The organism is Rathayibacter sp. AY1A4 (assembly GCF_002930955.1).
In the GTDB taxonomy this organism is placed as follows: Bacteria; Actinomycetota; Actinomycetes; order Actinomycetales; family Microbacteriaceae; genus Rathayibacter.
Map to the genome: position 1 here is coordinate 114,837 of NZ_PSTN01000003.1, position 93,695 is coordinate 208,531.

Here is a 93,695-nt window from a genome sequence, read left to right on the forward strand (position 1 = left end):
CCCGATGCGGGCGTCGGGGAGACCCAGCTCGGCCAGCCGCTGCAGGATCGCCTCGGCCGCGCTCTGCTCGCTCCCGTAGTAGCGGCGCGGACCGCGGGCGCGGATCGCGCACAGACCGGGCCTGATCAGCTGGACGCCCGGGGTGATCTCCTCGAGCGCCTGGATGAGCGGCTCGAACGCCCGGTGGTCGAGCACCGGGTCGTACGGGAGGACGGCGAGACCCGTGCAACGGGACTGCGCCTCGCGCACGCGCATGCCCCGCCGGACCCCCTCCGCCCGGGCAGCGGGGGAGGAGGCGAAGACCAGGCTCTTCTCCGTGAGGGCCAGGGGGTGCTCGTCGCTGAGGCCGGCGTCGGCGGCGGCCGCGAGGAGGGGCCAGTCGGGGCACCAGACGAGGATCGTCCGCCGCAGCTCGGGTGCGCTCGCCATCTCAGACCGCCCGCTCGTGCAGGCGGCCGTGCTCGACCCGGGAGCCGAAGGCGCTCTCGACGCCGGGCATGCTCATCCGCACCGTGCGCACCCGGGTGCCGGCCCGGCCGACCACATCGACCATCGCCTCCCGGGAGCGCAGGTAGCCGTGGCCGTCGCCGAGCCCCTCCCAGCGGCTGCTGCGGATGCTGAGCCGCGCCTCGGCCTGGGGCCACTCGCCGAGGACCACGAGCGCGGCACCCCGCTGGCGCAGTCGTGCTCCCAGACGCGAGACGTCGGCCGAGGAGACGGAGGCGGGCGGACGGGTGAGCACGACGGTCAGCACATCGACCAGAGCGGCGGTGACGGTGAGCCAGTGCTCGGCCGGTGCGGGCACGAGCACCAGGCGCTCGAGGTCGATCCCCATGCCGGCCGCGGCCTCGGCCCCGAACTCCGGGACGCCCACCACGCCGCACCACGAGCCCTCGGCGGACGGGCCGGCGAGCAGCCCCATCGCCAGACTCATCGAGCCCTCCACCGAGTAGGCGGCACCCTGCTTGAGCGAGCCGCCCGGGAGCACGGAGGAGAAGGCCGGCAGGGTGGCGAGGCTCCTGGTCTCGAGAGTGGTCGCCTGCATGTCCCGGATGCGGGACTGCAGCTCCTTCACCGACGCGAGCTGCCGCAGAAGGGGCTCTGCGGCCTCGGCCGTCTCCGCGGAGACGAGGGGTGAAGGGGGGCTCATCTGCCCATGTTCGAACATGTGTTCGAGTATGTCAATCGCCACCGACATCCACCGGCGAGCCGCTCGGACCCCTCCGCGACCGCCCGGCGAGGCGCACTGAGGAGGAGGTTCCAGACGTCCCGGTCAGTCTCGCATCCGCCTCCGACATCCCCGTCCGGGGGCGTTCTGCACCGGGTCTCGGCGAGGGAGGGCCTCCTGCCGCGCCTCTACCATGGGAGCCATGTCCGACGCCCTGCCCGACCACGCCGACTCCGACGCCACCGCCCCGGCCGCGCCGCGCAGAAGGACCCTCGTGGTCAAGATGGGGTCCAGCTCGGTCACCAAGCAGTCGGGTCCGGATCCCGTTCTCCTGGCCAGCGCGCTCGAGAGCGCCTTCGCCGCCCGCGCGCTGGGCTGGGACGTCGTGCTGGTCTCCTCCGGCGCCGTGTCCTCGGGCCGGGCGCTCTTCGCCCGCTCGCAGGAGGAGCCGATCAGCGCCCGCCTGGCGGCAGCGGTGGGCCAGACCGTCCTGATGGGCTTCTACCGCTCGGTGGCCGAGCTCTCGGGCGCCCTGGTCGCGCAGATCCTCATCGGCGAGTCCGACCTCGCCTCTCCCCGGCAGATGGCACACGTCGCCGAGGCGATCCGCCACGCCCTCGACGCCGGAGTCGTGCCCGTGGTCAACGGCAACGACACGATCGACTCCGCCGGCTCGGACAACGACGGCGTCGCCGGCGGATTGGCGATGCTCCTCGGCGCGGACCTGCTGCTGCTGCTCACCGACGTCCCCGGCGTCTTCGCCGGCAGCATCGCCGAGGGCGTGCACCTCGAGGAGCTGGGCATCTCGGAGCTGCGCCGCATCGGCGTGCAGAAGGGCGGTACCGGCCGAGGGGGCATCCGCTCCAAGCTGCGGGCCGCCGAGCTCGCCGCGCACAACGGCGTCTCGACCAGGATCGCCGGGGCGCGCACCCCCGAGGTCATCCTGGGCGCCCTGGGAGGGCCGGGCCCGGGCACCCTCGTCCGCGCCGTGCACGCGCATCCGCCCGTGGAGCAGCGCTGGATCTCCGGAGTGGCCACCGGCCGCGGCCGCGTCGAGATCAACCTCGAGGCCGAGCGGAGCATCGGAGCCGGCTCGAGCCTGTTCGCCTCGGGCATCAAGCGCGTCTCCGGCGAGTTCGGCGGCGGCGACGTGATCGAGGTGCGCGCCCTCAGCGGAGAGCTCCTCGCGCGCGGCGTCTCCCGCGTCTCCTCGCGTCTGCTGACCCTGGTCCGCGCACTCCGGGTCGACGAGATCGCCCGCGTCTTCGTGGCGGTCCTCGGGCATGCCGCCACGACGGCGCCGTCGGCGAGTCCGGAGGGGGAGGAGAGGCCGCAGCTGACCCGCGCTCTGGAGTACGCGCGCACTCTCTCCTCCGAGCACGCGCGGGCCGTCGCGATGGAGATCGTCTCCCTCTTCCCCGCCGAGAGCATCTCGGCCCTGCTGGGACAGGGCGCGGGGGAGGGCGAGCTCGTCGAGCGCTACACCCGCCTCGTCCGCACCCTCGCCATCGTGGAGAACGAGAACCTGGCCGTCTTCCGCTCCTGACCGCCGGTGGCGCGCCACTTCTCAGTGCATTTCGCGCCTTCGCGTCATGATCGCCGTTCTCCGGTGTCTTCCTGGTGATGGCGCCGCTCCTGGGCGCCCCCGACGGAACGGATCATCGATGAGCGTCCCCACTTCCACAGCCGGCCACTTCCGCGAGTCCGACATCACGCCCGAGAGCTTCGAGACCGAGAGGCTCGAGCGGCGGCTCGCCCTGCTCGAGGCCTCGATCGCCCAGGGGGAGCGGGCACTGCTGGGCCGGGTCGACCCGAGCAGCGGAGCTCCCCTCCCAGGCGCCTGCGGGGGGCACCGAGCCCAGCTGGTCAGCAACCTGACGACGGAGCGGGCCCTCGCCGACCGCATCCGGGAGATGCTCGCCGCTCGGAGCTGACGGGGTGCGTACGGCACGATGGGGCCATGGTCACCATCACCGTCGCCGGTCTCGCCCAGCACTTCCACCCCGCCGAGCGGGGCACCGTCCGCCTCGAGATCCGGCGCGAGTCGCGATCCCGGCCCCAGGCGCTCGCCGAGGTCACCGCCCTGCACGCGCGGGTCCGTGAGGAGGCGGCCGCCGAGCAGGCGTCCGGCGCCGCCACCTGGTGGTCCTCCGATCAGATCTCGGTCTCCTCGATCCGCCGGTACATCAAGGACTCGGACGTCACGCAGCTGTTCCATGTCGCGGCCGCCGGGGTCCGGGTGAAGTACCGGGACTTCGCGGCTCTCGGGCGCTGGGTCGGCTCGATCTCGGAGGTGCCGGGGATCCAGATCTCGGGGGTCGACTGGGACGTGACGGCGGCACGACGTTCGGGCATCGAGCGCGAGGTCCGCACCGCTGCCGTCCGCGACGCGCGCGAGCGGGCCGAGGCCTATGCGGCGGCTCTCGGCCTGACCGAGGTGCGGGTGCTGACCCTCTTCGAGCCGGGACTGCGGCCGCACACGCGCATCGAGGGCGGCTCGGCGATGATGAGCCGCGCCAAGGCGTTCTCCTCTCCTGAGGAGCCGTTGGCCCTCAAGCCGGAGGACATCGAGGTCACCGCCTCGGTCTCCGCCGACTTCGAGGCGCACTGACGCGGAGACGCGACCGGGCGCCCGGTTCCGCTGCGGACGGAGAGCGCCTGCCTGCACCTGCGACCCGCTGATCGTCTGCATGGCGACCCCGAGAGTCGCCCCGAGGCGACCGACCATCCGCTCCACGACGACCCCCTCCGCCCCGATCAGCGGGCACGCGACCACCATACGTGTATTGAGGACTCCTCGGGAGCTCTGTCGCGGTTCGGGGTCCGCCGTGCACACCACCCGGGAATAGCGGGGGACCCCCGAGCGCTGAGGCAGGCATGGTCTCGCGTATCGGCTTCCTCTCCTTCGGCCACTACCAGTCGGTCCCCGGGTCTCAGACCCGCTCGGCTCGCGACGTCCTCCTCCAGACGATCGAGCTCGCGGAGGCGGCGGAGGAGATCGGCATCGACGGCGCCTACGTCCGCGTGCACCACTTCGCGCCGCAGCTCGCCTCGCCGTTCCCGCTGCTGGCGGCGATCGCCGCGCGCACCCGCCGCATCGAGATCGGCACCGGGGTCATCGACATGCGCTACGAGAACCCGCTCTACATGGCGGAGGAGGCGGCCGCCACCGACCTGATCTCCGACGGCCGGCTCGAGCTCGGGGTCAGCCGGGGATCGCCCGAGACCGCCCTGCGCGGGTCCGAAACGTTCGGCTTCGTCCCCCCGGAGGGGATGACCGACGCCGACCTCGCCCGGCAGAAGGTGCGCATCCTCCGGGAGGCGCTCGCCGGGGCACCCGTCGCGCAGTCGGATCCGGCGATGACGCGCCAGTCGCTCCCGCTCTCGATCGAGCCGCGCTCGCCCGGCCTCGAGGACCGGATCTGGTGGGGTGCCGGCAGCTTCGCGACCGCGCGCTGGGCGGCCGAGCAGGGCATGAACCTGCAGTCGTCGACGCTGCTGCTGGAGGAGGAGGGCGTGCCCTTCGACGAGCTGCAGGCCCGCCAGATCCGCGAGTACCGCGCCGCGTGGAGCGAGGCGGGCTGGGCGCGCACCCCGCGCGTCTCCGTCTCGCGCAGCGTCCTCCCGATCACGAGCGATCTCGACCGTCTGTACTTCGGCGGCCGCGGTGAGCAGGACCAGGTCGCCACCCTCGAGGGCGTCCGCGCCCGCTTCGGCCGCAGCTACACGGGCGAGCCGGACGCCGTCGCCGCCGAGCTCGCTGCGGACGCCGCCGTGCAGGAGGCGGACACGCTGCTGCTCACCGTTCCCAACCAGCTCGGGGTCGAGTACAACGCGCGGCTCCTGCGCACTGTCGTGGAATCGATCGCTCCGGCTCTCGGCTGGTCGCCGGCAGCAGTGGGCGTCTGACACCGAGGCTCGGTCCGTGCGGGAGGGCCCTGCGGTGCAGGAGCGCCCGTCCGCTGCAGAAGCGCCCGTCCGATGCAGCAGCCGCCCCGTCTCCTCGTGAGGAGCCGGGGCGTCTGCACACTCCGCCCACAGCATCCCTCCCGCCGGCGCGAGGAGGGGACGGTGCCGGTAACGACGGAACCCCCCGCCTCTCCGAGGAGAGACGAGGGGTTCCGATCAGTGTGTCCGAGGGGGGACTTGAACCCCCACGCCCTATACGGGCACTAGCACCTCAAGCTAGCGCGTCTGCCATTTCCGCCACCCGGACGAGTGTTTCCTTTGACCTGCGTTTCCGCGGCCGAAGAAGACATTAGCACGGTTCCGGAGCCTCTCACGCCACCTCGCGGCCCACCGGCCTCCGCGCGCCGTCGAGCCCGCGCCGGTACCGTTGCCCGCATGTCCGACAGCATCGACAGCGCGCCCGTGACCGACAGCACCCTCGACGAGACGGCGCTCATCGCGCGCGATCTCATCCGCTTCGACACCAGCAACTACGGCGACGGGAAGGCGGAGCCGGAGCGCCCGGCCGCGGAGTACGTCGCGGCGAAGCTGCGCGACCTCGGCCTCGAGCCGGAGCTGATCGACTCCGACCCGGGACGCACGAGCGTCGTGGCGCGGGTCGCGGGGGAGGACCGCGAGCGCGGCGCCCTCGTCGTCCACGGGCACCTCGACGTGGTGCCCGCCGTCGCCGACAACTGGAGCGTCGACCCGTTCGGCGGCGAGATCAAGGACGGCATGCTCTGGGGCCGCGGCGCGGTCGACATGAAGAACATGGACGCGATGATCCTCGCCTCGCTCGGCGACATCCTCCGCGAGGGGCGGCGCCCCTCCCGCGACCTCGTCATCGCCTTCTTCGCCGACGAGGAGGCGGGCGGCGTGCGGGGATCGGGATTCCTGGCCCGTGAGCGGCCCGAGCTGTTCGCCGGAGCGACCGAGGCGATCAGCGAGGTCGGCGGCTACTCGATCGAGCTGGCCGGCAAGCGCGCCTACCTCGTGCAGACGGGCGAGAAGGCGCTGATGTGGCTGACCCTCCGCGCGCACGGCACGGCGGGGCACGGCTCGCAGATCAACTCCGAGAACGCCGTCACCCGGCTGGCGCAGGCGATCGCCCGCATCGGCAGCGAGGAGTGGCCCACGCGCCTCACCGACACCACGCGCGAGCTGCTCGACGAGGTCGCCCGCCTGCTCGGCCACGACCCCCAGCGCAGCACTCCGGAGGAGCTGGCACTCGCCACCGGCACCGCCTCGCGCTTCATCGCCGCGACGCTGCGCACCACCGCCAATCCGTCGATGCTGTCGGCCGGCTACAAGGCCAACGTCATCCCGGACACCGCGGAGGCCACCATCGACGTGCGCGTCCTCCCCGGCGAGGAGGATGCGGTGCTCGAGCGGCTGAAGGTCCTCGCGGGCGAGCACGTCGAGATCCTCGTCCAGCACCGCGACATCGGACTCGAGGTGCCCTTCGCCGGCCCCCTCGTCGAGAGCATGGCCGCCTCGATCCGCCGGTTCGATCCGGGCGCCGAGGTCCTCCCGTACCTGCTCTCCGGAGGCACCGACAACAAGGCGCTCTCGACGCTCGGCATCACCGGATACGGGTTCGCGCCGCTCCAGCTGCCGTCTTCCCTGGACTTCCCGGCGCTGTTCCACGGGGTCGACGAGCGCGTTCCACTGGACGCACTAGTGTTTGGCAGGAAGGTCCTGACCGATCTCCTGCTGAGCTCCTGACGGCGCCGCGGACGGGGTCAGCACCGACCGATCCCGACCGACTGCTGGCCGACGACGCCCCAGCCCTCCTCGAAAGTGACGCATGGGCCTGCTCGACGCGCTGATCCTGGGACTCGTCCAGGGTCTGACCGAATTCCTCCCCATCTCCTCCAGCGCCCACCTCCGGATCGTCAGCGAGCTGCTGCCCGGTCTCGGCGGCCGCGACACCGGAGCCGCGTTCACCGCGATCACGCAGCTGGGCACCGAGACCGCCGTCATCATCTACTTCTGGCGCGACATCGTGCGGATCGTGTCGCACTGGGCGCGCTCCCTCGTCGGCCGGATCCCGCGCTCGGACCCGGACGCCCGCATGGGCTGGCTCATCATCCTGGGCAGCCTCCCGATCATCGTCCTCGGCCTCGTCTTCCAGGACGCGATCGAGACGACCCTCCGCTCCCTGTGGGTGGTGGCCACCACCCTCATCCTCTTCGGCATCCTGCTCGGCATCGCCGACGCGGTCGGCGCGAAGAAGCGCCGCCTGCGCGACCTGGGAGTCCGCGACGGCCTGATCTTCGGAGGCGCGCAGGCGCTCGCCCTGATCCCCGGCGTCTCGCGCTCGGGAGGCACCATCACCGCCGGCCTCTTCCTCGGCTACGAGCGCAAGGCGGCGGCGCGCTACTCCTTCCTCCTCGCGATCCCCGCGGTGTTCGGCAGCGGTCTCTACCAGCTGTACAAGAGCATCAGCGACCCGGTCGTGCTCCCGAACCAGGTCCAGGTCGGCGGGCTCGAGACCCTCGTGGCGACCATCGTCGCGTTCGTGGTCGGCTTCGTCGTGATCGCGTTCTTCATGAGCTACATCTCCCGCCGCAGCTTCCTCCCGTTCGTCGTGTACCGCATCGTCCTCGGCGTCGTCCTGATGGTCGCGCTCGCCACCGGCCTGATCGCCGCCTAGATGCGCGCCTGGACCGCCGCCGACGTCCCCGCCCTGCCCGGCCGGGGGAGCGCACCGCTCCTGCACGACACCGCGACCGCCGGCCCCGTCGAGCTCGACGCGCCCAGCGGAGTCGCGAGCCTCTACGTCTGCGGCATCACGCCCTACGACGCCACCCACCTCGGGCACGCGTCGACCTACCTCGCCTTCGACACGGTCCAGCGCGTCTGGCTCGACGCGGGCTACACGGTCGAGTACGCCCAGAACGTGACCGATGTCGACGACCCGCTGCTCGAGCGTGCGACGGCCACCGGCGTCGACTGGCGCGACCTCGCCGAGGAGCAGGTCGAGCTGTTCCGCGGCGACATGGCCGCCCTGCGCGTCCTGCCTCCGCAGCACTACGTCGGAGTCACCGAGACCGTGGATCCCATCGCGGAAGCGGTCGCCCGCCTGGAGCGCGACGGCGTCGCCTACCGCGTCGCTGCTCCGGACGCGGCGGAGGAGGGCGCGAGCGACCTCTACTACGACATCGCCGCAGCCGAGAGCGCCGTCTGGCACCTGGGCAGCGAGAGCCGGCTCGACGCGGAGTCGATGGCCCGCCTCTCGGCGCTGCGCGGGGGCGACCCGGAGCGCGCCGGCAAGCGCGACCCCCTCGATCCGCTGCTCTGGCGGGCCGAGCGCGCCGACGAGCCCGCCTGGGACGCCGAGGTCGGCCGCGGCCGTCCGGGCTGGCACATCGAGTGCTCGGTGATCGCCCTCGACCGGCTCGGACCCGAGTTCACCCTGCAGGGCGGCGGCAGCGACCTGGTCTTCCCGCACCACGAGTTCAGCGCCGGCCACGCCGCTTCGCTGTCCGGCCGTCCTCTGGCCCGCGCCTACGCGCACGCCGGGATGGTCGCCTACCAGGGCGAGAAGATGAGCAAGTCGCTCGGGAACCTGGTGCTGGTCTCCCGTCTGCGGAGCGAGGGCGCGGACCCGCGGGCGATCCGCCTCGCGCTCCTCGCGCACCACTACCGCTCCGACTGGGAGTGGCTGCCCGAGGACCTGCCGTCGGCCGAGGCGCGCCTGGTGCGCTGGGAGGCGGCCCTCGCCGCCGTGGGACCGCGCTCGGCGCTCGAGGTGCTGGCGCAGCTGCGCGAGGCGCTGGCCGACGACCTCGGCACTCCGGCCGCCCTCGCCGTCGTCGACGCCGCACTGACCGAGGGCGTGGACGACCCGTCGCTCCTGCGCGACGCGGTCGACGCCCTGCTCGGGGTGCGCCCGGCCTGAACCCCTTAAGGCTCGAGTCCCGTCCGGCTCGAGTCCCGTACGGCTCGAGTCCCGTCAGGGTCCCGTCAGGGCGGCCCGGAGTGTCATCGGTCGGGAACAGTCCAGTGATCGACGACCGTCTCGGACGAGCGGGCGCCGGTGGAGGCTACGGCCGCCAGGGCTCCTCGCCGGAGCGGCCGTCGCCGCGGCGGCGCAGGTAGCGCTCGAACTCCTGGGCGATCGCCTCGCCGCTCGCCTCCGGCGAGTCGACGGTGTCGCGCGCCTGCTCGAGCTGGGCGATGTACGACGCCATCTCCTCGTCCTCGGCGGCGAGGGCGTCGATGCCGCGCTCCCACTCCTCCGCCTCCTCGACGAGGTCGCCGCGGGGGATCGCCAGGCCGACGACCTCCTCGAGCTTCTCGAGCAGCGCCAGCATCGCCTTGGGCGAGGGCGCGTTGTGCACGTAGTGCGGGACGGAGGCCCAGATCGAGACGGCGGGGATGCCGACCTTCTGCGCGGCCTCGCCGATCACGCTGAGGATGCCGACCGGCCCCTCGTAGCTGGAGCGCTCGAGCTCGAACGAGCTCCGCAGCTCCGCGTTCTCGCTCGAGGCGAAGATCGAGATCGGCCGGGTGTGCGGGACGTCGGCGAGCATCGCGCCGAGGAAGACGACGGCGGAGATGTCGATCGCGAGCATGGCGTCGACGACCTCGGCGGCGAAGCTCTTCCAGCTGCGCGAGGGCTCGGTGCCGATCATGAGGTACAGCGCGCTCTCGGCGTCGACCGAGGTGTCGGCCGGGCCGAAGATCTGGGTGCCGGGCCAGGCGAGGCTGCGGCGGCCGTCCTCGCCGATCGAGAGCATGGGGCGGGTGTACTGGAAGTCGTAGTACTGCTCGGCGTCGACGGCGAAGAGGGGCACGTACTCCCCGGCGTCCTTGACCAGCCGCAGCGCGCCGCTGGCGGCGTCCCCGGCGTCGTTCCAGCCCTCGAAGGCCACGACCAGGACGTTCCCCGTGATCACGTTCATAGGCAGGATCTCCGCGTTCGGCTCGATGTGCGGGGAGCGCACACCGCGCCTGTCCCTCCGACCAGGATAGGACCGCCCCCGGCCCCGCCCGTCCCGTCCGGCGGGATCGGCCGCCCTGTTCGCTCTCGGCCCGCGGCCGGGGAAGGGCGCGGCCCTGCCGGTACCATGGTCGCTCGTGACTCCCGAGACCTCCGCCCGGCCGCTGTCCTCCGAGCCGCTCGGAGGAGCGTCCGCCCCCGCCGCCGTCCTCTGGGACATGGACGGGACGCTCGTCGACACCGAGCCGTACTGGATGGCGTCGGAGCACGCGCTCGTCTCCTCCTTCGGCGGAGTGTGGACCCACGAGGACGCGATGGGACTCGTCGGCTCGGGCCTGCCCGCCGCCGCCCGCATCCTGCAGGGCAAGGGCGTCGACCTCTCCGTCGACGCGATCATCGACCGGATGACCGACGAGGTCGTAGACCAGCTGGCCGTGAGCATCCCGTGGCGACCGGGCGCGCTCGAGCTGCTGCGCGCGGTGTCCGAGGCGGGAGTGCCGCAGGCGCTGGTCACGATGTCGATCTCGCGGATGGCCGCGGCCGTCGTGGACCGGATCCCGTTCCCCGCCTTCGCCGCCGTCGTCAGCGGCGACATGGTCGAGCGCAGCAAGCCCCACCCCGAGGCGTACCTCCTCGCCGCGAGCACCCTCGGCGTCGACATCGCCGCCTGCGTCGCGATCGAGGACTCCCTCACGGGCCTCGGCGCGGCCGTCGCCTCCGGAGCCGCGGCGATCGGCGTCCCGCACCAGCTGGAGCTGGACCCCGCCGCCCCCTACGCCCTCTGGCCCACTCTCGCGGGCCGCACCGTCGCGGACCTCGCGACGGTGTCCTCCGAGCACCGCGGCTCCGGCCCGGCCACGACCGAGACGGAGGCCCGCCGATGACCGGTGAGGCACTGCAGCATTCCGGACCCTTCCGCGCGGGGGACCGCGTCCAGCTGACGGGACCCAAGGGGCGGATGAACACCATCACGCTCGTTCCCGGCAAGGTGTTCCACACGCACCGGGGCGGCATCGAGCACGACACGGTGATCGGGCTGCCCGACGGCTCGGTGGTGACCAACACCGTCGGCGTCGAGCACCTCGCGCTGCGCCCTCTCCTCGCCGACTTCGTGATGTCGATGCCCCGCGGCGCGGCGATCGTGTACCCGAAGGACGCGGCCCAGATCCTCGCCCTCGCCGACGTCTTCCCCGGCGCCCGCGTGGTCGAGGCCGGTGTCGGCTCCGGCGCGCTCTCGCTCTGGCTGCTGCGGGCGGTGGGTCCGACCGGCCGGCTGTCGTCGTTCGAGCGGCGCGAGGAGTTCGCGGATGTCGCACGGGCGAACATCGAGACCTTCCTCGGCTACACGCCCGACAACTGGAGCGTCACCGTCGGCGACCTCGTCGAGGCGCTGCCCGGCACGGTCCCGTCCGGCGAAGCCGACCGCGTCGTGCTCGACATGCTCGCGCCCTGGGAGTGCCTCGACGTCGCCGCCGAGGCGCTCACGCCCGGGGGAGTGCTCCTCTGCTACGTGGCGACCGTCACGCAGCTCTCGCGGACGGCGGAGGCGATCCGCGCCTCGGGCCTGTTCACGAACCCGTCGTCGAACGAGACCATGGTCCGCGGCTGGCACGTCGAGGGCCTCGCGGTCCGGCCGGACCACCGGATGATCGGCCACACCGGCTTCCTCATCACCGCTCGCCGGCTCGCTCCGGACACCGTGCTCCCCGAGCTCAAGCGCCGCCCGTCGAAGACGGACTTCAGCGACGAGGACGTGGAGGCCTGGACCCCCGGCGCGCTCGGCGAGCGCGCCGTGAGCCCCAAGAGCCTGCGCAAGCGGGTCCGCGAGTCCGCTACCAGCGCCGAGCTCTCCCGGGCCCGCGGGTTCGGCGAGGAGACCGCGGAGCCCGACGACGAGGGCATCCTCTAAGCTGTTCCCGGCCTCCGGGCCGTCTCCACCCCGGGCGTCACCGCTCCCCTTCTCTCGAATCGAGGACCCGTGCGCAGGACCACCGCGCTCATCGCCGGCATCGGCATCGTCGCCGCTCTCACCGGATGCACCGCGTCCTCCTCGCAGGCGGACTGCGACGCTCCTTTCTCCTCCGGCGACTCCTCGGCGGCGGTCAGCGCCACGGGCGACTTCGGAGCGAAGCCGGACGTCAGCGTCCCGACACCGCTGAAGGCGGACGGCACGCAGGTCAGCACCCTCATCGAGGGCTCGGGCGCACCGCTCGAGAAGGGCCAGCTCGTCACCATCGACTACACCCTGGTCAACGGCGCGGACGGCACGGTCCTCGAGACCTCGCCCTACGACGGGTCGAGCACCGCCCGCTTCGGCGTCGGCGGAGCCGGGCTCGTCGGCCTGAACGAGGGCCTCCTCTGCACGCAGGTCGGCTCGCGCGTCGCCATCGCGATCGCCCCCGAGGACGGCTTCGGCCAGTCCTCGTCGCAGCTCGGCATCTCGGAGGACGACACGCTCGTGCTCGTCGCGGACGTCCGCGAGGCCTCCCTGGCCCGAGCGAACGGCGCCGCCCAGCCCGCGCCCGACGGCTTCCCGACGGTGACGCTCGGCGACGACGGACGCCCGGGGCTCGCGAAGCCCTCCGGCGACGCGCCGACCGACCTCCGCATCGCCCAGCTCAAGAAGGGCGACGGCGACGTCGTCGCCGAGGGCGACCAGGTCGTCGTGGCCTACACCGGCTGGCAGTGGAGCGACGGGAAGGTGTTCGACTCCAGCTGGGAGAAGGGCGCTCCCGCCGTCTTCACGGCCGCCGACGGCTCGACGACCCAGGGCGGAGTCATCGCCGGATTCGCCGACGCCCTCATCGGCCAGCCCGTCGGATCCCAGGTCATCGCGGTCATCCCGCCCGACCAGGGCTACGGCGACCAGGGCTCCCCCCAGGGCGGGATCCCCGGCGGCGCGACGCTGATCTTCGTCGCCGACATCCTCGGAAAGGTCTGACCGGGCCCGGCCCTAGACTGGAGGGCGTGCCTTCCGACGCCCCGTCCTCGAGCCGCGTCCCGGCCGAGGAGCGTCTGTTCAACCTCGTGCTCGCGCTCGTCGCGGCCGAGAACGGACTGACGAAGGCCGACGTCCTCTCGACGGTGCAGGGCTACCGGCAGCGGGTGGGCCGGGGCGACCGGACCTCGCTCGAGCGCCAGTTCGAGCGCGACAAGGACGACCTGCGCGAGCTGGGCATCCCGATCGAGACGGTCGACGCCCCGGGCGACCCGGGCAACACCCAGACCGTCCGGTACCGCATCGCGAAGCGCAGCTACGACCTCCCGGCCGACCTGACCTTCGATCCGGAGGAGCTCGCGCTGCTCCGCCTGGCCGGGGCGGTCTGGCGCGAGGGGACGCTCTCGGCGGAGTCGCGGCGCGCGCTGATCAAGCTGCGCTCGATAGGGGTCGAGTCCGTCGACCCCGTCATCGGCATCAGCCCCTCGATCCGGGTCCGCGAGGCCTCGTTCGAGCCGCTCAACGCCGCGCTCGACCGCGGCCAGGTCGTCCGCTTCCCCTACCTGAAGCCAGGCGGCGAGGAGCCGCGCGTGCGCACCGTGCAGCCCCGCGCCCTGGTGAACCACCAGGGGCGCTGGCACCTCCACGGCTGGGACGAGGGCGCCGAGGGCACGCGGACCTTCCTCCTGTCGCGGATCGTCGGGCCGGTCGCGTCCACCGGCCGCACCGCGCCTCCCGCGGAGGGGGACCACGCGGCGACCGCTCTCGCCCAGCTCGACGAGATCCTGCAGCGCAACAGCGCGCTCCTGCGCGTCGCCCCCGACTCCGACGCCGCCCTCCGTCTCGGCGGGCGTGCCGAGGCAGAGGGCGAGGGCCAGGGCCTGCTGCGCCTGCACTACACCGACCCGGACGTGCTCGCGGACGAGCTCGCCGGTCACGGTCCTGAGGTGCGGGTGCTCGAGCCGGAGGAGCTCCGCCGCCGCGTCCTCGACCGCCTCCGCCGCACCCTGGACGACCATGGAGGGGATCCCCGTGGCTAGACCCCGCTCCCTGCAGGCGCGCGACCGACTGGCCGTCCTCCTCTCCCTCGTTCCCTACCTGCTCGACCGGGGTCGCGTCTCCGTCGCCGAGGTCGCCGCGCACTTCGAGATCCCGGAGGAGGAGGTGCGCCGCGCGGTGCGCCTCATCGCCGTCTCGGGCATCCCCGGCGAGACCGCGCAGTACCAGGCGAACGACCTCTTCGACATCGGCTGGGACGACTTCGAGGAGAACGACCACGTCGTCCTCACCCACCAGGTCGCGATCGACGACTCGCCGAGGTTCTCGGCGCGGGAGGCCGCCGCCCTCATCGCCGGCATGCAGTACCTCGCAGCGCTGCCCGAGAACCAGGGCAACGACCGGATCGCCTCGCTGATGGGGAAGCTCGCGCGCGGCGCCTCCTCGGCCCCGAGCGCGGTCGCGGTCTCGCGCGGCACGGGCGCGGACAGCGCTGTGGCGCTCCTGCGGACAGCGATGGGCTCGGCGACGCAGGTCGCTTTCGACTACCGCAGCGCCCGCGGCGAGACCGAGTCCCGGCTCGTCGACCCCTTCGTGCTCGAATCGGTCGACCGGGACTGGTACCTGCGCGGATGGGACCACCTCCGCGAGGGCGTCAGGACGTTCCGGGTCGACAGGATGCGCTCCCTCCGCGACACGGGGACGCCGATCGTCCGGCGCCGCAACGAGGTGACCCTCTCGGAACGGCTCTTCGAGGCCTCCGCCTCCGATCTCGTCGTGGACCTGCGCGTCGCTCCCAGCGCCGTCGTGCTGCTGGGCGACTACGCGGCCGACGCCGAGTTCCCCGATCCCGTGCCGGGGGAGGAGGACCACGGTGTCCTCGTCCGTCTCCGCGTCGCCCATCTGGAGGGACTGACGCGCCTGGTGGCGTCGTTGGCGGGTCTCGTCACCGTGGTGGCACCCCCCGAGGCGCGCACCGCGGTCGCGCACTGGGCGGCCTCCGCGCTCGCCGCGAACGAGGGGGAGCCGTCGTGACCTGGTGGTCGTGGATCCTGATCTGGCTCGGCCTCGCGCTGGGCGCTCTGGCGATGCTGGTCCTCTTCGCCCTCTCCTACTGGCGCAAGGGGAAGGTGCTCCTCGGACAGCTGTCCGAGGTCACCGCGAAACTCGAGACACTGAGTCCTGGAGTGACGGACGACCTGCCGCACCGTCCGCCCTCGTCGCTGTTCGCCGATCGCGACGACGTGAGGCGTGCGCACGAGGGCCGGCGTGACGCACGTCGCGACAGGATCGATCTCCGCCGGTCAGGACGGGTCGAACGGGGTAAGCTCCTCGTACACCGCAACCGACAAGTGAAGTGAGTCTGCAATGTTCGCTGGCCTCCAGGGGTGGCACCTCCTCATCATCCTCGCCGTGATCCTCCTCCTGTTCGGTGCGCCCAAGCTCCCGCAGCTGGCCCGCAGTGTCGGGCAGTCGATGCGGATCTTCAAGAGCGAGGTCAAGACCATGAAGGACGAGGACGGCACCGAGCGCCGTGAGTCGACCGAGGGGACCACCGGCACCGTCGCCGGATCCACCGGCACGACCACCGGCACCGGCACCACCACGCCGCCCGAGTCCCCGCTCAAGTAATGACGTCCGTGGCACCGAAGAAGCCACGGACGAAGCGGACGAAGAACCCCGACGGGCGCATGTCGCTCGGGGCGCACCTCGTCGAGCTTCGCAACAGGCTCTTCAAGTCGGCGATCGCGATCGTCATCGCGTGCGTCGCGGGATGGTTCGTCTCGGAGTGGGTCTTCGAGGCCCTCAAGGCTCCGATCTCCGAGGTGGCCTCCACCCAGGGGAAGGAGGCGATCCTCAACTTCCCGACGATCGCCGGTGCCTTCGACCTGCGGCTGCAGATCGCCATCACGGTGGGCATCGTCCTGGCGAGCCCGGTCTGGCTCTACCAGATCTGGGCGTTCCTCGTCCCGGGCCTGACCCGCAAGGAGATGCGGTACGGCCTCGGCTTCATCCTCACCGCCATCCCGCTGTTCTTCGCGGGCTGTGCGGCCGGCTGGTTCGTGTTCCCGCACATCGTGGAGCTCCTGACGAGCTTCACCGGCAGCAACGCGGCGAGCTTCCTCGACGCCAAGATCTACTACGAGTTCGTTCTCAAGCTCGTGCTGGTCGTCGGCATCGCCTTCGTGCTGCCCGTCTTCCTGGTGCTCCTCAACTTCCTCGGCATCCTCCCCGGCATGCTGATCCTCAAGTCGTGGCGCATCGCGATCATGGCGATCGTGCTCTTCACGGCGATCGCGACCCCCGCGGCCGACCCGATCTCGATGTTCCTCCTGGCCATCCCGATCATCTTCCTGTTCTTCCTCGCCTGCGGGATCGCGATCCTGCACGACCGGCGCGCCGCCAAGCGCCAGCTGGTGTTCGACGGCAGCCCCTCCGACCTGCCCGCGTGACTGGACCGTCTCCCGCCGAGCGGTTCGCCGCGTTCCGGACGCGCCAGGGCCACGCGAGGGTCGAGGCGTTCCGCTCGACCCTCGCGTTCGACCTCGACCCCTTCCAGTACGAGGCCTGCAGCGCTCTCGACGACGGCCACAGCGTCCTCGTCGCCGCGCCCACCGGCGCCGGCAAGACGGCGGTGGCCGAGTTCGCGATCCACCTGGCCATGCAGGACCCGACGGCCAAGGTCTTCTACACGACGCCGATGAAGGCGCTGAGCAACCAGAAGTTCCAGGAGTTCGTCGAGGACTACGGAGCCTCCGAGGTCGGTCTGCTGACCGGCGACTCCAACGTCAACGCGCGCGCCCGCATCGTCGTGATGACGACCGAGGTGCTGCGCAACATGCTGTACGCCGACTCGGACCTCCTGCGCGACCTCGCCTACGTCGTGATGGACGAGGTGCACTACCTCGCCGACCGCTTCCGCGGCGCCGTCTGGGAGGAGGTCATCATCCACCTCCCGCAGCGCGTGCGGCTGGTCTCGCTCAGCGCGACCGTGTCGAACGCCGAAGAGTTCGGCGACTGGCTCCAGACCGTCCGGGGCGAGACCGAGGTCATTGTCTCCGAGGAGCGGCCCGTCCCGCTCGACCAGCACGTCCTGGTGGGCGGCAAGCTGGTCGACCTCTTCGACTCCTCCGGTCGGGCGGCGACGAACCGGGTGAACCCCGAGCTCGCCCGCATGGCCCAGGGCGGCTCCCGGGTCGAGCGCGGCGGCAGGGGCGGCCGCAACGGCCGAGGCGGTCGCGGCCGCTACCCGGAGCAGCGCACCGAGGAGCTCGTGCTGCGCTCGGAGGTCGTCGAGATCCTCCGCGGCAAGAACCTCCTCCCCGCGATCTTCTTCGTCTTCAGCCGTGCGGGCTGCGACCAGGCCGTGCGCCAGGTGCTGCGGTCGGGCGTGCGCCTCACCGAGCGCCACGAGCGCGACGAGATCCGCGCGATCGTCGAGGAGCGGTGCCGGACGATCCGCGACGAGGACCTCGCGGTACTCGGCTACTGGGAGTGGCTCGACGGACTCCAGCGGGGCGTCGCCGCCCACCACGCCGGGATGCTCCCCGCCTTCAAGGAGGTCGTGGAGGAGCTGTTCCTGCGCCGGCTCGTGCGCGTGGTCTTCGCGACCGAGACGCTCGCGCTCGGCATCAACATGCCCGCCCGCACGGTCGTCCTCGAGAAGCTCGAGAAGTTCAACGGCGAGGCGCGCGTCCCGATCACACCGGGGGAGTACACCCAGCTCACCGGCCGGGCGGGCCGTCGCGGCATCGACGTGGAGGGCCACTCGGTGATCCAGTGGCGCGGCGGGATGGACCCCCAGGCGGTCGCGTCCCTCGCCTCCCGGCGGACCTACCCGCTCAACTCCAGCTTCCGCCCCAGCTACAACATGGCCGCGAACCTGATCGAGCAGTTCGGGCGGGTGCGCACGCGCGAGATCCTCGAGTCGTCGTTCGCGCAGTTCCAGGCCGACCGGTCCGTCGTCGATCTCGCCCGCCGGGTCCGCCAGCAGGAGGAGTCGATGGCGGGCTACGTCACGGCGATGCAGTGCCACCTGGGCGACTTCGAGCAGTACGCGGCGATCCGCCGAGAGATCGGCGACCTCGAGCGCCGGGGCGCGGTGCGCGGCGAGTCCGCGTCCCACGCCGAGCGCGAGAAGCGCCAGGGACAGCTCACGAGCCTGCGGCGCCGGATGAAGGCGCACCCGTGCCACGCCTGCTCCGACCGCGAGCAGCACGCGCGCTGGGCCGAGCGCTGGTGGAAGCTGCGCCGCGAGACCGACGAGATCGAGCGCCAGATCCGCTCGCGCACCGGCGCCGTCGCCCGCATCTTCGACCACATCACGGACGTGCTGCTCGAGCTCGGCTACTTCCGCCGGGACGAGGTCGGCGAGCTCTCGCTGACGCCCAACGGTCGCACGCTCCGCCGGATCTACGGGGAGCGGGACCTGCTCGTCGCCGAGTGCCTCCGGAAGCAGGCGTGGACGGAGCTCGATCCGGCCGGCCTCGCGGCGATGGCGTGCTGCCTGGTCTTCGAGCCGCGACGCGAGGAGGGGACGCTCGGCGAGCAGTTCCTGCCCCGCGGCGCGTTCCCCGAGGCGCTGGAGAGGACCCAGCTTCTGTGGGCCCGGCTCGACGACGTCGAGCGGGAGCACCGCCTGCCGGGCAGCAACCCGATCTCGACGAGCCTGGCGCTGTCGATGAACATGTGGGCCAAGGGCATGCCGCTCGACATGGTGCTCCGCGAGTCCGACATGGCCGCCGGCGACTTCGTGCGCTGGGCGAAGCAGACCATCGACCTCCTCGACCAGCTCTCCGTCGTCGCCGAGGGCAAGGTCGGCCGCGCGGCCCGGACCGCCCTCGACCTGGTCCGCCGCGGCATCGTCGCGTACTCGACCGTCGCATGACGCCGGTCGCTCCTCCGCCCGACGGGCGGACCGTTCCGCTGTGGGTGGCGCTGCCCCTCGCCGCCCTCGGCGGCGCCGTGCTCGACCGCGGCTTCCCCGACTCCGATGTCTGGCCGCTGGCGATCGTGGGCGCCGCGGCGATCCTGTTCGCGCTGGCGGGGCGCGGCTTCTGGAGCGGGGCCCTCGTCGGCCTCGTCGGTGGAGCGGTCTTCTGGGGTGTCCACATCGAGTGGCTGACCCTCTACCTCGGCCCGGTCCCGTGGGCGGCCCTCGCCGGCCTGCAGGCGATCTTCTTCGCGTTCTCGGCGGGGCTGATGGCGGTCGTCTCCACGCGCGGCCACCGCGTCTGGACGGGACCGCTCGGCCGGATGGTCGGCCTCCCCGTCCTCCTGGCGGCGCTCTGGATCGGGCGCGAGTCGATCACCAGCGTCTGGCCCTACGGCGGCTTCGCCTGGGGCCGCCTCGCGATCTCGCAGTCCCTCGGCCCGCTCGCCGGTCTCGCGGCGTGGATCGGCTTCGCCGGCCTCGGCTTCGTGGTCGCGTTCCTCGCCGCCGTGCTCGCGCAGGCCGTCCGCGAGACGTCCGTCCCGGCCTCCGCCCGGGTCAGCGCTCTCGCGGGCTTCGCGATCGTGGCGCTGGTGTTCCCCGCCTGGCCGGCACCGACGGAGGGCACGACCCGGATCGCCGCCGTCCAGGGCGACTCCGATGCGGGCCTCTTCTCGCAGAGCTACCGCGGGCAGATCCTCGAGGACCACACCTCGGCGACGCTGCCGATCCTCGACCAGGACGTCGACATGGTGGTGTGGCCCGAGAACGGCGTCGACATCGATCCGACCCGGAACGCCCAGTCGGCCGCCGTCCTCGACTACCTCAGCCGGACGATGGACGCGCCGTTCATCGTGGGCACGATCACGAACCCCTCGGACGACGTCTTCTACAACAGCTCGCTGCTCTGGAAGGCGGGGGAGGGGGCGACGCAGGTCTACGACAAGGTGCATCCCGTGCCGTTCGCCGAATACATGCCGGACCGGGCGTTCTGGCGGATGTTCGCTCCGGACCTGGTCGACCTGGTGAGCCGCGACTACTCGATCGGCACCCGTCCCAACGTCTTCGACGTGAACGGCGTCCTCGCAGGCATCGCGATCTGCTTCGACATCTCGGACGACGCGCTGACGAACGCGATGGTCGACGGGGGAGCCCAGGTCATCCTCGGGCAGACCAACAACGCCGACTTCGGCCGGACCGACGAGAGCGTCCAGCAGCTCGCCATCGCCCGCCTGCGGGCCATCGAGACCGGGCGCAGCGTGGTCAACATCTCGACCGTCGGGACGAGTGCGATCATCGGGCCGGACGGCGGGACGATCGACTCCCTGACATGGTTCGAGCCGGGTGCCATGGTGGACGAGGTCCCCCTCAGCTCCACCACGACCCCGGCTCTGGTGTGGGCGCGAGACCTCGGCTGGTACTTCCTGGCCGCCGGTCTCATCGGCATGGTCTCGTTCGTCCTCAGGACGCGCGAGCCGCGACGCCGTTCCCGCTGACCGGCGCTACGCGCCGATCTTGTGCTCGCCGCGCCTGGCGCGCAGATAGGCGAGCCGCTCCTCGAGCAGCTCCTCCAGCTCCGCGCGGGTCCGGCGCTCGAGCAGCATGTCCCAGTGGGTGCGCGGAGCCTTCTGCTCGCCCTTGTCCACGACGACCGGCTTCGAGTCCACCATCAGAGTGGCCTCGTGACCGCAGGAGCGGCACTCCCAGGTCTCCGGCGCTTCCGCATCGGCCGAGAACACCATGTCGGTGTCGTGGCCGCAGTTCGCGCAGTGGTACTCGTACGTCGATCGCGGGGAGAAGACGACGCCTTCTTCGCTCTGCAGGCTCTGGGATCCGAGCCGCATTCCTCGCAGGCTTCGATCTGCCATTGTGTGGTCTCCTCTCGCTGTGCTTCCCCAGTGTCAACGTCGTACCTGGAGGTGGTCTTCCCGTCCCTGCCATTGCCAGAGAATCCTCAGGTCGGAGGCGTATTCCGCGGTTCCTGAGGGCGTGGCTGACGGGCGCTGAGGAAGGCGTCGACGGCCGCTCGGGCGAGGTCGGTACGGTCGGTCACGAGCCCGTCGATCCCGAGTGCGAGGAGCTGCTCCATCCGCTCCGGATCGTCGATGGTCCAGAGGTGGATCTCGCAGCCGGTCACCCGCAGCCGGGCGAGGATCCGCGGCTCCGCGACGCGGAGGCCGAGCGCGCGCTCGGGCACCTGGAGCGCGTCGATGCCGCGGAGAGCGAGACGCACGGGGAGGGCGGCGCCGAGGTGGGCGGCGACCAGGGCGACGACGAAGCGGACCGCCGACGCCGAGGTCGCGGCGCCGGGAAGACGGCGGAGGGCCGCTGCTCGACGGATCTCGGAGAACGAGGTGATCAGGACGCGCTCCGCGGCGGCGGCGCCGGACACCGCCACGACGACCGGGTCGATCGCGTCCCGCGACTTCACGTCGATGTTGAAGTGCGCGCGGGGGAGTGCGGCGAGGGCCTGCTCGAGAGAGGCGAGCCGGGCGCCGCCCACCAGTCGGAGGTCGGCGAGCTCCTCCCACCGGGTGGCGGCGACGACGTGGCGGCGGCCGGAGCGGTCGATCACCTCGGCGTCGTGGACGAGCACGGCGACCCCGTCGAGGGAGGCGCGCGCGTCCGTCTCGAGGAGGTCCGCACCCGCGGCGAGGGCGCGTTCGAAGGCGGCGAGCGTGTTGCCCTCGGCCTGCGGGCCGAACCCGCGATGCGCGATCACCCGGGGGGTCGGCCCGCTCAGGGCGAGGGGTCGCTCAGGGGTGCGCATCGCGGACCGGGTCCGCGGCTAGACGGCCGGCGGCGGGGGAGTGGGCGCCGAGCCGGGGGCTCCGTCGGTCGTCGCGGGCGCCACGGGGGCGGACGTGTCGGATCCGGGCTCGACAGGAGTGGAGCCGACGGACCCGGATGCGGCAGGCGCGGACGCCGCAGGCGCCGACGGGGGTGCCGCGTCCTGCGGGCGGACCGCCGGGGCGGACTGGCCGCGCTGGCCGAGCGCGCCTCCGATGCCCTTCAGCGCCTCGGTGAGCTCGCTCGGGATGACCCAGAGCTTGTTCGCGCTGCCCTCGGCGATCTTGGGGAGTGTCTGGAGGTACTGGTACGCGAGGAGCTCGCTGTCGGGGCGGCCCTCGTGGATGGCGTGGAAGACGGTGGTGATCGCCTTGGCCTCACCCTCGGCCCGCAGGACCGCCGCCTTCGCCTGGCCCTCCGCAGCGAGGATCGCGGCCTGGCGCTGACCCTCGGCGTTCAGGATCTGGGACTGCTTGGTGCCCTCGGCGGTGAGGATCACGGCTCGACGGTCGCGCTCGGCGCGCATCTGCTTCTCCATCGAGTCCTGGATGGAGAGGGGCGGGTCGATGGCCTTGAGCTCCACGCGTCCGACGCGGATGCCCCACTTGCCGGTGGCCTCGTCGAGGACGATGCGCAGCTGCCCGTTGATGTTGTCGCGGGAGGTCAGCGCCTCCTCGAGGTTCAGGCCGCCGACGACGTTGCGGAGCGTGGTGGTGGTCAGCTGCTCGACCGCGCCGAGGTAGTTGGCGATCTCGTAGGTCGCCGCGCGGGCGTCCGTCACCTGGAAGTAGACGACCGTGTCGATCGAGACGACGAGATTGTCCTCCGTGATCACGGGCTGGGGCGGGAACGAGACGACCTGCTCGCGCAGATCGATCAGCGGGCGGACCCGGTCGATGAACGGCACGACGAGATTGAGGCCCGGCAGCAGGGTCTTGTGGTACTTGCCGAGGCGCTCCACGACCCCGGCGGTGGCCTGGGGGATGATGCGGACCGCTCGGAAGAGGACGACCAGGGCGAAGAGGACGACGGCGGCGACGACGACGATCGTCACGACGGAGGACGGTGTCACGGTGTGCTCCTTTCGGCGGGGACGACGACCGCGGTCGCGCCCTCGATGGCGGTGACGACGACTCTCTCGCCGACTCCGAGTGTGCGGTCCTCGACGAGCGGGGACAGGCGGACGGTCCAGGTCTCGCCGTTGGCGAGCTTGACCTGGCCGGCTCCGGGGCCGGCGAGGACGACGCTGCCGGAGAGCCCGAGGAGAGCGTCCGCACCGCTGGGGGTGGGATCGCCGCCCCGTTTCAGCAGCCGCAGCAGCGGCGGACGGACGGTGAACAGCAGGAGGGCGGCGAGGACGGCCGCGGCGGGCACCTGAACCCAGAAGGGAGCCCCGACCAGACCGGTCAGCAGTCCGCCGATGCTGCCGACGGCGAGCATCAGGAAGGTGAACTCGAGAGTGATCATCTCGACGATCACGAAGATGAGGATCAGCGCGAGCCAGAGGATCCACGCGTACTGGGTGACAGCGTCCATGCTGTGTGCTCCTTCCCCTCGACGAGCATTCCCAGGCTATCAACGCCCCCCGGACGAGGGCTGGGAGAGCGGGTGCGCCGACCGTCTCGGGGCCCTTGGTAGACTCCTCCGTCGGGCCGTGGCCCGTCATCGTGCCCGATCCGGTCTCCGAGCCGGCGTTCTGGAGGAATACCCGTGTCCAATCCCCTCGCCCCCGGCTCCTTCGACGGCAAGCGCGCTCTCGTCACCGGGTCGTCCCGCGGCATCGGCGCCGACACGGTCCGCTACCTGGCCGAGGCCGGAGCCCGCGTCGTCGTCAACTACCGCTCGAAGGCGCCGCGCGCCGACAAGCTCGTCGCGCAGATCGTCGAAGCCGGCGGCACCGCCATCGCCGTCGGCGCCGATCTCACCGACGCCGAGTCGCGCGCCGAGCTCTTCTCGCGCATCGAGAAGGAGTACGGAGGTCTGGACGTGCTCGTCCTGAACGCCTCCGGCGGCATGGAGAGCAACATGGGGGAGGACTACGCGATGGTCCTCAACCGCGACTCGCAGGTCGCCGTGCTCGAGGCGGCGCTGCCGCTGCTCTCCGAGGGCTCCCGTGTCGTGTTCGTCACGAGCCACCAGGCGCACTTCATCCGGACCACGCCCACGATGCCCGAGTACGAGCCCGTCGCGCTCTCCAAGCGCGCCGGCGAGGACGCCCTGCGCGAGCGGATCGGTGAGCTCGCCGAGCGCGGGATCGAGTTCGTCGTCGTCTCGGGCGACATGATCGAGGGCACCATCACCGCGACCCTGCTGGAGCGTGCGAACCCGGGCGCGATCAGCTCGCGTCGCGAGTCGGCCGGGAAGCTCTACAACGTGCAGGAGTTCGCGGCCGAGGTCGCTCTGGCGGCCGTCGAGCCGATCCCCGCGGACAACACCCGCCTCGTCGGCGACATCTCCGACTTCGCCTGATCCTCACCAGGGGCTGACGCCGGCGCACGGGTCTGCGCTCCTCGACGGATGACCCCGGTCGACGGCAGCGGACCGGCATCAGGGGAGTCCGATGCCGTCGTGGGCGCAGTCCGTCCGTCGGCGGACACCGGGGCGTCGTGAGCATCCTTCTCGATGCAGCCGCGGTGATGGTGAACCTGCGGGAGCGCTCGCAGGACCTCTGACGCTCGTTCCGGCGGGCGCCCGAGAGGACCAGGCCGACGACGGCGTCCGCGGCACGATGACCGTCGATCCGCAGCTGCGGCTGGTCACGCGCTTCGACACTCCAACCGAGACGTGCTGGTACGAGGACGTCGAGCCGTGGGTGGAGCATTCGCCTGTCCGCTGATGACGTGCCGGACCGTCGGGCGGCCTCGGTCCCGGTCCGTCCGGCCCTTCCGCCGTTATCCGATAATGCACATTATGTCAGTTCGACCGAAGTCCCGTTCTGTAGGGATGGCGATCGGCTCCTCTCATCGCTCCTGCGCCAGGACGTCATCGATCGCCGTCGGGCTCCGGTGACAGACCGGGCGCTTCAACGGTGAGACCTCGGATCACCGCGGCGACGACCAGGCGCTGCGTGAGCGCGGCGCTGGTGTCCACGGGCCACTGGCTCACCGACACGACGTGCGCCGCGACGACCGCCTTCGCCAGGACGGCGGACTCGACGGCGGGGACGCGGCCGTGCACGGCGGCGAGGGCGGCGAAGCGCTCGCCCAGCTCGCGCGAGACGCGGTCGTCGTCGATCATCATCCGCTCGGCGAACTCCGGGTCCGCGGCAGCGCGTGCCAGGAGCACCGACCGCAGGGAGAACCACTCGCGGCTGGACGGGAGCGCGTCGAGGAGGGAGCGTACGGCGCCGTCGAGGGTCGCCGCGCGGTGCTCCTCCTGCAGCTGGACGTCGAGGGCCTCCTGCAGGCTCCCCCACACTCTCGCGGCCTGCTCCTCGTGGAGTGCGAGGAAGAGCTGGTCGACACCGGCGAAGTTCGAGTAGAACGCGCCGCGGGTGAAGCCCGCCTGCGCGCAGATGTCCTCGACGCGCTGGCCGATGGTGCCCGTGCTCTCGAAGAGCTCGGCGGCCGCGGCGAGGAGACGTCGTCGCGTCTCGCTCCTCCGCCGGACCGGAGCCTGCTCGCCTGTGACCACGCCACCAGCCTAGGCGGATCCTTGCGCAGGGTGAGCCTTTTCAGTACGTTTCGTTTTCAATGCATACCGTATCGAATACCGAGACGCCCGCACCGCGTCGGCGACGGTCCCGGTGGCTGCCGGCCGCGACCGTCGTGCTCATCGGGGCGGTCCTCGCCTGGCTGAACCGGGTGGAGTGGTGGGGGTGGCTCGTCGTCGCGGCGGCCGCGGTCCTGATCGCGGCCGTCTCGAGGAGCTGGCGGCACCGGCACTGGATGCTGCGTACGGCGGCCTGGGTCGCGTCCGCAGGGCTCGTCGGAGCCGTCGCCCTCGCCGCGGGTCCTCTCCCGGCGACGCGGACGCTCGCCGGTCCGCACACCGCCCCGGTCACGACCCGGCAGGGCGACGTCGTCGGTGTGCACGACGCCGCGGCCGGGGTCGACGCCTTCGCGGGGATCCCCTACGCCGCTCCCCCGGTCGGCCCGCTGCGTTGGGAGGCGCCCCGCCCGGCCCCGCAGCGGTCGGCGACCCTCGTGGCCGACGACTTCGGCCCCTCCGCCGTTCAGCCGGAGCCGACGTTCCTCTCCCGAGCGGCGACCCGCGTGCTCGACCTGCCGCTGGAGGAGACGCTCCTCGGCGGGTACGCGACGGACGAGGACAGCCTCCGCCTGAACATCTGGACGCCGGCCGGCGGGGCGGGCGACTCCAGCCCGGTCCTCGTCTACCTCCACGGCGGCGCGTTCGTCTCGGGGTCCGGCGCCCTCCCCGCCTACGACGGCGCGGCGCTCGCCTCCCGGGGCGCGGTGGTCGTCACCGCCGCCTACCGTCTGGGCGTCCTCGGATTCCTCGCCGGTGATGTGCTCGGCGGCGGCACCCCGGGGAATCAGGGACTGCTCGACCAGGTCGCCGCTCTGCAGTGGGTGCAGGACAACATCGCCGCTTTCGGCGGGGACCCGGGGCGGGTGACGGTCGCCGGCCAGTCCGCCGGCTCCGGCAGCGCCTGCATCCTCGGGGCCTCGCCCCTCGCGGCCGGCCTCCTCCACGGGATCATCGGGGAGAGCGGAGGATGCCTGGGGTCGGCGGGAGATCGCGAGGACGGCGACCTCTACGACGACGCCGCCACCGCACGGGAGGCGGCTGCGCGCCTGAGCAAGGCGCTCGGCGGGGCGAGCTTCGCCGAGATGAGGGCCCTGCCGGCCGAGCGCATCGTCTCGGCCGCCGCGGGCCTCTCGCAGCACTGGTGGCCCTCGATCGACGGCGTCGTCCTCCCCGACACGCCGCTCGCCGTCTACGAGGCCGGTCGGCAGAACGACGTCCCCCTCCTGCTCGGCAGCAACTCCGACGAGACCTCGCTCGATCTGCTGGGAGGCGTCGACTCGGATCCGGACGCCTACGAGCAGGAGGTGCGCCGGGAGCACGGAGACGACGCGGACCGATTCCTCGCGCTGTACCCGGGTGCCGTCGAGGATCAGGTCGTCGACTCCCGGCTGCGCGCCGGCAGCGACCGGACGATGACCGCCCCGATGCGGCTCTGGGCGCTGACGGCCGCCCGGACCGGGCGGGCGGGCGTCCACGCCTACATCTTCACGCGCACTCCCCCGGAGAGCGGACTCGAGCGGTTCGGCGCGTACCACGGCGCCGAGGTGATGTACGCGTACGGGAACCTCGGGGCGGACGGCGACGCCGACTACACGGACGTCGACCGCCGGCTCGAGCAGGAGATGACCGCGCGCTGGCTCGCATTCGTCTCCCACGGCGATCCGGACGCCGCCGGCCGCGAGCGGTGGCCGGCCGTCCAGGAGGATCCGGACAGCGTGCTCGAGTTCGGCGACGTCGTCCGGGTCGCCGGGCGCCCGTCCCCCGACGCGGTCGACTTCTGGCTCGCGGGGACGGGCTGACGCGGGGCGCTCCTCGCGGCGGAACCCGCCGGTCAGCGGGGAGCCTCCGCTCAGAGCTGCCCGACGAGGTGCGCCTGCCGACCGTCGCGCGCGAAGACCGGGATGACGGCCAGGGGCGCGTCGGCGACGATCCACTGCCCGCCCTCGTGCTCGGCGCCCGTCGAGAGCTCCGTCCACCGCGCCCCGGCGGGCAGGTAGACCCGTCGGGAGACGGCTCCGGCGTGCGTGACCGGAGCCACGAGCAGGTCCGAGCCGAAGAGGTACTGGTCGGCCAGATCCCAGGCCTCCGGGTCCCCCGGGAACTCGTGGAACACCGCTCGCAGCACCGGCTGGCCCAGCTCGTGCGCCTCCCGCATCGCCTCGCGCGTGTACGGGCGCAGGGTCTCGCGAAGATGCAGCAGGCGGGTGAGGATCGGCGTGGCCTCCTCGCCGAAGCTCCACACCTCGTTCGCGGCTCCGGTCGCGGCGCGGCGGCTCCCGTCGGCGGCCGTGACCGGGGCCGACGGCGCGCGGTCGCCGTGGAGGCGCATCACCGGGCTGAACGCGCCGAACTGGAACCAGCGCACGAGGAGCTCTCGGAACTCCGGATCCGACGGGTCTCCCCCGGCGAATCCTCCGATGTCGGTCGTGAACCACGGGATCCCCGCGACGCCCATGTGGATGCCGGCCGTGATCTGGTGGCGCAGGTCCGCGAAGGTCGAGTGGATGTCGCCCGACCACACGAGCGCGCCGTAGCGCTGACTGCCCGCCCACGCGGTGCGGACGAGGTTGACGATCTTGGTCTCTCCGCCCTCGGTCTGCCCCTCGAAGAAGCCGCGGGAGAACGCCTGCGGGTAGAGGTTGCCGACCTGGACGGCGGGGCCGGCGGCGTAGCGGTAGTTGTCGAAGTCGTAGACGCCGTACTCGGGCTCGGCCTCGTCGAGCCAGAAGAGCCGGATCCCGTGCTCGCCGTAGTTGCGCCGGCACGCCTCCCAGACGAACCTCCGGGCGGCGGGGCTCGTCGCGTCGTAGAACGCGCTCGGACCCTCGAACTGCATGTGCAGGTCCAGGCCCCGCTCGGCCTTGACGAGGAGGTTCCCCTTCTTCATCGCGATGTAGTTCTCGGACTCGACCGACACCTGCGGCCAGACCGACACCATCAGCTCGATCCCGAGCTCGCGCAGCTCGGCGACCATGGCCGACGGATCCGGCCAGAACTCCTCCTCGAAGCGGAAGTCGCCCATGTGCGGCCAGTGGAAGAAGTCGGCCACGATCACGTCCATCGGCAGGCCGCGGCGCCGGTGCTCGCGGGCGACCTCGAGCAGCTGCTCCTGGTTCCAGTAGCGCAGCTTGCACTGCCAGAAGCCGAGGCCGTGCTCGGGCATCATCGGGACGTGCCCGGTGGCGTCGGCGTAGGCCCGGGTGATGTCGGCCGGGGTCTCCCCCGCGGTCACCCAGTAGTCGAGCTGCTGGGAGGACTCGGCGGACCACTCCGTGCGGTTGGCCGCGAAGGTCGCGCGGCCGATCGCGGGGTTGTGCCAGAGGAAGCCGTAGCCGCGGCTCGAGAGCACGAACGGGACGCTCGACTGGGAGTTGCGGTGCGCGAGCTCGAGCGTGCAGCCCTTCAGGTCGAGGATGTCCTGCTGGTACTGCCCCATCCCGTACAGCTTCTCGTCGGGGGGCGTCTCGAACAGCGCGGTCAGCCGGTAGTCGCCGCCCAGGTGCGGACGCTGCTCGCGGGCGCGCAGCTTGAGCGCTCCCCCGCTCCCGAGCTCCCGGAAGAGCAGCTCCCCTCGACGGTCGTAGAAGGAGAGGGAACAGGAGAGCTCGTGGTAGCCGGTCTGGTACCCGTAGCCCTCCTGCTGCTCGAGGACGACGGTGATGCCGCCGGCACGCAGCGTCGCCCGCGGTCCCTCGATCGAGACCTCCGGCGCGTGGCGCTCGGGGGCGATCAGCGCCCAGTCGGTGTCGAGGACCTCCCCGGACCGGCGGGCGCGGACCCGGACGCTGTCCCTCCCCCACGGCTCGACGACGACGGTCTCGCCGTCGCCGCGCCAGACGAGGCGGTCCCCCTCGAGCGCGAACTGGTCGGTGTCCATGTGCTCCTGCTTCCTCGAGTCGGGCACGGCGCTCAGTCCTTGACCGCGCCGGCGGTGACCCCGGCGGCGACGTAGCGCTGGGCCACGATCAGCAGCACGGCGGCCGGGATGGAGGCGATCACGGCGGTCGCCATGATCCCGTTCCAGTTGGTGGTGGTCGATCCGATGTAGCGGTAGAGGCCGAGGGTGAACGGCACGATGCTGTTGCCCGAGGTGAGCGAGTTCGCGTTGAGGAAGTCGGCCCAGGCGAACAGGAACGAGAACAGGCCCGCGGTCACGATCGAGTTCCGGCTCAGCGGGATGACGATCGAGACGAAGGAGCGCCAGTTGCTCGCACCGTCGATCCGCGCGGCCTCGATCAGCTCGTCGGGGATGCCGAGCATGAAGGCCCGGAGGATGATCACCGCGAACGGCACGGAGGCGGTCGCGTCGGCGAGGATGAGGCCCGGATAGGTGTTGAGCAGCCCCAGCGCGTTGTAGATCGCGAACAGCGCGGTGACCAGGACGATCCCGGGGATCATCTGGGCGAGGAGGAACACGAACATCACGACGCCGGTCCCCCGCACCCGGAACTTCGCCATCGCGAAGGCGGCGGGCAGGGCGATCGCCAGCGTCAGGATCACGCAGCCGATCGAGATCACGAGGCTCGTGATGAGGTTCGGCAGCTGCGTCGAGAACGCCTGCACGTACCCGTCGAGCGTCGGGTCGCCGGGGAACAGGCTCGGCGGGGTCTGGATCAGGTTCTGCGGCTTGGTCAGCGAGACGTTGACCATCCAGTAGAGCGGGAAGAGGAGGAAGCCGCAGAGCACGATCGCGATGACCACGTCGATCCCGCGGCGCAGCCCTGTGGTGTGCCGGTTCATCCGAGGTCCTCCTTGCGCTGGGCGCGGATGTAGATCACGCCGAAGACGAGGGCGACGATCACGAGGATCTGGCCGGCCGCCGCTCCGACTCCGAACTGCAGGTCGGTGAAGGACTGCTCGTAGGCCCACGTCGCGAGGGTGTGCGAGCTGTTTGCCGGGCCTCCCTTGGTGAGGATCCAGATGACGTCGAACACCTTGATCGTGTAGACGAGGCCGAGGAGGAGCGTGACGGAGGTCACCGGTCGCAGCAGTGGCCAGGTGATGCTCCAGAAGGACCGCCAGCGCGAGGCGCCGTCCAGTGCCGCGGCCTCGTAGAGGCTCTCGGGGATGCCCTGCAGGCCTCCGTGCAGCAGCACCATGTTGAACGGGATGCCCAGCCAGATGTTGGCGATGATGACCGCCCACAGCGAGACGGACGGATCGGTCAGCCAGCCGACCGGCGTGCCGATCGCGGCGTTCAGGATGCCGAACTGCTGGTCGAAGATCCAGCGCCAGGCCGTCGCCGAGACGATCAGCGGCAGGAGCCACGGCAGCAGGATGAGGGAGCGGAACGTCGCCGAGAGCGGGAACCGGCGGCTGAAGAACAGCGCCAGGGCCATGCCGATCGTGAACTGGCCCACCAGCGAGACCACGGTGAAGACCACGGTGTGCCAGGCGATGCTCGCGAAGATCGGATCGGTGACGACCGTGACGTAGTTGTCGAAGCCGACGAAGGGGGCGATCCCGGTCACGAAGGACGACGGTCCGAAGTCCTGGAGGCTGAGGACGACGCCGCGGATGATCGGGTAGACGAAGAAGACGGCGAGGAAGATCACCACGGGCGCCATGAAGGCGGCGGCGGCGAGGCGGAGGTGGGAGCGGGGTCGGCGGCGGGCGGGCGGCCTGGTGGCCGCCCCGCCCGCGACCGGCGCCGTGAGCACGGCGGGGTCGGTCATGCGGCCGCTACTTCAGGCTCGCCGCGGCGTCGTCGAGGGCCGCCTGCGGCGTCTTCGAGCCGGTCAGCGACTCCTGGATCGCGGTCCAGAGCGCCTTCGAGGTGTCCGGGTAGGCGACGCCGAGGTCGCTGGTGCGTCCCTGCGCGACCGAGATGGCCTCGACCCACGGCTGGAGCGCGGGGTCCTCGGTCGCCTGCTCGGCGGCCGCGTCGGCGTACGGCATGATGTACGACTGGCCGGCCGCCCAGGCCTTCAGGCTGTCGGGCTGGATGACGCACTGCGCGAACTCCGTGGCGAGGGTCTGCTTCGCGGCGTCGGAGGCGACCACCTCGACGAGCTCGCCGCCGAGCGGGCTCGGTGCCGCTCCCCCGTCCTTCGCCGGGATCGGCACGACGCCGTAGTCGATGCCCGCCTCGTCGAGGGCGGAGAGCTGCCAGGTGCCGTTGACCATCATCCCGAGCTTGCCCGCGAGGAACTGGTCGCGGACGTCCTGCTGGTTGGCGTTGACGTTCGCCTGCGAGGCCGAGCCGCTCTTCACCAGGTCGGTCCAGAGCGCGAGCGCCGAGACGGCGTCGTCGGAGGAGATGTCCTCGAGGGTCGCACCGGAGCCCCAGAAGAAGGGCAGGAACTGGAAGGTGCCCTCCTCGGTGCCGATCGCGGAGAAGCCGAGCCCGGTGACGTCGCCCGCGGTGAGGGCCTTCGCGGCGGTGGTCAGCTCGTCCCAGGTCGTCGGCGGAGTGACGCCGGCGGCCTCGAAGAGCGCCTTGTTGTAGAAGAGCGCGAGGGTGTTCGAGCCGATCGACGAGCCGTAGGTCTTCCCGTCCAGCTGGCCGGCGGCGAGCACGTTCGGGAGGACGTCGCTGGTGTCGAGCCCGGAGGCGGCGTTGTCGACGAGCAGGCCGGTGTCGGCGAACTTCGCGACGTTGGGGTTGTCGAGGACGACCAGGTTCGGCGTCGTCTTCGACGCGGCCGACTGCAGGAGCTTGGTGGTGAGGTCGGGGTCGGAGGTGCGCTCGAGGGTGATCCCGGTCGAGGCCTCGCAGCCGGCCAGGAGCTGGCCGTAGGGGGAGGACGCGTCGTACTGGGTGAAGCTGTCCCAGAGGGTGAGCGACTTCGACGAGTCGTCGCCCGCTCCCTGTGCGCTGCACGCGCTGAGGGCGACTCCGGCGATGAGGACGAGGGAGGCGGCGCCTGCGGCCCGTCGGATGCTGTTCTTCACGGTATTCCTCTCTGAATACGGTCGGGACGAGCGGAGCGCTCGCGCCGGGAAGACCCTCCGGGGGCGCCCGCTGAGGCGGTCCGTCCGGAAGTCGTGGCGAGCCTAACCGAGTCGGAGAACCGGTTCAATAGATTTCGGAGAACCGGTTCACCGATCGCCCGGGGAACGCTCCGGACGACCCGGCGACGTCAGCCGCGCGCCCGCCGCCACGAGGGGACGACGCCCCGGCTGGTGCCCGGCGAGAAGGGCGCGGTGGTGCCCAGGTCCACGACGACCGCGGGCAGCAGCTCCGTCACTCCCGGAGTCGCGGTGCCGGCGAGCTCGTCGAGCACCAGGTCGACCGCCCGCGAGACCATCTCGTCGCCGGGCAGGTCCACCACGGTGACCGGCTGGTCGGCGTGCCGCATCACCGCCTCCGGGGCGATGGTCATGATCGAGCAGTCCTCCGGGACGCGCAGGCCCAGGCCGCTGAGGCGCTGCAGGAACGGCTCGAGCACGCCCGGCCCGTGCGTGACCACGGCGCTCAGGCCGGGGAGCTGCTCCTGCGCCTGCTCGAACCAGTCGTCGACGTCGTCGGTGCTGGGGATGACGGCTCCCCGCACGCCGCGCAGGCGGCACTGGTCGAGGAAGCCCTCGCGGAACCGCAGGGCGAAGGCGTAGCCGCTCTCGTAGGCGTCGGGGCCCATCCCGAGGACCGCGATCTCGACGTGCCCGAGGTCGGCGAGGTGGTCGACGGCGACCCGCGCCGCGCCGTCGAAGTCGAGGTCGATCGCGCTGAACGGGCTGCCCTCGCCCGGGTAGCCGACCAGCGCGGTCGGCAGGCCGATGCTCGCGAGGACCGGCAGCCGGGGGTCGTCCCGGCGGATGTCCATCACGACGAGCGCATCGGCGAGGACGTCGCGCGCGAGCTCCCCCTCGCCCGTGCCCATCATCAGCAGGTCGAAGCCGCGGGCGCGGGCCGCGTACATCGCCGCCCGCACGAAGCGCATGAAGACGTCGACATCGGTCTGCCGCGACTCCGGATCGACGGAGGCGAAGAAGCCGAGGATGTTCGTGCGCCGCAGCGCCAGGGCCCGCGCCATCGGGTCGGGCCGGTAGCCGAGCCGCTCCACGCTCGCGAGCACGCGCAGGCGGGTCGCCTCCGGGAGCTTCTTGTTGCCGGAGAGCACGTAGGACACCGTGCTGCGGGCCACCCCCGCATCGGCCGCGACGTCGCGAATGGTCACCATGGGCTCAGCGTAGTGAGGGCCCGGCGACGGGAGGGCCCGCCGGCGACTCCCTCGACCGGTGGGCAGCAGCGTGCATACCAGGGCGGTCCGGCCGTCCCGCCGTGGGTGGAGAGCCGTCCGCCGCGAGCCGCGCGACGGCACCGACGGACGCAGGCCGCGGACGAGCAGTCGGTCACGGTTGCGCGCGGGTCCGACGGGCACGTACGGTCGACCCGTACCTCGTCGCGAGCCGCGACGTCGGTGCGGCCGCCACACCGGCCGATCCAGCGGCTCGCGGTCACGGGGGCCCCCCGCACGGAAGACGGACTCTTGCGCCCCAGCACCGGTACTGCGTCCACGACGCAGCAGCTGCTCTCGCACTGACGTCCCCCGTGCCCGCCCCTCAGGGGCGAGCCGTTGCTCCTTCGGAGCCCGGTGGTCGTCGTGCGCCGACACCGACCCCTGGAGCACCGTGCCCTCCACTTCCCGCACCACCCCGCCCGCCGTCGTCCTCCACGACTGCACGTTCGCCTGGCCCGACGGCTCCGTCGTCCTCGACCGCGTGACCACTGCGTTCGGCCGCGGGCGCACCGGTCTCGTCGGCGCGAACGGCGCCGGCAAATCCACCCTCGTCCGCCTCGTCACCGGCGGCCTCTCCCCCACCGCCGGGAGCGTCTCGACGACGGGACCCGTCGACCTGCTGCCCCAGCGCCTCCGGCGAGGGCCCGACGACACCGTCGCCGATCTCCTCGGGATCCGGCATCGCCTGGACGCTCTGCAGGCGATCCTCCGCGGCGACGCGGATCCGCGGCACTTCGAGGTGCTCGCGGACGACTGGGACCTCGAGGCCCGGGCGCTCGCCGCACTCGGCGACGCCGGGCTCGACCTGGAGGAGGCGGACCTGCTGCGGCCGGTCGCGACCCTCTCCGGAGGGCAGGCCGTCCTCACGGCCGTGACCGGCGTCCGGCTGCGCGGCCGGCCGATCGCCGTGCTCGACGAGCCGACGAACGACCTCGACCGGCGCTCCCGAGGGCTTCTGCTCGACCTGGTCGACCGGTGGCGCGGGACGCTCGTGCTCGTCAGCCACGACCGGGAGCTGCTCGAGCACGTCGACGAGATCGCGGAGCTGCGCGACGGGGCGGTCCGCACCTCCGGCGGGACGTTCTCGGCGTTCGAGGAGCGGCTCGCCCTCGAGCAGGCCGCCGCGGAGCGCGATCTGCGCGACGCCGACCGGCTTCACCGCGCCGAGCGGCGGCAGCGCATCGAGGCGGAGACGACCATCGCCCGTCGGGCGCGGGCGGGGGCGCGATCGGCGGAGTCGATGCCCGCGATCCTCGCGAACGCGCGGAGAGGACGCGCCGAGGCGACCGCGGGACGGCTGCGCTCCGGGCACGGGGCCGCGGAGGCGCGGGCGCGCGAGCAGGTCGACGCCGCGTCGCGGGCAGTGCGCGACGACGACCGGGTCCGCCTCGACCTGCCGGACCCCGGGGTCGCGGCCGGGCGCCGTCTGGCGGAGGTGACGGTGCGCGGTCGGACGACGGTGCTCCAGGGGCCGGAGCGGATCGCCGTGGTCGGCGCGAACGGGACGGGGAAGACCACCCTGCTCGAGCACCTCGTCGATGCGCCGGGTGCGCGGGAGCATCCGCTCGCCGGCACCACGGCCCGACCGCTGACGGAGCGGGTCGGCTGGCTCCCCCAGCGCCGCGAGGGACTCCTCGACGAGGAGGCCACCGTGCGGGAGCACGTCTCCCGGGCCGCGCCGGATCGTCCTGCGGTCGAGCTGCGGAACGCCCTCGCGCGGCTCCTGGTGCGCGGCGACGTGGTCGATCGGAGGATCGCGTCGCTCTCGGGCGGCGAGCGGTTCCGCGTCGCGCTCGCCGGGCTCGTGCTGGCGCAGCCCGCTCCGCAGCTGCTCGTGCTCGACGAGCCGACGAACGATCTCGATCTCGCCACGACCGACCACCTCGTCGACGTTCTCGCCGCCTGGCGGGGCGGCCTGGTCGTCGTCAGCCACGACGAGGCGTTCCTCGACCGGCTCGGACTCCACTCCCGAGTGGTGCTCGACGCGGAGTGACGGCTGGTCCCCCGGCCCCCGGCGGTTCTGGCCTCGACCGGGCCCCTGCCGCCGGAGAGACTGGCCGGGCCCCTCCCGCCCCCAGCGAACGGACCGACGTGCTCACCGGACTCAGCGCCTTCCCCCTCACTCCGCTCCGCGACGACAGCATCGACGAGCGGTCGTTCGCCGCTCTCGTCGAGCGGCTCGCGCGGGCGGGAGTCGACTCGATCGGCGCACTGGGCTCGACCGGCTCGGCTCCGTACCTGGACCGCGGCGAGCGCCGGCGCGCCGCCGAGATCGCCGTCCGCAGCGCCGGCCCGGTGCCGGTCGTGGTCGGGATCGGGGCGCTGCGCACCTCGCAGGTGCTGGCGCTCGCCGAGGACGCGCAGAGCGCCGGAGCGAGCGCGGTGCTCCTGGCGCCGCTCGGCTACCAGCCGCTGACGGACGAGGACGTGCTGGGGCTCTACGAGGACGTGACGGCTCAGCTCTCGGTGCCGCTCGTCGTGTACGACAACCCCGGGACGACGCGCTTCTCCTTCTCCGACGACCTCTACGGGGCCGTCGCCCGGCTGCCGCAGGTCGCCTCCCTCAAGATCCCCGGCGTGCCGGAGGGACCGGGCGCCGCGGCGGCGCGCGTCAGCGAGATCCGGGCGCGGGTGCCGGAGGGGGTCACTGTCGGGGTCTCGGGGGACGCCGCGGGTGCGCGCGGGCTGCTCGGCGGCTGCGACGCCTGGTACTCGGTGATCGGCGGCCTCTTCCCGCGGACGGCGCTGTCGATCGCCCGGGCGGCGCAGTCGGGCGACGAGGCGGCGGCGATCGCGGGATCGGCGCGCCTGCAGCCCGTCTGGGACCTCTTCGCGGAGCACGGCGGCAGCTACCGAGTGGTCGCGGCGATGGCGGAGCAGCTCGGTCTCGCCGAGGCGCGCTGCCTCCCGCGTCCGGTCCGCGGGCTGGATGCACGGGCGCGGGCCCGGGTCGCGGAGGTCCTGGCGGAGCTGGGGCCTGTGCTGGAGTGATGCTCGGGCGGGTCGACGGGAGGACAGGTCGGACGGCGTGGTCGTTCCGGACCGCCGACGAGCGCGAGGAACCTGGGAGCCTTCACACCGGGGGGCCGGACCGGTGCGGGGAAGTGCTCCCGAACGGAGCGAAAGGGTCGGAACCGGCGGGGCGGGCGATCAGGAACGGGCCTCTCCTTCGCTTCCGGAGCGCCTCGATCCGCCGGCGATGCGGTCGCCGAGCCGTGGATCGTTCCGCCCCTGCGGCGTCGTCCCTCCGCCGTCCCGCGAGTGGCGCGCATCGACGGGTCGTCCGGCCGGTCCTCCGGCTACCGTTGTGGGCACACCCCCCGCCGACCCGGACCGCTCCGCCGACCTCGTCGGCCCGCGGTCCCTGCACGAGGAGCTTCCGTGTCCCCCGACGATTCCGCAGGACCCCCCTCTCGAACTCCCGGCCTCCGGCGGCGCACCGTCGTCGGCGTCGCCCTCACGGGTGCTCTCGCTCTGGGCGCGGCGACGCTCCCGGCCGCCTCCGCCTCCGCCTCCCCCGTGCCAGGCCTGCCCGGGGAGAGGACCCGCACGATCAACGTGAGGACGAAGAACCGCGGCGTGCTCTACGACGTCCTCACGGTCTCGATCGCGGGCGACCTCGCGCGGATCTTCGTGCCGCAGACGGTGAAGCCGCGGCAGGCCGCGGCGGTACCGGTGATCTGGTTCATCCACTCCGCGCAGGCCGACCACACCTCGCTGTCCAGCGTCTTCGCGTACCCGGCCGAGCTCGCCGTCGAGCGGGGCGCCGTCGCGATCTGCCAGACGCTCGGCGGCACGATCTGGACCAACGACACCGCGCAGAAGCACCAGCGGAACGGCTACGCCTACCTCTCCGGCCAGTTCCCGATCGCCGCGAGCTACCTCTGGGCGATGTCGGCCGGTGGTGCGCTCGCCTGCGAGGACTACGGCGCGCGGGTCTTCCCCGGCATCAACGGCGTCTACCTGGTCAACGGCGTCTACGACCTCCGCGACACCCACGACCGCACGACGCGGGGCCGCTTCTCGATCGGCGGTGCCTTCGGCGGCAGCACCGCTCAGATCGACTCCCACAACCCGAAGCGGCTGCCCGCCTCCGCCTGGGCCGGCGCGAACATCCGCGCGGTGGTGTCCGACACGGCCCACCCGGACCCGAGCGTGCCGTCGGCACTGCACGGGCTCGCCCTCGTGAAGAAGGCGACGGCCACGGCCAGGGAGGCGACCGTCCGGACGCACGCGCTCGGCCACAACGCACCGTCGTGGGTGAACCAGGACGGCATCGACGCGATCTTCCGCTGGCACGCCGGGCTGGCCGCCGCGCCGGCGCCGTCGGCGACGCCGACCCCGACGAAGACCCCCGTCGTCCGCCCGTCCACCGCGGGCCGCTGGGACTTCGACCAGGCGGACGCCCCGTACGCGGGAGGGTCGGGGTCCCCGTTCCGACCCCGCTGAGCGGTCAGGACGCGACGGCGTCCCTCGGGATGCGCTGACCGTCACGGGCCCGCGGCGGGAGCGCTCGGCCGCAGTGAGACCGGGCCTACGTCCCCTCCGCGGAGCTCCGCGGCGCCCTCTTCCGGACAGGGCCGCTAGAGGACATTGTCAGCGGCGGGACGGCCGTGCCACGGTTCGAGGACGGCCGATGAGGGCCGTCCCGATCGAAGGCAGCACATGCGCTCCAGCACCGTCCCTCGTCCGCCCGCCGTCGAGGACGGCACGTCGCAGCCGCGGGATCCAGGAGCGGCGCGGCGGCTCCGGCGGGGCCTGCTCGGGCTGACCGCGGCCGTCGCGCTCCTCGTCGGCACCGCCGTTCCTCTCGCGGCGGTCGCCGCTCCGTCCGCCCCTGTCCTCGGGGTGGCGGCCTGGGGAAGCGGCACCGATGGGAAGACCACGGTCCCGGCCGGGGTCGAGGGCGTGCTCTCCCTCGCCGCGGGCCGGACCCACAGCCTCGCCGCGAACGGCGACGGCGGGGTCGTCGCCTGGGGCCGCGGGTCGTACGGGCAGACCAGCGTCCCCGACGGTCTCACGGGGGTCGTCGCGGTCTCCGCCGGCGACTACAGCAGCCATGCGCTGAAGAGCGACGGGACCGTCGTCTCCTGGGGCTACGACGGCGACGGGCAGGTCTCGAGGAGTGCCGCGCTGACCGGGATCGTCGCGATCTCGTCCTCCCGCGACAACAGCCTCGCACTCGGCAGCGACGGCACCGTCACGTCGTGGGGCAGCAACGGGCTGGGCGAGGGCCTGGTCCCGGCCGGCCTCGGAGGCGTCACGGCCATCGCCGCGGGCCGGCGCCACAGCCTCGCCGTGTCCGGCGGGAGGGTGGTCGCCTGGGGCTGGGACCTCTACGGGCAGACCGACGTCCCCGCGGGGCTCGAGGGCGTGGTGGCCGTCGCGGCGGGAGAGACCCACAGCCTCGCGCTGAAGGAGGACGGCACCGTCGTCGCCTGGGGCGCGAGCTCCGACTCGGTCGTCGTCGACTACGGCCAGACCACGGTGCCGGAAGGCCTGTCCGGGGTCGTGGCGATCGCCGCCGCGTCCGACTACAGCCTCGCGCTGAAGGGCGACGGCACGATCGTCGGCTGGGGCCGGAGCTCGGCCGGGCAGCTGCAGTTCCCCGCCGGCCTCGCCGGCACGACGGCTCTCGCCGCCGGACCCGATCACGTGCTCGCCCGGGGCCCGCGTCCCGTCCTGACGGCGGATGCTCCTCCCGCGTCCGGGTCGCTCGGAGCGGCGGCCTCGTACACCTTCGCGGCCGACCGCCCCGCCTCGTTCGCGATCGCCTCCGGCTCCCTCCCCGACGGCCTGTCCCTCAGCGCGTCCGGGGTCCTCTCCGGCACGCCGACGACCGCGGGCACGTCCACCTTCGCCGTCTCCGCGCGGAACCCCTTCGGCGCCACCGTCGGGGCCCCGCACACGTTCGCCGTGGCGGAGACGACGGTCGCGCCGACCCTGGCCGGCGACCCGCCCGCCGCGACGGTGGGCACCCCGTACGACTTCGACTACAGCGTGACGGGCATACCGGCGCCGACCGTCTCGCTCGTCTCCGGAACGCTCCCCGCCGGCCTGAGCCTCGATGCTCGTGGCGGCCTGACCGGGACGCCGACGACCGCCGGACGCTCCACCTTCACCCTGCGGGCCTCGAGCGCTGCGGGGAGCGCGGAGACCACCAGCACCGTCGTCGTCTCCCCCGCCGCCGCTGCACCGGGGATCTCCGGTACCCCCGGGCCGGGCGTCGTCGGCACCCCCTACGACTTCGGCTACACCGTCTCGGGCTTCCCCGCGCCGTCGGTGGCCGTCTCCTCCGGTGCGCTCCCGTCCGGCCTCACCCTGACTCCGGCCGGGCGCCTGACCGGGACTCCGTCCGCGCCGGGCACCTTCACGTTCACGCTGGCGGCCCGCGCCGGCACCGCCTCCGCGGAGACCACCAGCACCGTCACCGTCTCGTCGCCGACGGTCGCGCCGACCCTCTCCGGGACGGTCGCGGCCGGCGTCGTCGGCTCGGCCTACGACTTCCGCTACGCGGTGAGCGGCACGCCCGCTCCGTCGGTCTCCCTGGTCTCCGGCGCACTGCCCGCCGGGCTCACCCTCGACGCGACCGGGCGCCTCTCCGGGACGCCGACCACGGCCGGGACCACCACCTTCAGCATCCAGGCCGCGAACTCGGCGGGCACGGCTCGGGCGACGAGCACGCTGACGGTCTCGCCGAAGCAGGTCGCGACGAAGGCCGATCTGCGCGTCGACCTCTCCGGGCCGGCCTCGGCGGTGAAGGGGAGGACGCTCACCTACACCCTCATCACGACGAACGCCGGTCCGGCTGCGTCGGCGTCGGTCGTCTCGCAGGTCGTCCTGCCCGCGGGTGTGCAGTTCGTCTCTGCGACCGGCTCGTACACCAGGGTCGGGAACGTGGTGGTGTTCCAGCGGGCCGGCCTGGCGGACGGGCGGACCGTGTCGGAGAAGATCACGGTGAGGGCGGCCGTCTCGGGCACGGCGACCGCGCTGGCGGCGGCGTTCTCGACGAAGACGCCCGACCCGTCCATCCGCAGCAACGCGGACACGGCGAGCACGACGATCCGCTGACCGCGGGAGCGTGACGGCGGGCGGTCCCTCGAGGGCCGCCCGCCGTTCTCGGTGCGGGAGCGTCGAGGTCCGCCGCGTCCGCGCCTCGTCTTCGACCGCTAGCCGGCCCGAGGGCGGTAGAAGCGCACGACCGGGAGGGCAGCCGTCGGAGCCTCGCGCACGACGATCTCGAGGCGCTGGATCAGGGCCGGGACGGTCGGCGTGGTCTCGAGCCGGCACTCGAGCTCTCCGTCGCGGCCCGGCAGGAGGAAGGCCGCCTGCGCCGCGGAGGCGCTCCAGAGCAGCCGCTCCACCAGCGGCCTCGCGGTCGGGTCCTCGGCGAGCCCGCCGATTCCCGCGATCGCCGTGGCGAGGCGGCGGGCGCGCACGTCGGCCGGCACATCGCTCAGCAGGTTGGGGCTGAACAGGGCGCCGCTGCCCGGCTCCCCCGCCCGGGTGAGGTCTCCCGCGACGATCGCGGCCTCGACGGCGGCGGCCGCGGCGAGCGTCGACGGGAGGAGGGTGATGGTCCGCGCCGGAGGAGCGGTGTCCTCGAGGGCGGCGCGGAGCAGTCCCGTCGCGGCGGCGGCGAGCTTCGCCCCGTTCGCGGTCGCGAAGACCACGGCCCCCAGGCCCGACTCCAGATGCCACCGCATGTTCGACGACCAGCCCGGCAGGCCGCCGGAGTGGTGGGCGATCCCGCCGAAGCGGACGTCGTGCTCGACGACGAGGCCGAACCCGTACGCGGAGCCGTCGAGCGTGCTCTCGACGGCGCGAGGGCTCAGCGCGGGGACCGGCGTCCAGCCGCGCTGCATCTCGCGGCGGGAGGCACGGCTCAGCACCGGGTCGTCGTCCGCGCCGTCCTCGCCCTCGAACGCGGAGGAGAGCCAGCCGCTCCAGCGGGCGATGTCGCCGACCGTGCTGAACATGCTCGCGGCGCAGGCGCCCGCTCCGGTGCCGGTCACGGGGCGGGGCACCCAGGTCCCTCCGTCGTCGAAGGTGCTGAAGCCGGCCGCCAGGTCGGTGCCGTCAGGGTAGTCGCCGCTGTCGTAGCGGGTGTCGTGGAGGCCGAGCGGCTCGAGGATCGTCCGCGTCGCGAAGGTCGGGAAGTCCTCCCCGGTCACGTTCTCGACGAGCACGCCGAGCAGCCAGAAGCCGATGTTGGAGTACTGGTAGACCTCACCCGGCCGCTCCGTGAAGGTCAGCCCGCGGCCGACGACCTCGAGGAACTCCTCCCGCGTCAGAGCCATGACGTCGTCGGCCCAGCCGTTGTCCTCCGGGAGCCCCGAGCAGTTGCTGAGGAGCATCCTGATCGTCACGGGCAGCGGCAGGCCCGCGGAGTCGAGCGGGTCGGTGAACTCCGGCACGTGGTCGGCGACGCGGTCGTCGAGGCGGAGCAGCCCGCGGTCGCGCAGGATCAGCACCGCCGCCGCCTCGAAGCTCTTCGACATGGAGGCGATGCGGTGCACGGTCCCGGGCCCGGGAGCGGCGCCGTCGAGGCGGTGCTCGCCGCGGCCGTGGTGGACGAGCAGCCCGGTGCGGTCGAACAGGGCCCAGCTCACCGAGGGGGCCGGCGGCGCCTCCCCGTCGAACCACCGGGCCAGCCGGTCCTGGAGCGGCGGGGAGAGGAGCGTCGGCGGAGGGAGCGTCATGCCCTCATCCTCCCGCACGCGGCACAGGCCGCCGCGGTCCTGCGGGTCACCGCGGGAGGACGCCGTCGGGGCTCAGCCAGTCCGGGCGGCTCCCCTCGACCGCGTCCAGGACGTCCTCCTGCGGGCCGGTCGCCGGTCTCCGCGGCGACGATGATCTGGTCGTCGACGGGAGCGGAGGGACCCGCCGTGCATCCGGCGAGCATCCCGATCAGCAGCACTCCCCCGGCGATGCGCGCCCCCCTCGGACCCGTCCGCTCACCGTCGAGCGTCGCGGCGACGGCCGCTCCGGCGGGCTGACGGGTCCCGGCGAGAGCCCGGAGCGACTGCCGTCACCTGCGAGCCGGACGAGGAACTTCTCAGGTCCTCTTGCGTGTCGCAGGCGCGGAACCTAGTTTTGTCGAACCGGTTCGAAGCACTGTTGCTCCGACCCCGGACCGACGCCCGCCGTCGTCCGGCCGGCTGTCCCCACAGAAAGTGACCAGCGTGACAACGATGTCCTCCCCGAGGCGCGGCACCCGCTCCCTCGCCCTCGCGCTGAGTGCCGCGACACTCGCCGCCCTCGCCGTCGCTCTCCCGAGCGCCGAGTCCGCCTCCGCGGCCGACACCTCCGTCCCCGCCGACGCGCTCATCCTCCAGTACGACTTCGAGCAGGGGCAGGTGTCCGGATCCACGGTCGCCGACCTCTCGTCGAAGAAGCTCGACGGCACCGTCGTCAACAGCGCGAGAGCGACGTACGTCGCGGGTCGGAAGGCCGGTACGACCGCGATCGACCTTCCCGGGGGCGCGGCGGACTCGACCTCCGCGCCGTACCTGACCGTGCCGAACGGGCTCTTCCAGGGCGTGACGCAGACCACCGTCTCCGCCTGGACGAAGTGGTCCGGCACCGGAGGCTTCCAGTGGCTGTGGTGCCTGGGCATCAGCCCCGACGCCGCGTCGGCCTTCGCTCCGTCGTTCGACGGCGGCAGCGCCCGCGCGATCATCAAGCAGCTGAAGGACGGCGGCGAGACCGGAGTCTCCAGCTCCTCGCCGCTGCAGAAGGACCAGTGGGTCAACGTCACCGCGACGATGGACGGCACGACCGTGACCCTGTACCTCAACGGTCTGCAGGTCGCGACGGCTCCCGCCTCCGTCGACCTCGCGAAGCAGCTCTACTCCGCCTCCGCCTCCAAGAGCGGCAACATCGGCCGGGCGCTCTGGAACGTGCACCCCTACTTCGACGGAGCGATCGACGACTTCCGCGTCTACGACCGGGCTCTGACCGCCGCTCAGGTCCGGGGTCTGGCGGGCGACGCCGCGCCGGCCGTCACCGGCGTTCTCTCGACGAGCGTCGCGGTCACCACCGGCATCGGCGTCGCGCCGGCCCTGCCGGGGGTCCCCGCCACCTACTCCGACGGCGTGAACCGCGACGCCCCGGTCACCTGGGAGAGCGTCCCCGCCTCCGCGTACGCGAAGCGCGGCACCTTCACCGTGAAGGGCACCGTCACCGGCCTCGGCACCGCGGTCACGGCGACCGTCACGGTGCGCGCACTCGACGAGATGACCATCGACCTCGGCACGAGCACCGGGGAGTTCATGGGCGGCGCGTCCGGCACCCTCTACGGGGTCTACGGCGAGGGCCTCCCCTCCGACAACCTCCTCGAGGGGATCGACCTGCGCACGGTCTCGACCAAGGCGCAGGACGGGCCGCAGCATCCGGGCGCGGACGCGTTGAGCGTCGCGAAGGCCGTCGCCGACACCTCGGACGGCGACACCTACATCTACATGACGGACATCTACCGCGGCTTCCCCTACGAGTGGCCGGGCAGCACTCCCCAGGAGAAGCTGGCCGACTACCAGGCGAAGATCGCCACGCAGGTCGACCAGGTGCTCGCGCTCCCCGAGGAGTACCAGGACAACATCGTGTTCGTGCCGTTCAACGAGCCCGAGGGCAACATGTTCGGCAACGGGAAGTGGAGCTACGACGGGAAGAGCTGGCTGGAGGACCCGACCGCGTTCTTCGCGGCCTGGGACAGCACCTACGCGCTGATCCGCGACAGGATGCCCGACGCCCGCATCGCCGGACCGAACACCAGCGTCCTCTACGACCAGGTCCGCGGGTTCATGACCCACACGCTCGAGCAGGACACCGTCCCCGACGTGATGACCTGGCACGAGCTGAGCGCCCCGGGTGAGATCCGCACCAACGTCGACCGCTTCCGGGCCTGGGAGGACGAGCTGTACGCGGGCACGTCCTACGCCGGGAAGCACCTGCCGGTGAACCTCAACGAGTACGCCTTCAACTACCACACCTCCGTGCCCGGCCAGATGGTCCAGTGGATCAGCGCGCTCGAGGACAAGAAGGTCGACGGCGACATCGCCTACTGGAACATCGACGGCAACCTCTCCGACTCCGCGGTGCAGGCCAACCGCGCCAACGGCCAGTGGTGGCTCCTCAACGCCTACGCCTCGATGACCGGCGACACCGTCGCGGTCACGCCGCCCAAGCCCGGCCAGAGCTACACCCTCCAGGGCGTCGCGACCCTCGACACCGCGGCCAAGCAGGCGAGAGCCCTCTTCGGAGGCGTCGGCGGCTCGCAGAAGGTCGCGTTCGAGCGCATCCCGGCCGCCACCTTCGGCTCGAAGGTCCACGTGGAGGTCAGCGAGATCCGCTGGACCGGCCAGGTCGGCGACTCGGGAGCCCCGCAGACGGTGAAGGAGTTCGACGCGTCCGTCGTGGACGGCGCCCTCTCGCTCGACTTCGGCGGATCCCTGCCCGCGCTCGACGTCGACTCCGCCTACGAGGTCGTCCTGACCCCGGGCGCCAACGCGTCGTCGCCGTCCGCCTCGCCCGTCGACTTCCGCCAGAAGTACGAGGCCGAGGACGCCCGCTACACCGGATCGCGGAACCTCAACGGACCCGAGGGCTCGCCGACCAACGTCGGCGGCTTCTACACCTCGGGCGGACGCAACGTCGGCGGGATCCGCACCGGCGGCGACCTGAAGCTCGACTTCGCGGTCACCGTCCCGAAGGACGGCGAGTACGACCTCAGCGTCTTCGCCAACTCCCTCAACACCTACGCCGCCAACGCCCAGCAGGGTCCGATCAACGCGTTCCTGAGCGTCGACGGCGCTGCGGAGCAGGAGATCCTCCTTCCGCTGGCCTACAAGTTCGTGGTCTGGGACCACGCGGACACGAAGGTGACGCTGACCGCCGGCACCCACACGATCTCGCTCGCCGCGAAGAACCTCGCCGGCACGAAGTCGACCGTGGGCGACGCGATCATCGACAAGATCGAGCTCTCCCTCCCCAGCGCGGCCGCCGCGACCTCGATCCACGAGGCCGAGACCGGTACGCTCGAGAACGGAGCGACGGCCGACTACTCCCGCGCCGGCGTCTCCGGCTCGGGCACGGCGACGCTCACCAGCGGCGCCTCCACCACCGTCTGGGGCTACTCCGCGAAGGACGCGCCGTCCTCCGTGACGGTGGACACCCTGGGCGGCGGCACCGGCGACCTCTACGTCAACGACGTGAAGGTCGGGCCGGTGGGCGCGAGCTCGACCCGTCAGGTCTTCCTCTCGGGCGGCGTGAACAAGATCGAGGTCGTCGGCACGAGCGGCACGCTCCTCGTCGATCGGATCGTCATCGGAGCGAGCGCGAACCCGCCCGCGACGACGAGCTATGAGGCGGAGGCGGCCACGATCACCGGCCCCGCCACGGTCCGCGACCTGTCCTTTGCGTCGGGCGGCAAGGCCGTCGGGAACATCGGGGGCGGACGCGACGGCGACTCGACCCTGACCTTCGGCGACGTGAAGGCCGAGCAGGACGGGACGTACGCGCTCACGCTGCGCTACTCCAACGAGGAGCAGTCCCCCGCGACGCACTACAACCCCGACCCGCTCGCCCGCCACGCGGACATCACGGTCAACGGAGTGACGCAGCGCGTGCTCTTCCCGCACACGTTCCACCAGAACCAGCTGTGGGACCTGAGCGTGCCGGTCACGCTCAGGAAGGGCTCGAACACCATCGCGATCACCTCGAAGGAGCTCCCGGGCTTCGACGGGACGACCTACCTCTCCGACACCTTCCCCGGCGTCCTGCTCACCTCGCAGTACGCGCCCAACATCGACAGGATCTCGGTCACGCCCTTCGTCGGGCGGACCACGGGCCTGACGGTGACCGGCACCTCGGCCTCGCGCTGCACCGCGGGGAAGGTCACGATCACGGGGACGGCGACCAACACCAGCGCGGTCGCCGCTGACGTCACGATCGGCTCGGCCTGGGGCACGAAGACCTTCACCGGGGTCGCTCCCGGCAAGACGGTCTCGGCCGCCTTCAGCACCCGCGCTGCGAGCGTCGGAGCCGGCGCTCTCGACGTGCGGATCGCGGGGACGGTCGACGGCGCTGCGGCGAGCGGATCCACGGCACCGGCCTACGGTGCGGCGCGCTGCGGCTGATCCGTCCAGAACGCCCTGACGCGGCCGGGCACCTCGTGCGCCCGGCCGCGTCGACGTGTCGTCGGGACCGGACGTTCCCCGACGGGGACGAGCGCGCCGTGGACGAGCAGAGCGCCGGAGCCGCAGCGTCCGGTCCTCGCTCCGGGGACGCGGCGCCCGAGTTGCGTGCGCCGCGCCGCACTGCCACTCTCGACACGGTTCGAGCGGGGGTGGAGATGGCCACGATCGGAGACGTCGCGAAAGCGGCAGGGGTCTCGCGCAGCACGGTGTCGTACGTCCTCTCCGGCAAGCGCAGCATCTCCCCCGAGACGCGCAAGCGCATCGAGGACGCGATCGCCGAGCTCGACTTCACGGTCAACGCCGGAGCACGGGCGCTCGCGACGCGCCGCACCATGGCGCTCGGCCTGCTCGTCCACTTCGACCCGGACGAGTTCGCGCCCGCGATGGTCGAGTACGTGCTCCCCATCACGGCCCGCGCCCGCGAGCTCGGCTACGACGTGCTGCTGGCCACCGAGGCCGACGGGGCGGCTGCCGTCCGCCGGCTCACGCGCTCCGGTCAGGTCGACGGACTGATCCTCCTGAGCGTCGCGGACGACGACGACCGGCTGCCCGTCCTGCGCGCCTCGCGGCGGCCCGGTGCCGCCCTCGGCGTGCCCGCGGACGCCTCCGGGGTGGACGTCTTCGACCTCGACTTCGGCGACGCGGCCCGCCTGCTGATCGAGCACCTGGGCGCCCTCGGGCATCGGAGCATCGGTCTCGTCACCCCTCCTGAGCGCGTCTTCGACCGCGGAGGGACCTACGGGCTCCGGTTCCGCGAGTCGGCTCTCGAGACCGCCGGTCGGCTCGGGATCGAGCTGGTGCTGCGCCCGGCCGCCACCGCCGCCGACGCCGTCGAGCCGATGATCACGGCGTTCCTCGACGACAACCCCGGTCTCACGGCGCTGGTCGTCCACAGCGACCGGACCATCGCGATGCTTCCCGCGATCCTGGGCCGACGCGCTGTCGCCGTGCCCGGGCAGCTGTCCGTCGTGAGCCTGTACTCGGCCGAGTTCGCCCGCGACTTCTCGCTCCCCTACAGCTACGTCGAGACGGGTGCCGCCGAGCTCGGCGCGCACCTGGTCGACACGCTCGTCGAGCGGATCGAGCAGCCGTCCCTCGGCGAGGAGCCGTCGATCCGACTCCTGCCCGCGCGTCTCGTCGACCGCGGGAGCGCCCGCGCGGTCTGAGGGCCGCTCCGGAGCCCCCGAGGCCCGGTCAGAAGCGCGAGGCGACCTCGTAGAGGACCTCGTCGTCGCCCGCGTAGACGCCGTCGCGCCGCGGCCAGTGCGCGATCACGTCCGTGAAGCCGAGCTCCTCCGCCCGGCCGGCCATGTCCTCGAACCGGGCGACGCTCTCGAGGGAGTAGTCGCCCCCGGAGTCGAGCGAGAGGTGGCGCTCGACGGTGCGCGGGTCGCGCCCGGCCAGCTCGAGCGCCGCATCGAGCCGCCGGGAGAGGGACGCGACCGCCCGCCACCACTCCTGGCTCGACACTCCCTCCGGGCCGGTGGTGACCCAGCCCTGCCCGCGCTCGGCGACGAGCGCGAGGCCCTTCGGCCCGTTCGCGGCGAGGACGAACGGGACGCGGGGGCGCTGCACGGGCTCGCCCACCATGCGCGCGGAGCGGGCGGTGAACCACTCCCCCTCGAGGTCCACGCCGCCCGAGCCGGGCTCCTCGAAGCGCAGCAGCGCGTCGAGTGCGGTGACGAACTCGGTGAAGCGCTCGTGCCGCTGCCGGGGCGAGTACTCGGGCTGCCCGAGCACGCGGGCGTCGAAGCCCGTGCCGCCCGAGCCGACCCCGAGGATCGTCCGACCGCCCGAGATCTCGTCCAGGGTCGCGATCTCCTTCGCGAACGGCACCGGGTGGCGGAAGTTCGGGGAGGTCACGAACGTGCCCAGGCGGAGCGTCTCGGTCACCGTCGCGGCAGCGGTGAGGGTGGGGACGGTCGCGTGCCACGGCTCGTCGGCGAGGGAGCGCCAGGAGAGGTGGTCGTAGGTCCACGCGTGGTCGAAGCCCAGGCCCTCGGCCGACTGCCACTTCCGGCGGGCCTCGGCCCACGGGTCCTGCGGGAGGATGACGATGCCGTGTCGCATCGTCCGAGTGTACGAGCGCCGGCGGGTCAGAGCGCGGCGGGCGGCACCGGGGGCGGATCGGGCACCTCGTCCACGACCGAGCGCGGGACCATCAGGGTCGGCATCCGCACGCGCAGGCGCAGCGGTTCCCGCTCCGACGCGCCGAGCAGCTCGCGGGCGGCGCTCCGCACCTGCCGGGCCAGCGCCGGGTGCACGGCCCTCGGATCCTCGAACGCGGCGACCAGCTCGCGCAGCACTCGGGTGGTGCTCCGCGGGTCGCCGTCCTGCCTGGGCATCGGATCGGCCCCTCACTCTCGGCACGGCCGTCAGGGTCCCGGCGGTGCAGCGGATGTCTCGCGCCGACGGTAGGGCCGGGGACGGCGCCGTGGCACTGAGGTTGACAACGGGAGGACCCGGCGGATCGCGGTGCGCGGGGTGCGATCCGGGCGAGGGCGGTCCTGCTGGGGATCGACGGCCACCGCCGGGAGAACCCGCTTCCCACGATCGCGCCCGTCCGGTCGCGGCTACTCTCGGGGCGTGATCACGACGACGGAGCGGGTGGACGACTGGGTCGAGGGCTGGTGCCGGGCACGCGGCGTGCAGCGCGTCCGCGAGGACGGGGCCTGGCTGGTCGATGTCGGAGCGGAGTCGCGCATGCGGGAGCGGATCCTGGTCGATCCGTCGCCCTCCGCGCTGCAGGCGGGTGCCGAGCGGACGGCCGGGCCCCGGGAGTGGCTGACGGTCATGGGCCTGGGCGACGACGCCCGCCTAGCGCCCGCCGCCGGGCTGGAGCTCGTCGCGGGCGACGAGAGCCTGATGGCGGCGCTCCTCGGCCCGGGCCGCACCGCCGAGGGTGCCCTGCTCGCGGGAGCCGTGCTCGAGGCCGCCGACGGAGTGGCGAGCGTCCGGCTGCTGGTCGACGGAGTCGTCGCCGCTCAGGGCACCGCCGCCGTGCACGGGACGGTCGCGGTCCTGGACCGGATCGAGACCGATGCGCGGTTCCGCCGACGCGGGCTGGGACGGCGGGTCGTCGACGCCCTCACCGCCTGGGCCCGGTCCGAGGGTGCACGGAGCGGTCTCCTCGTCGCCAGCACGGACGGCCGCGCCCTCTACCTCACGCTCGGCTGGGAGGTGGTCGCGCCGGTGCGCATCTGGCGCGGGGCCGCACTCCGAGATCCGGGACAGGGCTGCGCGGCCGCCGGGCGATGAATTCCCGATCCGCCCCTCCGGAAGCGCACGTCCGCGTGAGTGCGGAATCGCGCGCAGCGGACACAGGCGGCGGAGAACGGCGGAGCAGCAGTGGAGCGGCCGCCCGCAGATCCGAATTCAGCCGATAAAATCATCCTCGAAAGAGGGACACCGGCTATTGCTCACACGGCCTTGTCCGAGAAGCGGATCATCCGCTTCTCGGACTCGTGTCACCGCCCTAGGGTCGTCACCCGAGAGCGCCCTTCTCGGCCGAGTAGAGCTGCTTCACCTGCTCCGCGGTCAGCGCCCGGTCCCACACCCGCAGTCGGGCGAGGGAGCCGGCGAAGCGGTTGATCATCGTGCCGTCCCGGCCGACCGCTCCGACCACGAAGTCGCCCGGAGCCGCGTTGAGGCCGTCGGGGTAGACGTAGGGGTTCTTGGCGTAGGTCGCGCCGAGCTTGTCGGTGTACACCGGGTACGCGGTGGCGGCGCCGTCGAGGTACGAGACCGCGACTGCGCCGTCGTACGTCCCGACGTGCAGCTGCCACACGCCGCGCGTGATCCGGCGGGGCTCCACCGAGTAGTCGCGCGAGTACGGGTAGCCGGGCGTCGGCCCGCCGAGCTTCGAGACGTGCATGCACACGCGCTCCCAGCCGCCGTACTCGGGGAGGTTGTTGAACAGCGCGTAGGAGCGCAGCGGCCCGACCGTCGACTCCTCCCAGACGCCCGCGATGCAGGCGCCGTCCGCGTCGGAGTTGAGCACCCACACCGCGATCGTCACCTGGCCGGTCGAGGCGCCCAGGTTGAGCGGGCCGACCTCGCCCTTGGGGACGACCAGGTGGTCCGTCGTCCCGTTGAGGGCGACTCCGGTGCCGAACGGCGTGGCGACGGCGCGGGCGGAGGAGCCCGCACCCTGCCGGAGCGCCGGAGCGCCCGCGACGGCCGAGGCGAAGGGGGCGGCGCTCTCGGCGAAGGACCACTCCGCGATCGGCGTGGGCACGGTGACCGTGGGGACCGGAGCGGCGTCGCCGACCACGAACGCGTCGAGGATCAGGTTGGTGCCGCTCGAGGAGGGATTGCGGCCGCTTCCGCGGCGGATGGTCACCGTGTGCGGCCCGGCCGCGAGCTGTCCGCTGCTCCAGACCGTCTGCTTCGACCGCGTCGCGGCGCTGTAGCGGTCGACGGACGCGACCTTGACTCCGTCGAGCTCGACGTCGTTGATGCCGGACGAGCCGGTGAGGCGGCTGATCCAGCTCACACTGGTACCCGTGAAGGCGAGGGTGGCGGAGGCGCCCGCGGTGGTCGAGTAGGCGATGCTGCCGCCGCTGTCCGTGCTCGCCTTCAGCGTCGACCACGTGCCGGTCGTGACGATCGGGGCGGCGCCGTTCTCGTAGGTGCCCGCTCCGGGCAGGGTCGTCGCCGGCGGAGGCGTCGCGTCGCCGACCACGAAGGAGTCGAGCAGCAGATTGCTGCCGGTCGAGGCCGGATTGCGGCTGCTCCCCCGGCGGATCGTCAGCGTGTGCGGCCCGCCCGCGAGCTGTCCGCTGCTCCACACCGTCTGCTTCGAGCGGGTGGACGCGCTGTAGCGGTCGACGGAGGCGACCTTCACGCCGTCGAGCTCGACGTCGTTGATCCCGGAGGACGACGTGAGTCTGCTGATCCAGGCGATGCTCGTGCCGGTGAAGGCGAGCGTCGCGGAGGCGCCGGAGCTGGTCGAGTAGGCGATGCTCCCGCCGCTGTCCGCGGTGGCCTTCAGCGTCGTCCAGGTGCCGGTGGTGACGATCTGCGCGGCGCCGTTCTCGTAGGTGCCCGCGCCGGGCAGCGTGGACACGGGCGGCGTCTCGGGCACGGGCTCCGTCTGCGGCACGGGGCCCTCGGCGATCCAGCGCTGGAAGGTGTCGATCATCTCCTTGTTGGTGAAGCTCGGGACCTTGTGGCCGTCGGTGCCCTCCCCCGGGTGGGTGCGCAGCGTCGCCTCCTTCGCCAGGGGCAGGGCCGCGGCGTGCAGGGCGGCGCCGTGCAGGGCGAGCGGCACCATGACGTCGTCGGGAGATCCGGTGATCCTCAGCCGGGCGCCGCGCCACACCGACGCGGGCAGCCGCGCCGGGTTGGTGGCGGCGATGGCCGCCGCATCCGCGTACTCGGGGCCGATCTTGTCCGGCTCGCTCGCCGCGCGCTCCTCCATGTCGTAGGAGCTGCTGCAGAGGTACGCGCCCCGGATGTTCGGCACCATCCGCTTCCCGTAGGCCCAGGCCAGGAGCGGCCCGCCTCCGGAGTCGGAGCGCAGGAGGCTCGCGTCGATCCGCCACACCGACGAGGCCCAGGCGGCGACAGCGGCCTGGATCTCGATCGCCCGCGGGCTCGACCAGATGCTGCCGCCGTAGGTCGGGCAGATGCTGACGATGCCGCGGTCCACGGCGAGGTCGGCGGAGTAGGCGAACGCGCTCGAGAGCGCCGTGTGGGTGCCGTTGCGGGCGTGGTAGTACCAGAGCATCGATGCGCCCCTGGTCTGCGACGGAGGCGTCGCGTGCGGCACGAACAGGCGCGCCCGGTCCCCCGCGACGACGACGTCGATGATCTCGTAGCGCTTCCCGCCCGTCTTCGACGTGGCGGTGGACAGGCGCGAGACCTCGCCGGGCAGTCGGGGCACCGCGGTGAGGTCGCCGGCCGCGAGGGCCGGCGTCGCGAACGCGATCGCGCCCGCGCCGGCGACGGATCCGGCGAGGATCGTGCGGCGGGAGAGAGCGGAGAGGGCCTTGACGCCCGACCGGGAGCCGGTGCGGGAGGAGTCGGCGGAGTCGCCTACGGCAGTGTCCTGAGGAGTCACGGAAGAGAGAGCCTTTCCGATCGTCACCGTTCCGGGTACACCGATCGAAAGAGGAGGAGAAGGCGTTCAGTGAACGAGCGGCAGTGCTCGCGCTACTGATGCGGATCACCTTCTTCTCGAGAAGGAAAGGGAAGCCGGATCAGGCTAACAGAGGGGATGAGAAAGGGTTCAGTATTTCTACCCACCGCTTTATCAACCGGAAGAGAACGCACCAGGAATCGCTTATCCGGCCGCTTATCGTCCCTTTTCCGGTGACACGACGCGCGCCGGACACCGCCGTCTGGCAGGATGCCCCCGTGTCGGAGACGGGTCGGCTGCAGCGGGGCGGCGCCCTCCCCGTGCTCCTCGTGTTCCTCCGCCTCGGGCTGACCTCGTTCGGCGGGCCGATCGCGCACCTCGGCTACTTCCGCGAGGAGTTCGTGGTGCGCCGCGGCTGGCTGACCGATCGCGCGTACGCCGACCTCGTCGCGCTGTGCCAGTTCCTCCCCGGACCCGCGTCCAGCCAGGTCGGGATGGCGGTCGGCCTGCAGCGCGCGGGGCTCGCCGGACTGGTCGCCGCGTGGTGCGGATTCACGCTCCCCTCGGCGATCGCCCTGGTCCTCGTCGCCGGTCTCGTCGCCGGTGCGGGCGATGTCGCCTCCGCCGGCTGGCTCCTGGGCCTCCAGGCGGCGGCGGCCGCGGTCGTCGCGCAGGCCGTGCTCGGGATGGCGCGCTCGCTCGCACCGGACCGCCGCCGCGCGACGATCGCCGGCGCAGCGGCTGTCGCCGTCCTCCTCGCCCCGGAGCCCGCGCTGCAGGTGGCGGTGATCGCGGCGGCGGGCCTGGCCGGCGTCCTGTGGCTGCGCGGCGAGGAGGCGGCTCCGGACGAGGGCCCGGGCTTCGCGGTCCGGATCCCGACGGCGCTCGCGGTCTCGGCCCTCGCCCTCTGGGGGCTCCTCCTGGCCGGCCTCCCCCTGCTCGCCGCGCTCACCGGCGAGGGAGCGGCGGGTCTCGCCTCCGTCTTCTACCGCGCGGGCGCTCTGGTGTTCGGGGGCGGCCACGTCGTGCTGCCTCTGCTGGAGGCGCAGACGGTCGGCGCCGGCACGGTCGGGCAGAGCGAGTTCCTGGCCGGCTACGGCGCGGCGCAGGCGGTGCCGGGCCCGCTCTTCACCTTCTCCGCGTTCCTCGGCGCGGTGGGCGCGGGGACGCCGGATGGCGTCGCGGGGGCGGCGATCGCGCTGGTCGCGATCTTCCTGCCGGGCGCTCTGCTCGTGGTCGGCGTGCTCCCGTTCTGGCAGCGGCTGCGGCACCTGCCGGTCGCGCAGAGGGCGCTGGCCGGCGTGAACGCCGGCGTGGTGGGACTGCTCGGCGCCGCCCTCTACGACCCGGTACTGACGGAGGGCATCGGCTCGACCGGCGCCCTGGCGCTCGCGATCGGCGCCTTCGTGGCGCTGACGCGCTGGACCGTGCCCCCGTGGATCGTCGTCCTCGCCGCCGCGGGCCTCGGCACCCTGCTCCTCTGACTCCCTCCGGGGACGACGATCCGGACCAGCCCTGGCAGTCTGGACGCATGAGGGCTCGGGGGACGACAGCAGCAGTGGCGACGACGGCAGCGGCGGGGCTCCTGCTGCTGGGCGGGTGCACCGCCGGCGGCGGGGCCGAGGCGGGCGCCACGGCGTCCGCGCCCGCCTCGCGGACGCCGAGACCCGCCATCACCGACCTGATCACTCCGAGCCCGACCCCCTCCGCTCCGGCGACCGCCGAGCCGGTCGGAACCGTCGTCGACGCCGGGCCGGTCGGCGAGGGAGTCCCCGCCACCGTCTCGGGCACCGGCCCGGCCGACGTGTCGTTCCAGCGGCAGGGCGAGTTCGCGGTCGTCCTGAGCCTGGACTGCTCGGCCTGCACCGGCACGGCGATCGTCACCGCCGCGGGCCGGATGACGCCCTTCGGCGAGGCCGCCGCCCCGATGACGGGGTCGTTCCTGACCGGGATCTTCCGCGACGACCCCGTCGAGCAGCAGGTGATCGTCCGAGCCGACGGGCCGTGGACGCTCGGCCTGCAGAGCTGGAACGACCTCGCGACGGTGAGCGGTGCGCAGTCCGGCACCGGCCCGGCCGTCCTGTTCTTCTCCGACGACGTCCCGCGCGTGACGGTCGACTACACGCCCGCGGGTCCGGACGACTCGTTCTCCGGCCGCGTGTTCACGACCTCCGATCAGCCGCAGCTGTTCGGCGACTCCGTCGCCTTCTCCGAGGTGTTCGAGGCCGACCTGCCCGGCGTCATGGCCGTCCAGACCGAGGGGACCTGGACCGTGACGCCGACGCCCTGACCCGGGGTCGTGACGCGCCGTCCGCGGAGTCGGGGAACGGGAGCCCGTCGGCCCAGACGCGCTGCACGCGGAGCGACGCGTCGAGCAGGACGACGTCGGCGCGGTACCCGGGGGCCAGCAGGCCGAGGTCGCCCCGGCCGAGCACGCGGGCGGGAACGGCGGTGAGGGCGGCGACGGACGCCTGCAGCCCGAGCTGGCCGGGCCCGACGGCCCGCCGCAGGGCCTCGTCCTGCGTGAGCGTGGATCCGGCGAGCACAGCGGTGCCCGCGAGCCGGGCGACCCCGCCGAGCACCTCGACGTCGAGCAGGCCGAGGCGGTGCGTTCCGTCGCCCGGCCCGGCCGCCGCCATCGCGTCGGTGACGAGCGCGATGCGCCCGGGAGCCGCCGCGAACGCGAGCCGCACCACCTCGACGTCCACGTGCCGGCCGTCGAGGATCAGCTCGAGCGCGACCCGCTCGTCTCCCAGGGCCACCGGGATCGGGCCCGGGGAGCGGTGGCCGATCCCGGGCATGGCGTTGAACGCGTGCGTGACCAGCCGGGCTCCGCGGTCGAACGCGGCCCGCGCCTGGTCGGCGTCCGCCTCGGTGTGGCCCACCGCGACCACCGTGCCGGCGCCGGCGAGCCGCTCCACCGCCGCGAGGGCTCCCGGCAGCTCGGGCGCGAGCGTGATCTGCGCGAGGCGTCCGCGGGCGGCGTCCAGCAGCCGGCCGACCGCGCCGGAGGAGGGGTGCACGAGAGCCGCGGGGTCGTGCGCTCCCCTGCGCGAGGGCGCGAGGAACGGGCCCTCGAGGTGCGCGCCGAGCACGAGCGGGTCGGTGGCCGCGAGGGCCGAGACCGCGTCCAGAGAGGACTCCAGCTGCTCCAGCGGCGCCGAGACCAGGCTGACCAGCGAGCGCGTGGTGCCACGGGAGCGGTGCAGCGCGAGGCCCGCGCGGATCGCCTCCGCTCCTCCGTCGAAGCCGTAGCCGCCCCCTCCGTGCACGTGCAGGTCGATGAAGCCTGGGACAGCGGTGAGGCCCCGCGCGTCGTGCAGCTCCGCCCCCTCCGCCTGCGCCTGCCAGCCGGTGCCGGTGCCGGTCGCCGTGATCGCGCCGTCCCGCGCGAGGAGCCAGTGGTCCTCCACCGTCCCGGCCGCGTCGACCTTCCGTGCGCTGTGGATGATCAGCGCGGCGTGCGCCATGCGGTCGTCTCCTGGGTGTCGGTTCCGGATCGGCGGGGACTCCGCCCCCTCCCGACGATGGCACAGCCCCCGCCGGTCGCGCCGGTCCGACACCGATCACTGCGCCACCCCGAACGTATTCCGCGCCTCCGCGTCACGAACAGGGACCTCGCGCGTCTCCTGTGCATGCCTCCCCTGGACACCCGAACCCCCACCCCTCGCCTCGCCGCCTCCCGCCGGCCGCTCGACGTCGTCGCCATCGCGGCGGCCGCCCTCGTCAACGAGCGCTACCTCGATCGGCGCTTCACCGTCCACCACCTCGCCGCCGAGCTGCGGATGCCCGCCCTGCTGCTGCGGCTGCGGTTCCGCCGCTGCTACGGGCTCGGCCTCGACGAGCACCTCGCCCTCCGCCGACTCGAGCTGGCCGCCGTCCTGATGGCGAGCACCCCCGTCGCTCTCGGCGGCCTCGACCGCATCGCCCGGGGCTCCGGCTACCGGGGCACCGCCGAGCTGGACCGCGACCACCGGAGGCACCGCCGGTCGTCCGCGCTGGCCGCCTGGTTCCGGGCCGCCCCGCGTCCCGAGCGCGAGCACCGGCACGGCATCCGGCCCGAGGAGGAGCTGCTCGCCGCAGCGCCGGGTGCCGCGACTCCGGCCCGCCCCAGCAGCATCCGCTCGGCACCGGTCACCCCGCTGAGGCGCCGCGCCTGAGCCCGGCCGCGGAGCGGTACAGTGCCACGATGCGCACCTCCGGAACCCGCCGATGACGGCCGTCCGCTACGTCGCGATCGGCGATTCCTTCACCGAGGGCGTCGGCGACGAGCGGCCGGACGGCACCCCGCGCGGCTGGGCCGATCTGACGGCCGCGGGATGGGCGGCGGCCACGGGCGAGCGGATCGAGTACGCCAATCTCGCGATCCGGGGCCGGCTCATCGCGCCGATCCTCGCCGAGCAGCTCGAGCCCGCGCTCGCCCTGGGCCCGACCCACCTCTCCTTCAACGGAGGCGGCAACGACATGCTGCGCCCGCGGGCCGACATCGAGCGGATCGCCGACGCCTACCTCCGCGTCCTCGAGCGCTGCGACGAGCAGGGCGTCGTGCTGATCGCCCTGGCCGGCGCCGACCCGTCGCCGCGGCTCCCGCTCGGCTCGCTCATCCGCCGCCGCGGGGACGCGCTGACCGACGCCGTCCTGCGCCGGACGAGCCACCGGACCGACGTGGTCGTCGCCGACAACTGGCACGACCCCGCTTTCGCCGATCCGGCGCTGTGGTCGGAGGACCGCCTGCACCTCGGCCCGCGGGGACACCGGCGGGTGGCCGACCGGGTCCTGCGGGCGCTCGGGCTCACGCCGCCCGCCGCGCTGCCCGACGCTACCGAGGCCGCACTCCGGCGCGGCGGAACCGTGCAGTACTACCGGCAGCACGTCGCGCCGTGGGTGCGGCGCAGGCTCACCGGCACGTCCTCCGGGGACGGCCGCGCCGCGAAGTACGCGGGCTTCGTGCCGATCGACCCGGTCTGACGCCTCCTCCGAGGAGCACGGCGCTCGTTCGACGGGCAGGGATCTCCCCTGAGGCGCTCAGCGGCGACCACTCGCGGCCGCTCGACGGCGTCGAGCGCTCAGTGCCAGCCGTACCGCGCCGAGAGCACCCGGGCGACGGCGTCGTACCGAGCGCGCTCCAGAGCTGCTCCTTCGCGGCGCATCCCGGCGGGGTGCACGCGGAACACGCGCTCCGGGTCGACCCAGCTGGGGCGCCCGTCCGGGTCCCAGCCGCCGGTCCCGACGGCCAGGTAGTCGGAGTGCTCCTTCGAGCTCAGCCGCACGGCGAGCACTGTCCCCGACTTCTCGACAGCGAGCACGAGCACCGGGCGGTCCTTGCCGCGGCCGTCGTCCTCCTCGTACGGCACCCAGGTCCAGACGACCTCGCCCGGGTCCGGGTCGCCGTCGGGCGTGGGCGCGTAGCCCAGGCGGACCCCGCGGAGCCGCGACGGGTCGACCTCGACGGTGCGGCCCACTCCGCTCGCGCCCGGGGTCGGCGCCGTCGTGCTCAGGTACGGGCGCTGCGGGCGGGGCCCGGCGTCCGGCCGCGGGGCGACCGCGCGGCCGAGGAGTCGGAGGAGCAGGGACACGACCGAGCGCGAGGAGGGCACCCCGGAACCCTAGCCCGGATCCGCGGCCGCCCGCCCGCGGGGGCGCGCCCGGCGGTCGCCCGTCCCGGACGCGCCGACGGGGTGCCGGCTCCGGAGAGCCGGCACCCCGTCGGGTGCTGCGGAGGAGGGGGTCAGTCCGCCAGGACGTAGCCCGCCTCTCCGTGGATGGCCGTGTCGATGCCGGCGATCTCGTCCTCGTTCTTCACACGGAAGCCCATCGTCTTCTGGATGATCCAGCCGATGAGGAGCGTCATGACGAAGGAGTAGGCGAGGACGGTGAAGGCCGCGAGGGCCTGCTTGCCGAGCTGGCTCGCGTCGCCGGTGAGGAACAGGCCCACGCCGGTGCCGAAGAAGCCGATGTAGAGCGTTCCGATGAGGCCGCCGACCAGGTGCACGCCGACCACGTCGAGCGAGTCGTCGTAGCCGAGGCGGTACTTGAGGTCGATCGCCAGGGCGCAGACGGCGCCGGTGATGACGCCCAGGACGATCGCCCAGAACGGCGACAGGCTGGCGCACGCCGGGGTGATCGCGACGAGGCCCGCGACCGCGCCCGAGGCGGCGCCGATCGAGGTGGGCTTGCCGTCCTTGATCTTCTCGACGACGAGCCAGCCGAGGATCGCGGCGGCCGGAGCGGCGATGGTGTTCAGGAAGGCGACGGCCGCGATGCCGTCGGCGGCGAGCTCGGAGCCGGCGTTGAAGCCGAACCAGCCGAACCACAGCAGTCCGGCGCCCAGGAGCACGAACGGCGGGTTGTGCGGCTGGTGCGCGCCCTTGGTGAAGTTGACGCGCTTGCCGAGCACCAGGGCGAGGGCGAGGGCCGCCGCTCCGGCGTTGATGTGGACGGCGGTGCCGCCCGCGAAGTCGATCGCGCCGACGCCGTAGGCGATCCAGCCGCCGTCGACGACGGTGGCGTCGTCGCCGAGGGTGAAGTTGAAGACCCACGAGGCGACCGGGAAGTAGACGACGGTGGCCCAGACGCCGGCGAAGACCATCCAGGCGCCGAACTTCGCGCGGTCCGCGATGGCGCCGGAGATGAGCGCGACGGTGATGATCGCGAACGTCGCCTGGAACGCGGCGAAGGCCAGCGTCGGGTAGGCCGACGTCTGCTCGCCGAGCGCGTCGTTGTAGATGCCCTGCAGGCCGATCTGGGCGGTGTCGATGCCGAGGACGCCGTCGATGCCGACGAAGGTGTCGGTCCCTGCGGGGCCGGACGGGCCGTTGCCGAACGCGATCGCGTAGCCGTACAGGACCCAGAGGACCCCGATGAGGCCCATGGCTCCGAAGCTGAGCATCATCATGCTGATGACGCTCTTCGCACGCACCAGGCCGCCGTAGAAGAAGGCGAGCCCGGGGGTCATGAGCAGGACCAGCGCGGCTGCGATGAGCAGGAACGCGGTATTGCCTTGATCCATTGTTGAACCTCTCGTGAGTGTGCAGAGAAAAGCCCGGAGCGAGGACGCTGCGTCGGAGCACGGCCTGGAGACACGCGGGTGTCGGGTCACCTCGGGTAGCCGACAGTCTGGTGGCGCGAGGTTTCGTCCCGTGAGGCACCGCGTTTCGCGGAGGTTACGGCCGAGGCCCCTGTGTAAAAAGCGCGTTACGGCGCGCTGGCGGACGGCACGACGACGACCCCGGGAACGCCGGGAGGAGAGCGGATCCGCCCCTAGGAGCGGGGCGCCATCGAGGTGAGCGCGATGAGCCGCGACATGGAGCGCAGGTACTTCTTGCGGTAGCCGCCGCTCAGCATGTCGCCGCCGAAGACCTCGTCGAGGGGCGTCCCGGAGGCGAGGACCGGGATCTGCGCGTCGTAGACCCGGTCGATGAAGGCCACGAGGCGCAGGGCGTCGGTCTGGTCGGTCAGAGCGGTGACGCCCCGGAGCACGATGGTGTCGACGCCGTCGATCACCTTGATGTAGCGGGAGGGGTGCACGGTGCCCAGGTGGTGCACGGCGTCCACGAACGGGTCGTCGGTGACGACGGAGCCGGCGGGGGCGGCCGCGACGAGAGCGTCGATCTCCTCGTCGGTGCGCACCACGGCGTGGCCCTCGATGTCGCGGCGCCGGTAGTCGGTGCCGTCGATCCGCATCGTCTCGAAGTGGGCGGCCATCGACTGGATCTCGCGGAGGAAGTCCGCCGCGGCGAAGCGCCCCTCGCCCAGCGCGTTGGGCGGGGTGTTCGAGGTCGCGGCGATGCGGGTCCCGGAGGCGACCAGCTCGCCGAGGAGCCGCGTCATCAGCATCGTGTCGCCCGGGTCGTCCAGCTCGAACTCGTCGATGCACAGCAGCGCCGAGCCCTTGAGGAGCGAGACGGTCGCCGCGTAGCCGAGCGCGCCGACGAGCGCGGTGTACTCGATGAACGTCCCGAAGTAGGTGCGGCCCGGCACCGCGTGCCAGATCGCCGCGAGCAGGTGGGTCTTGCCGACGCCGAAGCCGCCGTCGAGGTACACGCCCGGCTTGACCGCGGGGGCCTTCTTCCGGCCGAAGCCCAGGAAGCCGCCTCCGCCGCCCTTGGATCCGCCGCCGGCGGCGAACGCGCGGAGAGCCTCCACCGCGTCGGCCTGCGAGGGGTACTCCGGGTCGGGACGGTAGCTCTCGAAGGTGGCGCCCTCGAACTGGCGCGGGGGCACCAGCGTCGACGCGATCTCGTGCCCGCTGATCTGGGGCGAGCGGGCGGTCAGGCTGCTCGTCGATCGGACGTCGTCGGGGCTCACTCGCGTCTCGCATCCTGCGCACGGCGCGGGTCCGTGCGCTCAGTGGCGGCGGCCGCACCGGGCACGGAGCCGCCGCGGTTCTGTGTCGAACTCTTACGGCGCCCTCCGTGCGGCGTCGTCCGCGGACGCGTACTGTCGCTGAAGGGCGGGCTCCAGCGTAGCCCGCCGTGGAATCACGCCCGCGCTCCGCGCACCATCCTGGAGGTCCTCCTTGTCCGTCGAAACCGATCCGTCGCCGAAGTTCGCCTCCTACGCGCACCCCGAACGGCTCGTCAGCGCCGACTGGCTCGAGCAGCGCCTCGGCACTCCCGGTCTCGTCGTCGTCGAGTCCGACGAGGACGTCCTGCTCTACGAGACCGGCCACATCCCCGGCTCCGTCAAGATCGACTGGCACACCGACCTCAACGACCCGGTGCAGCGCGACTACATCGACGGTGCCGCGTTCGCCGCGCTCGTCGGCGGCAAGGGCATCGCCCGCGACACCACCGTCGTCGTCTACGGCGACAAGAACAACTGGTGGGCCGCCTACGCGCTCTGGGTCTTCACCCTCTTCGGCCACGAGGACGTCCGTCTGCTCGACGGCGGCCGCGACAAGTGGCTCGCCGAGGGCCGCTCGACGACCACCGACGCCTCCTCCCCGGAGCCCGCCGAGTACCCCGTCGTCGAGCGCAGCGACGCCGAGATCCGCGCCTTCAAGGACGACGTCCTCGCGCACTTCGGCAACCCGCTGATCGACGTCCGCTCCCCGGAGGAGTTCACCGGGCAGCGCACCACGGCGCCGGCCTACCCGGAGGAGGGCGCCCTGCGCGCCGGTCACATCCCGAGCGCGCAGAACGTGCCCTGGGGCAGGGCCGCCGCCGAGGACGGCACCTTCCGCCCCCTCGACGAGCTGAACGGCATCTACCGCGAGGGCGCGGGGCTGAAGGACGGCGACTCCGTCATCGCCTACTGCCGGATCGGCGAGCGCTCCGCCCACACCTGGTTCGTGCTGACCCACCTCCTCGGCTTCGAGGGCGTCCGCAACTACGACGGCTCCTGGACCGAGTGGGGCAGCGCCGTCCGCGTCCCGATCGTGCAGGGCGCCGAGCCCGGCGAGGCCCCCGCGGCCCGCTGACGCGTCACGACGGAGGCCGGGAGCGCCGATCCGCCCGTCGACGGGCCGGATCCGGGCTCCCGGCCTCCGCTGCGACCGCCCGCCGCCCCTCCCCCGATGAGACACTGGACCGGATGACCGACACCACGCTCCCCGACGCTCTGCGCGACATCCGCGAGGAGTTCCTCGCCCTCGAGAAGCCGGAGCGCCTGCAGCTCCTGCTCGAGTTCTCGAACGAGCTCCCCGACCTGCCCGAGCGCTACCGCGACCACCCGGACCTCTTCGAGCGCGTGGAGGAGTGCCAGGCGCCCGTCTTCATCGTCGTCGACGTCGAGGGCGGGATCGTGCACCTGCACGCCACTGCTCCCCGCGAGGCGCCCACGACGCGCGGCTTCGCGTCGATCCTGGCGCAGGGCCTGGCCGGGCTCACCCCCGAGCAGGTGCTCGCCGTCCCCGACGACTTCCCGCAGACCATCGGCCTCTCGGAGGCGGTCTCGCCGCTGCGCCTGCGCGGCATGACCGCGCTGCTCGGCCGCACCAAGCGGCAGGTCCGCGCGCACCTGGCCGCATGATCCTCCGGCCGCTCGTCCCCGCCGGTCCGCCGATCGTGATCGGCGAGGAGGGCGCGCGAGCGGCGGTCGCTGACGCCTGGCGTCCCGACGAGGCGGTGCGCGTGCGCCTGAACATGATCGCGAGCGTCACCGGCTCCAGCACCGGCTCCGACGGCACCAGCGAGACGCTCACCAACCGCGTCGACCGCACGATCCTCGGAGTCGTCCGCGAGCAGGCCGACGTCGTCCTCGTCGGAGCCGCGAGCGTCCGCGCCGAGGGCTACCGCGTCCCCCGGCGGGTCCCGCTCGCCGTCGTCTCCGCCTCGGGCGATCTCGCCGGGCACCGCCTGGAGCTGCAGGAGGGCTCCCGGGTCCTGCTGCTGGTGCCGGAGTCGCGCGGCGCGGTGGAGGGGCTCCCCGCCGGCGTCGAGGTCGTCCCGGTCCCGTCCTCCTCGGAGCGGATCGGCGTCGACGAGCTCCTGGAGGCTCTCGCCGGGCTCGGCCTGCACCGCGTCGTCTGCGAGGGCGGCGCCTCGCTCTCGGGCCAGTTCCTCGCCTCGGGCCGGGTCGACGAGCTGTGCCTCACCACCTCGCCGCGCGTCGTCCTGCCGGGCCTCCCGGTCGCGACGGGCACGGCCGTCGTCGACGACGCCTACGCCCTGACGCTCCTGGCCGCGGACGATTCCGGGGCCGTCTACGCCCGCTGGAGCCGCACGCGCTGAGAGCCGCCCACCCGGCGTGCCTCCGCGTCCCGGGCGCGTCGGAACCCTAGTCTGCGACCGTGCCCGAATTCCCAGCGTCGTCCCAGCTCCCCGAGGAGTTCCGGGTCGCGACGGAGTCGATCCGCGCCGCTGCCACGCGCGCCGAGCTCACCGTGTCCGAGATCGCCTCGCCGTCGGGTCTCGCGCCCTGGGCCCTCGCCCTGTCGGGCGACGTCGCGCCGCACGCGCACGGACGCGACTCCGAGCTGGGCACGGGGCGCTTCATCCTGCTCTACGACCCCGAGGAGCCCGAGCAGTGGGGCGGCCCCTTCCGTGTCGTCTGCTTCGCCCAGGCCCCGCTCGAGGTCGAGATCGGCACCGATCCGTTCCTCGCCGAGGTCGCCTGGTCCTGGCTCATCGACGCCCTCGGGGCGCGGGGCGCCTCCTATTCCGCCGCGTCCGGCACGGCGACCAAGGTGCTCTCCACCGGCTTCGGCGAACTGGCCGCTCAGGGGGACGGTGCGCAGATCGAGATCCGCGCCTCCTGGAGCCCGGATGATGCGCAGCTCGCCGCTCACGTGGAAGGGTGGGGGGAGCTGTTGTGCATGCTCGCGGGTCTCCCGCCCGTATCGAGCGACGGTGTGACCCCGCTCGCCTTCCGACGGAACAACCGTGACTGATTACCGTGTCCTCTCCACGCCCGACGAGTTCCTCGCCGCGGTCGACGCCCTCGCCGCCGGCGAGGGCCCCGTCGCCGTCGACGCCGAGCGCGCCTCCGGCTTCACCTACTCGCAGCGCGCGTACCTGATCCAGGTCTACCGGCGCGGCGCCGGCGCGTTCCTCTTCGATCCCCCCGCCATCGGCCGGATGGACGCCCTGCAGGCGGTCATCGGCCAGGAGGAGTGGGTCCTCCACGCCGCCAGCCAGGATCTCGCCTGCCTGCGCGAGGTGGGCCTGGACCCGGTGCGGATCTTCGACACCGAGCTCGCCGCCCGGCTCCTCGGACTGCCCAAGGTGGGCCTCGGCGCCGTCGTCGAGGACCTCCTCGGCATCCACCTGGCCAAGGAGCACTCGGCCGCCGACTGGTCGACCCGCCCCCTCCCCCAGAGCTGGCTCGTCTACGCCGCGAAGGACGTGGAGCTCCTCGTCGACCTCCGCGACCGCATGGAGGAGATGCTCATCGCCGCGCGGAAGACGCGCATCGCCCGCGAGGAGTTCGAGGCGACGCTCGCGCGCGCCCCGAAGGCGGTCCCGCTGGATCCGTGGCGCCGCCTCTCCGGCATGCACTCGCTCCGCGGCCCGCGCCCCCTCGCCGTGGCGCGCGAGCTCTGGCTGGCCCGGGACGCGTTCGCCCGCGAGCGCGACATCGCTCCCGGCCGCCTGATCCCCGACTCCTCGATCATCGCGGTCGCCCGCAACATCCCGACCAGCATCGGCCAGCTCTCGGGCCGCCGCGACTTCACCGGCCGCGCCAGCCGCGGCGAGGTCGAGCGCTGGTGGGCCGCGATCGAGCGCGGGACGACGACCGAGGACCTGCCGAGCCCGACCCGCCCTGCCGCCGACACGCTCCCCCCTCCGCGCGCGTGGGGCGATCGCAACCCGGCCGCCGACGCCCGTCTGAAGGCGGGACGCGCCGTGGTCACCGAGATCGCCGAGCTGCTCTCGCTCCCGGTCGAGAACCTGCTCACGCCGGAGCTGCTGCGCCGGGTGGCCTGGAACCCGCCCGAGCCGATGACCGCGGAGTCGGTCGCCGCGGAGCTCACCCGCGCAGGCGCCCGTGCCTGGCAGGTCGAGGCCACGTCGGGCTCGATCGCCACCGCGTTTGTCGAAGCGGCCCAAGCGCCGGCCGAGGGCACCGAAACCCCTTCGTAGGAAGCGGCAAAGGATTCCGGCTGCGCGGTGCCGGTTCCTACGATCGACGGCGACCGTGAGTTCCTGGGAGGCATTGTGGCCGAGAGATCCGAAGTCGTGTTCGTCGACGGAGTCCGTACTCCGTTCGGGCGTGCCGGCGAGAAGGGCATGTACTGGCAGACCCGAGCCGACGACCTCGTCGTCAAGGCGATGATCGGTCTGCTGGAGCGCAACGGCGCGCTGCCGAAGGAGCGGGTGGACGAGGTGGCGATCGCCGCCACCACCCAGCAGGGCGACCAGGGCCTGACCCTCGGCCGCACGGCGGCGCTGCTCGCAGGGCTGCCGAAGTCGGTGCCCGGCTTCGCCATCGACCGCATGTGCGCCGGAGCGATGACCTCGGTCACCGCGACCGCGGGCGGCATCGCGTTCGGCGCCTACGACGTGGTCCTCGCCGGCGGCGTGGAGCACATGGGCCGGCACCCGATGGGCTTCGGCGCCGACCCCAACCCGCGCTTCCTCTCCGAGCGCCTCGTCGGCGAGGACGCGCTCAACATGGGCCGCACGGCGGAGCGGATCCACGACCGCTTCCCGCACCTGACGAAGGAGCGCGCCGACCACTACGCTCTGCGGAGCCAGCAGAAGCTCGCCGCCGCGTACGCCGCTGGCAGCATCCAGCCGGACCTCGTCCCCGTCGCCACGCGCAGCGCCGCGGGCTGGGGCCTCGCGACCGCCGATGAGGCACCGCGCCCCGAGACGACCCTCGAGGGCCTCGCGGGCCTGCGGACCCCGTTCCGCCCCCACGGCCGGGTGACCGCGGGCAACTCCTCCGGGCTCAACGACGGAGCGACGGTGTCGCTCCTGGCCAGCGCCGAGGCCGCACAGGAGCTGGGCCTGTCCGCGAAGATGCGGATGGTGAGCTTCGCGTACGCCGGCGTCGAGCCCGAGATCATGGGCATCGGCCCGGTCCCCTCGACCGAGAAGGCGCTCCGCAAGGCGGGCCTGGGCATCGAGGACATCGGACTCTTCGAGCTCAACGAGGCGTTCGCCGTGCAGGTGCTCTCCTTCCTCGACCACTTCGGCCTCGACGACGACGACCCGCGCGTCAACGAGTACGGCGGAGCGATCGCGATCGGCCACCCGCTCGCCTCCTCCGGGGTCCGGCTGATGATCCAGCTGGCCCGGCAGTTCGAGTCGCACCCCGAGGTGCGCTACGGCGTGACGGCCCTCTGCGTCGGCCTCGGCCAGGGCGGCACGGTGATCTGGGAGAACCCGCACTACGACGGCAAGCGCGGACGACGGAAGGGACGCTGACCCATGCTCGACGGATTCGAGAACCTCGTGGACCTCGCCGAGGGCGAGGTCGTCACCCACTCCTACGTCCGCGACGTGCCGCTGCCCAGCGGCCGCACGCTCGCCCTGATCACGCTCGACAACGACCGCGACCACACCCGCCCCAACACCTTCGGGCCGGCGTCGCTCTTCGAGCTGGCGGACGTCCTCCTGGCGCAGAAGGAGCGCGCCTCGCGGGGCGAGATCCAGGCGGTCGGCATCACCGGCAAGCCGTTCATCCTCGCCGCGGGAGCCGACCTCAGCAAGGTCGGGGCCATCCCGAGCCGTGAGCTGGGCCGCCAGCTGGCGCGCCTGGGCCACCGCACGCTGGGGATGCTGGCCGAGCTGGGCGTGCCGTCCTTCGCCTTCATCAACGGCCTCGCCCTGGGCGGCGGCACCGAGATCGGCCTGAACGCCGACTACCGCACCGTCGACTCCTCCATCCCCGCGCTCGGGCTCCCCGAGGTCTTCCTCGGCATCATCCCCGGCTGGGGCGGCGCGTGGCTCCTGCCGAACCTGATCGGCATCGAGAACGCCCTCAAGGTCGTCGTCGAGAACCCGCTCAAGAACAACCGCACGCTCAAGGGCCAGGAGGTGTTCGACCTCGGCATCGCCGACGCGATCTTCCCGCCCGCCGCCTTCCTCGAGGACTCGCTCCGCTGGGCCGACGGCGTGATCGGCGGCTCCGTGAAGGTGGAGCGGCCGAACGCGCCCGGCAAGCTGGAGCGGCTGGTCAAGTGGGACGTCGCGATCTCGATCGCTCGCAAGCAGCTGGAGTCGCGGATCGGCACGGTCGCGGCGTCTCCGTACCGCGCGCTGGAGCTTCTCAAGGCCGCGAAGAACACCACCCGCGAGGAGGGCTTCGCCGCCGAGGACGAGGCGCTGGCCGACCTGATCTCGGGCGACCAGTTCCGCGCGAGCATCTACGCGTTCGATCTGGTGCAGAAGCGCGCCAAGCGTCCCGCGGGAGCGCCCGACAGGGCGCTGGCCAAGCCCGTCACCAAGGTCGGGGTCGTCGGCGCGGGCCTCATGGCCTCGCAGTTCGCGCTGCTCTTCCTCCGCCGCCTCCAGGTGCCGGTGGTCATCACCGACCTCGACCAGGAGCGGGTCGACAAGGGCGTCGCGGGCATCCGCGCCGAGATAGACGCGCTGCTGGCGAAGGGACGCGTCTCCCCCGACGACGCGAACCGCCTCCGCGCGCTGATCACCGGCACGACCGACCGCTCCGACTTCGCCGACGCCGACTGGGTGATCGAGGCGGTCTTCGAGGAGCTGTCGGTGAAGCAGGAGGTGTTCGCCGACATCGAGCGCTACGTCTCGCCCACGGCGGTGCTCGCGACCAACACCTCGTCCCTCTCCGTCGAGCGCATCGGCGAGCGGCTGGAGCACCCCGAGCGCCTCGTCGGCTTCCACTTCTTCAACCCGGTCGCGGTCATGCCGCTGATCGAGGTGGTCCGGACGCCGCACACCGACGACGAGACCCTCTCGACGGCGATGGTCACCGCCGCGAAGCTCAAGAAGAACGCCGTCATCACGCGCGACACCCCGGGCTTCGTGGTGAACCGCGTGCTGGCGAAGGTCCTGGGCGAGGCGATGCACGCGGTCGACACGGGCACTCCCTTCGAGATCGTCGAGCAGTCGCTGGCTCCGTTCGGCCTGCCGATGACCCCGTTCGAGCTGCTCGAGCTGGTGGGCCTCAAGGTCGGCGCGCACGTGCTAGACACCCATCACGCCGCGTTCCCCGACCGCTTCTTCGACAGTCCCAACCTGCACCGCCTCGCCGAGCTCGGCCACGTCTTCGAGCGCGACGCGAAGGGGCGGGCGAAGGGCGTCGACAAGCGCGCGGTCGCGATCGTCGCAGGCGGCACGGAGCCGATGACGGCCGAGCAGCTGCGGCTGCGCGTCGAGACGGGTCTCGCGGACGAGGTCAAGCGGATGCTGGACGACGACGTCGTGCACGCCGCGGAGGACATCGACCTCTGCCTGATCCTCGGCGCGGGCTACCCGTTCCAGATGGGCGGGCTCACGCCCTACCTCGACCGGGTCGGCGCGAGCGAGCGGGCGTTCGGGGACACGTTCCACCACCCCGCGATCCGCGGCGTCGACTGACGCGGAGTGCAGTGACGCGGAAGGGGCGCCGGATCGGATCCGGCGCCCCTTCCGCGCGTCGCCTGCGGGACGGGTCCCGACGGACGATCAGTCGCTGCGGGCGTCGTCCCGGGCCTCGACCTCGTCCGGGAGCGGACGGGCGACCGGGATCTTGCTGCCCAGCACCTGCGCGACGACGTCGCGGGCGATGTGCTGGGGAGTGAGCCCGACGTCCTCGAGGATCTCCTCGCGCTTCGCGTGGTCGAGGAACTGGTCGGGCAGCCCGAGCTCGGTCACCGCGGTGTCCACGCCGGCCTCGCGCAGGTCCTGGCGGATGCGCGTGCCGATCCCGCCGACGCGCACCCCGTCCTCGATCGAGACGACGATGCGGTGCTCGCGGGCGAGCTCGATGATGCTGGTGGGCACGGGCACGACCCAGCGGGGGTCGATGACGGTGGCTCCGATGCCCTGGGCCGCGAGCCGCTGGGCGACCTCGAGACCCATCGCGGCCATCGGCCCGACCGTGACCAGCAGCACGTCCTTGCGCTCGGCGCGGGCGAGCACGTCGACCCCGTCACCGAGACGCTCGACGGCATCGATCTCGTCGCCGACGCTCCCCTTCGAGAAGCGCACCACGGTCGGCGCGTCGGTGACGCCGACGGCCTCGCGCAGCTCCTCGCGCAGGCGCACGGAGTCGCGCGGAGCGGCGAGGCGGATGTTCGGGACGACCTGCAGGATCGCCAGATCCCACATGCCGTGGTGGCTCGGACCATCGGGTCCGGTGACTCCGGCGCGGTCCAGCACGAAGGTGACGCCCGCGCGGTGCAGTGCGACGTCCATCAGCACCTGGTCGAAGGCGCGGTTCACGAAGGTGGCGTACAGCGCGACGACCGGATGCAGCCCGCCGAAGGCGAGACCGGCGGCCGAGGTCACGGCGTGCTGCTCCGCGATGCCGACGTCGAAGACGCGCTCCGGGTACTTCTCCGCGAGGCGGTCGAGACCGACGGGCCGGAGCATGGCGGCCGTGATGCCGACGATCGTCGGGTCCTCGTCGGCCAGCGTGACGATCTCCTCGGCGAACACCGAGGTCCACGAGCGGGCCCCGGCCGCGCTCAGCGGCTCGCCCGTCTCGGGGTCGATCTGCCCGACGGCGTGGAACTGGTCGGCGAGGTCGTGCACGGCCGGACCGAAGCCCTTGCCCTTCTGGGTGATCGCGTGCACGATGACCGGCTGGCCGTAGTCCTTCGCCTGCTGGAGGGCCTCCTCCATCGCCGTCAGGTCGTGTCCGTCGATCGGCCCCAGATACTTGATGTCGAGGTTGGAGTAGAGCGCCTCGTTGTTGATGAAGCGGCTGAGGAAGCCGTGGAGCCCGCCGCGCACGCCGCGGTAGACGGCGGCGGCGGGGCCGCCCAGCCGCTCCGAGACGGCCCGGGAGCCGCGGTGCATCGTGCGGTAGGTCGGCCGCGTGCGGACGCCGTTGAGGAAGCGGGCCATGCCGCCGATGGTCGGGGCGTAGGAGCGCCCGTTGTCGTTGACCACGATGACCAGCCCGCGGGAGTTGTCGTCGCTGATGTTGTTCAGCGCCTCCCAGGTCATGCCGCCGGTGAGGGCGCCGTCGCCCACGACCGCGACGACGTGGCGGTCGGTCTGGCCGGTCATCGTGAAGGCGCGGGAGATGCCGTCAGCCCAGGACAGCGAGCTGGAGGCGTGCGAGCTCTCGACGATGTCGTGCGGCGACTCCCTCCGCTGCGGGTAGCCGGCGAGGCCGCCGCGCTGCCGGAGCTTCGAGAAGTCCTGGCGACCGGTGAGCAGCTTGTGGACGTAGGACTGGTGACCGGTGTCGAACACGATCGCGTCGTGCGGCGAGTCGAAGACCCGGTGGATCGCGATGGTCGTCTCGACGACGCCGAGGTTCGGCCCCAGGTGGCCGCCGGTCTTCGAGACCTCGCGCACGAGGAAGTCGCGGATCTCCTGCGCCAGCGTCTCGAGCTCGGCCGCGGTCAGGCGATCGAGATCGCGAGGACCGCCGATGGTCTCGAGAACAGCCATGCGCGCCGCCTTCCGGGGTCGTGAGCGAGGTGGGGACGTCTCCCGAGTCTACGCACGGGGCCCCCGGGAACGCGTGTGCGCCTCCCCCGCAGGGAAGGCGCACACGCTCTGCGGCTGATCTAGACGAGCGAGCGCAGCACGTACTGCAGGATGCCGCCGTTGCGGTAGTAGTCCGCCTCACCGGGGGTGTCGATGCGGACGACCGCGTCGAACTCGACCGTCTGCTTGCCCTCGGCCGAGTGCTCGGTCGGCTCGGCGACGACGTGGACCGTCTTGGGGGTGACGCCCTCGTTCAGCTCCTCGATGCCCGAGATGCTGATCGACTCGGTGCCGTCGAGGCCCAGCGACTCCCAGCTCTCGCCCGCGGGGAACTGCAGCGGGACGACGCCCATGCCGATGAGGTTCGAGCGGTGGATCCGCTCGAAGCTCTCGACGATGACCGCCTTGACGCCCAGCAGGCTCGTGCCCTTGGCCGCCCAGTCGCGCGACGAGCCGGAGCCGTACTCCTTGCCGCCCAGGATGACGAGCGGGGTTCCCTCGGCCTGGTAGTTCTGCGACGCGTCGTAGATGAACGACTGCGGGGCGTCCGGCTGAGTGAAGTCGCGGGTGTAGCCGCCCTCCACGCCGTCGAGCAGCTGGTTGCGCAGGCGGATGTTCGCGAACGTGCCGCGGATCATCACCTCGTGGTTGCCGCGGCGCGAGCCGTAGGAGTTGTAGTCCTTGCGGTCGATGCCGTGCTCGTCGAGGTAGCGGCCGGCGGGGCTGTCGGCCTTGATCGAGCCGGCGGGGCTGATGTGGTCGGTCGTGACGGAGTCGCCGAGCTTGGCGAGCACACGGGCACCGGCGATGTCGGTGACCGGGGTCGTCTCCATCGTCATGCCGTCGAAGTACGGGGGCTTCCGCACGTAGGTCGACGACTCGTCCCACTCGAAGATCGAGCCCTCGGGGGTCTGCAGCGCGCGCCAGCGCTCGTCGCCGTCGAACACGCCCGCGTACTGCGTGTCGAACATCGACTTGTCGATCGACGAGTCGATCGTCGCCTGCACCTCGGCCGCGTCGGGCCAGATGTCCTTGAGGAACACGTCGTTGCCGTCGGAGTCGGTGCCGAGCGCGTCGACCTCGAAGTCGAAGTTCATCGAGCCGGCGAGCGCGTAGGCGATGACGAGCGGGGGGCTCGCCAGGTAGTTCATCTTCACGTCCGGGTTGATGCGGCCCTCAAAGTTGCGGTTGCCCGAGAGCACGGCGGTCACGGCGAGGTCGTTGTCCTGCACCGCGGCCGAGATCTCCTCGAGCAGCGGGCCGGAGTTGCCGATGCAGGTCGTGCAGCCGTAGCCGACCGTGTAGAAGCCGAGCGCTTCGAGCGACTCGGTCAGGCCGGCCTTCTCGTAGTAGTCGGTGACGACCTTCGATCCGGGCGCCAGCGTGGTCTTGACCCACGGCTTGGCCTTCAGGCCCTTCTGCGCCGCGTTGCGGGCCAGCAGGCCTGCCGCGAGCATGACGGACGGGTTCGACGTGTTGGTGCACGAGGTGATCGCCGCGATCGCGACGGCGCCGTGATCGATCGTGAAGGTCCCGCCCTCGCCGAGCTCGACCGTGGTCGGCTTGGAGGCGGTCGCCGGCGCGTGCGAGCGGTGGGTGTGCTCGTGGCTGCTGTGCTCGTCCTGCGGCTGCAGCTCTCCGGGGTCGGAGGCGGGGAACGACTCCGCGATGGTCAGGTCGACGATGTCGTGCGAGACGTCCGCGTAGTTGGTGAGGTCCGACTCGAACTGCGTCTTGGCGGACGAGAGCTCGATCCGGTCCTGCGGGCGCTTCGGGCCGGCGATCGAGGGGACGACGGTGCCGAGGTCGAGCTCGAGGTACTCGCTGAAGACCGGCTCGACCGCGGGGTCGTGCCAGAGCTTCTGCAGCTTGGAGTACTGCTCGACGAGGGCGATCTGCTCGTCGCTGCGGCCGGTGAGGCGCAGGTAGTCGAGGGTCACGTCGTCGATGGGGAACATCGCGGCGGTGGAGCCGAATTCGGGGCTCATGTTGCCGATGGTGGCGCGGTTGGCGAGCGGCACCGCGGCGACGCCGGCCCCGTAGAACTCGACGAACTTGCCGACCACGCCGTGCTTGCGCAGCATCTGCGTGATGGTGAGCACGACGTCCGTCGCGGTCACGCCGGTCGGGATCGAGCCGGTGAGCTTGAAGCCGACGACCTTCGGGATGAGCATCGAGACGGGCTGGCCGAGCATCGCGGCCTCGGCCTCGATGCCGCCGACGCCCCAGCCGAGCACGCCGAGTCCGTTGACCATCGTCGTGTGCGAGTCGGTGCCGACGCAGGTGTCGGGGTAGGCGCGCAGCGCGCCGCCCACCTCGCGGGTCATGGTGACGCGGGCGAGGTACTCGATGTTGACCTGGTGCACGATGCCGGTTCCGGGCGGGACGACCTTGAAGTCGTCGAAGGCGGTCTGGCCCCAGCGGAGGAACTGGTACCGCTCGCCGTTGCGCTCGTACTCGAGCTCGACGTTGCGCTCGAGCGCGTCCTCGGTGCCGAAGAGGTCGGCGATGACGGAGTGGTCGATGACCATCTCGGCGGGCGCGAGCGGGTTGATCCGGTTCGCGTCGCCGCCCAGGGCAGCGACGGCCTCGCGCATGGTGGCGAGGTCGACGATGCAGGGCACGCCGGTGAAGTCCTGCATGACCACGCGGGCCGGCGTGAACTGGATCTCGGTGTCGGGCTCCGACTCCGGGACCCACTCGCCGAGGGCGCGGATGTGGTCGGCGGTGATGTTCGCGCCGTCCTCCGTGCGGAGGAGGTTCTCGAGCAGCACCTTGAGGCTGAACGGGAGCTTCTCGTGACCGGGGACCCGGTCGATGCGGAACACCTCGTAGTCGGTCGAGCCGACCTTCAGGGTGTCTTTCGATCCAAAGCTGTCTACCGCGGACACGTCGCCCTCTCCTTCGCTGACTGCAGCGTCCGCCGACGGGCGGAGCCGCTCTCCGTCCTCATCTTGACGACCGCGCACAGCGGCCTGCCACCAAGGAGGACCTAACTCCTCGACGCCGAGGCGCCCGGTCGACCTCGCCGCGACGGTGCGGGGAGGCGAGCGCTATTTATCTCGACGTCGAGACAATTCTACGCACGATCCGGAGCATCGCCCGCATCGGCGCGCTCGTCGGCTCCGCGGTACTCGGCCCGGACGGCGAGCACGGTGAGCACCAGCAGCGGCGCGTACAGGGGCAGGCCCAGCGCCAGCTTCCAGATGCCCAGCGCCGTGGTGTCCTCGGCGAGGAACAGCGGGTACTGCACGGCCAGGCGCAGGAGGAAGAGCCCCGCCCACGCGAGGGTCAGGGCGCCGAAGAGGCGGCGCTTGCGCCGATCGGACCGCCAGGAGGTGCCGTCCCCCATCAGGAAGCCGGCGGCGACGCCGATCAGGGGCCAGCGCACGAGGACGGAGAGGAGGAAGACGAGCCCGTAGACGAGGTTGGTGAGCAGCCCCAGGGCGAAGTTGTCGACGCCCCGCCCGGTGAACAGCGCCAGTGCGGCCGAGACCACCACGGCGAGCAGTCCGCCGACGGCCTGGATCACCGGCGTCCGGCCGAGCACCCGCGCCACCGTGAACGCCACGGCGAGCCCGACGGACGCGACCAGCGAGAGCACCAGCTCCGAGGTGACCGTGTAGAGCAGGACGAAGGCGATGCCGGGCACGACGGCCTCGAGGATCCCCCGGACGCCGCCCATGGTGCGCAGCAGCGCCTTCCCGTCGAACGGCTCGCCGTCGGCGACCGCGCCGAGCCCCGAGCGGCGGGCGGCCTGCGCGATCGCGTCGCCGACCTCGGGCCGGACCGGCTCCTCCGATCGGGCCGGGTCCTCGGGCCGCACCGGCTCCATGCCGGTCAGCTCGCGCTCTGCTGGGTCTGGCTGCCGGTCGGCACCTTCAGCGGGATCAGGTCGCGCGGAGGCATCGGGCCGCTGCCGCGGACCACGACGATGCTGCGGAAGAGCTCCTCGACCGAGGCGGCCGCCTGCTCGTCGACGGCTCCGGCTCCGGCGATCACGCCGCGGAGGAACCAGCGCGGACCGTCGACACCGACGAACCGGGCGACGCGGGTCTGGCCGCCGGCGATCGGGAGCTCGGCGACGAGCTCCGGACCGAAGACGCCGTCGCGCTCCGTCGTCGATCCGCCCTGACGGCCGATCTGCTCGGCGATCTGGCCGCGGATCTCGTGCCAGAGGCCCGAGGAGCGCGGCGCGGAGAAGGGCTGCACCTGCAGCGTCGACCCGGCGTAGTCGAGGCCGACGGCGATGACGCGCTTGGTCCCCTCCTCGACCTCGAGGCGGATGTGCATGCCCTCGCGGGGAAGCACCTTCACCCCGCCGAGGTCGATGTAGGGGCGGACCGGGTTGGCCTCGCGCTCGTCCAGGGGCCCGGCCTCCGCGCGGTCCTCCGGCGCCGACTTCTCGAAGTCCTGCTGGACGGGCTCGGCGGCCTCGCCGGTCGTGGACTGGATGTCGCTCATGCGCTCTCCTCGTGGATTCTGGTCTCCTGGGCGCCGGCGGCGTACCCGGTGGATCCGAAGCCGCCCGTGCCGCGGACCGACTCGGGAAGCTCGTCGACGGCCGTGAACCTCGCCTGGACGACGGGGACGATCACGAGCTGCGCGATCCGGTCCCCCGCCGAGACGCGGTACGTCTCGCGGCTGTCCGTGTTCAGCAGCGCCACCCGGATCTCGCCGCGGTAGCCCGCGTCGATCGTTCCGGGGGCGTTGACGACGGTGATGCCGTGCCTGAAGGCCAGCCCGCTGCGGGGGACGACGAAGCCGGCGTGGCCCTCCGGGAGGGCGACGGCCACCCCTGTGCCGACGGAGGCGCGCTCACCGGGGGCGAGCACCACGTCCTCCGTCGAGTGGAGATCGGCTCCCGCGTCGCCCGGACGGGCGTAGGAGGGGAGCCGGTCCGCGGTGATCGGGACGTCGACGGTTGCAGGCACGTGACGAGGGTAGACCAAACGTCTGATCCAATAGGGTCATGCCGTCCTACCGAGAGAGGCTGTGGCCCGCGCCCTGGCTCTTCGTCGCCACCGCCCTCGTGATCCCCGCCAGCATCCTGGTGTTCGCTCCCATCGACTTCGCGGTGGGGGTGATCGTCGCGGTCGTTCTGTACGCGGGCTGCGTGCTGTCGCTGCTGGCGCTCTCCCCCGTGATCGAGGTGGCGGAGGGGGAGCTGCGCGCCGGCCGCGCGCACATCCCGCTCGACCTCGTGGGCGAGCCGTCCTCCTACTCGGGGGACCAGGCGTTCGCCGAGCGCGGGACGCGCCTGGACGCGCGGGCGTACCTGGTCATCCGCGGCTGGGTGAAGGAGGTGGTGCGGGTCCCGATCGAGGATCCGGCCGACCCGACGCCGTACTGGCTGGTCTCCACCCGCCGCCCGGACGACATCGTCGCCGCGATCCGGGGATCACGGCGACGGAGCGGTCGTCCTTCGGAGCCGGGAGGCGCTTAAGCGGCGCACTCCAGGCAGATCGGTCCGAGCTTCTCCTCGTGGTCGATCTGCGAGCGGTGCTTCACGAGGAAGCAGCTCACGCACGTGAACTCGTCCGCCTGGGGCGGAAGGACCACGACGTCCAGATCGAGGTCGGACAGATCGGCACCGGGCAGTTCGAATCCGCCCGGGTTGTCGGCGTCATCGACGTCGACGACTCCGGACATCTTGTCGGGGACTCGCTCCTTCAGGGCCTCGATCGACTCGGAGTCGTCATCGGTCTTGCGGGGGGCGTCGTAGTCCGTAGCCATTCCCATCCACTTCTTATTTCTGCTGTTCAACAAATCGGCGGGGTCAGTGTGCATCACGACGCATCGATTCGCAAACCACCTCGAACGGCTCTTGACACCCGCTCGCCCCGCCTCCTTCCGCACCAACTTTCGACCCGCCCGGGGTATTCCCGGCCGATCGCCCGGGCGCGTGGCATCCTTGCCCGGTCCGCGTCCAGAAGGAGGGTCCCCACGATGATGGAACTGAAGGTGATCGGCGTCGAGGGCGGATCGCTCGTCCTCGTGTCCGAGGGCGGCGAGCGCTTCTCGGTCCGCATCGACGAGACGCTGCAGAGCCAGCTGCGGCCGCGGGTCCACACCCTCCCGCCGCGCGAGAAGCGCGTCTCCCCCCGCGAGATCCAGGCCCACATCCGCTCCGGGCTCTCCGCCGAGGAGGTCGCCGAGCTCACGGGCGCCGACCTGGGCTACGTCCAGCGCTTCGAGGGACCCGTCACGGCCGAGCGCGAGCACATCGTCGCGTCCGCCCTCGCCGTGCGCGTCTACACGACCACCGACCCCGATCCCCTCGAGGAGGGCACGCCCTTCGGCGACGTCATCCGCGACCGCCTCGCGTCGCTCGGCGCCGAGGGCGAGCAGTGGTCGAGCTGGAAGGAGGAGGAGGGCTGGGTCGTCAAGCTCCTCTTCCGCTCGGACGAGATCGACCACGACGCCCGCTGGCGCTTCGACCCGCGGAAGGCGCTGCTGTCGCCGCTGACCTCCGAGGCGATCACGCTCTCGCAGCAGGGCGAGATCCGGCCGACCCTCATCCCGCGCCTGCGCGCCGTCATCCCCGCCGCCGTCGACGAGCTCGCCACGCGCTTCGACACGGAGTCCGCGGAGGCGCCGACCCGCTCCGCCCGGGCCGACCACCCCACGGCAGGCCGCCCCGCCGCGATGCCGCACGCCCGACCGGCCGCCGTCCGCCCCTCCGACACGGAGCCGCAGCCGGCCCTCTCCGAGACCCCGCGCCCGATCTCGACGCTCCCCCGCCCCGTCACGAGCACGACGGAGCAGCGCGAGCGCAACCTCAACGACACCGCCGACCTGCTCGACGCCCTGCGGCGCCGCCGGGGCGAGCGCGATCACGCCTCGAGCCTCCGCGTCCGCGAGGAGCCGGAGCCCGAGGCCGAGGCCGCTCCTCCCGTCGAGAAGGCACCGGAGCCGCCGCGCACCGCTCCCCCGGTCCCCGAGCAGCCGTCGGGCGCGCGCGGGAGCCTCCGCAGGGGGCGGGCGTCGATGCCGAGCTGGGACGAGATCGTCTTCGGAGCGCGCAGCGACGACTGACCCTCAACCGGCGCGGCTCCGCCGGGGTGGACGGTGCCCCCCGTCCCCTCGGCCCGGCTCAGGCCAGCGCGCCGAAGCGGAGGAGCGGCACCTGCGTCTCCTCCGGCGTGAGCGACCCGTGCTGCCCGATCATGGAGCGGCCGGAGGAGTCGTCCGCCGCGTAGTAGGCGATGGTCCTCCGCGCCGCGACGAACACGTCGCCCATCCGCTCGGCCGCCGCCGGAGAGACCTCGCCGAACCAGCCGCTCACGGCGACGTCGTCGCGCGTCGCGATCCAGGCGCGTGCGCCCTCCGCCTCGATCCAGCGCCGCGCCACCTCGTCGGGGTCCACACCCGGCTCGAGGTGCAGCTGCAGGCAGCGGGGCTCTCCGCCGAGGTGCCGGACGCCCTCGAGCAGCGGTCCCCGCTCGACGAGCACGTGCGAGGACGCCGGAACGTCCACGATGCCGTGGTCGGCGGTGACCAGCACGCTCTCGCGGGCGGAGAGCCCGCGGACCGCTCCGCCGACCTCCCCGTCCAGGAGCTCGAGCGCTGCCGTCCACTCCGGCGACTCCCAGCCGCGCGCGTGCGCCGCCTGGTCGAGCTCAGGGACGTAGAGGTACACGAGCTGCCGGCCGCCCTCGTCGAGCAGGGCGCGCGCCGCCGTGAAGCGCTCGGCGACGCCGCCGGCGGAGTGGTACTCGGCGCCGCGCAGGATCGCCCGCGTGAGACCGGAGCGGGCGTACCGCGCGGGGCCGATCACTCCGGCCCGGACACCGGCGGCCGAGGCCTGCTCGAAGACCGTGGGGTGGGGCTGCCACGTCTCGGGCACCATGCCCTCGTCCCAGCCGGAGAGCTGGTTGACCAGGCGGTCGGAGGCGCGGTCGAGCACGCGGTAGCCGACCATCCCGTGCCCGCCCGGGCGCAGGCCCGTCGTCAGGCTCGCCAAGGCCGCCGCGGTGGTCGTCGGGAAGCCCGAGACGAGCGTGGTGCCGCGGTTGAGGGCCGGAGCGAGCGTGCGCGAGTGGCCCCCGCGCTGGCGGAGGTTCGCGGCACCCAGGCCGTCGACGAGGACGACCACGATCCGCTCGACGCGGGGCGAGCCGAAGAGGCCGGGGCGGCCCAGGAGCGCGTCGAGGGCGCCCGGCAGGACGTCGGCGAGGCTCCGCCGCCCGTCGGGGGCTGGCGGTAGCATGTGGGTCATCGCGCCCAGTTTCGCACAGCGCCGCCGTCCCCGCCGGGCCGGTGCAGCGGAGCGTCCGCGTGAACGGGAGGGCCGGTCCCGTCCGCGAGGCGCCGTCTCCGCTCCGCCCGTCCCGTCGAGCGCCGCAGGGCGGTGCAGTCCCCCGCCGCCGCCCCGCGCCCGCCACCGAATCGAGTCATGAACGCTGCAGCCCCCTCCTCCGGATTCTCGCTCACCGAGCGCATCGAGGACGTCGACGTCTCGGCCGAGATGGAGGGGTCCTTCCTCGAGTACGCGTACTCGGTCATCTACTCGCGGGCCCTGCCCGACGCCCGCGACGGCCTCAAGCCGGTGCAGCGCCGGATCCTCTACATGATGAGCGAGATGGGGCTGCGGCCCGATCACGGCCACGTGAAGTCGGCCCGCGTGGTCGGCGAGGTGATGGGCAAGCTGCACCCGCACGGCGACGCCTCGATCTACGACTCCCTCGTCCGCCTCGCCCAGCCGTTCACGATGAGGGTCGCCCTCGTCGACGGGCACGGCAACTTCGGCTCCCTCGACGACGGCCCGGCCGCGGCCCGCTACACCGAGGCCCGCCTCGCCCCGGCCGCCACGGCCATGACCGAGCACCTCGGCGAGGACGTCGTCGACTTCGTCCCGAACTACGACAACTCGCACGACCAGCCCGAGGTCCTCCCCTCCGCGTTCCCGAACCTGCTGGTCAACGGGGCCAGCGGCATCGCCGTCGGCATGGCGACGAACATGGCGCCCCACAACCTCGTGGAGGTGATCGGGGCGGCCCGGCACCTGATCGCCCATCCCGACGCGTCCCTGGACGACCTGATGTCGTTCGTCCCGGGACCGGACTTCCCGAGCGGTGGCACGATCGTCGGTCTCGCCGGCGTGCGCGACGCCTACGCGACCGGCCGGGGCGGCTTCAAGACCCGCGCGCGCGTCTCGGTCGAGAGCATCACCGCGCGCAAGTCCGGCCTGGTCGTCACCGAGCTGCCCTACCTCGTCGGCGCCGAGAAGGTCATCGACAAGATCAAGGACGGCGTCCAGAACAAGAAGCTCAGCGGCATCTCGGACGTCACCGACCTGACGGACCGGGACAACGGCCTCCGGCTCGTCATCGGGATCAAGACCGGCTTCAGCCCGGAGGCCGTCCTCGAGCAGCTCTACCGCTACACGCCCCTCGAGGACGCGTTCTCGATCAACAACGTCGCGCTGGTCGACGGCGGCCCGCGCACCCTCGGCCTGAAGGAGCTGCTGCAGGTCTACATCGGCCACCGGGTGCAGGTCGTCACCCGGCGGACCCGCTACCGACTGCGCAAGCGCCAGGAGCGGCTGCACCTGGTCGAGGGCCTGCTCATCGCGATCCTCGACATCGACGAGGTCATCCAGCTGATCCGCGGGAGCGACGACACCGCGGCGGCGCGGGCCCGGCTGATCGAGGTCTTCGACCTCAGCACCCTGCAGGCCGACTACATCCTCGAGCTCCAGCTCCGCCGCCTCACGAAGTTCTCGCGCATCGAGCTCGAGACCGAGCGCGACACCCTCCTCGCCGAGATCGCCGAGCTCGAGGCCCTCCTCGCCAGCCGCTCACGGATCGACGAGCTGGTCTCGGACGAGCTCGACGAGGTCGCCCAGCGCCTCGGGACCCCGCGGCGCACCCTGCTCACCGAGGCGCGTCCCTCCGTCGCCACCACCGGGCGGAAGGCCGCCGCGGTGCTCGAGATCGCGGACGTGCCCTGCCGGGTGCTGCTGAGCACCACCGGCCGCATGGTGCGGGTCGACCGCGACCCCGAGGCCGCTCCCCACCCCGAGCGCGCCACGCGCCGCTCGAAGCACGACGCCGTCCTCAGCGTGCTCGACACGACCAGCCGGACGGAGATCGGCGCGGTCACCAGCGCCGGTCGGCTCCTCCGCTTCTCGCCGGTCGACGTGCCCGCCGTCCCCTCCTCCTCGGTGCAGCTGGGCGCGGGCGTGCGCATGAGCGACTACCTCCCGCACCTGGCGAAGGACGAGCGGGTGCTCGCGCTCGTCGCCCTCGACGACGAGCGGCCGATCGCGCTCGGCACCCGGCAGGGCGTCGTCAAGCGCGTCGCGCCGGGCGAGCTGCCCAACCGCCCGGACATCGAGCTCATCGCTCTGAAGCCGAAGGACGCCGTCGTGGGCGCGGCCGCGTCGGCGGAGGAGGACGAGCTGGTCTTCGTCACCGGCGAGGCCCAGCTGCTGCGCTTCCCCGCGTCCGCCGTCCGCCCTCAGGGCCGGACCGCCGCGGGGATGGCCGGGGTCAAGCTGGCCGAGACCGACGACGTCGTGCACTTCGCCGTCGTCGCCGCCGAGGACCGGGACGAGGCCGTCGTCGCGACGGTCGCCGTCGACAGCTGGGCCCTCTCGGGGACCGACACCGGCAGTGCGAAGGTCTCGCCGTTCTCGGAGTTCCCCGCCAAGGGCAGGGCCACCGGCGGAGTCCGTGCGCAGCGCTTCCTTAAGGGTGAGACCGCCCTCGGAGTGGCGTGGGTCGGCCCCGGTCCCGCGCACGCGCTCGAGGCCGACGGCTCGGTCGCCGCGCTGCCCGACTCCGGGATGAAGCGCGACGGCTCCGGCGTGGCGCTCGCGGCGCCGATCGCGACGATCGGAGCGGCGCCCGAGGTGTTCTGAGCCCCGCGGCTCAGACGTCGATGCGGTCCCGCGACAGCGACTCGGACCCGCGGACGATGAACTCCTTGCGGGGTGCCACGTCGTTGCCCATCAGCAGCTCGAACACCCGGCCGGCGTTCTCGGCGTCGGCGACCCGCACCCGGCGGAGGGTGCGGCGGGAGCGGTCCATGGTCGTCGTGGCCAGCTGGTCCGCGTCCATCTCGCCGAGCCCCTTGTAGCGCTGGATCGGGTCCTGGTAGCGGCGGCCCGCCTTGCCGAGGGCCGCGAGCACGCTCTGCAGCTCCTTCTCGGAGTAGGTGTAGATCGTCTCGTTCGGCTTCTTCCCCGCGTTCATCACCACGAGCCGATGCAGCGGAGGCACGGCGGCGAAGACGCGCCCCGCCTCGACGAGCGGCCGCATGTAGCGGAAGAAGAGCGTGAGCAGCAGGGTGCGGATGTGGGCGCCGTCGACGTCGGCGTCGCTCATCAGGATGATCTTCCCGTAGCGGGCGGCCGAGAGGTCGAAGGAGCGGCCGGAGCCGGCTCCGATCACCTGGATCATCGAGGCGCACTCGGCGTTCGAGAGCATGTCGGCGATGCTCGCCTTCTGCGTGTTGAGGATCTTCCCCCGGATCGGCAGCAGGGCCTGGTACTCGCTGTTGCGGGCGAGCTTGGCGGTGCCGAGGGCGGAGTCGCCCTCGACGATGAAGAGCTCGCTGTTCTCGACGTCGCTGCTGCGGCAGTCGACCAGCTTCGCCGGAAGGGAGGAGGACTCCAGCGCGTTCTTGCGGCGCTGCGTCTCCTTGTGCGCGCGGGCCGAGATCCGCGACTTCATCTCGGCGACGACCTTCTCGAGGAGCTGGGAGGTCTGCGCCTTGTCCTCGCGGCGCGTCGAGGAGAACACCGCGCCCAGCGTCGAGGCGATGGTGGAGGCGACGATCGCGCGGACCGCGGGCGTGCCCAGCACCTCCTTCGTCTGGCCTTCGAACTGCGGCTCAGGGAGCCGCACGGTCAGCACGGCGCTGAGCCCGGCGAGGACGTCGTCCTTCTCGAGCTTGTCCGAGCCGACCTTGAGGCGGCGGGCGTTCGCCTCCACCTGGGAGCGGAGCAGCTTCAGCAGGCCCTGCTCGAAGCCGGTCTGGTGCGTCCCGCCCTTGGGCGTCGAGATGATGTTCACGAAGCTGCGCATCACCGTCTCGTAGCCGGTGCCCCAGCGCAGGGCGATGTCGACCTCGCAGGTGCGCTCCACCTCGGTGGGCACCATGGCGCCGCCGGGGGTCAGCACCGGCACGGTCTCGGTGAAGGTGCCGGAGCCGGTGAGGCGCAGCACCTCGGTCACGGGGGCGTCGGGGGCGAGGAACTCGACGAACTCCGAGATGCCGCCGTCGTAGCGGAACATCTCGGCGCGGCGCTCGTCCGCTCGGTCGTCGACGATGTCGATCGTCAGGCCGGGGACGAGGAACGCGGTCTGCCGGGCGCGCGTCACCAGGTCGTCCGTCTGGAACGAGGCGCCCTTCGTGAAGATCTGGCGGTCGGCCCAGTAGCGCACGCGCGTACCGGTGACGCCCTTGGCGACCTTCCCGACGACCGTCAGCTCCGACCCGTTCTCGAACGGCGTGAACGGAGCGTCGGGGGTGGGCTCGCCCGCGTCGGCGAAGCGCCCGGGCTCCCCCCGGTGGAACGACATCCGGTAGGTGCGGCCGTTGCGGTCGACCTCGACGTCCAGGCGCTCCGAGAGCGCGTTGACCACGGAGGCGCCGACGCCGTGCAGACCGCCGGACGCCGCGTAGGACCCCGAGCCGAACTTGCCGCCCGCGTGCAGCTTCGTGAACACGACCTCGACTCCGGAGAGCCCCGTCTTCGGCTCGATGTCGACCGGGATCCCGCGCGCGCGGTCGCGCACCTCGACGCTGCCGTCGGCGTGCAGGAGCACGCTGATCTCGGTCCCGTGCCCGGCCAGCGCCTCGTCGACGGAGTTGTCGATGACCTCCCAGAGGCAGTGCATGAGGCCGCGCGAGTCGGTCGATCCGATGTACATGCCGGGCCGCTTCCGGACCGCCTCGAGACCCTCGAGGACGGAGAGGTGACGGGCGTTGTAGTCGGTGGAGGCCATCCGCCCAGTCTACTTTCGGGAACCGCTCCGGCCGCGGTGGCGCGGCACCCGGCGGCAGCACGATGGCCGCTCGGCGCGGGGCCCCTACGCGCAGAGCGAAATGCCGACCGATCGACTCCGTGCGGAAACAATCGCGTGCTTGGATGGGTTCCACTAAGCAGAGATCGAAGACCGAGTGCAGGAGGCCAAGTCATGTCGACCACAGCAACCCAGAACGGCGTGGACGAGCTCGCCGGTGCCCACCAGCTCTCCGCCGCCGACCGCTGCGACAGCTGCGGTGCGCAGGCGTACATCCGAGTGGTCGTGAACAACGGAGAACTGCTGTTCTGCGCGCACCACGGGAAGAAGTACCAGGAGAAGCTCTCCAGCATCGCCCAGAGCTGGCACGACGAGTCCGCCCGACTCTTCGAGGAGCAGCGTCCCTAGCGCGTCCCCGATCAGCCCGGACGGCGCGTCAGCGCCCTACCGACCGACACCGAGCCGCTTCGCGATCACTTCGCGAGCGGCTCGTGCCGTTTCATCGACCAGGCGGAGACGCTCGTCCGACGGGGAGTAGGCGTCGCCGAGGGCGCGCCGCAGGATCGCGTCCGCGAGCGAGGGGTTCTTCGCGAGGACGGGGCCGTGCAGGTGCGTGCCCAGAAGGCCTCCCACCGCGTAGCCCTCGTGGCCGGCGCCGTCGCCGGTGCCGTGCAGCACTCGGCCGAGCGCGTGCTCGGGCGCGATCCCGGTCATCCGGCGCTCGTGGTTCTCGAAGCCGACGAGGACGCCGCCCGGCGTCTCGACGAGGAGGTCGTCGGTCGCGCGCTCGCCCGTGACCGAGTCTCCGGGGAACAGTCCGATCCCCCGGGCTCCGCCCGCGGCCGTGCTGATCGAACCGGCCAGCATCTCCCAGCCGGCTCCGACCGCGACCACCTGAGTGCCCTGGTCGACCCAGGCCCGCAGCGTCGGCGCGATCTCGTGGAGGAGTGCCAGGACGCCCGGGAGGTCCTCGTCCGCTCCCGTCCCGGCGACCAGGACGTCCGGACGGACCTCGGCGTCGGAGGTGGTCGCCAGCGGCACCACCTCCGCCTCGACGCCCGACCAGCGCGCCCGAGCCGCGAGGACCCGGGCGTTCGCCGCGTCGCCGTTGCTGTCCAGGACGTCGGGAGCGAGCACGGCGATGCGGAGGGTGGTCACGCGGTCTCCTCGCGGTTGGTGACGAGCTGCAGGTGCGCACGGGTGCGGCGCATCGAATCGGCCGAGAAGACGATGGTCTTCCGGCCGGAGGCGGGGGTCGGCAGAGCGAGGAACGCGTCGAGCGCGCGACCCAGGTCCTCGTCGACGGAGTCGACGCGCACGCCGTCGTAGCGCAGGTGCAGCGCCGCCTCGTGCGCCTTCGACCCCGAGACGACACGGACGTGCCCGAGCACGGAGGTGTCCACGGGCCAGAAGTAGGAGGGGTCTCGGACGTCGGAGCCGATCGCGAGCATGATCTGCTCGGTCCCCTCGGGGATCTCCGCGATGTTCAGGCGGTAGCTCGCCGGGTTCTGAACCAGGACGAACTCGACCTCGTGGCCGCGCACGGTGACGATCTCGCCCCGCCCGAAGACGGGGTCGATGCTCGAGAGCGCGGAGGCGGCGAGGGCCGGGTCGAAGCGCTCGGCGAGCACGGCGCGGGCCGTGGAGACGGCCGCCGCGGCGTCGACCGCGTAGTGGACGCCCCGCGCGGGGAGCCGGACCTCGAGCGGGTCGCCGTCGCTGACGATGCGCGCGGCCGCTCCCGTCGTGCTCTCGACGACGGTGGTGGCACGGTCGGTCCCGGCCTCCGCCTCCGCGGCGTAGCCGAGACCGCCGGACGCGGAGTCGCGGACGGAGGAGGAGACGCCGTACCAGCGGATCCGCTCGTCGGGGAGGGAGGTCGCGACATCGGCGACGTGGCGGTCGTCGGCGTTCAGCACGACGGGACCGGTCGCGCGGGAGGCGATGGTGCCGAGCATCCGGGCGACCATGGCCGGATCGAAGAAGCGGTCGATCTGGTCGACCACCACGTTCGTCAGCAGGACGACGCGGGGGCGCATCCGAGGCGCGAGGCGCGCGCCGTGACCCTCGTCCATCTCGAGGACGGCGATGTCGGCGTCGATCCGTCCGCGGAGGTCCGCCCGCTCCAGGAGCGCGGAGGTCAGCCCCTGGGCGATGTTGGCCGTCGACGGGTTGGTGAAGACCCGGAGCCCGTGCGCGCGGAGCACCGCGACCAGCATCTTGGTCGTGGTCGACTTGCCCGCCGATCCCGTGACGACCACGAGGCCGTCCCGGAACCCGTCGAGCACCGCGGGCAGGAATCCGGGCGCGACGCGGTTCACCACGAGTCCGGGCACGGCGGATCCCCCGCCGGGCTTCCGGACCCGCGCGGCGAACCGGGCGGCCCTCCCGAGGAGGACCGCCGGCGCGTAGCGGATCACCGGCCTACTCGAGGTAGTCGCGGAGCGACTGCGAGCGGGACGGGTGGCGGAGCTTGGCCATCGTCTTGGACTCGATCTGGCGGATGCGCTCGCGCGTCACGCCGAAGGTGTCGCCGATCTGGTCGAGCGTCTTCGGCATGCCGTCGCCGAGGCCGAAGCGCATGCGGATCACGCCGGCCTCGCGCTCCGAGAGCGAGTCGAGCAGCGACTCCAGCTGCTTCTGCAGCATGGTGAAGCCCACGGCGTCGGCCGGGACGACCGCCTCGGTGTCCTCGATGAGGTCGCCGAACTCGCTGTCGCCGTCCTCGCCCAGGGGCGTGTGCAGCGAGATCGGCTCGCGCCCGTACTTCTGCACCTCGATGACCTTCTCAGGGGTCATGTCGAGCTCGCGCGAGAGCTCCTCGGGCGTGGGCTCGCGGCCCAGGTCCTGGAGCATCTGGCGCTGCACGCGGGCCAGCTTGTTGATGACCTCGACCATGTGCACCGGGATGCGGATGGTGCGGGCCTGGTCGGCCATCGCGCGGGTGATCGCCTGGCGGATCCACCACGTGGCGTAGGTCGAGAACTTGAAGCCCTTGGTGTAGTCGAACTTCTCGACCGCACGGATGAGGCCCAGATTGCCCTCCTGGATGAGGTCGAGGAACTGCATCCCGCGACCGGTGTAGCGCTTCGCGAGGCTGACGACGAGCCGGAGGTTCGCTCCGAGCAGGTGGCTCTTCGCGCGCTGGCCGTCCTTCGCGACCCAGCGCAGCTCGCGGACGAGCTCCGGGCTGAGGTCGGTCGAGTTGGCGAGCTTGTCCTCGGCGAACAGGCCGGCCTCGATGCGCATCGCGAGCTCGACCTCCTCGGCCGCGTTCAGCAGCGCGACCTTGCCGATCTGCTTCAGGTAGTCCTTGACCGGGTCGGCGGTGGCGCCGGTGATCGCGGTCGAGTAGACCGGGACCTCGTCGTCCTCTCCGCCGAACGACAGGACGAGCGCACCGCTCGGGAGCGGCTCGGCCGGAGCGGCGACGGCAGCGGCGGCCGGGGCCTCCGGCGTCTCCGCGTCGTCCTTCGCTTCGGTCTCGGTGTCCTCGGCGACGACCTCGGTCTCCTCCTCCTCCGCCGCCTCGTCGGGCTCGACGGCGTCGGTCGGCTCCTCCTCGGTGTCGGCAGGAGCAGCGGCCTTGGTCGTGGCGCGCGAGCGGGTCGTCTTGGCCGCGGTGGTCTTGGCCGCCGTGGTCTTCGCCGCGGGCTTGCGCGTCGCGGGCTTCTTGGTGGTCGTCGTCACGTCGTCGTCGACGGCGTCGAGCGTTGCGGTCTTGGTAGCTCTGGTGGCCATGGCGGCACCTCTCCATCCGTTGCGTCCCGGGGGCGGGCGGCGCGGGAGGGCGTCGTCCGTCGGTGGGCATTACGAGGACCCATGTCAAGTCGAGGACGTCGCACGCCCGACGTGGGCCTGGTGCTCCTCGACCCGAACGGGTCCTATTGACAATTATTGCACGTCTGAGTAGTGCAGCCGTGCGGTGCGGTGCGAGTGGGGCTCGATCCGGCGGGATCCGGGCAGTTCCGCTGGGACATCGCGTCTGCAGAAGGGCGGATCGACGGGGACGACCGTCAGCGCCCCGCGCGGCCGCGGCGCATCCGGTCACTCAGTGCAACCCAGAGAGGGGCCACGGTTATTCCCTCGTCCTCGGCCAGGCGGCGGCGGGTCCGGCGGCGCGCGACGACGAGTCCGACGACTCCGGCGCCGACCACCACGTACTGCACGCACCACGCCAGGCGGAAGTGCTCGAGCGAGTAGGTCTGCTCGGAGGAGGCACCGGGACCGGCCAGTGCGTCGAGGATCAGGCCGATCGCGAACATCATCGTGAAGCTGGCCAGGAACCCGCCCACGTTGACGACTCCGTTCGCCGCGCCGAGGCTCCGCGAGGGGTTGAACGTGCGGGCGAAGTCGAACCCGATCATGGAGCCGGGGCCGCCCGCTCCGACGACGATCAGGAGCAGCACCACGAGCCAGTACGGCGGGACGCCGGGCCAGAGCAGCACGACGGTCCAGGCGACCGCCATCGCCGAGACGATCCCGAGCACGAGGTTGCTGCGGCGCATGGGGTGGCGAGCGGTCAGGACGCCGAGCACCGGCCCGACGACGATCCCCGCGATCACGACGATCGTGAGGGTCGGCGCGGCGACGGTCGGCGGCAGGCCGATCGCGTAGACGAGGAAGGGGTAGCCCCAGAGCAGCGTGAACACCGTGCCGGAGGACTGCGTGACGAAGTGCGACCAGAAGCCGAGCTGCGTCCCCGGCCGGCGCAGGCTCACTCCGAGCTGCGCGATCGTCGCCCGGAGCGTCGGAGGCACGACCGTGATCGGCTCGGTGCGCGGCGGGACGTCGGCGACCAGGAGGAGCACGCCGAGGAAGGACACGGCCCCGAGGCCGGCGGCGCTGAGGAACGCGGGCTCCCAGCCGAACGTGTGGAGGATCGCCGCGAACGGGAGTGCGGAGAGGATCTGGCCCACCTGGCCGATGTTGCCGGTCCACTGCGAGAGCTGCGGCACGATCGGTCCGCTGAACCAGGTCACCGTGAGGCGGATCACGGAGGTGAAGATCGCGGCGTCCCCGGCTCCCAGCAGGATCCGCCCGACGATCGCGACGCCGATGCCCGGCGCGATCGCGACCACGACCTGGCCCGCCATCATCAGGGCCGTGCCCGAGAGGATCAGGGTCCGCGGGCCGAACCGGTCGATGAGGATCCCGACCGGGATCTGCATCCCGGCGTAGACGATCAGCTGGACGACGGCGAGCGACGAGAGGACGGCGGCGGCCACCCCGAACCGCTCCGCGGCGTCCACTCCTGCGACGCCCAGCGTCGTGCGGTCCAGGACCGCGACCAGGTAGGCGAACGCTCCGGCACCGAAGACGAACCAGGCTCGACGATCACGCACTCGTCCGATCCTACGGCCGCTCAGGAGGCGGTGGGCTCCTCGCCCGGGCGACGGATCGCGAGGAACTTCTCGAGCTCGGCGGCGATCGCGTCGGCGCTGGGCACGAAGCCGTCCTCGTCGGTGAGCGGCGAGCGGAGGCTCGTCCCCTCCATGTAGGTGTCGTGCCGCGCCTCGAGGGCCGAGACCAGCTTCTGCAGCTCGTCGTTGCCGCCGACCTGCTCGTCGACCTTGCCGAGGAACTCCCGCCCGCTCTCGCGCAGGCGGTCCGTCGGGAAGATGAGGCCGGTCGACGCCGAGATGCTCTCGAGCGCCGCGACCGCCGCCTGCGGGTACTCGGTGTCCGACAGGTAGTGCGGGATGAGCAGCGCGAAGCCGACCACGGTCAGACCGCGCTCGTAGAGGCGCAGCTCGAGCAGGTGGAGGACGTTCGAGGGCACCTGCGTGTGCGGCTTCCAGACCGACATCGCCTCGATCAGGTCCTCGCGGTTCCCGCTCACGGTGACGCCGACGGGCCGGGTGTGCGGCACGGGCATCGGGATCGCCTGGACCCACGTGGTCGAGGCGACGTCGAGCCGCTCGAGGAGGGAGACCACCGCGCGGGTGAACCGCTCCCACTGGAAGTCGGGCTCGAAGCCGGTGAGCAGGAGGAACGGCTGGTGCAGCTCGTCGTGCGCGAGCGAGAGCCGGAGCATCGCAGGACGGTAGTCCGTCAGGTGGTCCTGGTCGAACGTGATGATGGGGCGGCGGGCCCGGTAGTCGAGCAGCTGATCCTGGTCGAAGACCGCGACCTCGCGGTGCTCGAGGGTCTCGAAGAGGTACTCCCCCAGCTGCCCCACCGCTCCCCCGGCGTCGGCCGAGCCGGTCAGGCCCGCGACGAGGTGCAGCCCGCGCGGGATCTCGGAGAGGTCGCCCTCGATCTCGAACAGGTCTTCCGGATCCAGCATGCGTCCAGTCTAAACGGGGGTCCCGGCGCCCCGGCCGGGTCCGCTGAGCCCTCAGCGAACAGCGCCTAGCATTGCCGCCATGCCCCTCTCCTCTCTCGAGTACTCGACCGTTCCCGCCTCCGACATCGACACCGACGCCCTCGTCCTCGGCGTCGCCCCGGGACCCGATGGTCCCCGGCTCGTCGGCGCGGAGGGCTTCGAGGAGCTGGCCCCCGCGCTGACCGCGCTCGGCGCGACCGGCGCCGCCGAGACGCTCGTGCGCGTGCCGTCCTCGGTCCGTGCCGGAGTGATCGTCCTCGTCGGACTCGGCTCGGCGGAGCCCGACGACACCGCGCTGCGGAACGCCGCGGGCGCCGCCGTCCGCCTGCTCGCGGGGTCCGCCTCCGTCGCCCTCTCCCTCCCCGCCGGCTCCGACGGCACGCTCGCCGCGGTCGCCGAGGGCGCCGCGCTCGGCTCCTACTCCTTCACCGCCTTCCGCGGCAGCACCGCCGCCACGGCGAAGGCGCCCGTCGAGCACGTCGTCCTGCTGGGCGGCGGCGAGTCGGCCGACCCCGCCGTCCTGGACCGGGCGCTCGTGCTCGGCCGCGCGGTCGGCACGGTGAAGGACCTCGTCAACACTCCCCCGTCGCACCTCTATCCGCAGACGCTGGCCGAGGCCGTGCAGACCGGCGCCGAGGGACTGCCCCTCGAGGTCACCGTCTGGGACGAGGAGGCCCTCGCGGAGGAGGGGTTCGGCGGCATCCTCGGAGTCGGCAGCGGCTCCTCCCGCCCGCCCCGCCTCGTGAAGGTCGCCTACGCGCCCGAGGGCGCGAGCACCCACCTCGCCCTGGTCGGCAAGGGCATCACCTTCGACAGCGGCGGACTCTCGCTCAAGCCGCCGGCCTCGATGATCGGGATGAAGACCGACATGGCGGGCGCGGCGACCGTGTACGCCGTCGTGCGCGCCATCGCGGAGCTCGGCCTCCCGCTCCGCGCGACCGCCTGGCTCTGCATCGCCGAGAACCTCCCCTCCGGGACCGCGATCCGCCCGGACGACGTGCTCACCGTGCGCGGCGGGACCACGGTGGAGGTGCTGAACACCGACGCCGAGGGCCGGCTGGTGCTTGCCGACGGCCTCGTCGCCGCCAGCGAGGAGCAGCCCGATGCGATCATCGACGTCGCGACGCTGACCGGCGCCTCCGTGGTCGCCCTCGGCAACCGGACCGTCGGCGCTCTGGGCGACGACGAGCTGGTCTCCCGCGTCCTCGAGGCCGCCCGCACGGCGGGAGAGCCCTTCTGGCAGATGCCCCTCCCCGCGGAGCTGCGACCGCTGCTCAACTCGGACATCGCCGACATCGCGAACGTCAAGCCGGGCAACACCGCCGGCGGCATGCTCCTCGCCGGCCACTTCCTCCGCGAGTTCGTCGGGAAGCGCGGCGAGGGCGAGGACGCGACCACGATCCCGTGGGCGCACCTCGACATCGCCGGCCCCTCGAGCAACGGAGGCGGTGGCTACGGCTTCACCGGAGCCGGCGCCACGGGGGTCTCGGTGCGCGCGCTGATCGCCCTGGCCGAGGGCTTCGCGAGCGCGTAGTAGGGTCGACGGGGCGGGAGATCCCGCCTCGTCCCCCCTCCCGATCCGCTCGGCGCTCAGCGCCGGAGCCGGTCGGCCGGGAAGCGGGACCGCACGTCACGAGGGAGTCACTGGGTGTCGGAAGAGCGCTACGACCTGGTCGTGCTCGGAGGTGGCAGCGGCGGGTACGCGGCGGCCCTCCGGGCGACGCAGCTCGGGATGAGCGTCGCGCTCGTGGAGCGCGACAAGCTCGGCGGCACCTGCCTGCACCGCGGGTGCGTGCCCACCAAGGCCCTGCTGCACGCCGCCGAGCTGGCGGACGGCGCCCGCGAGGGAGAGAAGTACGGCGTGCTCTCGAGCTTCACCGGGATCGACATGGCGGGCGTCACGCGCTACCGCGAGGGCGTCGTCGCCGGCAAGTACAAGGGGCTCCAGAGCCTCGTGTCCTCGCGCGGCATCACGGTCGTCACGGGCGACGGCCGCCTCACCGCGCCGGGCACCGTGACGGTCGGCGAGCACGTGCTCCACGGCGCGTCGGTCGTCGTCGCCACCGGGTCCGCCTCCCGCACCCTCCCCGGGATCGAGATCGGCGGCCGCATCCTGACGAGCGACCAGGCTCTCGAGCTCGACCACGTGCCCGCGAGCGTCGTCGTCCTCGGCGGCGGAGTGATCGGCGTCGAGTTCGCGAGCGTCTGGCGCTCGTTCGGCGCCGAGGTCACGATCGTCGAGGCCCTCCCCCACCTCGTCCCCAACGAGGACGAGAGCGTCAGCAAGCAGCTGGAGCGCGCCTTCCGCAAGCGGGGCATCGCCTTCCAGCTGGGATCCCGCGTCGCGTCGGTCTCGCAGAGCGAGGGCGGCGTCTCCGTGTCGCTCGAGAGCGGCGCAACGGTGGAGGGCGAGATCCTGCTGGTCGCCGTCGGCCGCGGCCCGGTGACCGCGGGCATCGGCCTCGAGGAGGCCGGGGTCCGCCTCGACCGCGGCTACGTGCTGACCGACGAGCGCCTGCAGACCTCCGTCCCCGGCGTGTACGCCGTGGGCGACATCGTGCCGGGGCTCCAGCTCGCGCACCGGAGCTTCCAGCAGGGGATCTTCGTCGCAGAGGAGATCGCCGGTCTGGGGCCGCAGGTCGTCAGGGACGTCAACGTCCCGAAGGTGACCTACAGCGACCCCGAAGTGGCCTCCGTCGGCCTCGGCGAGGCCCGCGCGATCGCCGAGTACGGCGCCGAGCGCGTCGCCGTGTACGACTACGGCCTCGGCGGCAACGCCCGGAGCACGATCATCGGGACCACCGGCTCCGTGAAGGTCGTGCGCCTGGTCGACGGCCCCGTCGTCGGCGTGCACATGGTCGGAGCCCGCGTCGGCGAGCTGATCGGCGAGGCTCAGCTCATCGTGAACTGGGAGGCGCACCCCGAGGACGTCGCGCCCCTCGTGCACGCGCACCCCACTCAGAACGAGGCGCTCGGCGAGGCGCACCTCGCTCTGGCCGGGAAGCCGCTGCACGCCCTGTAGAACCACTGCGGTGCGGCGACCCGCCGCTTCCGCATCAGTAAGCTGGACATCGAAACACAAGCGTCTTAAGGAGACAGGCTCATGAGCGAATCCGTCAGCCTCCCGGCACTCGGAGAGAGTGTCACGGAAGGAACGGTCACCCGCTGGCTGAAGAACGTCGGGGACCGCGTCGAGGTGGACGAGCCCCTGCTCGAGGTCTCGACCGACAAGGTCGACACCGAGATCCCGTCGCCCGTCGCGGGAGTGATCGAGGAGATCCTCGTCCAGGAGGACGAGACCGTCGAGGTCGGCGCCGAGCTGGTGCGCATCGGAGACGGCTCCGGAGCCGCGTCGGCGTCCGAGCCCGAGGCTCCCGCCGAGGAGGCCCCCGAGGTCCAGGCCGCCGAGACCGAGGCCACTGACGAGGCGACCCCGTCGGTGGACGCCGAGAGCGACGCCGAGGCTCCCGCCCCGGCCGAGCCCGAGCC

Annotated in this window: 78 protein-coding genes and 1 tRNA gene (1 of these 79 only partly in view); 44 read left to right on the forward strand and 35 right to left on the reverse strand. The window is 72.5% G+C overall.

Annotated elements, in window-relative coordinates; genetic code table 11:
• Nucleotides 1-429: the 5' end (the start) of a DNA polymerase Y family protein gene (locus C5B92_RS03210; RefSeq protein ID WP_104254996.1), read on the reverse strand. 1,170 nt of this gene lie to the left of the window's left edge; the window shows 429 of its 1,599 coding nt (coding positions 1-429); the start codon lies at nt 427-429; the stop codon falls past the left edge of the window.
• A 1-nt stretch (nt 430) separates the two neighbouring features.
• Nucleotides 431-1,150, reverse strand: coding sequence for a hypothetical protein (locus C5B92_RS03215; RefSeq protein ID WP_104225270.1), 720 nt, complete (start codon nt 1,148-1,150; stop codon nt 431-433).
• A gap of 220 nt (nt 1,151-1,370) precedes the next feature.
• Here C5B92_RS03215 and proB point away from each other — a divergent pair, with 220 nt between their 5' ends.
• The 4 genes from proB to C5B92_RS03235 all read left to right on the forward strand — a co-directional run bounded on the left by proB (nt 1,371) and on the right by C5B92_RS03235 (nt 5,077).
• Nucleotides 1,371-2,714: a glutamate 5-kinase gene (proB, locus tag C5B92_RS03220; RefSeq protein ID WP_181028721.1), complete on the forward strand. Its 1,344-nt coding sequence runs from the start codon at nt 1,371-1,373 to the stop codon at nt 2,712-2,714.
• Nucleotides 2,715-2,832: 118 nt separating this feature from the next.
• Nucleotides 2,833-3,102: a hypothetical protein gene (locus tag C5B92_RS03225; RefSeq protein WP_104254998.1), complete on the forward strand. Its 270-nt coding sequence runs from the start codon at nt 2,833-2,835 to the stop codon at nt 3,100-3,102.
• Between the two features lie 26 nt (nt 3,103-3,128).
• Nucleotides 3,129-3,779 carry an SIMPL domain-containing protein gene (locus tag C5B92_RS03230; RefSeq protein WP_104254999.1) on the forward strand — a complete coding sequence of 217 codons (651 nt, stop codon included), beginning with the start codon at nt 3,129-3,131 and terminating at the stop codon, nt 3,777-3,779.
• A gap of 266 nt (nt 3,780-4,045) precedes the next feature.
• Entirely contained in the window at nt 4,046-5,077 is a 1,032-nt protein-coding gene (locus C5B92_RS03235; RefSeq protein ID WP_104255000.1) for an LLM class flavin-dependent oxidoreductase, read from the forward strand.
• Nucleotides 5,078-5,299: 222 nt separating this feature from the next.
• On the opposite strand, the gene C5B92_RS03240 is transcribed toward C5B92_RS03235, so the two are convergent.
• A tRNA-Leu gene (locus C5B92_RS03240) sits at nt 5,300-5,384 on the reverse strand.
• Nucleotides 5,385-5,512: 128 nt separating this feature from the next.
• On the opposite strand from C5B92_RS03240, the gene C5B92_RS03245 reads away from it, so the two are divergent.
• The 3 genes from C5B92_RS03245 to mshC all read left to right on the forward strand — a co-directional run bounded on the left by C5B92_RS03245 (nt 5,513) and on the right by mshC (nt 9,020).
• Nucleotides 5,513-6,841 (forward strand): M20/M25/M40 family metallo-hydrolase, encoded by a 1,329-nt coding sequence (locus C5B92_RS03245; protein WP_181028722.1) that lies wholly within the window; start codon nt 5,513-5,515, stop codon nt 6,839-6,841.
• Nucleotides 6,842-6,923: 82 nt separating this feature from the next.
• Nucleotides 6,924-7,772, forward strand: coding sequence for an undecaprenyl-diphosphate phosphatase (locus C5B92_RS03250; protein WP_104222008.1), 849 nt, complete (start codon nt 6,924-6,926; stop codon nt 7,770-7,772).
• The gene (gene mshC / locus C5B92_RS03255) at nt 7,773-9,020 is read left to right on the forward strand and encodes a cysteine--1-D-myo-inosityl 2-amino-2-deoxy-alpha-D-glucopyranoside ligase (protein ID WP_104350057.1); all 1,248 of its coding nucleotides are present in this window, start codon (nt 7,773-7,775) and stop codon (nt 9,018-9,020) included.
• 145 nt (nt 9,021-9,165) lie between these two features.
• Here mshC and C5B92_RS03260 read toward each other — a convergent pair whose 3' ends face one another.
• A complete protein-coding gene (locus C5B92_RS03260) occupies nt 9,166-10,026 on the reverse strand; it encodes a proteasome assembly chaperone family protein (protein ID WP_104222142.1) in 861 nt (286 codons plus the stop codon).
• Between the two features lie 175 nt (nt 10,027-10,201).
• Between C5B92_RS03260 and C5B92_RS03265 the strand changes: the two genes are divergently transcribed.
• The 10 genes from C5B92_RS03265 (at nt 10,202) to lnt (ending at nt 20,427) form a co-directional block, all read left to right on the forward strand.
• Entirely contained in the window at nt 10,202-10,948 is a 747-nt protein-coding gene (locus C5B92_RS03265) for an HAD family phosphatase (RefSeq protein WP_258060432.1), read from the forward strand.
• On the forward strand, nt 10,945-11,973 hold the full coding sequence (locus tag C5B92_RS03270; protein WP_104222012.1) for a tRNA (adenine-N1)-methyltransferase: 1,029 nt from the start codon (nt 10,945-10,947) through the stop codon (nt 11,971-11,973). The genes C5B92_RS03265 and C5B92_RS03270 overlap by 4 nt, the downstream gene beginning before the upstream one ends.
• Before the next feature lie 69 nt (nt 11,974-12,042).
• Nucleotides 12,043-13,005 (forward strand): FKBP-type peptidyl-prolyl cis-trans isomerase, encoded by a 963-nt coding sequence (locus C5B92_RS03275; RefSeq protein ID WP_104222014.1) that lies wholly within the window; start codon nt 12,043-12,045, stop codon nt 13,003-13,005.
• Between the two features lie 26 nt (nt 13,006-13,031).
• Entirely contained in the window at nt 13,032-14,042 is a 1,011-nt protein-coding gene (locus C5B92_RS03280) for a YafY family protein (protein ID WP_104255002.1), read from the forward strand.
• Nucleotides 14,035-15,033: a YafY family protein gene (locus tag C5B92_RS03285; RefSeq protein ID WP_104283651.1), complete on the forward strand. Its 999-nt coding sequence runs from the start codon at nt 14,035-14,037 to the stop codon at nt 15,031-15,033. The genes C5B92_RS03280 and C5B92_RS03285 overlap by 8 nt, the downstream gene beginning before the upstream one ends.
• On the forward strand, nt 15,030-15,359 hold the full coding sequence (locus tag C5B92_RS03290) for a hypothetical protein (RefSeq protein WP_104255003.1): 330 nt from the start codon (nt 15,030-15,032) through the stop codon (nt 15,357-15,359). Before C5B92_RS03285 ends, C5B92_RS03290 begins: the two co-directional genes overlap by 4 nt.
• Nucleotides 15,360-15,366: 7 nt before the next feature.
• Complete coding sequence (gene tatA, locus C5B92_RS03295; protein WP_104222022.1) at nt 15,367-15,630, forward strand: Sec-independent protein translocase subunit TatA; 264 nt, start codon at nt 15,367-15,369, stop codon at nt 15,628-15,630.
• Complete coding sequence (gene tatC / locus C5B92_RS03300; protein WP_374952911.1) at nt 15,630-16,451, forward strand: twin-arginine translocase subunit TatC; 822 nt, start codon at nt 15,630-15,632, stop codon at nt 16,449-16,451. The genes tatA and tatC overlap by 1 nt, the downstream gene beginning before the upstream one ends.
• Entirely contained in the window at nt 16,448-18,886 is a 2,439-nt protein-coding gene (locus tag C5B92_RS03305) for an RNA helicase (RefSeq protein WP_104222026.1), read from the forward strand. Before tatC ends, C5B92_RS03305 begins: the two co-directional genes overlap by 4 nt.
• The gene (gene lnt, locus C5B92_RS03310) at nt 18,883-20,427 is read left to right on the forward strand and encodes an apolipoprotein N-acyltransferase (RefSeq protein WP_104255004.1); all 1,545 of its coding nucleotides are present in this window, start codon (nt 18,883-18,885) and stop codon (nt 20,425-20,427) included. Before C5B92_RS03305 ends, lnt begins: the two co-directional genes overlap by 4 nt.
• Nucleotides 20,428-20,433: 6 nt before the next feature.
• On the opposite strand, the gene C5B92_RS03315 is transcribed toward lnt, so the two are convergent.
• The 4 genes from C5B92_RS03315 to C5B92_RS03330 form a co-directional block, all read right to left on the reverse strand.
• Nucleotides 20,434-20,799 (reverse strand): RNA polymerase-binding protein RbpA, encoded by a 366-nt coding sequence (locus C5B92_RS03315; RefSeq protein WP_068207052.1) that lies wholly within the window; start codon nt 20,797-20,799, stop codon nt 20,434-20,436.
• Between the two features lie 86 nt (nt 20,800-20,885).
• Entirely contained in the window at nt 20,886-21,701 is an 816-nt protein-coding gene (locus C5B92_RS03320) for a glycerophosphodiester phosphodiesterase family protein (protein ID WP_104255005.1), read from the reverse strand.
• An 18-nt stretch (nt 21,702-21,719) separates the two neighbouring features.
• Nucleotides 21,720-22,775 carry an SPFH domain-containing protein gene (locus C5B92_RS03325; RefSeq protein WP_374952912.1) on the reverse strand — a complete coding sequence of 352 codons (1,056 nt, stop codon included), beginning with the start codon at nt 22,773-22,775 and terminating at the stop codon, nt 21,720-21,722.
• 14 nt (nt 22,776-22,789) lie between these two features.
• Nucleotides 22,790-23,257 (reverse strand): NfeD family protein, encoded by a 468-nt coding sequence (locus C5B92_RS03330; RefSeq protein WP_104255007.1) that lies wholly within the window; start codon nt 23,255-23,257, stop codon nt 22,790-22,792.
• A gap of 174 nt (nt 23,258-23,431) precedes the next feature.
• On the opposite strand from C5B92_RS03330, the gene C5B92_RS03335 reads away from it, so the two are divergent.
• Complete coding sequence (locus C5B92_RS03335) at nt 23,432-24,190, forward strand: SDR family oxidoreductase (RefSeq protein WP_104246827.1); 759 nt, start codon at nt 23,432-23,434, stop codon at nt 24,188-24,190.
• Between the two features lie 513 nt (nt 24,191-24,703).
• On the opposite strand, the gene C5B92_RS03340 is transcribed toward C5B92_RS03335, so the two are convergent.
• Nucleotides 24,704-25,354 (reverse strand): TetR/AcrR family transcriptional regulator, encoded by a 651-nt coding sequence (locus C5B92_RS03340; protein ID WP_104350058.1) that lies wholly within the window; start codon nt 25,352-25,354, stop codon nt 24,704-24,706.
• Nucleotides 25,355-25,413: 59 nt separating this feature from the next.
• Between C5B92_RS03340 and C5B92_RS03345 the strand changes: the two genes are divergently transcribed.
• The gene (locus tag C5B92_RS03345) at nt 25,414-27,231 is read left to right on the forward strand and encodes a carboxylesterase/lipase family protein (RefSeq protein WP_104350059.1); all 1,818 of its coding nucleotides are present in this window, start codon (nt 25,414-25,416) and stop codon (nt 27,229-27,231) included.
• Nucleotides 27,232-27,281: 50 nt separating this feature from the next.
• Here the strand turns inward: C5B92_RS03345 and C5B92_RS03350 are convergent, their stop codons facing one another.
• The 5 genes from C5B92_RS03350 to C5B92_RS03370 all read right to left on the reverse strand — a co-directional run bounded on the left by C5B92_RS03350 (nt 27,282) and on the right by C5B92_RS03370 (nt 33,555).
• Nucleotides 27,282-29,309, reverse strand: a complete 2,028-nt coding sequence (locus tag C5B92_RS03350; protein WP_104255043.1) for a TIM-barrel domain-containing protein — start codon at nt 29,307-29,309, stop codon at nt 27,282-27,284.
• Nucleotides 29,310-29,341: 32 nt separating this feature from the next.
• Nucleotides 29,342-30,172 carry a carbohydrate ABC transporter permease gene (locus tag C5B92_RS03355; protein WP_104222044.1) on the reverse strand — a complete coding sequence of 277 codons (831 nt, stop codon included), beginning with the start codon at nt 30,170-30,172 and terminating at the stop codon, nt 29,342-29,344.
• Complete coding sequence (locus C5B92_RS03360; protein WP_104225253.1) at nt 30,169-31,107, reverse strand: carbohydrate ABC transporter permease; 939 nt, start codon at nt 31,105-31,107, stop codon at nt 30,169-30,171. Before C5B92_RS03360 ends, C5B92_RS03355 begins: the two co-directional genes overlap by 4 nt.
• Before the next feature lie 7 nt (nt 31,108-31,114).
• Entirely contained in the window at nt 31,115-32,326 is a 1,212-nt protein-coding gene (locus tag C5B92_RS03365) for an extracellular solute-binding protein (RefSeq protein WP_104350060.1), read from the reverse strand.
• A 188-nt stretch (nt 32,327-32,514) separates the two neighbouring features.
• The gene (locus C5B92_RS03370) at nt 32,515-33,555 is read right to left on the reverse strand and encodes a LacI family DNA-binding transcriptional regulator (RefSeq protein ID WP_104222050.1); all 1,041 of its coding nucleotides are present in this window, start codon (nt 33,553-33,555) and stop codon (nt 32,515-32,517) included.
• Nucleotides 33,556-34,006: 451 nt separating this feature from the next.
• On the opposite strand from C5B92_RS03370, the gene C5B92_RS03375 reads away from it, so the two are divergent.
• The 4 genes from C5B92_RS03375 to C5B92_RS03390 all read left to right on the forward strand — a co-directional run bounded on the left by C5B92_RS03375 (nt 34,007) and on the right by C5B92_RS03390 (nt 40,686).
• Nucleotides 34,007-35,608, forward strand: a complete 1,602-nt coding sequence (locus C5B92_RS03375; protein WP_104255010.1) for an ATP-binding cassette domain-containing protein — start codon at nt 34,007-34,009, stop codon at nt 35,606-35,608.
• Nucleotides 35,609-35,706: 98 nt separating this feature from the next.
• The gene (locus tag C5B92_RS03380) at nt 35,707-36,606 is read left to right on the forward strand and encodes a dihydrodipicolinate synthase family protein (RefSeq protein WP_104255011.1); all 900 of its coding nucleotides are present in this window, start codon (nt 35,707-35,709) and stop codon (nt 36,604-36,606) included.
• Between the two features lie 390 nt (nt 36,607-36,996).
• The gene (locus C5B92_RS03385) at nt 36,997-38,064 is read left to right on the forward strand and encodes a hypothetical protein (protein ID WP_104255012.1); all 1,068 of its coding nucleotides are present in this window, start codon (nt 36,997-36,999) and stop codon (nt 38,062-38,064) included.
• Between the two features lie 216 nt (nt 38,065-38,280).
• Complete coding sequence (locus tag C5B92_RS03390) at nt 38,281-40,686, forward strand: putative Ig domain-containing protein (RefSeq protein WP_104255013.1); 2,406 nt, start codon at nt 38,281-38,283, stop codon at nt 40,684-40,686.
• A gap of 98 nt (nt 40,687-40,784) precedes the next feature.
• Here C5B92_RS03390 and C5B92_RS03395 read toward each other — a convergent pair whose 3' ends face one another.
• The gene (locus tag C5B92_RS03395; protein WP_104255014.1) at nt 40,785-42,317 is read right to left on the reverse strand and encodes a serine hydrolase; all 1,533 of its coding nucleotides are present in this window, start codon (nt 42,315-42,317) and stop codon (nt 40,785-40,787) included.
• A 492-nt stretch (nt 42,318-42,809) separates the two neighbouring features.
• Between C5B92_RS03395 and C5B92_RS03400 the strand changes: the two genes are divergently transcribed.
• Nucleotides 42,810-46,751: a LamG-like jellyroll fold domain-containing protein gene (locus C5B92_RS03400; protein ID WP_104255015.1), complete on the forward strand. Its 3,942-nt coding sequence runs from the start codon at nt 42,810-42,812 to the stop codon at nt 46,749-46,751.
• Between the two features lie 215 nt (nt 46,752-46,966).
• Nucleotides 46,967-47,977 (forward strand): LacI family DNA-binding transcriptional regulator, encoded by a 1,011-nt coding sequence (locus C5B92_RS03405; RefSeq protein WP_104255044.1) that lies wholly within the window; start codon nt 46,967-46,969, stop codon nt 47,975-47,977.
• A 28-nt stretch (nt 47,978-48,005) separates the two neighbouring features.
• On the opposite strand, the gene C5B92_RS03410 is transcribed toward C5B92_RS03405, so the two are convergent.
• Nucleotides 48,006-48,881 carry an LLM class flavin-dependent oxidoreductase gene (locus tag C5B92_RS03410; protein ID WP_104255016.1) on the reverse strand — a complete coding sequence of 292 codons (876 nt, stop codon included), beginning with the start codon at nt 48,879-48,881 and terminating at the stop codon, nt 48,006-48,008.
• Nucleotides 48,882-48,907: 26 nt separating this feature from the next.
• Nucleotides 48,908-49,156: a hypothetical protein gene (locus C5B92_RS03415; RefSeq protein ID WP_146079249.1), complete on the reverse strand. Its 249-nt coding sequence runs from the start codon at nt 49,154-49,156 to the stop codon at nt 48,908-48,910.
• A gap of 241 nt (nt 49,157-49,397) precedes the next feature.
• Here C5B92_RS03415 and C5B92_RS03420 point away from each other — a divergent pair, with 241 nt between their 5' ends.
• Entirely contained in the window at nt 49,398-50,069 is a 672-nt protein-coding gene (locus C5B92_RS03420) for a GNAT family N-acetyltransferase (RefSeq protein ID WP_219814272.1), read from the forward strand.
• 226 nt (nt 50,070-50,295) lie between these two features.
• Here C5B92_RS03420 and C5B92_RS03425 read toward each other — a convergent pair whose 3' ends face one another.
• The gene (locus C5B92_RS03425; protein ID WP_104350061.1) at nt 50,296-52,875 is read right to left on the reverse strand and encodes a LamG-like jellyroll fold domain-containing protein; all 2,580 of its coding nucleotides are present in this window, start codon (nt 52,873-52,875) and stop codon (nt 50,296-50,298) included.
• A gap of 296 nt (nt 52,876-53,171) precedes the next feature.
• On the opposite strand from C5B92_RS03425, the gene chrA reads away from it, so the two are divergent.
• Nucleotides 53,172-54,377: a chromate efflux transporter gene (chrA, locus tag C5B92_RS03430; protein ID WP_258061244.1), complete on the forward strand. Its 1,206-nt coding sequence runs from the start codon at nt 53,172-53,174 to the stop codon at nt 54,375-54,377.
• Nucleotides 54,378-54,424: 47 nt separating this feature from the next.
• Nucleotides 54,425-55,183: a hypothetical protein gene (locus C5B92_RS03435; protein WP_146076890.1), complete on the forward strand. Its 759-nt coding sequence runs from the start codon at nt 54,425-54,427 to the stop codon at nt 55,181-55,183.
• Here the strand turns inward: C5B92_RS03435 and C5B92_RS03440 are convergent.
• Nucleotides 55,134-56,363, reverse strand: coding sequence for an N-acetylglucosamine-6-phosphate deacetylase (locus tag C5B92_RS03440; protein ID WP_104255020.1), 1,230 nt, complete (start codon nt 56,361-56,363; stop codon nt 55,134-55,136). The two genes, C5B92_RS03435 and C5B92_RS03440, sit on opposite strands and share 50 nt — an antisense overlap.
• Nucleotides 56,364-56,528: 165 nt before the next feature.
• Between C5B92_RS03440 and C5B92_RS03445 the strand changes: the two genes are divergently transcribed.
• The gene (locus C5B92_RS03445; protein ID WP_104255021.1) at nt 56,529-57,053 is read left to right on the forward strand and encodes a hypothetical protein; all 525 of its coding nucleotides are present in this window, start codon (nt 56,529-56,531) and stop codon (nt 57,051-57,053) included.
• 52 nt (nt 57,054-57,105) lie between these two features.
• The gene (locus C5B92_RS03450) at nt 57,106-57,861 is read left to right on the forward strand and encodes an SGNH/GDSL hydrolase family protein (RefSeq protein WP_104255022.1); all 756 of its coding nucleotides are present in this window, start codon (nt 57,106-57,108) and stop codon (nt 57,859-57,861) included.
• 98 nt (nt 57,862-57,959) lie between these two features.
• Here C5B92_RS03450 and C5B92_RS03455 read toward each other — a convergent pair whose 3' ends face one another.
• From C5B92_RS03455 to zapE, 3 genes are all read right to left on the reverse strand, one after another.
• Nucleotides 57,960-58,490, reverse strand: coding sequence for a type II toxin-antitoxin system PemK/MazF family toxin (locus tag C5B92_RS03455; protein WP_167299028.1), 531 nt, complete (start codon nt 58,488-58,490; stop codon nt 57,960-57,962).
• Nucleotides 58,491-58,621: 131 nt separating this feature from the next.
• Nucleotides 58,622-59,902: an ammonium transporter gene (locus tag C5B92_RS03460; RefSeq protein WP_104222080.1), complete on the reverse strand. Its 1,281-nt coding sequence runs from the start codon at nt 59,900-59,902 to the stop codon at nt 58,622-58,624.
• A gap of 251 nt (nt 59,903-60,153) precedes the next feature.
• Nucleotides 60,154-61,200 (reverse strand): cell division protein ZapE, encoded by a 1,047-nt coding sequence (zapE, locus tag C5B92_RS03465; RefSeq protein WP_104255023.1) that lies wholly within the window; start codon nt 61,198-61,200, stop codon nt 60,154-60,156.
• A 211-nt stretch (nt 61,201-61,411) separates the two neighbouring features.
• Between zapE and C5B92_RS03470 the strand changes: the two genes are divergently transcribed.
• From C5B92_RS03470 to C5B92_RS03500, 7 genes are all read left to right on the forward strand, one after another.
• Nucleotides 61,412-62,314, forward strand: a complete 903-nt coding sequence (locus C5B92_RS03470) for a sulfurtransferase (RefSeq protein WP_104255024.1) — start codon at nt 61,412-61,414, stop codon at nt 62,312-62,314.
• Nucleotides 62,315-62,427: 113 nt separating this feature from the next.
• Nucleotides 62,428-62,865, forward strand: coding sequence for a SufE family protein (locus tag C5B92_RS03475; RefSeq protein WP_104222086.1), 438 nt, complete (start codon nt 62,428-62,430; stop codon nt 62,863-62,865).
• Nucleotides 62,862-63,566 (forward strand): dihydrofolate reductase family protein, encoded by a 705-nt coding sequence (locus C5B92_RS03480; RefSeq protein ID WP_104222088.1) that lies wholly within the window; start codon nt 62,862-62,864, stop codon nt 63,564-63,566. The genes C5B92_RS03475 and C5B92_RS03480 overlap by 4 nt, the downstream gene beginning before the upstream one ends.
• A 59-nt stretch (nt 63,567-63,625) precedes the next feature.
• On the forward strand, nt 63,626-64,225 hold the full coding sequence (locus C5B92_RS03485; protein WP_104222090.1) for a DUF3000 domain-containing protein: 600 nt from the start codon (nt 63,626-63,628) through the stop codon (nt 64,223-64,225).
• Nucleotides 64,218-65,417, forward strand: coding sequence for a ribonuclease D (locus C5B92_RS03490; protein ID WP_104255026.1), 1,200 nt, complete (start codon nt 64,218-64,220; stop codon nt 65,415-65,417). Before C5B92_RS03485 ends, C5B92_RS03490 begins: the two co-directional genes overlap by 8 nt.
• 75 nt (nt 65,418-65,492) lie before the next feature.
• Nucleotides 65,493-66,707: a thiolase family protein gene (locus C5B92_RS03495; protein ID WP_104232573.1), complete on the forward strand. Its 1,215-nt coding sequence runs from the start codon at nt 65,493-65,495 to the stop codon at nt 66,705-66,707.
• Between the two features lie 3 nt (nt 66,708-66,710).
• Nucleotides 66,711-68,834, forward strand: coding sequence for a 3-hydroxyacyl-CoA dehydrogenase NAD-binding domain-containing protein (locus C5B92_RS03500; protein WP_104350062.1), 2,124 nt, complete (start codon nt 66,711-66,713; stop codon nt 68,832-68,834).
• 87 nt (nt 68,835-68,921) lie between these two features.
• On the opposite strand, the gene dxs is transcribed toward C5B92_RS03500, so the two are convergent.
• The 5 genes from dxs to dut all read right to left on the reverse strand — a co-directional run bounded on the left by dxs (nt 68,922) and on the right by dut (nt 75,835).
• Complete coding sequence (gene dxs / locus C5B92_RS03505; RefSeq protein ID WP_104350063.1) at nt 68,922-70,862, reverse strand: 1-deoxy-D-xylulose-5-phosphate synthase; 1,941 nt, start codon at nt 70,860-70,862, stop codon at nt 68,922-68,924.
• 119 nt (nt 70,863-70,981) lie between these two features.
• Nucleotides 70,982-73,792, reverse strand: a complete 2,811-nt coding sequence (gene acnA / locus C5B92_RS03510; protein WP_104267882.1) for an aconitate hydratase AcnA — start codon at nt 73,790-73,792, stop codon at nt 70,982-70,984.
• Nucleotides 73,793-73,980: 188 nt separating this feature from the next.
• Nucleotides 73,981-74,736 (reverse strand): DUF3159 domain-containing protein, encoded by a 756-nt coding sequence (locus C5B92_RS03515; protein WP_104262906.1) that lies wholly within the window; start codon nt 74,734-74,736, stop codon nt 73,981-73,983.
• Between the two features lie 5 nt (nt 74,737-74,741).
• Nucleotides 74,742-75,365 (reverse strand): DUF3710 domain-containing protein, encoded by a 624-nt coding sequence (locus tag C5B92_RS03520; RefSeq protein WP_104222103.1) that lies wholly within the window; start codon nt 75,363-75,365, stop codon nt 74,742-74,744.
• Nucleotides 75,362-75,835 carry a dUTP diphosphatase gene (gene dut, locus C5B92_RS03525; protein WP_104222105.1) on the reverse strand — a complete coding sequence of 158 codons (474 nt, stop codon included), beginning with the start codon at nt 75,833-75,835 and terminating at the stop codon, nt 75,362-75,364. Before dut ends, C5B92_RS03520 begins: the two co-directional genes overlap by 4 nt.
• Before the next feature lie 38 nt (nt 75,836-75,873).
• Between dut and C5B92_RS03530 the strand changes: the two genes are divergently transcribed.
• On the forward strand, nt 75,874-76,347 hold the full coding sequence (locus tag C5B92_RS03530; protein WP_104222107.1) for a DUF3093 domain-containing protein: 474 nt from the start codon (nt 75,874-75,876) through the stop codon (nt 76,345-76,347).
• Here C5B92_RS03530 and C5B92_RS03535 read toward each other — a convergent pair.
• Nucleotides 76,344-76,637 carry a DUF4193 domain-containing protein gene (locus C5B92_RS03535; protein ID WP_055792269.1) on the reverse strand — a complete coding sequence of 98 codons (294 nt, stop codon included), beginning with the start codon at nt 76,635-76,637 and terminating at the stop codon, nt 76,344-76,346. The genes C5B92_RS03530 and C5B92_RS03535 overlap by 4 nt on opposite strands.
• A gap of 213 nt (nt 76,638-76,850) precedes the next feature.
• Between C5B92_RS03535 and sepH the strand changes: the two genes are divergently transcribed.
• Complete coding sequence (gene sepH, locus C5B92_RS03540; RefSeq protein ID WP_104350064.1) at nt 76,851-77,939, forward strand: septation protein SepH; 1,089 nt, start codon at nt 76,851-76,853, stop codon at nt 77,937-77,939.
• A gap of 58 nt (nt 77,940-77,997) precedes the next feature.
• Here the strand turns inward: sepH and C5B92_RS03545 are convergent, their stop codons facing one another.
• Nucleotides 77,998-79,122 carry an alkaline phosphatase family protein gene (locus C5B92_RS03545; protein WP_258061245.1) on the reverse strand — a complete coding sequence of 375 codons (1,125 nt, stop codon included), beginning with the start codon at nt 79,120-79,122 and terminating at the stop codon, nt 77,998-78,000.
• Between the two features lie 177 nt (nt 79,123-79,299).
• On the opposite strand from C5B92_RS03545, the gene C5B92_RS03550 reads away from it, so the two are divergent.
• Nucleotides 79,300-81,768 carry a DNA topoisomerase (ATP-hydrolyzing) subunit A gene (locus tag C5B92_RS03550; RefSeq protein ID WP_104350065.1) on the forward strand — a complete coding sequence of 823 codons (2,469 nt, stop codon included), beginning with the start codon at nt 79,300-79,302 and terminating at the stop codon, nt 81,766-81,768.
• A 10-nt stretch (nt 81,769-81,778) separates the two neighbouring features.
• On the opposite strand, the gene C5B92_RS03555 is transcribed toward C5B92_RS03550, so the two are convergent.
• Nucleotides 81,779-83,860, reverse strand: coding sequence for a type IIA DNA topoisomerase subunit B (locus C5B92_RS03555; protein ID WP_104225230.1), 2,082 nt, complete (start codon nt 83,858-83,860; stop codon nt 81,779-81,781).
• A 192-nt stretch (nt 83,861-84,052) separates the two neighbouring features.
• On the opposite strand from C5B92_RS03555, the gene C5B92_RS03560 reads away from it, so the two are divergent.
• Entirely contained in the window at nt 84,053-84,286 is a 234-nt protein-coding gene (locus C5B92_RS03560) for a hypothetical protein (RefSeq protein ID WP_068212876.1), read from the forward strand.
• A gap of 36 nt (nt 84,287-84,322) precedes the next feature.
• Here C5B92_RS03560 and C5B92_RS03565 read toward each other — a convergent pair whose 3' ends face one another.
• The 5 genes from C5B92_RS03565 to C5B92_RS03585 all read right to left on the reverse strand — a co-directional run bounded on the left by C5B92_RS03565 (nt 84,323) and on the right by C5B92_RS03585 (nt 90,167).
• Nucleotides 84,323-85,036, reverse strand: a complete 714-nt coding sequence (locus tag C5B92_RS03565; protein ID WP_146079250.1) for a type 1 glutamine amidotransferase — start codon at nt 85,034-85,036, stop codon at nt 84,323-84,325.
• Nucleotides 85,033-86,298: a Mur ligase family protein gene (locus C5B92_RS03570; RefSeq protein WP_104273654.1), complete on the reverse strand. Its 1,266-nt coding sequence runs from the start codon at nt 86,296-86,298 to the stop codon at nt 85,033-85,035. The genes C5B92_RS03565 and C5B92_RS03570 overlap by 4 nt, the downstream gene beginning before the upstream one ends.
• 4 nt (nt 86,299-86,302) lie before the next feature.
• Nucleotides 86,303-87,619, reverse strand: coding sequence for an RNA polymerase sigma factor (locus C5B92_RS03575; RefSeq protein ID WP_104283621.1), 1,317 nt, complete (start codon nt 87,617-87,619; stop codon nt 86,303-86,305).
• Between the two features lie 275 nt (nt 87,620-87,894).
• Nucleotides 87,895-89,223 carry a nitrate/nitrite transporter gene (locus C5B92_RS03580; RefSeq protein WP_104350067.1) on the reverse strand — a complete coding sequence of 443 codons (1,329 nt, stop codon included), beginning with the start codon at nt 89,221-89,223 and terminating at the stop codon, nt 87,895-87,897.
• Nucleotides 89,224-89,243: 20 nt separating this feature from the next.
• Complete coding sequence (locus C5B92_RS03585; RefSeq protein ID WP_104238748.1) at nt 89,244-90,167, reverse strand: proteasome assembly chaperone family protein; 924 nt, start codon at nt 90,165-90,167, stop codon at nt 89,244-89,246.
• 79 nt (nt 90,168-90,246) lie between these two features.
• On the opposite strand from C5B92_RS03585, the gene C5B92_RS03590 reads away from it, so the two are divergent.
• The 3 genes from C5B92_RS03590 to C5B92_RS03600 form a co-directional block, all read left to right on the forward strand.
• Nucleotides 90,247-91,740: a leucyl aminopeptidase gene (locus tag C5B92_RS03590; protein ID WP_104350068.1), complete on the forward strand. Its 1,494-nt coding sequence runs from the start codon at nt 90,247-90,249 to the stop codon at nt 91,738-91,740.
• Nucleotides 91,741-91,854: 114 nt separating this feature from the next.
• Entirely contained in the window at nt 91,855-93,228 is a 1,374-nt protein-coding gene (lpdA, locus tag C5B92_RS03595; RefSeq protein WP_104296152.1) for a dihydrolipoyl dehydrogenase, read from the forward strand.
• 81 nt (nt 93,229-93,309) lie between these two features.
• A partial coding sequence (locus C5B92_RS03600; RefSeq protein WP_308470795.1) for a biotin/lipoyl-containing protein occupies nt 93,310-93,695 on the forward strand: 386 nt, incomplete at its 3' end.

Bases quoted from the DNA above. Each gene is read 5' to 3' on its own strand.
- C5B92_RS03215 (WP_104225270.1), bottom strand. From the start codon at position 1,150: ATGAGCCCCCCTTCACCCCTCGTCTCCGCGGAGACGGCCGAGGCCGCA.
- proB (WP_181028721.1), top strand. From the start codon at position 1,371: ATGTCCGACGCCCTGCCCGACCACGCCGACTCCGACGCCACCGCCCCG.
- C5B92_RS03225 (WP_104254998.1), top strand. From the start codon at position 2,833: ATGAGCGTCCCCACTTCCACAGCCGGCCACTTCCGCGAGTCCGACATC.
- C5B92_RS03230 (WP_104254999.1), top strand. From the start codon at position 3,129: ATGGTCACCATCACCGTCGCCGGTCTCGCCCAGCACTTCCACCCCGCC.
- C5B92_RS03235 (WP_104255000.1), top strand. From the start codon at position 4,046: ATGGTCTCGCGTATCGGCTTCCTCTCCTTCGGCCACTACCAGTCGGTC.
- C5B92_RS03245 (WP_181028722.1), top strand. From the start codon at position 5,513: ATGTCCGACAGCATCGACAGCGCGCCCGTGACCGACAGCACCCTCGAC.
- C5B92_RS03250 (WP_104222008.1), top strand. From the start codon at position 6,924: ATGGGCCTGCTCGACGCGCTGATCCTGGGACTCGTCCAGGGTCTGACC.
- mshC (WP_104350057.1), top strand. From the start codon at position 7,773: ATGCGCGCCTGGACCGCCGCCGACGTCCCCGCCCTGCCCGGCCGGGGG.
- C5B92_RS03260 (WP_104222142.1), bottom strand. From the start codon at position 10,026: ATGAACGTGATCACGGGGAACGTCCTGGTCGTGGCCTTCGAGGGCTGG.
- C5B92_RS03270 (WP_104222012.1), top strand. From the start codon at position 10,945: ATGACCGGTGAGGCACTGCAGCATTCCGGACCCTTCCGCGCGGGGGAC.
- tatA (WP_104222022.1), top strand. From the start codon at position 15,367: ATGTTCGCTGGCCTCCAGGGGTGGCACCTCCTCATCATCCTCGCCGTG.
- tatC (WP_374952911.1), top strand. From the start codon at position 15,630: ATGACGTCCGTGGCACCGAAGAAGCCACGGACGAAGCGGACGAAGAAC.
- lnt (WP_104255004.1), top strand. From the start codon at position 18,883: ATGACGCCGGTCGCTCCTCCGCCCGACGGGCGGACCGTTCCGCTGTGG.
- C5B92_RS03315 (WP_068207052.1), bottom strand. From the start codon at position 20,799: ATGGCAGATCGAAGCCTGCGAGGAATGCGGCTCGGATCCCAGAGCCTG.
- C5B92_RS03320 (WP_104255005.1), bottom strand. From the start codon at position 21,701: ATGCGCACCCCTGAGCGACCCCTCGCCCTGAGCGGGCCGACCCCCCGG.
- C5B92_RS03330 (WP_104255007.1), bottom strand. From the start codon at position 23,257: ATGGACGCTGTCACCCAGTACGCGTGGATCCTCTGGCTCGCGCTGATC.
- C5B92_RS03345 (WP_104350059.1), top strand. From the start codon at position 25,414: ATGCATACCGTATCGAATACCGAGACGCCCGCACCGCGTCGGCGACGG.
- C5B92_RS03350 (WP_104255043.1), bottom strand. From the start codon at position 29,309: ATGGACACCGACCAGTTCGCGCTCGAGGGGGACCGCCTCGTCTGGCGC.
- C5B92_RS03355 (WP_104222044.1), bottom strand. From the start codon at position 30,172: ATGAACCGGCACACCACAGGGCTGCGCCGCGGGATCGACGTGGTCATC.
- C5B92_RS03360 (WP_104225253.1), bottom strand. From the start codon at position 31,107: ATGACCGACCCCGCCGTGCTCACGGCGCCGGTCGCGGGCGGGGCGGCC.
- C5B92_RS03370 (WP_104222050.1), bottom strand. From the start codon at position 33,555: ATGGTGACCATTCGCGACGTCGCGGCCGATGCGGGGGTGGCCCGCAGC.
- C5B92_RS03390 (WP_104255013.1), top strand. From the start codon at position 38,281: ATGCGCTCCAGCACCGTCCCTCGTCCGCCCGCCGTCGAGGACGGCACG.
- C5B92_RS03395 (WP_104255014.1), bottom strand. From the start codon at position 42,317: ATGACGCTCCCTCCGCCGACGCTCCTCTCCCCGCCGCTCCAGGACCGG.
- C5B92_RS03400 (WP_104255015.1), top strand. From the start codon at position 42,810: ATGTCCTCCCCGAGGCGCGGCACCCGCTCCCTCGCCCTCGCGCTGAGT.
- C5B92_RS03405 (WP_104255044.1), top strand. From the start codon at position 46,967: ATGGCCACGATCGGAGACGTCGCGAAAGCGGCAGGGGTCTCGCGCAGC.
- C5B92_RS03410 (WP_104255016.1), bottom strand. From the start codon at position 48,881: ATGCGACACGGCATCGTCATCCTCCCGCAGGACCCGTGGGCCGAGGCC.
- C5B92_RS03415 (WP_146079249.1), bottom strand. From the start codon at position 49,156: ATGCCCAGGCAGGACGGCGACCCGCGGAGCACCACCCGAGTGCTGCGC.
- C5B92_RS03435 (WP_146076890.1), top strand. From the start codon at position 54,425: ATGAGGGCTCGGGGGACGACAGCAGCAGTGGCGACGACGGCAGCGGCG.
- C5B92_RS03440 (WP_104255020.1), bottom strand. From the start codon at position 56,363: ATGGCGCACGCCGCGCTGATCATCCACAGCGCACGGAAGGTCGACGCG.
- C5B92_RS03445 (WP_104255021.1), top strand. From the start codon at position 56,529: ATGCCTCCCCTGGACACCCGAACCCCCACCCCTCGCCTCGCCGCCTCC.
- C5B92_RS03450 (WP_104255022.1), top strand. From the start codon at position 57,106: ATGACGGCCGTCCGCTACGTCGCGATCGGCGATTCCTTCACCGAGGGC.
- C5B92_RS03460 (WP_104222080.1), bottom strand. From the start codon at position 59,902: ATGGATCAAGGCAATACCGCGTTCCTGCTCATCGCAGCCGCGCTGGTC.
- C5B92_RS03475 (WP_104222086.1), top strand. From the start codon at position 62,428: ATGACCGACACCACGCTCCCCGACGCTCTGCGCGACATCCGCGAGGAG.
- C5B92_RS03480 (WP_104222088.1), top strand. From the start codon at position 62,862: ATGATCCTCCGGCCGCTCGTCCCCGCCGGTCCGCCGATCGTGATCGGC.
- C5B92_RS03500 (WP_104350062.1), top strand. From the start codon at position 66,711: ATGCTCGACGGATTCGAGAACCTCGTGGACCTCGCCGAGGGCGAGGTC.
- dxs (WP_104350063.1), bottom strand. From the start codon at position 70,862: ATGGCTGTTCTCGAGACCATCGGCGGTCCTCGCGATCTCGATCGCCTG.
- C5B92_RS03515 (WP_104262906.1), bottom strand. From the start codon at position 74,736: ATGGAGCCGGTGCGGCCCGAGGACCCGGCCCGATCGGAGGAGCCGGTC.
- C5B92_RS03520 (WP_104222103.1), bottom strand. From the start codon at position 75,365: ATGAGCGACATCCAGTCCACGACCGGCGAGGCCGCCGAGCCCGTCCAG.
- C5B92_RS03530 (WP_104222107.1), top strand. From the start codon at position 75,874: ATGCCGTCCTACCGAGAGAGGCTGTGGCCCGCGCCCTGGCTCTTCGTC.
- C5B92_RS03535 (WP_055792269.1), bottom strand. From the start codon at position 76,637: ATGGCTACGGACTACGACGCCCCCCGCAAGACCGATGACGACTCCGAG.
- sepH (WP_104350064.1), top strand. From the start codon at position 76,851: ATGATGGAACTGAAGGTGATCGGCGTCGAGGGCGGATCGCTCGTCCTC.
- C5B92_RS03545 (WP_258061245.1), bottom strand. From the start codon at position 79,122: ATGACCCACATGCTACCGCCAGCCCCCGACGGGCGGCGGAGCCTCGCC.
- C5B92_RS03550 (WP_104350065.1), top strand. From the start codon at position 79,300: ATGAACGCTGCAGCCCCCTCCTCCGGATTCTCGCTCACCGAGCGCATC.
- C5B92_RS03555 (WP_104225230.1), bottom strand. From the start codon at position 83,860: ATGGCCTCCACCGACTACAACGCCCGTCACCTCTCCGTCCTCGAGGGT.
- C5B92_RS03560 (WP_068212876.1), top strand. From the start codon at position 84,053: ATGTCGACCACAGCAACCCAGAACGGCGTGGACGAGCTCGCCGGTGCC.
- C5B92_RS03575 (WP_104283621.1), bottom strand. From the start codon at position 87,619: ATGGCCACCAGAGCTACCAAGACCGCAACGCTCGACGCCGTCGACGAC.
- C5B92_RS03585 (WP_104238748.1), bottom strand. From the start codon at position 90,167: ATGCTGGATCCGGAAGACCTGTTCGAGATCGAGGGCGACCTCTCCGAG.
- C5B92_RS03590 (WP_104350068.1), top strand. From the start codon at position 90,247: ATGCCCCTCTCCTCTCTCGAGTACTCGACCGTTCCCGCCTCCGACATC.